This window comes from Erwinia sorbitola, assembly GCF_009738185.1.
Classification (GTDB): domain Bacteria; phylum Pseudomonadota; class Gammaproteobacteria; order Enterobacterales; family Enterobacteriaceae; genus Erwinia; species Erwinia sorbitola.
On sequence record NZ_CP046509.1, the window covers coordinates 2,856,649 to 2,971,991 of the forward strand.

At 53.7% G+C, this 115,343-nt stretch carries 106 protein-coding genes, 5 tRNA genes and 2 pseudogenes (2 of these 113 only partly in view); 35 read left to right on the forward strand and 78 right to left on the reverse strand.

Features of this window, described 5'->3' with window-relative positions; all coding sequences use genetic code 11:
* The 3 genes from GN242_RS12840 to GN242_RS12850 all read right to left on the reverse strand — a co-directional run.
* Positions 1 to 165 carry the 5' portion of a YceK/YidQ family lipoprotein gene (locus tag GN242_RS12840; protein WP_195918335.1) on the reverse strand. It extends 69 nt beyond the left edge of the window, so the window shows 165 of its 234 coding nt (coding positions 1-165); its start codon is at positions 163 to 165; its stop codon lies off the left edge, out of view.
* Positions 166 to 298: 133 nt separating this feature from the next.
* Positions 299 to 2,857 carry a glucans biosynthesis glucosyltransferase MdoH gene (gene mdoH / locus GN242_RS12845; RefSeq protein ID WP_154750728.1) on the reverse strand — a complete coding sequence of 853 codons (2,559 nt, stop codon included), beginning with the start codon at positions 2,855 to 2,857 and terminating at the stop codon, positions 299 to 301.
* Positions 2,850 to 4,385, reverse strand: a complete 1,536-nt coding sequence (locus GN242_RS12850; RefSeq protein WP_195918334.1) for a glucan biosynthesis protein G — start codon at positions 4,383 to 4,385, stop codon at positions 2,850 to 2,852. The genes mdoH and GN242_RS12850 overlap by 8 nt, the downstream gene beginning before the upstream one ends.
* Before the next feature lie 269 nt (positions 4,386 to 4,654).
* Here GN242_RS12850 and mdoC point away from each other — a divergent pair, with 269 nt between their 5' ends.
* Positions 4,655 to 5,782, forward strand: a complete 1,128-nt coding sequence (mdoC, locus tag GN242_RS12855) for a glucans biosynthesis protein MdoC (protein WP_154750726.1) — start codon at positions 4,655 to 4,657, stop codon at positions 5,780 to 5,782.
* A gap of 29 nt (positions 5,783 to 5,811) precedes the next feature.
* On the opposite strand, the gene GN242_RS12860 is transcribed toward mdoC, so the two are convergent.
* Entirely contained in the window at positions 5,812 to 7,281 is a 1,470-nt protein-coding gene (locus tag GN242_RS12860) for a phospholipase D family protein (protein ID WP_156287605.1), read from the reverse strand.
* Positions 7,282 to 7,411: 130 nt separating this feature from the next.
* Here GN242_RS12860 and GN242_RS12865 point away from each other — a divergent pair, with 130 nt between their 5' ends.
* Positions 7,412 to 8,581 (forward strand): beta-glucosidase, encoded by a 1,170-nt coding sequence (locus GN242_RS12865; RefSeq protein ID WP_156287606.1) that lies wholly within the window; start codon positions 7,412 to 7,414, stop codon positions 8,579 to 8,581.
* Here GN242_RS12865 and GN242_RS12870 read toward each other — a convergent pair.
* The 22 genes and pseudogenes from GN242_RS12870 to GN242_RS12975 all read right to left on the reverse strand — a co-directional run bounded on the left by GN242_RS12870 (position 8,562) and on the right by GN242_RS12975 (position 28,165).
* The gene (locus GN242_RS12870) at positions 8,562 to 8,717 is read right to left on the reverse strand and encodes a hypothetical protein (protein ID WP_154750723.1); all 156 of its coding nucleotides are present in this window, start codon (positions 8,715 to 8,717) and stop codon (positions 8,562 to 8,564) included. The two genes, GN242_RS12865 and GN242_RS12870, sit on opposite strands and share 20 nt — an antisense overlap.
* Before the next feature lie 342 nt (positions 8,718 to 9,059).
* A complete protein-coding gene (locus GN242_RS12875; RefSeq protein ID WP_154750722.1) occupies positions 9,060 to 10,286 on the reverse strand; it encodes a beta-ketoacyl-ACP synthase in 1,227 nt (408 codons plus the stop codon).
* A pseudogene (locus GN242_RS12880) lies at positions 10,286 to 11,016 on the reverse strand (3-ketoacyl-ACP reductase FabG2). Before GN242_RS12880 ends, GN242_RS12875 begins: the two are co-directional and overlap by 1 nt.
* Positions 11,013 to 11,489 carry a hotdog family protein gene (locus GN242_RS12885; protein ID WP_156287607.1) on the reverse strand — a complete coding sequence of 159 codons (477 nt, stop codon included), beginning with the start codon at positions 11,487 to 11,489 and terminating at the stop codon, positions 11,013 to 11,015. Before GN242_RS12885 ends, GN242_RS12880 begins: the two are co-directional and overlap by 4 nt.
* Complete coding sequence (locus GN242_RS12890; protein ID WP_156287608.1) at positions 11,489 to 12,640, reverse strand: beta-ketoacyl-[acyl-carrier-protein] synthase family protein; 1,152 nt, start codon at positions 12,638 to 12,640, stop codon at positions 11,489 to 11,491. The genes GN242_RS12885 and GN242_RS12890 overlap by 1 nt, the downstream gene beginning before the upstream one ends.
* On the reverse strand, positions 12,640 to 13,206 hold the full coding sequence (locus GN242_RS12895) for a DUF3261 domain-containing protein (RefSeq protein WP_156287609.1): 567 nt from the start codon (positions 13,204 to 13,206) through the stop codon (positions 12,640 to 12,642). Before GN242_RS12895 ends, GN242_RS12890 begins: the two co-directional genes overlap by 1 nt.
* Positions 13,203 to 15,521 carry an MMPL family transporter gene (locus GN242_RS12900; RefSeq protein WP_156287610.1) on the reverse strand — a complete coding sequence of 773 codons (2,319 nt, stop codon included), beginning with the start codon at positions 15,519 to 15,521 and terminating at the stop codon, positions 13,203 to 13,205. Before GN242_RS12900 ends, GN242_RS12895 begins: the two co-directional genes overlap by 4 nt.
* Positions 15,493 to 16,098: a LolA family protein gene (locus tag GN242_RS12905; RefSeq protein WP_154750716.1), complete on the reverse strand. Its 606-nt coding sequence runs from the start codon at positions 16,096 to 16,098 to the stop codon at positions 15,493 to 15,495. Before GN242_RS12905 ends, GN242_RS12900 begins: the two co-directional genes overlap by 29 nt.
* A complete protein-coding gene (locus GN242_RS12910) occupies positions 16,095 to 16,517 on the reverse strand; it encodes an acyl-CoA thioesterase (protein ID WP_156287611.1) in 423 nt (140 codons plus the stop codon). Before GN242_RS12910 ends, GN242_RS12905 begins: the two co-directional genes overlap by 4 nt.
* A complete protein-coding gene (locus GN242_RS12915; protein WP_156287612.1) occupies positions 16,511 to 18,223 on the reverse strand; it encodes a glycosyltransferase family 2 protein in 1,713 nt (570 codons plus the stop codon). Before GN242_RS12915 ends, GN242_RS12910 begins: the two co-directional genes overlap by 7 nt.
* A complete protein-coding gene (locus tag GN242_RS12920) occupies positions 18,217 to 18,561 on the reverse strand; it encodes a 3-hydroxyacyl-ACP dehydratase FabZ family protein (RefSeq protein ID WP_156287613.1) in 345 nt (114 codons plus the stop codon). Before GN242_RS12920 ends, GN242_RS12915 begins: the two co-directional genes overlap by 7 nt.
* Positions 18,548 to 19,912, reverse strand: a complete 1,365-nt coding sequence (locus GN242_RS12925; RefSeq protein WP_231617093.1) for an AMP-binding protein — start codon at positions 19,910 to 19,912, stop codon at positions 18,548 to 18,550. Before GN242_RS12925 ends, GN242_RS12920 begins: the two co-directional genes overlap by 14 nt.
* Positions 19,876 to 20,427: a COG4648 family protein gene (locus GN242_RS12930; RefSeq protein ID WP_156287614.1), complete on the reverse strand. Its 552-nt coding sequence runs from the start codon at positions 20,425 to 20,427 to the stop codon at positions 19,876 to 19,878. The genes GN242_RS12925 and GN242_RS12930 overlap by 37 nt, the downstream gene beginning before the upstream one ends.
* Before the next feature lie 28 nt (positions 20,428 to 20,455).
* Complete coding sequence (locus GN242_RS12935) at positions 20,456 to 20,704, reverse strand: acyl carrier protein (RefSeq protein WP_133840948.1); 249 nt, start codon at positions 20,702 to 20,704, stop codon at positions 20,456 to 20,458.
* A gap of 22 nt (positions 20,705 to 20,726) precedes the next feature.
* Positions 20,727 to 20,996, reverse strand: a complete 270-nt coding sequence (locus GN242_RS12940; RefSeq protein WP_154750713.1) for a phosphopantetheine-binding protein — start codon at positions 20,994 to 20,996, stop codon at positions 20,727 to 20,729.
* Positions 20,997 to 21,011: 15 nt separating this feature from the next.
* Complete coding sequence (locus GN242_RS12945) at positions 21,012 to 21,812, reverse strand: lysophospholipid acyltransferase family protein (protein WP_154750712.1); 801 nt, start codon at positions 21,810 to 21,812, stop codon at positions 21,012 to 21,014.
* A complete protein-coding gene (locus GN242_RS12950) occupies positions 21,805 to 22,533 on the reverse strand; it encodes a beta-ketoacyl synthase chain length factor (protein WP_156287615.1) in 729 nt (242 codons plus the stop codon). Before GN242_RS12950 ends, GN242_RS12945 begins: the two co-directional genes overlap by 8 nt.
* Positions 22,534 to 22,876: 343 nt before the next feature.
* Entirely contained in the window at positions 22,877 to 23,263 is a 387-nt protein-coding gene (locus tag GN242_RS12955) for a hypothetical protein (protein WP_156287616.1), read from the reverse strand.
* A gap of 224 nt (positions 23,264 to 23,487) precedes the next feature.
* On the reverse strand, positions 23,488 to 24,891 hold the full coding sequence (locus GN242_RS12960; RefSeq protein ID WP_156287617.1) for an efflux transporter outer membrane subunit: 1,404 nt from the start codon (positions 24,889 to 24,891) through the stop codon (positions 23,488 to 23,490).
* Positions 24,888 to 25,979: an HlyD family secretion protein gene (locus GN242_RS12965; protein WP_156287618.1), complete on the reverse strand. Its 1,092-nt coding sequence runs from the start codon at positions 25,977 to 25,979 to the stop codon at positions 24,888 to 24,890. Before GN242_RS12965 ends, GN242_RS12960 begins: the two co-directional genes overlap by 4 nt.
* A gap of 61 nt (positions 25,980 to 26,040) precedes the next feature.
* Positions 26,041 to 27,732 carry an MFS transporter gene (locus GN242_RS12970; protein WP_156287619.1) on the reverse strand — a complete coding sequence of 564 codons (1,692 nt, stop codon included), beginning with the start codon at positions 27,730 to 27,732 and terminating at the stop codon, positions 26,041 to 26,043.
* A 1-nt stretch (position 27,733) separates the two neighbouring features.
* A complete protein-coding gene (locus GN242_RS12975) occupies positions 27,734 to 28,165 on the reverse strand; it encodes a MarR family winged helix-turn-helix transcriptional regulator (RefSeq protein ID WP_156287620.1) in 432 nt (143 codons plus the stop codon).
* Between the two features lie 348 nt (positions 28,166 to 28,513).
* On the opposite strand from GN242_RS12975, the gene srlA reads away from it, so the two are divergent.
* The 8 genes from srlA to GN242_RS13015 all read left to right on the forward strand — a co-directional run bounded on the left by srlA (position 28,514) and on the right by GN242_RS13015 (position 34,746).
* Entirely contained in the window at positions 28,514 to 29,062 is a 549-nt protein-coding gene (gene srlA / locus GN242_RS12980) for a PTS glucitol/sorbitol transporter subunit IIC (RefSeq protein WP_154750706.1), read from the forward strand.
* Between the two features lie 14 nt (positions 29,063 to 29,076).
* Entirely contained in the window at positions 29,077 to 30,069 is a 993-nt protein-coding gene (gene srlE, locus GN242_RS12985) for a PTS glucitol/sorbitol transporter subunit IIB (RefSeq protein WP_154750705.1), read from the forward strand.
* A gap of 14 nt (positions 30,070 to 30,083) precedes the next feature.
* Complete coding sequence (locus tag GN242_RS12990) at positions 30,084 to 30,452, forward strand: PTS glucitol/sorbitol transporter subunit IIA (protein ID WP_154750704.1); 369 nt, start codon at positions 30,084 to 30,086, stop codon at positions 30,450 to 30,452.
* 12 nt (positions 30,453 to 30,464) lie between these two features.
* A complete protein-coding gene (gene srlD / locus GN242_RS12995) occupies positions 30,465 to 31,244 on the forward strand; it encodes a sorbitol-6-phosphate dehydrogenase (RefSeq protein ID WP_154750703.1) in 780 nt (259 codons plus the stop codon).
* A 43-nt stretch (positions 31,245 to 31,287) separates the two neighbouring features.
* Positions 31,288 to 31,653, forward strand: coding sequence for a transcriptional regulator GutM (locus GN242_RS13000; RefSeq protein ID WP_231617094.1), 366 nt, complete (start codon positions 31,288 to 31,290; stop codon positions 31,651 to 31,653).
* A 91-nt stretch (positions 31,654 to 31,744) separates the two neighbouring features.
* Positions 31,745 to 32,512 (forward strand): glucitol operon DNA-binding transcriptional repressor SrlR, encoded by a 768-nt coding sequence (gene srlR, locus GN242_RS13005; RefSeq protein WP_154750702.1) that lies wholly within the window; start codon positions 31,745 to 31,747, stop codon positions 32,510 to 32,512.
* A 3-nt stretch (positions 32,513 to 32,515) separates the two neighbouring features.
* On the forward strand, positions 32,516 to 33,478 hold the full coding sequence (locus GN242_RS13010; RefSeq protein WP_154750701.1) for a KpsF/GutQ family sugar-phosphate isomerase: 963 nt from the start codon (positions 32,516 to 32,518) through the stop codon (positions 33,476 to 33,478).
* A 158-nt stretch (positions 33,479 to 33,636) separates the two neighbouring features.
* Positions 33,637 to 34,746: an acyltransferase family protein gene (locus GN242_RS13015; RefSeq protein WP_156287621.1), complete on the forward strand. Its 1,110-nt coding sequence runs from the start codon at positions 33,637 to 33,639 to the stop codon at positions 34,744 to 34,746.
* A gap of 255 nt (positions 34,747 to 35,001) precedes the next feature.
* On the opposite strand, the gene GN242_RS13020 is transcribed toward GN242_RS13015, so the two are convergent.
* From GN242_RS13020 to GN242_RS13045, 6 genes are all read right to left on the reverse strand, one after another.
* A tRNA-Leu gene (locus GN242_RS13020) sits at positions 35,002 to 35,087 on the reverse strand.
* A 12-nt stretch (positions 35,088 to 35,099) separates the two neighbouring features.
* Positions 35,100 to 35,173: transfer RNA gene (locus GN242_RS13025), tRNA-Cys, on the reverse strand.
* Positions 35,174 to 35,676: 503 nt separating this feature from the next.
* The gene (locus tag GN242_RS13030) at positions 35,677 to 36,918 is read right to left on the reverse strand and encodes an RHS repeat protein (protein WP_197094730.1); all 1,242 of its coding nucleotides are present in this window, start codon (positions 36,916 to 36,918) and stop codon (positions 35,677 to 35,679) included.
* 295 nt (positions 36,919 to 37,213) lie between these two features.
* Complete coding sequence (locus GN242_RS13035) at positions 37,214 to 37,381, reverse strand: hypothetical protein (RefSeq protein ID WP_231617095.1); 168 nt, start codon at positions 37,379 to 37,381, stop codon at positions 37,214 to 37,216.
* A 710-nt stretch (positions 37,382 to 38,091) separates the two neighbouring features.
* Positions 38,092 to 38,559 (reverse strand): hypothetical protein, encoded by a 468-nt coding sequence (locus tag GN242_RS13040; protein ID WP_154754633.1) that lies wholly within the window; start codon positions 38,557 to 38,559, stop codon positions 38,092 to 38,094.
* Position 38,560: 1 nt separating this feature from the next.
* Positions 38,561 to 40,069 (reverse strand): RHS repeat-associated core domain-containing protein, encoded by a 1,509-nt coding sequence (locus GN242_RS13045; protein WP_156287623.1) that lies wholly within the window; start codon positions 40,067 to 40,069, stop codon positions 38,561 to 38,563.
* Positions 40,070 to 40,101: 32 nt separating this feature from the next.
* Here GN242_RS13045 and GN242_RS13050 point away from each other — a divergent pair, with 32 nt between their 5' ends.
* The 3 genes and pseudogenes from GN242_RS13050 to GN242_RS13060 all read left to right on the forward strand — a co-directional run bounded on the left by GN242_RS13050 (position 40,102) and on the right by GN242_RS13060 (position 41,505).
* Positions 40,102 to 40,242: a hypothetical protein gene (locus tag GN242_RS13050; RefSeq protein WP_156287624.1), complete on the forward strand. Its 141-nt coding sequence runs from the start codon at positions 40,102 to 40,104 to the stop codon at positions 40,240 to 40,242.
* 409 nt (positions 40,243 to 40,651) lie between these two features.
* Positions 40,652 to 40,834 (forward strand): annotated as a pseudogene (locus GN242_RS13055) (helix-turn-helix domain-containing protein); the annotation flags it as partial.
* A 308-nt stretch (positions 40,835 to 41,142) separates the two neighbouring features.
* A complete protein-coding gene (locus GN242_RS13060; RefSeq protein WP_156287625.1) occupies positions 41,143 to 41,505 on the forward strand; it encodes a SymE family type I addiction module toxin in 363 nt (120 codons plus the stop codon).
* A 66-nt stretch (positions 41,506 to 41,571) separates the two neighbouring features.
* On the opposite strand, the gene GN242_RS13065 is transcribed toward GN242_RS13060, so the two are convergent.
* From GN242_RS13065 to GN242_RS13100, 9 genes are all read right to left on the reverse strand, one after another.
* Positions 41,572 to 41,994, reverse strand: a complete 423-nt coding sequence (locus tag GN242_RS13065) for an Imm50 family immunity protein (protein ID WP_231617096.1) — start codon at positions 41,992 to 41,994, stop codon at positions 41,572 to 41,574.
* Positions 41,975 to 43,018, reverse strand: coding sequence for an HNH/endonuclease VII fold putative polymorphic toxin (locus GN242_RS13070; RefSeq protein WP_156287626.1), 1,044 nt, complete (start codon positions 43,016 to 43,018; stop codon positions 41,975 to 41,977). The genes GN242_RS13065 and GN242_RS13070 overlap by 20 nt, the downstream gene beginning before the upstream one ends.
* 55 nt (positions 43,019 to 43,073) lie before the next feature.
* Entirely contained in the window at positions 43,074 to 45,824 is a 2,751-nt protein-coding gene (locus GN242_RS13075) for a DUF6531 domain-containing protein (protein ID WP_374189812.1), read from the reverse strand.
* A complete protein-coding gene (locus tag GN242_RS21790; protein ID WP_231617098.1) occupies positions 45,736 to 46,434 on the reverse strand; it encodes a PAAR domain-containing protein in 699 nt (232 codons plus the stop codon). Before GN242_RS21790 ends, GN242_RS13075 begins: the two co-directional genes overlap by 89 nt.
* Complete coding sequence (locus GN242_RS13080) at positions 46,431 to 46,598, reverse strand: hypothetical protein (protein ID WP_156287628.1); 168 nt, start codon at positions 46,596 to 46,598, stop codon at positions 46,431 to 46,433. Before GN242_RS13080 ends, GN242_RS21790 begins: the two co-directional genes overlap by 4 nt.
* A gap of 53 nt (positions 46,599 to 46,651) precedes the next feature.
* Positions 46,652 to 47,071 (reverse strand): DcrB-related protein, encoded by a 420-nt coding sequence (locus GN242_RS13085; RefSeq protein ID WP_156287089.1) that lies wholly within the window; start codon positions 47,069 to 47,071, stop codon positions 46,652 to 46,654.
* 2 nt (positions 47,072 to 47,073) lie between these two features.
* Positions 47,074 to 48,975 (reverse strand): type VI secretion system Vgr family protein, encoded by a 1,902-nt coding sequence (locus GN242_RS13090; protein ID WP_231617099.1) that lies wholly within the window; start codon positions 48,973 to 48,975, stop codon positions 47,074 to 47,076.
* A 690-nt stretch (positions 48,976 to 49,665) separates the two neighbouring features.
* Positions 49,666 to 50,280 (reverse strand): DUF8309 domain-containing protein, encoded by a 615-nt coding sequence (locus GN242_RS13095; protein WP_156287629.1) that lies wholly within the window; start codon positions 50,278 to 50,280, stop codon positions 49,666 to 49,668.
* Positions 50,281 to 50,293: 13 nt separating this feature from the next.
* Positions 50,294 to 52,288: an RHS repeat-associated core domain-containing protein gene (locus tag GN242_RS13100; protein ID WP_156287630.1), complete on the reverse strand. Its 1,995-nt coding sequence runs from the start codon at positions 52,286 to 52,288 to the stop codon at positions 50,294 to 50,296.
* 431 nt (positions 52,289 to 52,719) lie between these two features.
* Between GN242_RS13100 and GN242_RS21970 the strand changes: the two genes are divergently transcribed.
* Positions 52,720 to 52,863 (forward strand): DUF7706 family protein, encoded by a 144-nt coding sequence (locus tag GN242_RS21970; protein WP_445224734.1) that lies wholly within the window; start codon positions 52,720 to 52,722, stop codon positions 52,861 to 52,863.
* 44 nt (positions 52,864 to 52,907) lie between these two features.
* Here GN242_RS21970 and GN242_RS13105 read toward each other — a convergent pair whose 3' ends face one another.
* The 20 genes from GN242_RS13105 to tssB form a co-directional block, all read right to left on the reverse strand.
* Positions 52,908 to 53,183, reverse strand: coding sequence for a hypothetical protein (locus tag GN242_RS13105; RefSeq protein WP_156287631.1), 276 nt, complete (start codon positions 53,181 to 53,183; stop codon positions 52,908 to 52,910).
* A gap of 236 nt (positions 53,184 to 53,419) precedes the next feature.
* The gene (locus GN242_RS13110; protein ID WP_156287632.1) at positions 53,420 to 53,986 is read right to left on the reverse strand and encodes a hypothetical protein; all 567 of its coding nucleotides are present in this window, start codon (positions 53,984 to 53,986) and stop codon (positions 53,420 to 53,422) included.
* Positions 53,983 to 58,527, reverse strand: coding sequence for an RHS repeat-associated core domain-containing protein (locus GN242_RS13115; protein ID WP_156287633.1), 4,545 nt, complete (start codon positions 58,525 to 58,527; stop codon positions 53,983 to 53,985). The genes GN242_RS13110 and GN242_RS13115 overlap by 4 nt, the downstream gene beginning before the upstream one ends.
* Entirely contained in the window at positions 58,520 to 58,972 is a 453-nt protein-coding gene (locus GN242_RS13120) for a DcrB-related protein (protein ID WP_154753903.1), read from the reverse strand. Before GN242_RS13120 ends, GN242_RS13115 begins: the two co-directional genes overlap by 8 nt.
* Positions 58,972 to 60,969 (reverse strand): type VI secretion system Vgr family protein, encoded by a 1,998-nt coding sequence (locus GN242_RS13125; RefSeq protein WP_156287634.1) that lies wholly within the window; start codon positions 60,967 to 60,969, stop codon positions 58,972 to 58,974. The genes GN242_RS13120 and GN242_RS13125 overlap by 1 nt, the downstream gene beginning before the upstream one ends.
* 19 nt (positions 60,970 to 60,988) lie before the next feature.
* Entirely contained in the window at positions 60,989 to 62,308 is a 1,320-nt protein-coding gene (locus GN242_RS13130) for a VasL domain-containing protein (protein ID WP_154751858.1), read from the reverse strand.
* 58 nt (positions 62,309 to 62,366) lie between these two features.
* Complete coding sequence (gene tssM / locus GN242_RS13135) at positions 62,367 to 65,900, reverse strand: type VI secretion system membrane subunit TssM (protein WP_154751859.1); 3,534 nt, start codon at positions 65,898 to 65,900, stop codon at positions 62,367 to 62,369.
* Between the two features lie 25 nt (positions 65,901 to 65,925).
* Entirely contained in the window at positions 65,926 to 67,305 is a 1,380-nt protein-coding gene (tssA, locus tag GN242_RS13140; protein ID WP_156287635.1) for a type VI secretion system protein TssA, read from the reverse strand.
* 5 nt (positions 67,306 to 67,310) lie between these two features.
* Positions 67,311 to 67,985 (reverse strand): type VI secretion system-associated protein VasI, encoded by a 675-nt coding sequence (gene vasI / locus GN242_RS13145; RefSeq protein WP_156287636.1) that lies wholly within the window; start codon positions 67,983 to 67,985, stop codon positions 67,311 to 67,313.
* Complete coding sequence (locus GN242_RS13150; protein ID WP_154751862.1) at positions 67,982 to 68,779, reverse strand: helix-turn-helix domain-containing protein; 798 nt, start codon at positions 68,777 to 68,779, stop codon at positions 67,982 to 67,984. Before GN242_RS13150 ends, vasI begins: the two co-directional genes overlap by 4 nt.
* Positions 68,776 to 71,379, reverse strand: a complete 2,604-nt coding sequence (tssH, locus tag GN242_RS13155; RefSeq protein WP_156287637.1) for a type VI secretion system ATPase TssH — start codon at positions 71,377 to 71,379, stop codon at positions 68,776 to 68,778. Before tssH ends, GN242_RS13150 begins: the two co-directional genes overlap by 4 nt.
* Positions 71,366 to 72,157, reverse strand: coding sequence for a type IVB secretion system protein IcmH/DotU (gene icmH / locus GN242_RS13160; protein WP_156287638.1), 792 nt, complete (start codon positions 72,155 to 72,157; stop codon positions 71,366 to 71,368). Before icmH ends, tssH begins: the two co-directional genes overlap by 14 nt.
* Positions 72,154 to 73,503: a type VI secretion system baseplate subunit TssK gene (tssK, locus tag GN242_RS13165; protein ID WP_154751865.1), complete on the reverse strand. Its 1,350-nt coding sequence runs from the start codon at positions 73,501 to 73,503 to the stop codon at positions 72,154 to 72,156. The genes icmH and tssK overlap by 4 nt, the downstream gene beginning before the upstream one ends.
* A gap of 2 nt (positions 73,504 to 73,505) precedes the next feature.
* Positions 73,506 to 74,042 carry a type VI secretion system lipoprotein TssJ gene (gene tssJ, locus GN242_RS13170; protein ID WP_156287639.1) on the reverse strand — a complete coding sequence of 179 codons (537 nt, stop codon included), beginning with the start codon at positions 74,040 to 74,042 and terminating at the stop codon, positions 73,506 to 73,508.
* A complete protein-coding gene (gene tagH / locus GN242_RS13175; protein WP_156287640.1) occupies positions 74,039 to 75,337 on the reverse strand; it encodes a type VI secretion system-associated FHA domain protein TagH in 1,299 nt (432 codons plus the stop codon). The genes tssJ and tagH overlap by 4 nt, the downstream gene beginning before the upstream one ends.
* Before the next feature lie 23 nt (positions 75,338 to 75,360).
* Entirely contained in the window at positions 75,361 to 76,413 is a 1,053-nt protein-coding gene (gene tssG / locus GN242_RS13180; RefSeq protein WP_156287641.1) for a type VI secretion system baseplate subunit TssG, read from the reverse strand.
* Positions 76,377 to 78,185 (reverse strand): type VI secretion system baseplate subunit TssF, encoded by a 1,809-nt coding sequence (gene tssF, locus GN242_RS13185; protein WP_156287642.1) that lies wholly within the window; start codon positions 78,183 to 78,185, stop codon positions 76,377 to 76,379. Before tssF ends, tssG begins: the two co-directional genes overlap by 37 nt.
* A complete protein-coding gene (gene tssE / locus GN242_RS13190; protein WP_156287643.1) occupies positions 78,185 to 78,625 on the reverse strand; it encodes a type VI secretion system baseplate subunit TssE in 441 nt (146 codons plus the stop codon). Before tssE ends, tssF begins: the two co-directional genes overlap by 1 nt.
* A gap of 5 nt (positions 78,626 to 78,630) precedes the next feature.
* Entirely contained in the window at positions 78,631 to 80,112 is a 1,482-nt protein-coding gene (gene tssC / locus GN242_RS13195; protein WP_154751871.1) for a type VI secretion system contractile sheath large subunit, read from the reverse strand.
* A 150-nt stretch (positions 80,113 to 80,262) separates the two neighbouring features.
* The gene (tssB, locus tag GN242_RS13200; RefSeq protein ID WP_154751872.1) at positions 80,263 to 80,760 is read right to left on the reverse strand and encodes a type VI secretion system contractile sheath small subunit; all 498 of its coding nucleotides are present in this window, start codon (positions 80,758 to 80,760) and stop codon (positions 80,263 to 80,265) included.
* Positions 80,761 to 81,280: 520 nt separating this feature from the next.
* On the opposite strand from tssB, the gene GN242_RS13205 reads away from it, so the two are divergent.
* Positions 81,281 to 81,799, forward strand: coding sequence for an Hcp family type VI secretion system effector (locus GN242_RS13205; RefSeq protein WP_154751873.1), 519 nt, complete (start codon positions 81,281 to 81,283; stop codon positions 81,797 to 81,799).
* 396 nt (positions 81,800 to 82,195) lie between these two features.
* Here GN242_RS13205 and GN242_RS13210 read toward each other — a convergent pair.
* The 4 genes from GN242_RS13210 to uvrY all read right to left on the reverse strand — a co-directional run bounded on the left by GN242_RS13210 (position 82,196) and on the right by uvrY (position 85,552).
* Positions 82,196 to 82,271: transfer RNA gene (locus tag GN242_RS13210), tRNA-Gly, on the reverse strand.
* A 176-nt stretch (positions 82,272 to 82,447) separates the two neighbouring features.
* Positions 82,448 to 82,996, reverse strand: a complete 549-nt coding sequence (pgsA, locus tag GN242_RS13215; RefSeq protein ID WP_154751874.1) for a CDP-diacylglycerol--glycerol-3-phosphate 3-phosphatidyltransferase — start codon at positions 82,994 to 82,996, stop codon at positions 82,448 to 82,450.
* A gap of 71 nt (positions 82,997 to 83,067) precedes the next feature.
* Entirely contained in the window at positions 83,068 to 84,900 is a 1,833-nt protein-coding gene (uvrC, locus tag GN242_RS13220) for an excinuclease ABC subunit UvrC (RefSeq protein ID WP_156287644.1), read from the reverse strand.
* Positions 84,893 to 85,552, reverse strand: coding sequence for a UvrY/SirA/GacA family response regulator transcription factor (gene uvrY / locus GN242_RS13225; RefSeq protein WP_154751875.1), 660 nt, complete (start codon positions 85,550 to 85,552; stop codon positions 84,893 to 84,895). Before uvrY ends, uvrC begins: the two co-directional genes overlap by 8 nt.
* Before the next feature lie 499 nt (positions 85,553 to 86,051).
* Here uvrY and GN242_RS13230 point away from each other — a divergent pair, with 499 nt between their 5' ends.
* A complete protein-coding gene (locus GN242_RS13230; protein WP_154751876.1) occupies positions 86,052 to 86,276 on the forward strand; it encodes a DUF2594 family protein in 225 nt (74 codons plus the stop codon).
* An 88-nt stretch (positions 86,277 to 86,364) separates the two neighbouring features.
* Positions 86,365 to 86,706: a GlpM family protein gene (locus tag GN242_RS13235; protein WP_154751877.1), complete on the forward strand. Its 342-nt coding sequence runs from the start codon at positions 86,365 to 86,367 to the stop codon at positions 86,704 to 86,706.
* A gap of 2 nt (positions 86,707 to 86,708) precedes the next feature.
* Here GN242_RS13235 and GN242_RS13240 read toward each other — a convergent pair whose 3' ends face one another.
* Positions 86,709 to 87,365, reverse strand: coding sequence for an acyl-homoserine-lactone synthase (locus tag GN242_RS13240; RefSeq protein WP_154751878.1), 657 nt, complete (start codon positions 87,363 to 87,365; stop codon positions 86,709 to 86,711).
* A 128-nt stretch (positions 87,366 to 87,493) separates the two neighbouring features.
* Positions 87,494 to 88,216: an autoinducer binding domain-containing protein gene (locus GN242_RS13245; protein ID WP_154751879.1), complete on the reverse strand. Its 723-nt coding sequence runs from the start codon at positions 88,214 to 88,216 to the stop codon at positions 87,494 to 87,496.
* 977 nt (positions 88,217 to 89,193) lie between these two features.
* On the opposite strand from GN242_RS13245, the gene cycA reads away from it, so the two are divergent.
* Positions 89,194 to 90,588 (forward strand): D-serine/D-alanine/glycine transporter, encoded by a 1,395-nt coding sequence (gene cycA, locus GN242_RS13250; protein WP_154751880.1) that lies wholly within the window; start codon positions 89,194 to 89,196, stop codon positions 90,586 to 90,588.
* Positions 90,589 to 90,622: 34 nt separating this feature from the next.
* On the opposite strand, the gene GN242_RS13255 is transcribed toward cycA, so the two are convergent.
* Complete coding sequence (locus GN242_RS13255; protein ID WP_154751881.1) at positions 90,623 to 91,603, reverse strand: metal-dependent hydrolase; 981 nt, start codon at positions 91,601 to 91,603, stop codon at positions 90,623 to 90,625.
* 25 nt (positions 91,604 to 91,628) lie between these two features.
* Entirely contained in the window at positions 91,629 to 92,294 is a 666-nt protein-coding gene (gene rutR, locus GN242_RS13260) for an HTH-type transcriptional regulator RutR (protein WP_154751882.1), read from the reverse strand.
* Between the two features lie 376 nt (positions 92,295 to 92,670).
* Here rutR and rutA point away from each other — a divergent pair, with 376 nt between their 5' ends.
* The 6 genes from rutA to rutG are packed head-to-tail and all read left to right on the forward strand — an operon-like array spanning position 92,671 to position 97,653.
* Positions 92,671 to 93,762 (forward strand): pyrimidine utilization protein A, encoded by a 1,092-nt coding sequence (rutA, locus tag GN242_RS13265; RefSeq protein WP_156287645.1) that lies wholly within the window; start codon positions 92,671 to 92,673, stop codon positions 93,760 to 93,762.
* A 38-nt stretch (positions 93,763 to 93,800) separates the two neighbouring features.
* Complete coding sequence (gene rutB / locus GN242_RS13270) at positions 93,801 to 94,508, forward strand: pyrimidine utilization protein B (protein ID WP_154752509.1); 708 nt, start codon at positions 93,801 to 93,803, stop codon at positions 94,506 to 94,508.
* Between the two features lie 27 nt (positions 94,509 to 94,535).
* A complete protein-coding gene (gene rutC / locus GN242_RS13275; protein WP_154751884.1) occupies positions 94,536 to 94,922 on the forward strand; it encodes a pyrimidine utilization protein C in 387 nt (128 codons plus the stop codon).
* Between the two features lie 10 nt (positions 94,923 to 94,932).
* Positions 94,933 to 95,766, forward strand: a complete 834-nt coding sequence (gene rutD / locus GN242_RS13280; RefSeq protein ID WP_156287646.1) for a pyrimidine utilization protein D — start codon at positions 94,933 to 94,935, stop codon at positions 95,764 to 95,766.
* The gene (gene rutF, locus GN242_RS13285; protein ID WP_154751886.1) at positions 95,742 to 96,275 is read left to right on the forward strand and encodes an NADH-dependent FMN reductase RutF; all 534 of its coding nucleotides are present in this window, start codon (positions 95,742 to 95,744) and stop codon (positions 96,273 to 96,275) included. Before rutD ends, rutF begins: the two co-directional genes overlap by 25 nt.
* A gap of 49 nt (positions 96,276 to 96,324) precedes the next feature.
* Complete coding sequence (gene rutG / locus GN242_RS13290; protein ID WP_154751887.1) at positions 96,325 to 97,653, forward strand: pyrimidine utilization transport protein G; 1,329 nt, start codon at positions 96,325 to 96,327, stop codon at positions 97,651 to 97,653.
* A 74-nt stretch (positions 97,654 to 97,727) separates the two neighbouring features.
* Here rutG and GN242_RS13295 read toward each other — a convergent pair whose 3' ends face one another.
* A complete protein-coding gene (locus GN242_RS13295; RefSeq protein WP_154751888.1) occupies positions 97,728 to 98,648 on the reverse strand; it encodes a DMT family transporter in 921 nt (306 codons plus the stop codon).
* Between the two features lie 118 nt (positions 98,649 to 98,766).
* Positions 98,767 to 98,955 (reverse strand): con-10 family general stress protein, encoded by a 189-nt coding sequence (locus GN242_RS13300; RefSeq protein WP_154751889.1) that lies wholly within the window; start codon positions 98,953 to 98,955, stop codon positions 98,767 to 98,769.
* 329 nt (positions 98,956 to 99,284) lie between these two features.
* Here GN242_RS13300 and GN242_RS13305 point away from each other — a divergent pair, with 329 nt between their 5' ends.
* Positions 99,285 to 99,515, forward strand: coding sequence for a YccJ family protein (locus tag GN242_RS13305; RefSeq protein WP_154751890.1), 231 nt, complete (start codon positions 99,285 to 99,287; stop codon positions 99,513 to 99,515).
* Between the two features lie 164 nt (positions 99,516 to 99,679).
* A complete protein-coding gene (locus tag GN242_RS13310) occupies positions 99,680 to 101,053 on the forward strand; it encodes an NAD-dependent succinate-semialdehyde dehydrogenase (protein ID WP_156287647.1) in 1,374 nt (457 codons plus the stop codon).
* Between the two features lie 133 nt (positions 101,054 to 101,186).
* On the opposite strand, the gene agp is transcribed toward GN242_RS13310, so the two are convergent.
* The 3 genes from agp to GN242_RS13325 form a co-directional block, all read right to left on the reverse strand.
* On the reverse strand, positions 101,187 to 102,830 hold the full coding sequence (agp, locus tag GN242_RS13315) for a bifunctional glucose-1-phosphatase/inositol phosphatase (protein ID WP_156287648.1): 1,644 nt from the start codon (positions 102,828 to 102,830) through the stop codon (positions 101,187 to 101,189).
* Positions 102,831 to 103,275: 445 nt separating this feature from the next.
* Positions 103,276 to 103,363 (reverse strand) — tRNA-Ser (locus GN242_RS13320).
* A 247-nt stretch (positions 103,364 to 103,610) separates the two neighbouring features.
* Positions 103,611 to 103,698, reverse strand: a tRNA-Ser gene (locus tag GN242_RS13325).
* Positions 103,699 to 103,927: 229 nt separating this feature from the next.
* On the opposite strand from GN242_RS13325, the gene yccA reads away from it, so the two are divergent.
* Both yccA and tusE read left to right on the forward strand, forming a co-directional pair.
* On the forward strand, positions 103,928 to 104,584 hold the full coding sequence (yccA, locus tag GN242_RS13330) for an FtsH protease modulator YccA (RefSeq protein ID WP_154751893.1): 657 nt from the start codon (positions 103,928 to 103,930) through the stop codon (positions 104,582 to 104,584).
* A 108-nt stretch (positions 104,585 to 104,692) separates the two neighbouring features.
* Entirely contained in the window at positions 104,693 to 105,019 is a 327-nt protein-coding gene (tusE, locus tag GN242_RS13335; protein ID WP_156287649.1) for a sulfurtransferase TusE, read from the forward strand.
* A gap of 3 nt (positions 105,020 to 105,022) precedes the next feature.
* Here the strand turns inward: tusE and yccX are convergent, their stop codons facing one another.
* Positions 105,023 to 105,301, reverse strand: a complete 279-nt coding sequence (gene yccX / locus GN242_RS13340) for an acylphosphatase (RefSeq protein ID WP_156287650.1) — start codon at positions 105,299 to 105,301, stop codon at positions 105,023 to 105,025.
* Positions 105,302 to 105,389: 88 nt separating this feature from the next.
* On the opposite strand from yccX, the gene rlmI reads away from it, so the two are divergent.
* The gene (rlmI, locus tag GN242_RS13345; protein ID WP_156287651.1) at positions 105,390 to 106,580 is read left to right on the forward strand and encodes a 23S rRNA (cytosine(1962)-C(5))-methyltransferase RlmI; all 1,191 of its coding nucleotides are present in this window, start codon (positions 105,390 to 105,392) and stop codon (positions 106,578 to 106,580) included.
* 66 nt (positions 106,581 to 106,646) lie between these two features.
* Positions 106,647 to 106,964 carry a heat shock protein HspQ gene (hspQ, locus tag GN242_RS13350; protein ID WP_154752511.1) on the forward strand — a complete coding sequence of 106 codons (318 nt, stop codon included), beginning with the start codon at positions 106,647 to 106,649 and terminating at the stop codon, positions 106,962 to 106,964.
* Positions 106,965 to 106,995: 31 nt separating this feature from the next.
* On the opposite strand, the gene GN242_RS13355 is transcribed toward hspQ, so the two are convergent.
* Positions 106,996 to 107,409 (reverse strand): CoA-binding protein, encoded by a 414-nt coding sequence (locus GN242_RS13355; protein ID WP_154751896.1) that lies wholly within the window; start codon positions 107,407 to 107,409, stop codon positions 106,996 to 106,998.
* 189 nt (positions 107,410 to 107,598) lie between these two features.
* Here GN242_RS13355 and GN242_RS13360 point away from each other — a divergent pair, with 189 nt between their 5' ends.
* Entirely contained in the window at positions 107,599 to 108,240 is a 642-nt protein-coding gene (locus tag GN242_RS13360) for a DUF2057 family protein (RefSeq protein ID WP_154751897.1), read from the forward strand.
* Positions 108,241 to 108,320: 80 nt separating this feature from the next.
* Positions 108,321 to 108,779, forward strand: a complete 459-nt coding sequence (locus tag GN242_RS13365; protein ID WP_154751898.1) for a methylglyoxal synthase — start codon at positions 108,321 to 108,323, stop codon at positions 108,777 to 108,779.
* A gap of 15 nt (positions 108,780 to 108,794) precedes the next feature.
* Here GN242_RS13365 and helD read toward each other — a convergent pair whose 3' ends face one another.
* Positions 108,795 to 110,849 carry a DNA helicase IV gene (helD, locus tag GN242_RS13370; RefSeq protein WP_156287652.1) on the reverse strand — a complete coding sequence of 685 codons (2,055 nt, stop codon included), beginning with the start codon at positions 110,847 to 110,849 and terminating at the stop codon, positions 108,795 to 108,797.
* A gap of 135 nt (positions 110,850 to 110,984) precedes the next feature.
* Between helD and GN242_RS13375 the strand changes: the two genes are divergently transcribed.
* Complete coding sequence (locus GN242_RS13375) at positions 110,985 to 111,431, forward strand: YccF domain-containing protein (protein ID WP_154751900.1); 447 nt, start codon at positions 110,985 to 110,987, stop codon at positions 111,429 to 111,431.
* Between the two features lie 21 nt (positions 111,432 to 111,452).
* Positions 111,453 to 113,582, forward strand: a complete 2,130-nt coding sequence (yccS, locus tag GN242_RS13380) for a YccS family putative transporter (protein ID WP_154751901.1) — start codon at positions 111,453 to 111,455, stop codon at positions 113,580 to 113,582.
* Here the strand turns inward: yccS and GN242_RS13385 are convergent.
* A complete protein-coding gene (locus GN242_RS13385) occupies positions 113,579 to 114,208 on the reverse strand; it encodes a TfoX/Sxy family DNA transformation protein (RefSeq protein ID WP_154751902.1) in 630 nt (209 codons plus the stop codon). The two genes, yccS and GN242_RS13385, sit on opposite strands and share 4 nt — an antisense overlap.
* Before the next feature lie 858 nt (positions 114,209 to 115,066).
* Between GN242_RS13385 and sulA the strand changes: the two genes are divergently transcribed.
* Positions 115,067 to 115,343, forward strand: partial view of an SOS-induced cell division inhibitor SulA gene (sulA, locus tag GN242_RS13390; protein ID WP_154752512.1) — the 5' portion only. Its footprint extends 230 nt past the window's final position; only the first 277 of its 507 coding nucleotides appear in the window; the start codon lies at positions 115,067 to 115,069; its stop codon lies off the right edge, out of view.

The window sequence follows — 115,343 nt, forward strand, 5'->3', positions numbered from 1 at the left end:
GTCGATAATCGTTATAAAGCGCCAGGCGGTATCGCGTACATCCCACTGCACACCGGGATAATATTGATTGCCGTGCCCCTGTCCGGGCACGGCTCGGCTAATAATACTGCCGCAGCCGCTCAGTACCAGCACACTTACCGCTAACATCACACCGCGTAAAAACATTATCACCACGTTATTCCCGAATAAAAAGCGCACTATTTTACCGTCTGCCGGATGCAGCACCATAGCATTGAATGCAAAAAAAACGTAAAAAAAAACCGGGGCACAAAGGCCCCGGCTTTTGCAATTACCGCTGTTATTTTGCGTTGTTCAACGCCAGCGGATTCAGTTTCAACGTATGGTAATGATCTAACCAGTCGTGATACTTATCCGCGTTCTGCCACAGACGATAATGCATGCGCGAGAGAGTGACCGGGTCGCTTAACAGCGCCAGGCGCTGATCGCGATCCAGCTTCGCCGGAGACTCGCTGAGTGCCTGTTCGACACGGCGGTCACGGGCATAGTCGATAATATCGCTTTTCAGGTGACGCGAGGTCGCCATTGCGCTGGCCAGGGCGTTAAACGATGGATGGAACATGGCATGCATAAAGCCATCATCCAGTTCACGCTCACGGTTCAGCTCAACGTAACGATCGGTATCCTGCAACTCCTGCGGCGGGCTGAACTCTTCCGGTATCAGGAACAGTTTTCCGCGTTTGGAAGCCTGGCCGAGCGTACGACGGCTGGACCACACCGATACAAACGGTGACAGGATCAGCGAGAAGACAATCGGCGACAGCCACCACAAGAAGTTAAGATCCAGCCAGCCCATACCACCCGCCCAGACCAGGCCAAGCAGCATCTGCGAACCGTGACGCTTAAAGGCTTCGCTCCACGGCGTGGCATCATCGTCACGCTGCGGCGAGTTCCACACCACTTCCCAACCGAGGAAAGCACTGACCACGAACACCGTGTGGAACAGCATGCGCACCGGTGCCAGCAGCACCGAGAACAGCATTTCCAGGAACAGCGATACCAGCACACGCAGCGCGCCGCCGTAAGGTTTCGCGCCTTTGCACCACACCAGCACAATACTGAGCAGCTTCGGCAGGAACAGCAGTACCAGCGTGGTGGAGAAGAGCGCTATCGCCAGTTCAGGACGCCACTGCGGCCACACCGGGAACAGCTGGCGCGGTTGCAGGAAGTACTGCGGCTCCATCAGCGTATGAACTATCTGCAAGGCGGTCGACAGGGCCAGGAACATAAACCAGAGCGGCGCTGACAGATAAGACATCACACCCGTCAGGAACACCGCACGGTGTACCGGGTGCATACCTTTCACCAGGAACAGACGGAAGTTCATCAGGTTACCGTGACACCAGCGGCGGTCACGCTTCAGCTCATCCAGCAGGTTTGGCGGCAGCTCTTCATAAGAACCCGGCAGATCGTAAGCGATCCACACCCCCCAGCCTGCACGGCGCATCAGCGCTGCTTCCACAAAGTCATGGGAAAGGATGGAACCAGCAAAGGAACCTTCACCCGGCAGCGGAGCCAGTGCACAGTGCTCAATAAACGGCTTCACGCGAATAATCGCGTTATGGCCCCAGTAGTGGGACTCGCCCAGCTGCCAGAAGTGCAGACCAGCGGTAAACAGCGGGCCATAGACACGGGTAGCAAACTGCTGGCAGCGCGCATACAGCGTGTCCATACCGGATGCTTTCGGCGAAGACTGGATGATGCCCGCTTTCGGGTTCGCTTCCATCATACGCACCAGGCCGTTCAGACACTCTCCGCTCATTACGCTGTCGGCGTCCAGAACAACCATATAGCTGTACTGGCTGCCCCAGCGGCGGCAGAAGTCATCGATGTTACCGGATTTACGTTTTACGCGACGGCGGCGACGACGGTAGAAAATGCGCCCTTCCCCGCCCACGTCACGCACCAGCTCCATCCAGGCCTTCTGTTCAGCCATGGCGATATCCGGGTTGTAGCTGTCGCTCAGGATATAGACATCGTAGTTATCCTGCTCACCAGTACGCACCACCGATTCCCATGTGGCGCGCAGACCGGCAAATACACGGCCAACATCTTCATTACAGATGGGCATGATCAGCGCGGTACGGTGCTCAGGGTTAATCGCTTCGTCACCGTTAGTCAGATACGAAATGCTGTATTTATCCTTGCCGATCATCAGCTGCAGGAAGCCCATCAGCGCTGTCCAGAACCCGGCAGAGACCCAGAGGAACAGGATGGCGAACAGGAACAGGATCCCGGTTTGCAACACATACGGAAGGATCTGCAACACTGACTGCTGCCAGTTCTGGTTGATCATCTCCATAGGATCGATCAGCGCCCAGCCCTGATATGGCAGAATAGTTTTCATATACCAGGTCGCCACCACCGTCTGGAAGACGGAGAGGAACAGCAGAATATAACGACGAATAGAGCCAACGTGGCGCCATTTGTCCTCATTTTTCTGCTCTTCGCGGCTGCTGTAACGCGGCGTGGTTTTACGCCCGCGCAGGGAGTCCCAGGCACGAGCTACAGGGTTGGTGCGCCACTCATCCGGATACATAGAAGAGCGGGCATGTTTCGGCATCGCTTTCAGCGTGGTGCGGCCCAGGTCGTCTTTATCAAACTGACGACCGCCGTCAACAGAGTCGGGCCAGCTCATCTCGACACGCGCTTTTACCGACTCCTGCGGAGCATCATCGGGGCGCGTTTCGACCGGATCACCTCCAGCCAGCTGATAGTGCAACTGGCTGAAAGAGTCTTCCGGCTGTTCTGGCAACGCATCACGCAGCGCCCCTTTCCGCTCAGGGGAAAGGGGCAGCGCATCGATATATTCGTCGGATACTACGTTAGGCTTATTCATTGGCAGGCAGCTGGTTGCTCCAGGTTTCCGTCAGCGTTTTGTCACCGTTAACCAGTGCAGCACGCATCTCGGTCGGCTGTTTATTGTCTTTGACACGAATACGCATAACCAAACGCCAGCCTTTTGTCACCGGGTTATAACGTACGCTGTTCTCAACCAGCTCACCGTTATTACCAATGCTGACCTGCGGCGTAACCGGGGTATTTTCCGGCAGTTTGCTCATATCCGGGCCAACAAAGTCAACGATAAAGGCGACAGTGCCATCCGGCTGACGCACCAGGTTAGACTGTTTCACATCGCCCAGTGAACGCAGCGTACTTTTCACATAGGCCGTATCCGGCGAATGCAGCTGGTTTTCGTCACGGGTAAAGTGCAGACGATAGGCAAACTTCATCTCTTTGCCTGGCTCTGGAAGGTTCTCCGGAGTCCAGAACGCAACGATGTTGTCATTGGTTTCATCGGTAGTTGGAATTTCGACCAGCTCAACGCGGCCTTTACCCCAGTCACCCTTAGGTTCAATCCAGCCGCTTGGGCGCAGATCGTAACGGTCATCCAGATCCTGATACTTATCAAAATCACGGCCACGCTGTAACAGACCAAAGCCACGTGGGTTTTCCACGGTAAAGGTGCTGACAGCCAGGTGTTTTGGATTATTCAGCGGACGCCAGATCCACTCACCGTTACCGGCATGAATCGACAGCCCGTTGGAGTCGTGCAGCGCCGGGCGGAAGTTGGCCACGGAAGAGGGCTGATTCGCGCCAAAAAGATACATGCTGGTCAGTGGTGCCACACCCAGTTTGCCTACTTTATCGCGCAGGTAAACTTTCGACTGCACGTCAACGGTGCTGTCTTTGCCCGGTGTGATCAGGAAACGATAGGCACCGGTGGCGCGTGGTGAATCCAGTAACGCATAGATCACCAGGTGTTTATCCTGAGGTTTCGGGCGCTCAATCCAGAACTGTTTGAAACGCGGGAACTCTTCCCCGGATGGCAGCGCAGTATCAATCGCCAGACCACGTGCAGAAAGACCGTACACCTGACCCTGACCAATCACACGGAAATAGCTGGCACCAAGGAAGCTGGAGATCTCGTCTTTCTTCTCTTTACTGTTCAGCGGATAGAGCACTTTGAAACCGGCAAAACCGAGGTTTTTCACGGTATCCGGATCATGTTTTACGTTGCCGAAATTGAAATATTCCGGGGAGTATTTTATCTCGCGAACGCTGTTTGCGGTCACTTCATTGAGGCGTACCGGGGTATCGAAGTACATACCCTGATGATAAAACTCAAGTTTGAAAGGGGTCTTAAGCTTGTTCCAGTAGGCCTTTTCATGATTGAACTGAATCTGCTGATAGTCGGCATACTTCATATCACGCAGCTGTGACGGTAAATTACTCTTAGGCGCTTCAAAGCCTTTACCAGCTAACTCTTTCGCCTGTTTTGCCACATCGTCAATGTTGAAAGCCCAACTGGTGTTGGCATACATTGAAAGCAAAACTGCTGCGCCAACCCAGCGCAATTTCATCAGTTTTGGTTTATTGTTCATTTTAATCCGCACATCCCCCCCTTTCGGGTGCTTAAATCAATTGATCCATCTTAAAGGATAATTCAGCATTCCGACAGCCTGACCACATTTTTGTTCCACTACGTCTGCACGGCTAACAGCCCGATTCTCAAGCGTTTAGCGGAAACAGATTCGGCTGATAGTATACGCGTGTTTGCTCTAATAAGGTAAGCAGTAGCTGCAGGCTGGCTCAGGGTGAGCCGGGATAATAACTGGTTGAATATTGGATATTTATGACTAAAAAAACACAACAACGAGAATATTTTCTGGATTCGATTCGCGCCTGGCTGATGTTATTAGGAGTGCCGTTTCACGTATCACTGATCTATTCCAGCCAAACCTGGTCAGTTAATAGCCTGGCTCCCTCAGAATGGCTGACGGTACTGAATGATTTTATCCATGCTTTTCGCATGCAGGTTTTCTTTGTTATCTCGGGTTATTTCTCCTATATGCTGTTTCTGCGCTACACCCCTTCTGACTGGCTGAAGGTACGCGTGGAGCGGGTTGGCATCCCGATGCTTACCGCCATACCGCTGATTACGCTGCCACAGTTTTTTATGCTGAAAGAGTGGACAAGCAAGATCGGAGACTGGAGCAGCAAGACGCTGTATGAGAAATATAACACCCTGGTATGGGATCTTATTTCGCATTTATGGTTCCTGCTGGTACTGCTGGTCCTGACGGTGGCAGGCTTCTGGTTGTTCCGTTTATTGCGCGACAGCGCGCGGCAAAAAACAGACTATTCTGAACTGACCTGGGCTCATTTAACCGGTTTTATCCTGCTTTGCAGCCTGGCATGGGGCGCATTTCGTCGTTTGATGTTCACTTTTGCCCCACAGGTTCTCGGCGATGCGCTGTTTAATATGGCGGTAATGCAGACGTTAATGTTCCTGCCCTTCTTTATGCTGGGTGCCATGGCCTGGAAGTATCCGGCTATTAAAGCACTGTTTGTCCGCCCGGTTCCCTGGACCTTTATTGGTTCTGCGCTGGCGTTTGCGGCTTACGTGGCTAATCAGACATGGAGCAAAGGGGAAGGCTGGCTGTATGAAATTGATGCGGTAGTATCGATGCTGATGGGGCTGTGGATGGTCAACGTAGTGTTTACCTTTGGTCACCGCCTGCTGAACTCCCATTCACCGCGTGTAACTTATCTGGTAAACGCCTCGCTGTTTATCTACCTGGTACACCATCCGCTAACCATTCTCTACGGCGTGCTGTTTGTGAAGCGCATTGACAATAATACCCTCGGCTTTTTCGCAGGTCTGGTGTTTGTCTTTGGTATCGCCTTCCTGCTGTATGAGATCCATCTGCGCATTCCGTTACTGCGCTTCCTGTTCTCCGGGAAGCCACAGCGTAAATAGCCTGATTCAGGGCCGGTGAATACCGGCCCTTATAGCAACCACTCAATCGGTAAACGCCACACCAGACGCACCAGCAGACGCTGCATCAGTAGGGTACGCGGCTCATGCTTATGTACCACTTCATTTGCCCCCTCCCCCGGATACTCTACCCAGTTCACCCGCCCCCATTTATCCAGACGCAGGGTCCAGGCGCGGTCGCGCATACTGCTGATAAAACGCTGATGAATGCGCGTTGCGAGGACGTCATTCTCTATTAACAGCCCCATTTCGGTATTCAGCACCGCTGATCGCGGGTCAAAGTTAAACGAACCAATAAATACCGTCTGATTGTCGACGCTAAAGGTTTTGGCATGCAGGCTGGAACCTGAGTTGCCGGTCAGACCGCGATCGTGACTCGGTTCTCGTACGCCGGTATTGGGTTTCAGTTCGTATAAACGAATACCGTGGCGCAGCAGCTTTTTGCGCCATTTGGCATAACCGGCATGGACTATCGAGACATCATTAGCCGCCAGCGAATTGGTGAGGATTGAAATTTTGACGCCTTTACGCACCAGAGCCAGCAGCTGCGCCACGCCGCTGCGCGTCGGGACAAAATAAGCAGAGATAATATCCAGCTGCTGCTCAGGCCTGCCGATCACCTCCAGCAGACGCTGGGGTAACAGCGTACTGGTTCTCGCCCGCCCCAGCCCTTTGCGCGGATCGTCACTTAACAGCCGGGTTTTTGCCCAGGTAAAAGGCAGCCTGCGGGTGTCCAGCTGGCTGACGAAGGTCGACTCATCAATCTGACGCAGATAGCGGGCCACCTGCGGGCTGTCGCGCCAGGCTTCGGGCAATGACACAGCAGAAGTATCAATCTCTCCTTCATCCACTATCTGGCGCAGTGGCGCTACCGGGCGGCTCTGCCAGTAGCGATCAAAGTCCTGCGCCACCTCTGCGACCACCGGACCTACCGCCAGCACGTCAAGATCGGAAAACAGAGGTTCATCGCCTACGCCAAAATATTCGTCACCCACATTGCGACCGCCAACAATAGTGGCGGCATTATCTACGGTGAAACTCTTGTTGTGCATCCTGCGGTTCAGGCGGGCGAAGTCCGTCAGGTAGCCCAGCGCGCGCAAAGAGCGAAAGTTAAACGGGTTAAACAGGCGCACCTCAATCAGCGGATGGCGGTTCAGCTCGGTCAGCGTCTTATCCAGCCCCTGAGTATTATTATCATCCAGCAGCAGGCGCACCTTTACTCCACGCTGTGCCGCCGCCAGCAGTGCGCTGAACAGCAGCCTGCCGGACAGATCGTTCTGCCAGATGTAGTACTGAATATCCAGCGTCTTTTCCGCCAGCGTGATGAGCTGATAGCGCGCGGCGAAGGCATCAAGCCCCTCGCCCAGCGGATAAACACCGCTGTGCTGCGGATGCCTGGCAACCAGCGGCGTAATCGCCTGCGCCAGGCGTGTAGAGACAGCACCGCTGTCTGCCTGCTGTGGGTGAAGCGTGTCGGTCATCAGCGATCCTTAGCGGCAATGCTGTTATTCATCCGGTAAACCCTCTCTGTTCCAAGGTCAGCTCAGGCAGCTAAACATATAGTCTAGACTTAGCCCATCGCCCCGCGATTTTATTGCCCAGGAGAGCATCATGCATCATGGCAGCTTAACGGCCCAGAGCCGTCACCAGCCAGGCCTGTTTTCCAGCTTTTTCCAGGGGAGCTTTGCCTGCTCCACCGCCTGCCGGACACCCGGAAAACGGGCAGATCTGATGATCAGCAGCGGGCATGACACGCTGCTGGAAAAAGATTATGCCCTGCTGACCAGTCATCACATCCTGACGGCGCGCGATGGCGCACGCTGGTATTTAATTGAATCGCAACCCGGAGAATACCACTGGGATAGCTTTTTGCCGCAGTTAAAAACAGCACAGGCTCAGGGCATTGAGATGATCTGGGAACTGGCGCATTTCGGCTGGCCGGACGGGCTGGATATCTGGCAGCCGGAATTTATCGATCGTTTCAGCGCCTATGCGGGTGCGCTGGCCCGGCTGATGCGCGAAGAGGGCCTGACCCGGCCATTTATCACCCCGATGAATCAAATCTCATTCTGGTCATGGGCCGGTGCCGAAATCGCCTGGTTTAACCCGTTTGTGACCGGAAGGGGGCGCGAGCTTAAACGGCAGCTAACCCGTGCCAGTATTGCCGCCATGCACGCCATCCGTGACGAGCTTCCCGGCGCACGCTTTGTGCTTACCGATCCGCTGGTCAATGTTGCCGCATCGGGATATTCCACCGCCGCCAGATTGCAGGCACAGCAGCAGCATCAGGCGCAGTATGAAGTCTGGGACTGGCTGGCAGGAAGAGATGAGCCGGAGCTGGGGGGATCGGAGGAGTTGCTCGATATTATCGGTCTGACCTGGTATCCGGATAACCAGTGGTTCCATAACGGCGATCCGCTGGAACCGCATCATCCGGACTACCGCCCTCTCAATCTGCTGTTGCAGGAGGTATGGCAGCGCTATCAACGACCACTGCTGATTGCCGAAACCGGCGCAGAAGCCGATCGCAGCCAGGCATGGCTCAGTCTGGTCAGTCAGGAGGTGGATCTGGCGCTTAATGCAGGGGTACAGCTGGAGGGGATTTCTCTCTATCCGGTAGTTGACTACCCGGCCTGGGATGACGACCGCCGCTATCCCGTTGGCCTGTTTGGTCTACCTGATGCCAATGGAAATCGCACCGTTAATGAATCGATGGCGCTCACGCTTCGCAGCCAGCAGATAAAACATCAGCAGGATCCGCTCAGGACATCCACAACGTGATCGCAAGGACAAAGATGATCAGCGTGAATGAGGTTACGGCCAGCACCACGATGGCAAACTGCGCATCGTCTAACTGCACGCGAGGTTCTTTTTCAAACTCAGGTTTGGAACTGTTTTTCATGTTCAGCCACAGCATACTGGCAAAACGATCCTGTAGGGGGGTGCCAGTAAAAATGAAAGACGTCCTTTTCACCCAAAAAAGTAAGCTTAACTAACAAAAATTCACTCTGTCTCAGGAGTGCAATGCTCCTGATCGCACCAGTATTTACTGAATTATCGCGTCAAATCATAGCATGAATTATGGGAAGATTGCCGTAATAAATTGATTCAACACTGTTGAATCAGCAATAAGCGTTAATTTTTTATTAATTATCAGCTAAAAGCAGTACTTCATTTCCTGAATAATCAGTAGGGATAATTATTAATGCTGACTAATATTTCCTTAAAAACAGCGCTGCCGTCGCAGCGCTGCAATCAGTCAGGACCAGCGGCGAAAAATCAGGGAAGTGTTAATGCCGCCAAAGGCAAAGTTGTTCGACTGAATGTACTGAGTCTGCACAGCGCGGGGCTGTTGCATGATGTAGTCCAGCTCGGCGCAATCCTCAGCGGGCTGTGTCAGATTGAGCGTCGGCGCAAACCAACCCTCACGCATCATTTCAATACTCATCCATGCCTCCAGCGCACCACAGGCACCCAGCGTATGACCAAAATAACTTTTCAGCGATGAAATAGGTGTGCGATTGCCAAACACCGCTGCCGTCGCGTGGCTCTCTGCCACATCGCCACGATCGGTCGCCGTACCGTGAGCGCTGATATAGCCAATATCATCGGCCGTCAGTCCGGCAGAGCGCAGCGCCCTTTCAATACAAATCTGCATGGTTTCGCGCTGCGGCTGGGTAATATGCGCAGCATCGCAGTTGGTATAAAAGCCGACGATCTCTGCATAGATCGTCGCGCCGCGTGCCTGCGCGTGTTCAAGATCTTCCAGCACCAGCGTCCCCGCTCCTTCGCCAATCACCAGCCCGTCACGCTGCGCGTCAAATGGCGATGGGGTGCTTTCCGGCCGATCGTTGCGCTGGCTGGTGGCAAACAGCGTATCAAATACCGCCGCTTCAGACGGGCACAGCTCCTCAGCACCACCTGCCACCATCACCGTCTGGTAACCATGACGGATTGCTTCCCAGGCATAGCCAATAGCCTGGCTGCCGGAGGTGCAGGCGCTGGAGGTGGGGATGACGCGACCTCGCAGGCCAAAGAACAGTCCGGCGTTGACTGCGGTAGTATGCGGCATCATCTGTACATAGGTGGTGCCGGTAATGTTATTGGTGTGCTTTTCCGTCAGCATAGTGGCAAATTCGCTTACCGGCCCGGTGCTGCCGGTGGAAGAGCCGTAGGCAATACCGGTATCGCCGTTGGTCAGTACCGGGTGACCAATTAATCCGGCCTGCTCCAGCGCCAGCTCAGTGGCGCGGGTGGCCATCAGCGAGACGCGGCCCATTGAACGGATGCGTTTGCGCGTGTAATGCTCCGGCAGAGCAAAATCATCTACCGGCGCACCTAAAAGGGTATTGAGACCGTCATAGACCTGCCACTCCGGCATCTTACGTACTGCATTTTCACCCGCACGCAGACGTGCAGATACCGCCTGCCAGTTTTCACCAAATGCGGTCACGCCGCCCATTCCCGTTACCACTACACGGCGCATTACAGCATCCCTCCGTTAATCGAAATCACCTGGCGGGTGACGTAGCCCGCAATATCCGACATCAGATAACTTGCCAGCCCGGCCACTTCTTCTGCCGCACCCATACGCTTCATCGGGATCATCTTCAGCGCTTCATCCACCGCCAGGGGTTCCATCTGAATCATACCGGTATCAATCAGACCCGGCGCAATACAGTTAACGGTGATTTTGCGTTTTGCCAGCTCGATCGCCAGCGCTTTGGTTGCACCAATAATGCCCGCTTTGGCGGCGCTATAGTTCACCTGACCCCGGTTGCCCATCATGCCGGAGACAGAGGAGAGAGTGATAATGCGCCCCCCTTTGCGCAGGCCAATCATCGGCATCACGCAGGGCTGGATGACGTTATAAAAACTGTCAAGATTGGTATGGATCACCCGATCCCAGTCCTCATCGCTCAGGGCAGGAAATGCACCGTCACGGGCGATCCCGGCATTGCTGACCACGCCATAATAGGCCCCGTACTGCTCATATCAGCCTCAAGCCGGGTACGGCACTGTTCGCGGTTAGCGATATCAAAACCCAGCACGCGACCCGCGCCTCCGGCGGTTTCTATCTGATGCAGGGTATCCAGCGCGCCCTGCCGATCGCTGTGAAAGTGCACCACCACGCTAAATCCATCAGCGGCCAGACGCAGCGCAATCGCACGGCCAATGCCTTTACTGGCCCCGGTAACTAAAACAGAACGCGTCATTCCTGAATATCCTGTTGCATAATTTGTTGTAATTCTTGTTCATCGGGCTGATAGGTGTTCAACCGGCCAGAGGCCCAGGTGTTGCCATCAATGGTGATCACGCCGTCAAAACTACCCATTTTTTCATCACGCATCAGCAAACTGACGCGAACATCAAGTACGCTGCCAGCCGGGAATTGCGCCTGCTGACAGCGGTAGCCACGGCCCCCCAACAGCATTCCGGGGCGCGGAGCCTGCTGCTGCTGCTTGCGACCATGCCAGCCTGACCAGATGCCTATCGTCTGGGCAATAATTTCGATGCCAAACCAGGCGGGCAGCGCTCCCTCCGGGGTAAGAAACGGAGCCAGTACGCCATCAGGGCTGATCCGCACCTGGCAGTGCGCCTCTTCATCGCTGACCATAATCACCCGCTCCACCAGCACCATCGGCGCGGCATGGGGCAGATAACAGGCAGCGGGTTGATATTCTGACATTACAGCGCTCCTAAAATCAGGCAGGCATTGTTGCCGCCAAAAGCAAAAGAGTTGCTCATCACCACCGGGCGCGCCAGCGGCGCAGGCACCATCAGCAGGCCACAGTCAGGCAGCGAGCTGTCCGGAGTGCTGGCGCTGAAGTCCTGCGGTGGCAGCGGCAGATCGCGGGTGAGGATCAGCCAGCAAAGCGCCGCCTCGACAATACCGGCTGCACCAAGCGTATGACCGGTTAAATGTTTGGTGGAGCTGCACGGAACACGGTCGCCAAACAGCGCGCTGACTACCCCGGCTTCAATCTGGTCATTCAGGCGAGTAGCGGTGCCGTGCAAATTGATATAGCCCACGTCATCCGTTGCCAGCCCCGCCTGTTGCAGCGCCATCTGGATTGCACGCTTTGCCCCCTCCCCTTCGGGATGCGGTGCCGACATATGCCAGGCGTCAGAGGACTCGCCAACGCCGAGGATCGCCACCGGCTGAGGTTCACGCGTCAGCAACATCAGCGCTGCCCCTTCACCAATGGTGATACCCGCACGCTGCTGGCTGAATGGCACACAGCGCCCGGACGAGAGCGACTCCAGGCTGTCAAAGCCGTTGAGCGGCATCCGACTGAGCGTATCCGCGCCGCCAACAATTGCCACGTCCGCCAGTCCGGCATCGATCAACCGCTGGCCGCTGATCAGCGCACGCGCACTTGAGGAGCAGGCAGTAGAAAGCGTGTAGGCCGGGCCGCTAAGATGCAGATAATCCGCCAGGAAACGCGACGGATCCCCCAGTTCCTGCTGGAAATAGTGATAGTTTGCGCTGTCGCCGCTGATAAAGCGATCGCCCTCGTCGAGGCCGGAAGTACTGGTACCCAGCACCACTGCCACGCGATCCGCACCAAAGCGGGCAATGGCTAACTGAACTTCAGCGTCAATCTGTGCCAGCGCCGCCAGCAGCAGCTGGTTGTTCCGGCTGTTATGGGCCGCAAGGCGGGAAGGAACCGCAGGCAGTTGCGCCTCCACTCGCCCGATCCAGCAGGGTTTACCCCCGATCAGCCAGCCGCTGTCGGCGTGCATTCCCGGTGCCACACCGCGCTGCAAATTGCCGGCGACCTCATCAGCACCTGCGCCCAGCGCGTTAAGCATCCCCACCGCAGAAATAAACATCATCAGCCGTCCAGATTCTGAATCAAGATATGGTAACCAAAGGCAAACTGCTGAACGCTGACGGGCAGCCGCTGCGTGCCGCGTTGCAGATAGCGGATCTCAGTGACCAGCCCGCCGTCGGCATCGCGCAGCTGACGCCGGTCGCCCTTGTCTGTCAGCGTCCAGCCCGCCGGCAGACGCGGCTGCCAGGCCGCTAGCGGCCAGTGACTGAGCATAATATCGGCCAGCACCTGGCTGGCTGGCGGCATTTCCGGCAAGATCAGCGACTGCTCAGTATGAATTCCGCTGGAATCATAGGTCACGCGGAACAGACGAATACCGAGCGATGAGAGACCGGCCAGCGTGAGCTGCTGACCATCGGCACTCAGCATCACCAGCAGGGACTGCTGCTTCCCTTTGAAACTGCCGGTCAACAGCTGCTGCTGGCTGAACGCCGGGTCGATGGCCGGCGGCGGCAATGTCACACGTACGCCCGGTTTAAGCCATGCCTGCGGTCGCGTCTCGTCCGGTTTTCCGGCGCAGCCCGTTAACAGCAGCGCGGCACAAAGCAGCGTCAGAAGGCTTTTCATTTTTTTCTCCGTTTCACCGGCAGCGCCAGCGGGGACAGTAAAAAGGCGGTAAAGATACCGCTGCACATCACAATGCCGAAACTGCTGATCGCCTGAGTGCTGCTGAATACCAGCATCCCCAGCGTCAGCAGCGTGGTAGCCATCGCCAGCGTCACCGCCAGCAGAGAGGTTATCGGCGTGCCGCGCGGATTGCTGAAGAAAAGGGTGTAATTAATGCCAATCCCCAGCACCAGCACCAGGGCCAGCAGCGAGAACAGGTTCAGCGTATGGCCGGAGAACGCCAGCGCCGCCAGCCCGCCGCCCAGCGACAGCACCGAGGGGATCACCGTCAGCAGCCCCTGACGCCAGCCGAGCCGCAGCACGTTGCTCAGGGCAATGGCCACCAGTGCCGCCGCCAGCAGCCATCCCAGCAGGGTGCGATAAAACGCGAACAGCTCGTCAAAAGTCTGTTTGCGGTCGATCCAGCTGACGCCGGGCTGACTGGCGGCCAGCTGCGCCAGCGCCGCCCGGTTAGTCACTCCGGTTAGCGGCACCAGCACCCCGCTGCGCCCGTCAGGCAGAGTCAGCCACAGCAGCCGCCAGCCTTCACTGTTCTGGCTGTCGAGCCACGCCTGCGGCGTCAGCGGCATCGCCCTGAGATCGGGAGTGCTGACCGTAACGCCCGCCTCCTGTAAACGGGCCATTACCGTCGGGGCCGCCTGGTGCAGCAGCTGCAAATCCTGCTGCTGCTGCACCAGGGAAGAGAGCGGCAGCAGTCGATATTGCTTCAGCCACTGCTGGCGACGCGCATCGGCAAGTTTCGGGGCCAGCGCCTCAAGGCGTTGCAGCGTCTGCTGCGGATTATTGCCGGAGACGGCCAGCCAGGTCTGATCTGCGCTCTGCCCGGTAAGCGCCGTCACCTGCCGCTCCTGTGCCAGCAGATGCCGGGGCAGCGACTGCAACTGAGAAATATCATCGTCGATACGTAGCTGACTCAGCCCCGCCAGCGAGATCAGCGCTACCAGCAGCGGCAGGCCAATACGCAGGCGGTTATTACGCCGCCATGCCGCCAGCCAGCGCCCCATCAGCGCCATCTGCGGCACCGGACGTATCGGCAGCCCTTTTACCAGCAGCGGATACCAGCAGATGACCGTCAGGCAGGAAGCCGCCAGACCGACAGCGGCGAACACCGCCAGCTGGCGAATCCCCGGGAACGGCGCGATCACCATGATCAGCCAGGCAATAGCGGTAGTCCCCAGCGCCAGCAGCAGCGCTCGCATCACTTTATGCAGGCTTTGCTGCGGCGTCATTTCCGCCCCGTGCACCATGCGTTCGGTCAGGTAATAGAGGGTGTAATCCGCCGAGATACCGACAATACTGAGGCTCATCACCAGCGTCATCAGATGCAGCTCACCGAAGCAAAGCAGCGTAACCACCGTTCCGGCCAGCGCACCAATGCCTACCGACAGCGCACACAGCAGCAGCGGACGCGGTGAACGAAACACTGAGAACACCAGCAGCAGCACACCGGCGATGGTAGCCACACCGAGGGTGGAAACATCATGCTGCGCCTGCTGACTGGCATAATCGCTGAACCACACGGTACCGCGTGACAGCAGTTGCGCATCCGGGAACTGCTGTCGCAGCTCCCGCTCAATCGCCTTAAGCTGGCCGGTAATGGCATGGCTTTGCTGCATATCAAAGGAGCTACTCGCCAGTTCTCCATGGATAAAGTACCACTGCCGCCCCTGCTTATCGCGGGTGGTCAGCCAGCCGTTGCTCAGGCCAAGCTGGCTGGCATTCTGCTGCATCGCCAGTTGAGCACCGCGCACCAGCATCAACGGATCGTGGCTGATCTCCTGCCCGCTGACTCCGGCAAAAGCCGAGTAGAGTTGAGCCAGCACCCAGTCCGCCTGCGCTGTGCCACCGTTTTGCAGACGTGCGCGCGTGGCGGCATCAATCATGCTGTTGCGATGCTGCCAGGCAAACTGCCCCCAGGCCTGCTGCTGTCGCGCATCCAGCGGCCCTTTCACCTGCGCTAAACCGTCAAGCTGTTGCAGGCGCGTCAGCAGCGCCTGCGCCACAGCCGGATCATCCTGCTTACCGGGGCTGACCAGCCACACCATCTGGCGGTCAAGACGCTGCATAAAGCCCTGTTGCAGATCGGCAGGCATCGCGCCCATCGACTGCGCGGGCAGGAGCGCCAGCACGCTGCTGTTAATTCGTGCCTGCGGCAGCAGCAAAGCCAGACCTGCCAGCAACAGCAGGCAGACCATCAGCCAGGCAGCGGCAATCGCACGACTGCGATCAGAAAACAAAACGCTGCTGCTCTGCATCGGTGAGAGTGGTCGGCGTCAGGCGCTGGTTGCTGAGGGTAATATCGGTGCGATCGCCCTGGCGATCGTTGAGCTGGATGGTGTCGAGATAGCCAGCCCCCTGCAACGTAATGTTAGTAAACAGCTTATCCAGCGGTGAGGTGGATGGCGTCAGTACCAGACGCCAGCGATCCTGCCCGAGGTCGTGAAAATCCAGCGCGAAGTTCTGCTCCAGCACGCTGCGGTCAGCCTGGAAAAGCGCACGCAGCAGGTGGTTGAACTGGAACATCTGCGGATTACTGTCGGCGGTGACAATTTCTGGTGGCTGCCCGTTCATCACCTGCACCATGCGTTTTTCATCCAACACCAGCGTCAGCGGGAAGGGTTTCGCCTGCTGCCACCACAGCCCTTTGTCCTGGGCGATCATCAGCTGTCCGCTCGATTTCAGCGGCTGCGTCATACCTTTAATGGTGCGCAGCTGGTTGAAGTCAGCACGCACCACCGGCTGACTGGCAAAGCGCTGTTGCAGCTCGTCCAGCGTGACGGCCTGCGCACTGAGGCTGCATAGCGTCAGCAGGGTAAATAACATTCTGATCATGGCGTCACTCCCAGTCGGTCAAACAGGATTTGCGGGGAGACAAAGCTGATACCCTTATCTCCTTCAGCCACTGCCACCTGAATGGTGTAGCCGGTGGTGGTGCGCTGGCCGCTCTCTGCGTCGAAAATCTGATAGGCAATACGCAGACGATTTTCCACCTCTTCAATAGTGGCACGCACGCGGATACGCTGTTCAAAGGTCAGAGTGCCGCGATACTTCACCCGGGTATCGACGACCGGCCAGACATAGCCGGAGGCCTTCATCTCGCGGTAGCCGTAGTTAAATTTGCCCAGCAGGGCTTCGCGGGCGATCTCGAAATAGCGGAAATAGTTGCCGTGCCAGACTACGCCCATCGCATCCACATCGTGGAACGGGACGGTCAGCTCAACCTCAACAGAGAAACGCGCATCGTTTAACACCGGAACTCCTTCTCTTTTTCTTCAGTCGGTGGGACTTCCGGCAGCTGCCAGAAATCAAAAAAGTTAAACCAGTCGAGCGGCGACAGCAGCGCATAGTGTTCCAGCCGCTGCGCATAGCGATCTACCGCCTTCTGGAGCGCCTGCTGGCGTGTCGCACGCGGCAGCTCCAGCGGGTCAGCAAAGTGTTCACAGTGCAGACGCAGTGTCCTGCCCTGACGCAGGGCAAACATCAGTATCACCGGGCAGCGCAGCGCAGCCGCCAGAACAAACGGCCCCTGCGGGAACGGTGCCGGTTTGCCGAGAAACTCGCTCCATATCACGCGTCGGCTGCCGCCGCGCTGGCGATTCACCGCAGTACGGTCACCGACAATCGCCACCCACTCTCCGGCATCGAGCTTCTGCCGCAGCAGTATGGCGGTTTCCGGGCCGATTTGACTCACCGGAATAACGTTAATGCTCGCCTCCGGGGCAATCTCATCCAGCACCTGTTTAAAACGGCGGGCGTGATCGGTAAACACCAGTGCGTTAATCACCAGCCCGCTCACCTGCTGCGCCAGCGCCCGGCAGGCTTCAATATCGCCCAAATGAGAAGCGAGGATCAGCCGCCCGCCCGGGGTGGCGTGATTAATTACCGCTTCAGCGCCGGGAGCAAAATCGATGGCTTTTCCCCAGCGCAGATCGCCACGCCAGCTGGCAATTTTATCCAGCATGGCGTCACCGAAACGCAGAAAGTGGTGAAAGCTGTTCAGCGGCTTTGGCAGGGTGACCTGCTGCTTCTCAGCATATGTGCTGATGGCCTCCAGCCACTGTTGTGAAGCCCGGCGTTGTTCGCCGCCGCTCAACCAGTAAACTGCGGTCACCGGCCACAGCAGCAGCGTAAATGCCCGGCGGCCAAAGCGCTGATACACCGCGAGCATAAAGCGAATGCCCCAGAGTCCGTTGCGCTCCGGCGTCGCTGACCAGTGCCGGGTTGCACGGCGGCGCAGCAGGGAGGGAATACGCGGCAGCATGCCGAAGAATAAGCGGGTATGCATCCAGGAGATACGCAGATTGTCGCGCAGCGCATCAAAGTGCGATAGCCCGTCCTGCGGATAGGTCACGCGGGTGGGAATGAAGTATGACGGGGTGCCTGCCCAATAGAGACGCACCATAATTTCCGTGTCGAAATCCATACGCTGGCCAATGGCATGCCGTTGAGCCAGCAACAGTGTCGGGGCCAGCGGATAGACGCGGAACCCGCACATGCTGTCTTTCAGCGAGAAAGAGAGGGTTTCCACCCAGACCCAGAAATGGGTGATATAGCGGCCATACAGCCTGGCCCGGGGAACCGAGTCGTCATACTGCGGCTGGCCGGAGATCAGCGCCTCCGGCGCAGCACGTGCGGCCGCCAGCAGGCGCGGACAATCTTCGATCTGGTGCTGCCCGTCCGCGTCAACCTGCACCGCATGGGTAAAGCCCTGACGGCCCAGCGCCGCCAGACCGGCCAGCACCGCCGCACCTTTCCCCTGATTGGGCGTCAGACGCAGCAGCTCCACACCGGGCCGAACAAGGGCCGCAAGCTGGCGGGCGGTTTCGCTATCGCTACCGTCATCAACTATCAGCACCGGCAGATTAAACGGTGCCAGGCGTGCCAGCACCGACGCCATCATCACGCCATGGTTATAGCAAGGGATCACCACGCAGGGACGGAAAGTCTCGTTCAGCACAGGCGGATTTTCCCGCTGCTGGCACTGCTCAGGCCAGCCTCTGTCACCCTTTGAAAATGAAAATTCAGCCCTTTCTCGGGTAGCCAGATAAGGGTGAGTTTCAGCGTGGATCCCGGCAGGATCGGCTGCTGGAATTTAATATTTTCGACGGAAGCAAACTGTTTTCCCGGGGCCAGCAGCGTGGTGCCGTAATGGATCACCCAGTCCAGCTGCGCCACACCGGGCAGCAGCGGCTGGCCGGGGAAATGCCCCTGAAACCAGAACAGATCGGCATCGACGCGCAGCAGCAGTTCGGCTTCGCTGCCCTGCTGTTGTACCGCAAGCTCAACGGGCAACATAAAATAACTCCTGTATTTGCGGCCAGGCACGTTTGCTCTGACTGTTATGCGGAATGATATCCACTACCCGCCAGAATCTTGGCATCGCCACAGGCTCCAGCCAGCGTTGCAGTTCGTGACGCCACTGGCGTTTCAGTGCGTTAAGGTCGCCCTCCGCCTGATGCAGCACCAGCACAACGCCGATACCGCTACGATCGCCGCGCACCACCTGGAGCGCCACCGCATCGGCAACCTGCGGTAGCGCCAGCAGCCGCCGCTCAATCTCGCTGAGCGACACGCGTTTATCTTCAATTTTTACGATGCGGTCATGGCGACCACAGAGCTGAAAGCCACCGGCGCTGAATACCAGCTTGTCATCCAGCATCCACCCCTGTGGCTGCGGAATTAATGCCGAACTTACCCACCAGTTATTCTGCTCATCCTGCCGCAGCTGCACACCGCTGAACGGCTGCCAGGGTACCCGATCAGCGCTGCGGCTGCGGCTGGCAATGGCGCTGGTTTCTGTGCTGCCGTAGATCTCTTCCACCGGATAGCCCGTCCAGCGCTCTACTGCCTGTGCATCTGCCCACGGCAGCGCCCCCCCGGCGGAGACCGTCAGGCGGCAGTCAGGAGCCGTAAGAGAGAAATCAATGCGTCGCAGAAAGGCCGGGCTGCTGATAAACGCCAGACGCCCTGCGGGCTGCGCTACCAGCTGTTCACTGTAGCAAACCTGGCGACTGTCGAACGGCAGCCCCAGTGCCATCGGCATCACTACACGAAAACTCAGCCCATAAAGATGCTGATGGGTGACTGAGGAAATCAGGGTGCAGCCTTGCAGACGATCGCCCCACAGTCTGTCAAGCCAGCGCGCCTCTTCGTCGAGGCTGGCGATAGGTTTTATCACCTGACGCGGAGTACCGGTTGAGCCGGAAGTAAACAGTACCACCGCCGCATCCGGGCCGATGGGCGGTAGCGGGCCAGATATCGCCTCGTCAGCCCCGGCCACCTGCCACACCGGGCAGCTGAGGGTAAACGCTTTATCGCTGAGTACGCCGTCGAAATCCGCAGCCTGCTCCGCCAGCAGTGAAGGGCGGCAGTGGCCAGGGATCAGCGGGATTTTTCCGGCATGGAGTGCGGCCAGCAGCGCAACGCTGAACAGATAACTGTCTTCAAAGCAGAGCGCCCAGCGCTGCCCGGGGTGTGCCAGCAGACGCTGGCCGAGAGCGGTAACCTGCTGCTGCCACTGCTGGCGGCTCCATTCAACTGTGCCAGTGCGTGCCACCACGCCGGGCGCGGCAGCCGTCAGCCATTCGCCCATCGGCAATACGCCGCGATTCACCGTGACGCCCTGATGCGCTGACGCACACACCATTCGCCCGCCATTAACAGCCCGATTAACAGATAGCTGATTAGTCCGTTCCACCACGTCCACCAGAGAAGAGTGTTTTGCAGGCAGGTGACCAGCGCCACGCCGCCATTAAACAGAAAAAACAGGCACCAGACCTGCGTGACCCGCCGCGTGTAGGCCACCGCTCGTGGCGGCAGCTCCGCTTCACGCAGGCGTGCCAGCCTCTCCACCAGCGGCATGGCGCTGAATAAAGAGCTGGCAAACAGCAGCAGCAGAATGGCGTTCACCGCCACCGGATACCACAGCAGCAGATGATGGTCGCGCAGCAACATACTGGCGGCACACAGCCCGGCACCGGCCACTGCCAGCCATTTTCCTGCGGCAGCAAAAGCCCCCACCTGATGACGTAATCCCAGCCAGCGCAGCACAAACAGCAGCGCCATTAGCGGCAGCAGCCAGCGGTACTGCGGGTGAGTCAGGCTGAACCAGACCAGAAATGGCCAGAGCACCAGCAGCAGCCCGGTGAGAATACGTAGCATGGTTAGCCTTCCCTGCCGCCGTTAACGATCAGCCTTCACGCAGCAGTTGTTCAACGGCATCCACCACGTCCTGAACGGTGCGCACCGATTTAAAGATTTCAGGTTTGATTTTGCGGCCAATACGTTTTTGCAGATGCACCACCATATCGACGGCATCAATGCTGTCCAGTTCAAGATCTTCATACAGGCGCGACTCGGGCTTGATATCGTCGGCATCCAGCTCAAACAGCTTGACCAGCAGGCCGGTGATTTCCTGATAAATTTCGTTCTTATCCATTACGCTCTTCTCCTGGATACGATCAGGCCGTCAGCGCTGAACGCTGGGCATGAATAAACGCCGCCAGGGTGGCAACGGAATAAAAGTGCTGGCGCATTTCGTCGCTTTCCGCAGAGAGCACCACGCCGTAACGGGTTTTCACCGCGAGGCCCAGCTCCAGCGCGTCGATGGAATCAAGGCCCAGACCATCACCAAACAGCGGTGCGTCGGTTTCAATATCCATCACGCTGACCTCTTCCAGATTAAGCGTGTCGATAATCATCTGTTTAATTTCGAGCGATAACTCTTCCATACTGTTTCCGAATAATTATTGATGTTCTGGTGTTAATGCATCTTGCAAATAGTGAGTGAGGCGGCGCGCGGCGCGCGATTCGAGCTCCTCCTCCCCTGCCAAAAATGTGCTGCCATCGATACGCTCCCGCACCCGAATGGTGAACAGCGGCTTTTCTTCGGGCACCTGGTACCAGCGGCTCTGTTTATCGAGCATACGCTGAGTGCAGACAATATGTACCAGACGCAGGTCGCAGCCGCAGCGCACTGCGATATTGGCCGCGCCACGCTGTAGCCGGAGCGGCTCGCCGTAACGGGTGCGGGTACCTTCCGGGAAGAGAATAATCGCATCGCCCTGATCGAGACGGCGCTGACTGTCCGGGAGCAGCGTCTCTCCCTGGCTGTTAACCAGATAATCCGCAGCACGAATTACCCCGGAGAGGAACAGATTCTTCTGTAACCCGGCTTTTACCAGGCAGTCAGCTTCCGGCATCACCGAGGCCAGGAAGACGTAATCCACCAGTGAAGGATGGTTTGCCACAATCAGACAACGGCGATCCTGGCGCAGCAGCCCGGCCCCTTCAATGCGGTAATCAAACACTCCTACCGTACGGCAGCAGCGCAGAAAAAAGCGAAAACAGCAGGAGATACTGCGCCGCGCCAGACGACGGCGCTGCCGGGGATGGCGCACGATGAGCAGCAACAGGTTGAACCACACCAGCGACAGCATCAGCCCGCCAAGACCAAACAGCGTAAAGCAGCAGCCGGTCATCAGGATGCGCCAGTAACGATTCAGTAAACGATAAGGACGTCGCGCGCGCAGGGAGATATCAGCCATGACGGCATCTCCACTGCCAGCGCAGGCGTTCACCCGCAACGCTGAAGCTTGACTGACGCGCCAGCCAGCCGTGCAGGAATAGCAGGCTTTGTGGCAGTGCGGCGGCGCGCGGTGTGGTATCCGCCTGGCTGCTGCACTGGCACTCATCCCCCGGAGCCAGCAGCAGCGCCACCGCATAGGCGGCGAACAGCGTCTGGTCGGGAATATGGGGGTGATAGATATCCGGGATGGTGCCGTCAAAATCCACCAGCAGCACCTGGCGATAACCTGCCGTATGCAGCGCCGCCACTTCTGCCAGTCCCTGCTGGAATGAGTCCGCCCCTGCCGATAGCGAGGTCGAAACCAGGGGTGCGCTCGCCGCAATGGTCAAGCTGCCCACGGCGGCATTATGCACCGACATGGCAAAGTCCGTAGGCGACAGATTCTGCTGCTGAGACAGTGAAGTGAGAATACGTAAATTACGTTCAAGTTCACCATGGCGGCTGGTAAATACCAGCGCATCCACGGGATGACGACGCATCAGCGCCAGCCCACAATCCACCGCTGCCCGGCTGCCGCTGTTCAGACGCCGGGCAGTCATCATCGGCAGCTGGCTGCATTTAGCCAGCGGCTGGGTACTGTCGATGGCGGGCGGCTGTTCAGCCCAGTGCTGCCAGTGCGCAGGCTCATGCAGCCCGGGCGCGCTCGCCTGCCAGTCGAGGAGTGTGAAAGCTAAATTCATGCTGATTCTTCTTACAGCGTGCAGGAGTGCCGCACACTGTTTTCAATTAATTCGATGATATCCGCAGACGGAACCCCGCAGCGACTACCTGACCGGGCAACCGGCGATCCGGTCCCGGGATCGGTTTACAGCATAGCGTTTTGCCCTGAGTGCTGGCTCTCAGAATTAACCGCATTTGCGATACAAAACGCTGCACTGCACGTCGCTACATTGAGTGTGGTTGTCGGCCAGGCTGACGGGAACTTTAATGCTTTGCCCGAATAACCGACATTACGTCTTACACTCTCAATAATTCAAGTTACGGGTGCAGCACGCGCATCTGTAACAGGAAGAGTGACCGGTATTACTGCACTGGCAATGATGCCAGGCGTAACTGGATATCTTTATCGAGGTTATTCACCCATCGATTGTAATTACGATGAATCTCACCTTTTCGAGCCATCAAATTATTGCTGCCAATATAATTGATTGAATAATGATTTGCGCCGTAAGTAATACGGATATCGGCGCTATGATCGCGCTGAATGATATGACCGTTAATCACGCCCGGCTGCTGCGGCTGCATTATCCACTGACGCGCGCGTCCGGCATCCAGAATGGCGCTTTTCAGCTGGCTGTCGCTGTAGCTTATACCCAGCGTTTGATTGATATTTTTGACCGGTTCAGTGCGGGCGCACCCTGCCAGCGCCAGTGCGCACAGCAACACGGGGAGTAAACGTAGTTTTTTCATAACATCCCTGGAAATATCCCACATCTTTCTGCTACTTATTCGCATATGCTCCGTAACAAATCTGCATAATGCAGCTTTGAACGCGGCTCGCCCTGGGCCGAAAGGATTTTAGCCAGGGAACGTAACCAACGATTTTGCAGCCTGAAGTATGAAATTTGTAAAGGTTCGCATAATAGCACTTGTTGCCAAGTAATGAGAAGCTTAAAGGGTTTGGAAATCAGCTGTTATTTCCCATTATTGATTGGCATTGACGTCTGCCAGCCGCCTCCAAGCGCCCGGTAAAGGTCAATCTGTGCGAGTAGCAGGTTATTTTTTGCCTGCACCACGCTAAGTTGAATGCTGAACAGCGTACGCTGGGCATCAAGCTCATCCAGGTAAGAGGCGTAGCCGTTCTGATAGCGATTACGTGCAATGCGCAGCGCTTCCTGTACCACTTTCTCCTGCTCCTGCAATTCGGTTAGCTGCTCCTGATAGCGCCCGATAGCATCCAGATCGTCATTCACTTCGCTGAAGGCGTTGCGTACCACTTTTTCGTAGCTGTACAGCGCCTGGTTGCGCGTCGCCATGGAGACATCCACCTGCGCCGTCAGTGCTTCACGGTTCAGCAACGGTGCCAGCACGCTGCCGCCAATGCTCCACAGGCGGAACGGATTATCTAGCAACTCATGCAGCGTAGAAGTTTGCATGGTGCCGGTAGCCGTGAGATTGAGCGATGGCAGCAGTCTGGCGCGTGAAGAGTGGAGCGAAGCATCTGCGGCCAGCAGCTGGCGCTCGGCCTGCACGATATCCGGCCTGCGCTGCAAGAGCTGAGACGGCATCACGGCGGGCAGCGTCTGCGGTGCAACGTGGTCAAAGTGATTTTGACGGGCGATCTGCCGTGGATTCATCCCTGCCAGGATACTTAACGCATTCTCCTGCTGGGCGATCTGGTGGCGCAGCAGCGGGATCTGCGCTTTAGCCGTCTGGTATTCCGAGCGGGACTGAACCCACTCAAGCCGCGAGGTGTAGCCGGTTTCAAACTGGCGCTGCGCCAGCTTAAGCGAATCAGCACGGCTGGCCAGCGTGGCTTCGGTTACCCGCAGCTGTTCATCAAGCGACACCAGCGTCATATAGCCGGACGCTACCGAGCTGGCGATGGTCAGCTCTGCCGCGCTGGCCGCCGCCTGCTGCGCCTCCAGTGAAGCCTGCGCCGCATCGATACTGCTGCTGCGCTCTCCCCATAAATCGACGTTGTAATTCGCCTGTAGCAGCCCCTGAAATACTGAAGACTGGTAAGGCTGGCCGGTCACGGCTGAGAGCGTGCGCGCCCGGGTGGCCGCCACGCCCGCATCCAGGGTCGGGAAGTTGTCACCTTCTGCCCCGCGCAGTTGAGCACGGTACTGATCGACACGTGAACGGGCAATCAGGATATCCGGATTGTTGCGCAGCGCCTGCTCCACCAGTTGATTAAGCGATGCATCGTTAAATGCACGCCACCAGCTCGCCTCCACCGCCGCTCCCGGCCCCACCTGGTTGCGCCACTGGGTGGGGATCGGCAGCGATGAGGGGGCCTGCTCCACCTGCGTCGCACAACCAGCCAGCGTCGCTGCCAGCATCATTGCCAGCAGACTTTTCGGCGCGGGCATCATTTCTTCTCTCCATCCTGCACGGCGGCAGTGTCGATATTGACCTCAACCGACATCCCCGGGCGCAGATGGGCGGTGTTGTCGCTGGTGATTTTGATACGCACCGGAATACGCTGGGCAATTTTTACAAAGTTTCCAGTCGCGTTATCCGGAGAGATAGCGCTGAACTCCGATCCGGCCGCCGGGGAGATATACTCCACTTCACCGCTAAAGCGCTCATTATTAAGTGCATCCACGCTGAAGGTTACCGGCAGCCCGGGACGAATGCGCGCCATCTGGGTCTCTTTCATATTAGCAACGACCCACATCTGCTTCGGCACCAGCGAGGTCAGCCGCGTTCCTGCCGTTACATAGGCGCCCTGACGCACGGCGATTTGGCCTAACTGCCCATCGCGTGGAGCGATTATCTGGGTGTTATCGAGATCGATTTGCGCCAGCTCCAGCGTAGCCTGTGCACTGGCTACGTCTGCCTTCAGCGAGGCACGATTAACAATCACCGTTTGCAGATCCTGACGTGAAACCTCCAGCGTTGCCTGTGCCTGCTGTACATCCGCCAGCGTCTGGCTATTGCTGGCGCGCGAGGCATCGCGCTCACGCAGCGAGAGTGAGCCATCGGACACCAGATTCTCCACGCGCTTAAGATCCAGCGCACTTTTAACCGCCTGAGCTTTGGCATTTTGCAGCGCGGCTTCATTGCGTTTAATTACCGCTTCAGCACTGCGGCGCTGCTGAAGATTATTGGCGAGTACCGCTTTTTTCATCTCCAGCTGGGCGGTAGCCTGGTGCACGTGCTGTCGATAGATACGGTCATCAATGGTCATCATCAGGTCACCCTGATGTACCGGCTGAAAGTCCAGCACCTTAACCTGAGTGATATAGCCGCTGACCTGCGGGCTGATAAAGGTCACCTGACCGCGCACATAGGCATTTTCCGTTGACTGCGTCTCGCTGGTAAAAGGCGAAAGCTGCCAGGCATAAAGAATTACCAGTACGCCGACCAGAGCAATCCCCGATCCAAGGGCAATAGATATAATTCGCAGCTTATTATTTCTCAGTCGCTCAGTGAGCTGCTGCTGTTCCTGTTGACTCATGTGTTCCCCGTGTCCCCTTTTCGTCCGGCGCACAGCGATTTTATCGCTCATACGCCAGCACTTAGCGGGCAGTAGTCTTGTTGAGATTTTGCATGGCACGCTGTTCCGCTTCCGCTTCGCGTTTTGCCTGCTGCCAGTTGAGGTAGCGCAGACGTGAAAGACGCCACAGCACCCAGAGTAAAGTGATTCCTGCCATGACGGCAGTCAGGATATAAACATCGTTATAGGCCAGAACGTTCGCCTGTAGCGTAGCGACGGTTTGCAGCTGTAGCGTACCCTGTGCGCTTTGCAGGGTGGAGTCGCCAATCAGGTTAGCAAACAGACTGTTGTACTGGGCTAAACGCTCGGTCACGTTCGGATCAAGCAGCGACAGCTGGTCGCTCAACAGGCTTGAGTGATATTTTTCGCGCCAGGTCTGGAAGGTGCCAAGCAGTGCCGAACCCATCAGGCCGCCGAGATTCTGGCTCATGCCGAACAGCACCACAAAACTGACCAGGTTCTTTGGCTGGGTCACCACGCTGCCTACTCCCAGCAGCATCGCCGGGGCGATAAAGAATGAGGTACTGAAGCCCAGCAGGAACTGGCTGAAATACATATTATTGGCGCGGGTTAGCGGGCTGGACTGAGCATCCATCAGCGAGGCCACCATGACGATGACCAGCGACAGCACAATGGGCCAGCTAAGATGCTTGGGATTGATCGTCAGGGCGCTACAGATAATGCCCGCAGCTACCCCAGCGAGGATCGCCAGCGCCAGGCCCTGCATCTGATCGTTCAGCATACCGAGCTGTTGCAGATAGCCAATAGCGCCGGTGTTCTGTTCCGCCAGCATAATGCGCAGCAGGATCATGACAATGCCGAGGCGGAAGATCGCCCCGCTGCCGAGCCAGCGCGTATTTATCAGCGGATTACTGCGGTTATGCTCCACCAGCACGGCGGCGGTGACCAGCACCAGGCCTGTGGCGAGGCAAATACCCAGCCACGGCGTGCTGGTCCACCACTCAATGCGCCCGAGGGAGAGCACGCCGCAGAACAGCGCCATGCCGGGAGCCAGCAGGAAGAAGGTGAGAAAATCTTTTTTCTCAAAGACTTTTGTACGTTCTCCCGGCGGGAGTTTAAGGATCAGCACCGCGCCAAGCGCCACCAGCGCCAGGCCAAGTTCAAACAGGTAGAGTCCGCGCCACTCGTTAAGTTGCAGTAATTCCGATGAGAATAAGCGCGCCAGCGGGATCGCCAGCTGCGAGGCTCCAAGACCAATTGCCAGCGCTTTCAGACGGTGCTTCGCCGGCCATGCCTGTACCTGATAATAGATGCCGAGCGAACTGAGTGCGGCTCCGACCATGCCGTGCGCCGCACGGACAATAATGGCAGAGCTGAGATCGTTAACCAGCAGATGGAAAAACGCCACCAGCACATACAGCACCAGAAACGCCTCGGTAAATACCCGCAGGCCAAACTGCTGGCGAAACTTTACCAGCAGAAGGTTGATTGAGATATTCCCCATCACATAAACCGCCGGAAGCCAGGCGATTTCGTTGTTATACGCGCCGAAGACACCCTGCAAATTAGTCAGGTTGGCGGTGACCAGCGCATTACTCAGCGCCCCGGTGATGCAAATCAACAGGCCAACGATGCCAAAGGCAATTCGTTTATGAGTGGGATGCAGCGGCGTGGAGGGTGAGCCGGGCAGCATCGGCTTCTCGCCGGGGGCCCACTCACGCGGTGCGTAAGGATTGGGTTTGTTGCCGGACACCTTACTTCACCTCTGTCGCCGCCAGCAGTTGCTGTAGCACGCGCTGAGTGATCGCCAGATCGGAGGCGTTCACCCCGGAGAGCAGCTCATTACGCAGCGCATCCGCCTCTTTTTTCAGTCGCTGATACAGCAATTCACCTTTAGGGGTGACATGAAGCAGCCGTTTTCGGCGATCTTCTGCCGGCTGAACCCGCTCCACCAGCTGCTGTTTCACCAGGCGGTCAATCAGCGGAACGACGCTGGCATCTTCCAGGCCGAGCGCCTGCGCCAGCTCTTTCTGGCTCATGGGTGCATCCTGAATGGCGATGGTTGCCACCGCCATCCAGCTGCTCATGCTGAGACCGTTATCCTTCATCCGCCGGTCAATCGCCTGACGCCAGGCATGGGCTGTAAGATGCAGTAAACGGGAGAAATTCAGTTCCTGAATATTCAATTGGTAAGATGCCTGATAATTAGAGGTCTAACTAAAGGATGTGGTAATTATAGCCACGGTCAGTTAAAGAAGGGAAGCAGCACATCAAGAGTGTAGATAAATCTTACAGCTCTGCCCGGTCTTTCCACCACCTCCCGCCCCTTGTCTCTCCTTTTTCAACTAAACGCTCTGCTGATTCAGCTAAACATATCGAAATGAAAGACATTACCTTTCAACTTTTCTTTTTATTTGAAAGATAAATGCGTCATTTTGTGATCAATGTAGTTTTTTTAAAAACAACTTAACGTCTAAATTAGCTTCCACTTCGAAGGAAAATAATAACTATTACCCACGTTAAGAGGTTTCATCATGATTGAAAGCATCACGCACGGAGCCGAATGGTTTATCGGGCTCTTCCAAAAAGGAGGGGAAGTGTTTGTCGGCATGGTAACAGGCATTCTTCCCTTACTGATCAGCCTGCTGGTGATTATGAATGCGCTGATCGTCTTTGTCGGACAGAAAAGGATCGAACGGCTGGCGCAGCGCTGTGCGGGGAATCCCGTTTCACGCTATCTGTTACTGCCGGTGATTGGCACCTTCGTTTTCTGTAATCCAATGACGTTGAGCCTCGGGCGCTTTATGCCTGAGAAGTACAAACCCAGCTATTACGCTTCGGCATCTTACAGCTGCCACTCAATGAACGGACTGTTTCCACATATTAACCCCGGCGAACTGTTTGTGTATCTCGGTATTGCCAACGGTCTGACCACCCTGAACCTGCCGCTTGGCCCTCTGGCGGTGAGCTATCTGCTGGTTGGTATGGTGATGAACTTTTTCCGCGGCTGGGTGACCGATCTCACCACCTCCATTTTCGAAAGAAAAATGAACATCCAACTTGAGCGTCACGTTCGTTTATAAGGACGGAGAGAATCATGGCTAAGATTATTGAAATTCATAAAGGCGAAAGCGGCTGGGGTGGCCCTCTGTTTTTAGTGCCGACACCAGGCAAAAAAATTATCTACGTTACCGCAGGAACGCGTCCGGCCATTGTTGACCGTCTGCATCAGCTGACCGGATGGGAAACCGTCGATGCATTTAAAGAGGGCGAACCTCCCGCTGAAGAGATCGGCGTGGCAGTTATTGACTGCGGCGGTACCCTGCGCTGCGGTCTCTATCCGAAACGACGCATCCCGACCATCAATATTCATGCCACCGGTAAATCCGGCCCGCTGGCGCAGTTTATTACCGAGGACATTTATGTCTCTGGCGTCCGCCCGGATGACATCCAGATACAGGCAGATAACAGCGCCCCTGCCCCGCAGGTTACCGCGACTGAACAGGCCACAGCGACCAAACAGACCGACTACGACACCACGAAGAAGATCACAGAACAGAGTGATGGCCTGCTGGCCAAAGTCGGTATGGGGATGGGGTCAGTCGTCGCGGTCTTTTTCCAGGCCGGGCGTGAAACCATTGATACGGTATTGAAAACCATCCTGCCGTTTATGGCATTCGTCTCCGCACTGATTGGGATCATTATCGCTTCCGGTCTGGGGGATTTGATCGCCCACGGTCTGACTCCTCTGGCGAACAGCCCTATCGGGCTGGTGACGCTGGCGCTGATCTGTTCTTTCCCTTTGCTGTCACCGTTCCTTGGTCCGGGCGCTGTTATTGCTCAGGTAATCGGCGTGCTGGTAGGTGTGCAGATCGGCCAGGGCACGATACCTCCTCATCTGGCCCTGCCCGCGCTTTTTGCCATTAACTCGCAGGCTGCCTGCGACTTTATCCCTGTGGGTCTGTCACTGGCTGAAGCTCGCCAGGAGACGGTACGCGTTGGTGTGCCATCGGTGCTGGTTGGTCGTTTTCTTACCGGTGCCCCAGCCGTGCTGCTGGCCTGGGCAGTATCCGGCTTTATTTATCAGTAACTGACGGAGTGATGATGAAAACTGTGTATGAATCCACCTTTATTGCCGTCGGCGGCTGTGCTGGCGAAGCACTTGATGACCACTTTTTGATTACCTTCGGCGAGGGCGCACCTGGAGATGTGGCGGATTACTGTTTTATCCACCGTCCGGAAGTGCGCGGCACGGCCCCTCTCGTGGCCGGAACTGTTATCACCATTGGCGAATATAGCTGGCCGGTGACCGCAGTAGGTGAAGTTGCAGAGCTAAATCTGCGAGAGCTGGGCCATATCACCGTGAAATTTGACGGTGCAACCGCAGCAGAATTCCCGGGAACAGTTCATGTAGCAGGCCTGACGCCTGCGGGGATTGAACCTGGTCAGAAGTTTCGCGTTTTAAGTCATTAACAGGAGAATTCAATGGATCAGGTTGCAGTAGTTATCGGTGGTGGTCAGACGCTGGGCGCTTACCTGTGTAAAGGGCTTGCCGGAGATGGTTATAAGGTTGCCGTTGCCGACCTGAATATAGGCAATGCTCAGGCCATAGCGGCGGAGATTAATCAGACCCTGGGCAAAAATGTGGCGACGGGATTCCAGGTAGATGCCACCAATGAGGGAAGCGTGGCAGAGCTGGCCCGTGCAGTAGATGAGATATTTGGTCGTACCGATGTGCTGGTTTACAGTGCCGGGGTGGCGAAAGCGGCACCCATTACCCAGTTTATGCTGAATGATTTCGACCTGTCTTTACAGGTGAATCTGGTGGGCTACTTCCTGTGTGCAAGGGAGTTCGCCAAACTGATGATCCGAGATGGAGCGGGCGGCAGAATCATCCAGATCAACTCTAAATCTGGCAAAGTGGGTAGCAAACATAACGCCGGTTACAGCGCGGCCAAGTTTGGTGGCGTGGGGCTGACACAGTCGCTGGCTCTCGATTTAGCTGAATACGGCATTACCGTGCATTCGCTGATGTTAGGTAACCTGCTGAAGTCGCCTATGTTCCAGTCGCTACTCCCGCAGTATGCGGAGAAACTGGGCATTGAACCGGAAGCGGTTGAGCAGTATTACATCGATAAAGTTCCGTTAAAACGCGGCTGCGACTATCAGGATGTGCTTAACGTGCTGCTGTTCTACACCAGTGATAAAGCAGCCTATTGTACCGGGCAATCCATCAATGTGACCGGTGGACAGGTGATGTTCTGAGGCCAATCCGGCGGCTACGGCTGCCGGTTTTTTTATGGAGAGGATGATGAATTCAGTCAATATGTTTATCTGTGTGGCGGGTTTTGCCTGGCTGGGACAAATTGCCCTAGGCTGGTGGCAAATGAAGCGTTTTAACCACGCTCTGGCTCAACTCCCGACTCAGGATCGTATCGGGATTGGCCGTTCTTCGGGCCGCTTTAAACCGCGCTCGCTGCTGGTGATTAGCGTCAACAGTCGTAATATTATTACCGACAATTTTGTGATGAAAGGCATTTCAGTGTTCTCAACACCGCAAACCGATAGCTCGCTGTGCGGGTTGAATATTGAGAATCTTGTGCCAGCTCACATTTATCCCAACAATAAGGGGCTGCGCGCCGCGTTGGAGTTAGCCATTACAAACAAAGGGTGATATCTTTCATTTTGAAAGATTTCTCTTCCTTGTTTGCTGTGTTTGTGCGAATGCGAAAGGAATCTATCGGGCCTACGAAAGGGAATACAGGATGAAACCAATTCAGCGTCAAGCACTGATACTCGAATACTTGCAGGGTAAAGGGCGTACTACGGTTGAACAACTGAGCACGTATTTCAATACCACAGGTACCACTATCCGCAAAGACCTCTCCCACCTCCAGCAGCAGGGGGCGGTGATCCGCACTTACGGCGGCGTAATGCTGAATCGTGATGATGGCGACCAGCCTATCGACAGAAAAACCTTTATCAATTCCGACAAGAAAAAATTGATCGCCGCGTGCGCGGCAGAGTGGGTATTTGAAGGCGACTCACTGATTTTCGATGCTGGTAGCACCGTACAACAGATGGTTCCCCACCTTGCCAGATTCAATAATATCACCGTAATGACCAATAGCCTGACCATCGTCAATGAGCTGGTCGAGCTGAACAACGATCAGGTGATCCTGATGCCGGGCGGTACCTATCGTGGTACGTCGGCTTCATTTCACGGCAGCCTGGCAGAGGCAGCTTTCAGTCATTTCAATTTTGACAAACTGTTTATTGGCGCCGATGGCGTCGATCTTAACGCCGGCGTCACCACCTTTAATGAAGTGTTCGGTGTCAGCCAGGCGATGTGCCGTGCAGCACAAAAAATCATCCTGCTGGTCGATTCGTCTAAATTTGGCCGCAGAAGTCCTAATGTAGTGTGCAGCCTCGACACGGTAGATGTGCTGGTTACGGACAGTGGAATTGACGATGACGTGGCGTCGCAACTACGCGAACGCGGCATTGACGTAATTATTGCCGGAGACAAATAACCCATGCGCCAACTGTTAATCGAAGCAGCCCGAGAAACGCTGCAAACAGAAATTGATCAGCTTATCAACCTGCCAGCCCGGGTGGATAATGCTTTTACCGACGCCTGCGAAATGATGCTGGGATGCCGGGGAAAAGTGATCGTCAGCGGGATGGGAAAATCGGGGCATATCGGAAAAAAAATTGCCGCCACGCTGGCCAGTACCGGAACACCGGCATTTTACGTGCACCCTGCTGAGGCGCTGCATGGCGACCTGGGGATGATTGCCGCTGGTGACGTAGTGCTGCTGATCTCTTATTCAGGCCACGCTGCCGAGTTTCGCCGTATGATGCCGCTGCTGCGCGCACTGCCGGTGGGAATTATTGCCTTCACAGGTAATCCAGAGTCGCCGCTGGCGCAGGGCGCTGACCAGGTTATTGATATAAAGGTAGCACGCGAAGCTTGCCCGCTTGGCCTGGCTCCCACCTCTTCTGCCGTCTGTACGTTAATGATGGGCGATGCCATGGCTATCGCTTTGATGAAAGCGCGTAACTTTAGTGAGAACGACTATGCCCGCACTCACCCTGCCGGAAGTCTGGGCGCACGCCTGCTCTGCCGTGTGGGCGATATTATGCGTAGCGGCGAGAAGATAGCCCTGGTGCAGGATGATGCTTCGATCACCGACGCGCTATTTGAACTGACGCGTACCGGCCTGGGCCTGGTGGCCATTACCGACCAGAACCAAACCCTTCGCGGCGTATTTAGCGATGGTGACCTGCGCCGCTGGTTACTCAAGGGCGGCCAGATTTCCAGCGCCGTCGCCGATGCGATGACACCTGTTGGGTATAGCCTTTCCTCTACTCAACTGGCCTCTGAAGCGCTGGCCGCATTCCACGAAAAGAAAATATCCGCAGCCCCGGTACTTTCTGCGGATAACAAAGTGATCGGCGCACTGGCGATGCATGATATCCATGATGCAGGCTTATAGATGAGTGAGTAATGCCGTCCTGGCCGAGGATGCAGCGCCCCGATGTTATCGATTCCATTAACACTTTGATATCGGGGTTCGTTGTTGGAAAATACCCGGATTCCATATAATATGCCTGGCTGTAGCGCTAACAATTTCGCCCGAGAGCAGTCAATTTAATGGATAAGAAAAACACAGATATTGAAGTATTAAGAACGTTAGCAATCGTGTTCGTTTTCCTGGCCCATATTCCTGGCATTCTCAGCCCGGACTCGTTCTACTGGAAAATATTCAATATCAGCAGATTTGGCAGTGGCGTGGATCTGTTTTTTTGCGTTTCAGGATTTATAGTCACCAGGAGTTTGTTATCAAAAAACATGCACCTGATGTCCTTTAATGATTTCCGTCATGAAGCCAAACTATTCTATATAAAAAGAGCCTGGCGCTTACTCCCTGCCGCATTTTTCTGGATAGCCGTATCAATACTGCTGGCGCATTTACTGAAAAGTACAGGTGCCTTTATCTCTTTCAGAGCGATGTTGAAATCTGCATTTTTTGCCGCAACCCAGACTCAGAACATATTCTTCATGACGTGCAGGGATCATGGTGGATGTGGCAACCTTGGCATATACTGGAGCTTATCTCTGGAGAACCAGTTTTACCTGCTGCTTCCGCTAATACTCTACTTCTTCAACAATAAAAAACTCTGCTTTTTTATGCTTTTCGTGTTTATCATACAGTTCTTCCTGCCAAGAACTTTAGATAATCATACGCCCGTTGCATGGCCAATCCGTACGGACGCCATTTCGCTGGGCGTTATAATGGCTGTGATAAGCACCAAAGACCTTCATAACAAAATCAAACCAAAAATTCTCGACAACTCATTTATCCTGGGCTTAACATTTGTGATCCTGACTTTTTTACTGGCGGTGTTCACTAAACCAGAACCAATCGTATTTTTCCAGGTAGGCCTGACAGCGCTGATATCAGGTATATTTGTCTATATTGCCAGCTATAATAATAATTATTTTTCCGGCAACCGCATCGTTCGCTCATTTTGCGAATATATCGGCTCACGATCTTATTCATTATATTTAACCCACGTTATCGCTTTAGCCACCACCCGAGGCTTTTTCATAACGCATAATCCGGATTACTCTGCGATGGGAACCTTTGTCAGGCTCTGTTTCTTCTTCTCTCTCACTTTCCTGCTGACCGAGTTTAGCTACAGGTGTATAGAGAATAAATTCAGATACTCATGGAAGAAGAAAACGACCATTGATGGTTAGTTTTATCATTGCAAAACTATCATTCTGGCGTGGCGTAACGGATTCGCCACGCAACAGTGACCAGTATTCTTCGTTCCTTTCTACTATCCAGCGGGTTGTCTGCTGTTCATCTCTACTGATAGCTATGGATTTTCTTGCAGAAAATGGCTTCGTACAGGGAATGGCCGGATTTTAGACGTAAAAAAACCGCCTTTCGGGGCGGTTACGACATTGCTTACTGCTTGTTTTTATTCGTTTTAATCGGTACTGATAATATGGTGCCCGGGGCGGGACTTGAACCCGCACAGCCATAAGCCGAGGGATTTTAAATCCCTTGTGTCTACCGATTTCACCACCCGGGCTTGGGTGTTAATTGGAGGCGCGTCCCGGAGTCGAACCGAGGTAGACGGATTTGCAATCCGTAGCATGGCCACTCTGCCAACGCGCCTTTAATTCTTTTTGTCATCAGAGACTCATCTCTGACAACGTAATCTTTAGCAGGAAAACAATCTAAAATTCAAGTCTAACCACTTGATAAGTCTTAATTTTTAGTTTGCTACCATTCGCTAACGGACGCAATTATGGACTTGTTGGCTTATACCGTCAAGATCTATCTGCAACTTTTTTCACATCAATAAGTTAGGTGATTAAAGATTCAACAAAAGACGGTTCAGTTCCTACTTTTACAGCAACCTTCAAGCAATGTCTTCACAAACAGGGGCACTTTGCAGGATAACTCAAACTTTTACACGAGCCTCTAACATCAAGGTCAGTCAGACCGCCTCGTGGTTAAGCCTTCATCTTCTACTTATACCTGGTTTTGTTGTGGGCCTTCTTACCGTACAGACATCTATTGTCGCGGCTGGGTATCTGGCGGATTCCACTGTACCGATTAACGTAAGCAAGCATATGGTGTGTCTTAGCAAGTGGCATTGCCTGCTCTTAGTGCCATCAGTAATTACCCTGGCCGTTCAAGCGGTATTTCCACGCCCGCGGCCTGAAACCCGCCGCCAGCTCCCTTTTCTCACTCAGCTGCCCCTGCTCATTATACCGGTAGCGGCACCGCCCCGATGCGCTGACCCGCCCTTTCTCCTGGCGCTGCATCCGCACGATCTCCCCCTCCGCGGCGAACGCCGCCCTGCGGGTGCGCCCCAGCGTCAGGTTCAGGTTCGCGTCGTAGTCAAAGCGCGCACTCTCCCGGTGGATCCCCTGCAACTCAGCCTCAGTGACCTGGTCGTTAACGTCGTGCCGGTAGCGCATATCGCCCCACTTACCGTCACTTATCCGGGTAACGTTGTGCGCCCTGTCGTACTCATACCGGCGGTTCACCGCGCTGCCGGGCGGGGCCGCCTGCGGATGAGCCAGCCCCGGCTGACAGTTAAACAGCGTCGAGTCCCTTCCCGCCGCCTGGCTGAACAGCAGACCGTTTGCCGTGTAGTTATGCGCGAGCACAAACCCGCCGGCGCTGCGGCGTACGCTCTCCCGGCCAAGGGGATCGTATTCAAAGCTCAGGGGATGGTGGTGGTTTAACTGCGTTTTTTCCAGCCGTCCGGACGCCGCGTCATAGTGCAGGCTGAGCCGGAGGGTATCCAGGGACTGGTTAATCACCCGCCCTGTTTTCGCATCGCGCTGATACGTGACGGCCCGGCCGTTAATCCGTTCGCCGGTCAGCCCGCCCCGTTCGTCATAATTAAACTCCACGGTGGCGCTGCCGTTGACCGCCGTCGTCAGCCGCCCCTCCCGGTCGTAGGTAAAATCAACCCGCTCCTGCAGCGTGGAGACGTTCTCTTCCTCCAGCCAGTACAGCTCCTGCGCCAGCCGGTCGCCGGGCGTGTAGCGGTAAGTGACCGTCTGCCGGCCGCACCGCTTTCTCACCAGCCGCCCCGCGGCATCGTAAGCATAGCGCTGGCGGCGGCCGGTGAAATCCCGCTCCTCAACAACCTGTCCCTTTGCGTCGCGGATCAGGTAATAAGATTCGCCGCCGGCGTTCGTCAGGCCCGTCAGCCGCGTCAGACGATCGTAATGATACGAGACGGTTTTTCCGTCCGGCCGCCGCCTCGACAGCAGCAGGTCGAAAGCCCCGTACTGACAGGTGCTTTCCCTGCCCTCGCCGTCGGTCTGCTTCCGGATGCGCCCCTCGCTGTCATAACGGATCTGCTGCCGGGATCCGTCCGGGTACGTCACCCCGGTCACGCTCTGCCCCGGCCTGGCGTGCGCAGCGCTGTGTGGCTGGATTTGAGACGGGCGCACATCTCACCGTTAAAATAACCGAGGGCTGTATTGTGATTATTAAAGACAGTGATGACGCGGATGAACTGAAGCGTGAACAGGAAACTTCGCCAGCAACTGCGGGATATTAAGCTGGCTAACCGGAATATGAAGAACGCCGCTAAAGCGGCGCTCCGGGGGATCAGGGTTTAAGGCAGTAGCAAGCTGGAAAATATAAAATAGCCGGAGGGAATGGGGAATATTTCCCGGTATGCGCCTATTAATATTTACTTATATAACTCATTAGATTACTCCAGAAATCAGCATCCAATATACTCTCTTTACCTAGATTTAATTTCCCACCCATATCCACATAAAGATTAATATCTATATCCGTAGGGTTAAAACCTATTGCCATCAAATAAATGAATAATCCTTCATATGCCATCTCATATTCATCATGCTCCACAAAATAACAAACTTCACGTGTTATTTCTTCATCAATTTCTTTTTAATATTTATCAAGCAATTCAAGAATAGAATTTTTTCATACCACAGTATGATTAATTATTATCAATGCATTTCATATTCAACACTCACTATAGTATCGGGTTGGGGGTTACATTTATAGAATATGCAGTTGATATCTGCCCTGCGTATGTCGGATGTCCTGCTGGATAAAAATCGACCCTAATTTCGATTCCATCTCTACCCCCTGTCACATATGGTGAATTCCATTTACCCACTCCCGAAATAGAACCGGGATCTGTATCAACATCTGTCACATGATGCAAAATATCAATATCACTCCAAACTACAGTTAAACCATTCCCGTCTTTAAAATGATATTGTCATGTTTATTTAATCGGCTATTATTGGAAGTGGATGTTCACCCGCATATCGGCATGGACGGGATAACGGCGAACTGTATCTGGCCGAGGACTGGCTGGCGCAGTGCTGCCTTATCGGACAACCCTGGAGATCAATGTGATGCCCGGTAAGGTGGTAATTCGGATACAGCTGATAAATATGCAGCCATAACAACATATAAAAAATAACCGGGAAAATCTTTTTGGGATCTTCCCTGTTTTTATTTATGGCGACTTCCTCAGCGCTTTTTAATTACTTGCTGCCCCAGAGATTGCTATTCAACCTAATTCAATAACCTGACCGCCATGAAGAAAAATCAGAAACATATATTTCATTAAATATCATATCACTAGGTATACTTTCAATGCTGTCCCCGATTTCATTATAAGGTGATGGCAATATAAGCGAGAAACCAAAATCATCGTCAATAATGACTGATCCATTAAATATACGTTGTTTTTCAGTTAGAGCAATAACCTCTCTCATTGATTGCCCTGTATGCAATATATTTTTATACTTCCCTTTATATTTTTGATTGCAACCTATTGAGAAGATTAAGCCTTCATGATCAGTTGCGATAGTTATAGTCTTATTTAGTATATATGCATTCTTTTTACTCCCGTCAGGAAGAGAGTATTCCTTAACATCAACCTTAAAAATAGAATAAATCTCATCTATATATGAAGATATGTTTCTATTCAGGTTAATATTTCCTAATGAACAACCGGATATTATTTCAGCATTAAAGTCTATCATATTACAAACCACCATTTATTAACGCACCATCAATATATATCGGGGAGTCTTTTATTAGATCGTAGTTTTTAAATTCACCATGACCGATCCTTCCAAAGACAATATCCTCACCATTGTTTACTTTATAAATCTTCCAGTAATCATTGCCATGAATATTCGGCTGACTTGCATTTCCTCCTGGGTGATAATCTAGTTTATATGTTGCCCCGGATTTAGTAGTACGTACATATTGAGTATGTTGAATCGCATCGGGTCTTCCTGCTTGAGGATAATGTCTAGTCCAACCACGGCTAGTCATGAACGCATCAACATCCGCAGGTTTTTTACCTGATAATTTATCAACCCACCTTTGTGTAATTTTATCTTTTCTAGAAAAACCTTTAGGGACACTACATGCCGTTAACCCCAGCGGATCAATCCACCCCAGCGGATTATGCACATACCCGTACGGGTTTATCCCCCCCGCCAGCCCTATTGGATCCGGACTGATATACTGCGCCGTATCCGGGTCATAATACCTGAACCGGTTGTAGTGTAAACCCGACTCATCGTCTTCGTACTGCCCGGGAAAACGCCACTGGCACCCCGCACGCACCTCATCGTTTGCCGCAAATCCCCAGAGCCGGCTGCGGCCCCACGTGGTGCTGCGCGCAAACCATACCGCCTTGCCCTCCTCGCTTAACAGCTCCCGCACGCTTCCCAGGTGGTCGCTCACCACGTAGTGCAGCCTTCCCCTTTCGTAGCGCGCAAACGGGCTCACCGCCCCGGGCTGATACAGCCACCGGATGCGACCGTCATCCGCCGGCGTGCCGTCCGCATACAGCGGGGTCTCCTCCACCATCTGTTCGCCGCACCAGAAGTAATCGTAACCGGCCGTTCGCCGCCCCTCCCCCCGCGCCACCTCCGCATCCTCACCCGCGTGCGGCGTCAGCGGGAGACGCCGTTCATCAGCGCCGCCGCCGGGAATAACCTCAAACTTCCGGATGCGCCGGCCAAACGCATCATACTCATAGCGCCAGCGTCGCCGCTCCGGCGTCAGCAGCTCCGCCAGCTGCCCCTGCCCGTTCCAGCGGTATTTCCACACCCGCGGCCTGAAACCCGCCGCCAGCTCCCTTTTCTCACTCAGCTGCCCCTGCTCATTATACCGGTAGCGGCACCGCCCCGACGCGCTGACGCGCCCTTTCTCCTGGCGCTGCATCCGCACGATCTCCCCCTCCGCGGCGAACGCCGCCCTGCGGGTGCGCTCCAGCGTCAGGTTCAGGTTCGCGTCGTAGTCAAAGCGCGCACTCTCCCGGTGGATGCCCTGCACCTCAGCCTCAGTGACCTGGTCGTTAACGTCGCGCCGGTAGCGCATATCGCCCCACTTACCGTCACTTATCCGGGTAACGTTGTGCGCCCGGTCGTACTCATACCGGCGGTTCACCGCGCTGCCGGCCAGGGCCGCCTGCGGATGAGCCAGCCCCGGCCTGGCGTGCGCAGCGCTGTGTGGCGGGGTTTGAGACGGGCGCACCTCTCACCGTTAAAATAACCGACAGTTGTATTGTGCTGGTTCTGGACAGTGATGAAGTGAACGACCTGAAGCATGGGCAGGAAGCGCTACGCCAGCAACTGCGGGATATTAAGCTGGCTAACCGCGATATGAAGAACGCCGCTAAAGTGGTGCTATGGGGGATCAGGGTTTAATGAGGTGAATAAATAAAAATAGTCGGAAAAATCAGAAGGCTCCTTCCGGCTCAAATTTTACTTTATGTATATATCACACCCTTGAAATGTTAGAGTTTTTAACTCTATCCTGACACTCCATACATTGCCATTAAAGTTCAATTTAATATATCTTTTTCTTGGGATAACTCTAAAAAACAGAAGTCAACACATTGCCAATTTATAACATCCACTTTATTTAAAAATTGACCAATTAATTTAATCACGATGACATTATAATCTTCACCCCAAACACCCCACTTATTTATTTCTACTTCAGGCCTCTGAATGACATGTATATTTATAGATATTCGATCTGCCAAATCCAAACCTAATAATACTGGTTCTTGCAACCCTTTAGGGAAAAGTTTCTCTAAAAATTTGTTATGTTCTGCTGCTTGGCTCGTCTAACGAGCAGGCACCGATTAACAACACGCGGTTAATGGAACGGTTTAAAGCGTTGGCCCAGTGCCAACCGGAAGAACAGGAGACTGTGATCAAGTTGATCGATGCGGTGATTGTGAAGCACCGCGTTGAATCGGCCATACGGCCTGTTGACCAGAAAAAGAGCTGAGAGAGATAAGCGATCTGTAGCGCGGCGCTGATGTGCTACCAACACACCAACGCCGCTCACCACAAGCAACTATTCGAGGTAGTTATCATGGCTAAGCGTGATTCTAAGTCAGGCACCCCCGTAAATAAAGCCCCCAAGACAACACGCCACTACACTGTGGGCTATACGCCCAACCGAGGTATCAAGAAGCCCGCGCCACAGCTGATTATCAAGGGGTATTGGCTGGAATAACTGGGTTTTTTAACCGGCCAGCCAGTCACGGTAAATATTGAGCAGGGGCGATTGATTACTCAAGCGGAGGGCAATGTATGAACGGAAGCACTATTATACAGACAACCATAGGCGGGTTTATTCCTGAGCTGATTATCGATGGTGAGGATATTATCAAGGCGGGGTTTGTGGCGGTAGCGGTATTTAAGATAGAGCCGTACCAGGATAGGTTGGTAATAACGTTGGTTTCTGATGAGGAAGAGATTGAGCGGTTATTATTGGCGAGGGACGCTCACCCGCATATCGGCATGGACGGGATACGGGATAACGGTGAGCTGTATCTGGCCCGGGACTGGCTGACGCAGTGCGGCCTGACTTGGCAACCGCTGGCGATCAGCGTGATGCCCGGTAAGGTGGTGATTCAAGCACAGCAAAGGATAACTCAGCATAACATGTATTAATCCAAGCCAACGGAGCAATCATAATAAATTGCTCCGTTATAAATATTATCTGGTTGTTTAAAAAAGCTAATCCCACCTTTCATCTATATATGGTGTAACTCCTTCTATCGTTAAAAATTTTGATTTACAGTACAAGTCAAGCTCATTATTTTTTATTCTTATTTCAGAGTAATCTTTTAAAGAGTTTATTATAGGAGAGCAAAAGAAACCGACTCTTGAACCAATAATATTCAATTGGATCAAGCCACCAAAAGTAATCACTAAACTAAGGGCATTAAAACCCTCTCCATTCCATTTTTCTGGGTATTTTTTTGGCATCCCCTTGCAATAAAAATTAAATTTTAAGTCTGAAAATCGCTCCAGCGAAAAGCTATTTATCTCAACGGATTCTATACTCAATTCATTATTAAACATAAATTGAATCTTTTCTTTTCCTAAAGCACTTTGAAACCACATTATAAACCCTCCCTTAAAAATTATAATGACCATGAGTTCCTGACACACTACCTGTATTTAAATTCTCAGAAGATCTGACATTAAAGTGCGGTTCTGCTCCATGCAAAGGGGTTGCCTTAGCATGACCTAAACTATGTTCCTGTATAAAGACAGGCTTGCCCTGACTATTAGTAAATTCATACTGTCTTGTTTTTATTGGCTGTCCAGTGTTATTTAATATTTTATTGCCACTACCATCTAATAGATCAGGTCTTGTAATTGATTTAGGCTGTTGATTCATCGGTATTCCAGCATCGCGTTTCGCCTGCCTAAATGCGTCTCTTCGACTAGAACCCTCATATGTGGTTTTCTTATTAGGAGCTTGGCATCCTGCCAACCCTAATGGGTCTATCCATGTAAGAGGATTTTTAACATAGGCATATAAGTTTATCCCCCCCGCCAGCCCTATTGGATCCGGACTGATATACTGCGCCGTATCCGGGTCATAATACCTGAACCGGTTGTAGTGTAAACCCGACTCATCGTCTTCGTACTGCCCGGGAAAACGCCACTGGCACCCCGCACGCACCTCATCGTTTGCCGCAAATCCCCAGAGCCGGCTGCGGCCCCACGTCGTGCTGCGCGCAAACCATACCGCCTTGCCCTCCTCGCTTAACAGCTCCCGCACGCTTCCCAGATGGTCGCTCACCACGTAGTGCAGCCTTCCCCTTTCGTAGCGCGCAAACGGGCTCACCGCCCCGGGCTGATACAGCCACCGGATGCGACCGTCATCCGCCGGCGTGCCGTCCGCATACAGCGGGGTCTCCTCCACCATCTGTTCGCCGCACCAGAAGTAATCGTAACCGGCCGTTCGCCGCGCCTCCCCCCGCGCTGACGCCGCATCCTCACCCGCGTGCGGCGTCAGCGGGAGACGCCGTTCATCAGCGCCGCCGCCGGGAATAACCTCAAACTTCCGGATGCGCCGGCCAAACGCATCATACTCATAGCGCCAGCGCCGCCGCTCCGGCGTCAGCAGCTCCGCCAGCTGCCCCTGCCCGTTCCAGCGGTATTTCCACACCCGCGGCCTGAAACCCGCCGCCAGCTCCCTTTTCTCACTCAGCTGCCCCTGCTCATTATACCGGTAGCGGCACCGCCCCGACGCGCTGACGCCCTTTCTCCTGGCGCTGCATCCGCACGATCTCCCCCTCCGCGGCGAACGCCGCCCTGCGGGTGCGCCCCAGCGTCAGGTTCAGGTTCGCGTCGTAGTCAAAGCGCGCACTCTCCCGGTGGATCCCCTGCAACTCAGCCTCAGTGACCTGGTCGTTAACGTCGTGCCGGTAGCGCATATCGCCCCACTTACCGTCACTTATCCGGGTAACGTTGTGCGCCCTGTCGTACTCATACCGGCGGTTCACCGCGCTGCCGGCCAGGGCCGCCTGCGGATGAGCCAGCCCCGGCTGACAGTTAAACAGCGTCGAGTCCCTTCCCGCCGCCTGGCTGAACAGCAGACCGTTTGCCGTGTAGTTATGCGCGAGCACAAACCCGCCGGCGCTGCGGCGTACGCTCTCCCGGCCAAGGGGATCGTATTCAAAGCTCAGGGGATGGTGGTGGTTTAACTGCGTTTTTTCCAGCCGTCCGGACGCCGCGTCATAGTGCAGGCTGAGCCGGAGGGTATCCAGGGACTGGTTAATCACCCGCCCCGTTTTCGCATCACGCTGATACGTGACGGCCCGGCCGTTAATCCGTTCGCCGGTCAGTCCGCCCCGTTCGTCATAATTAAACTCCACGGTGGCGCTGCCGTTGACCGCCGTCGTCAGCCGCCCCTCCCGGTCGTAGGTAAAATCAACCTGCTCCTGCAGCGTGGAGACGTTCTCTTCCTCCAGCCAGTACAGCTCCTGCGCCAGCCGGTCGCCGGGCGTGTAGCGGTAAGTGACCGTCTGCCGGCCGCACCGCTTTCTCACCAGCCGCCCCGCGGCATCGTAAGCATAGCGCTGCCGGCGTCCGGTGAAATCCTGCTCCTCAACAACCTGTCCCTTTGCGTCGCGGATCAGGTAATAAGATTCGCCGCCGGCGTTCGTCAGGCCCGTCAGCCGCGTCAGACGATCGTAATGATACGAGACGGTTTTTCCGTCCGGCCGCTGCCGGGACAGCAGCAGGTCGAAAGCCCCGTACTGACAGATGCTTTCCCTGCCCTCGCCGTCGGTCTGCTTCCGGATGCGCCCCTCGCTGTCATAACGGATCTGCTGCCGGGATCCGTCCGGGTACGTCACCCCGGTCACGCTCTGCCCCGGCCTGGCGTGCGCAGCGCTGTGTGAATAGCGCGTTTTCTGCCCGTGGGCGTCGGTGAACCACAGCCGCCCGAGCACATCAACGTGACAGCGCGTGGTAATATTACCCGGCGCGGTTATTGCCGACAGCTGGCCGTATGCATCATATCTGTAACGCCACTCCAGGCCGGAGGAGTGCTGCTCCGTAACGATATTTCCGCAGGCATCATAACGCCAGTCAATGGCCAGGCCCGACGGACAGACCGTCCTGCGCAGCATGCCCTTATCATCATACTGCCAGCGCCAGGCCTCACTCTCCCCCCGGATGACGCCGGTTATCTGCCCCCGGCTGTCATAGCGGTACCGCAGCGGGAGATCGCCGGGCGGCGTGACCTCCAGCAGCTCCCCCAGCGCATTATACTGATACGAGGTGACCCGGCCGGTCTCATCGGTGGTACGCGTCAGCCGGGTCAGATCCCATTCGGATAACACCACCCCGTTTAACGGATCGACGGCCCGGGTGACCAGATCCGCTTCATTATAATAATAATGCGTTTCCCCGCCCTCAGCGTCGATATAGATATTATGCCGGTTCAGATCGTCATAAATAAATCTGTCGTTATAATGTCCCTGCGCGGTGCGCGTTGCCACGACCCGCCCGGTATCGTCATAGTCGATCCAGGCCTGCGTTTGATCGGTGTCCCGCCAGTGCACCATAAATCCTTTATCATTATATTCATGATAAAGCCGGCCAAACTGGAAGCTGTGGCAGTCAGCCAGCTGCCCCCGGTGGTTATATTCACAGGTCAGCAGCACCTGGCTGAATTCCTGAGTCACCAGCGTGACCCGGACTATCCTCCTGTCCTGTACTTCAATATTCAGACTGTAGCCGGCGCTGTGTTCAATGACGCTCAGTTCATTATCCCGGAAGGAGAACGTTATCCGGTTCCCTTTTCCGTCCTCAATCCGGCTTAAATAGCGCCGGCTGCCGTCGGCATGGCCAAAGATATACCGCCGCTGTGTCTGACGGTCAAAAAGGAGTAATTCCCCCTCCCTGTCGCCCGAAAGTATGTAGTGAGGCTGCCGCAGGTTAACCGCGCAGACCTCATTTCCGGGCGTATGATAGGACAGGATGCACCCTTCCTCATCCAGGTAATCGATACTTTCAGGCCGGATATCGAGATACTGAGACCAGCTGTTCGCCCATTTGACCCCGAGCGCCCCCTCAATGATGACCGCACCGGTTGAGCGATAGGTTCTGTATAACGTCAGCGGTAACACGCCGGGCAGATCGATGACGGGCCACTGCTGTAAAAAATCACCGGTAACGACGTCCACGGGCTCCCCTGCGCTGCTCAGTTGTTTAAAACTGTTCCTTATCCCGCTGACGGATGACCTTAACCCCATGTAAACAAGAACCGTATTGATAACCGCGGAGGTGGCCCTGAGGAATATATTCCGGCTGTCCTTTATCTCCGCGACCAGCGCCCCGGTTTGCTGCGTTTCAGCAATATTGCCACTGCCCGAGTTAATGCGGGCATCGCAGCTGGTTCTGTGGCCCAGGCGTGCAACCGGCATCCCGTTGGCGAACACCGTTTCGGCCCCCTCTGCAATCACCGGGGGCGGCGTCCAGGTATGATCGGAGCAGTGAACGGGGTCGCGCGGCCCGGGCAACCGCCTGGCCGTTGAAGAACACGTTGGGAGATCCCTGCGCAACCTCCCCTTTTTTATCGCCATACTGGCCCAGGGCATTCCCGGCGCCGGCAATAATGCCCCCCACCGCCGCCGCGGCCCCGGCGGTTGCCAGAGAGCCAAGAAATGCGGAACCCATGACAACAAGCCCGGCCCCGCCGGTCAGGACACCTATTGCGACAACCACGGCAGCCCCGGCGATAACGCCGGCAATCGCCCCAATCAGCCCCCATCCTTTTCTCTGATGAGCGATGTCATCGCCAGCCCGGGCCGGCGCCTCGCCCCGGATGGCAACCCGCTTCGCCCCCGCCATACCGGCAATTCCGTGCACCGCCCACTCGCCCAGCCTGAACCCGCCGTAGCCGGCGGCCATGCCTGCGGCCAGGGGCGCCAGCGCCATCCCCGCCCCCTGCACCATCCCTGCCACCGCCGCGCCGGTGGAGACCGCACAGGCGCCGCCAGCGGCGCTCGCCAGGGCGGCATAGCCGGATACCGCACCCTGCACCACCGCCAGTGAGGCAAACGTCCCCATCACGCCGTAGTTGTATTCGGGCTTTCGAGAAAATCCAGCACCGTATCCGTGGTTCTTTCCCAGGATGTAATCTGTGGGTTAGCTGGCGTGGCGGATCCCGGAGGGGATGCACCGCCGCCCTGAATGGCACTTATTGCTCCTATTGTCGCCCCGGTCACAGCCGTCATAATAAGTCTTCCCTTTCTTTACCATCACGCTCAGGCCACTGAACAGCGCGCCCTTATTTATCTCTTAACACCAGTGTATTTAACAGGGAGAGGATCAATGCCTTCTGACTCTCCGAAAGTAAGGCCGGCATGGTCGCATTAAGAATAAGGACATTCTTCGCGGCGCTGACAAAAAACATTAACTGATGAATATTTCCCTGAGTGGAACTCCAGCTGAATTCACAGCTGACCGATTCATAATTGTCTAAAGGATCGCGTACCCTTTCAATCTCACTGAAATTTTTGAGCTGAGTGCTCAACAATGTTATTTCCCTTTCAGCAAACTCTCTGAACGCCATTCCCCATGGGGGAGTATCCCGGGAGATAGTGAAACTCAACCCGCCCGCGTCATTTTCAGAGGTACTGAGCACATTGATGGTGACATCTTTCCACTCATCGGGTAAATCAATCGTTCCTTCATTAAAATGATACATTTTTATTTATCCCTGTTTAAATGTATGACAGGCCCCTCAACAAATACGCCCCCACTGTTAATGACTATTTTACTGCCCTCACCAAAACTCAGCGTTATTGACTCTTTGGTCATAACAACATTGCTGTCGCCAACCTGTAAGTCGAGCTGATCTGTGGCTTTTAATAATTGCGTACCCTCGCTGGCACCGTCAGCGTTTGCTTCAAATTCAATTTTATTTGCCCTGGTCATCCGCTTAAGTTTTATTGTCTCTTGCAGATTACCTTGCTGAATGTTTGTAACCTCATCTCCGGTAACAACCGTCACATTTCGGTGCCCCATCTCCACAGTCAGTTCCTGATTATCTTTAACCGTGGTGTTCATATCCTTCTGGGCATGCATAAACAGCTCTTCGCGGCCTTTCGCATCCTCAAATCTGAGCTCGTTGAAACCCTCCCCCTTGTGAGTTTTTGAACGGAACGCCATCTGCGTTTTGCTGGCGGGGAGCGAACCGGGCGGGATATTGCTGGCGTGATAGGTCCGCCCGGTCACGATGGGCTGATCCGGGTCGCCGTGCAGGAAGTCCACCACCACCTCCTGGCCGATTCGCGGGATCGCCAGCATTCCCCAGCCCTGGCCCGCCCACGGCTGAGTGACGCGGATCCAGCACGAGCTGCCGTCATTGCTTTCGCCGTAGCGATCCCACAGAAATTGCAGCCTCACCCGCCCAAATTCGTCGCAGTAGATCTCCTCTCCGGGCGGCCCGACCACTTTCGCTATCTGCGGGCCGTCCATCGCCGGTTTCGGCAGCGGCGTGGGCCGCCAGTGCTGATTGCGCGGGAGAAAAACAAACGCATTATCCAGCACCGTTCCCTGCCCGCCGGACTCCTGCTCCAGCGCCTGCGGCTGCCTGCCGGTATGCTCAATGCTCAGGAGCTGCCAGGGGCAGTTCAGGTCTTCACGCGGGTGGTTGTACAGGCTGAACAGCCTGCCCGGTTGCAGGGCAAAATCGTTGCTTTTTCCCCTGCCGGTGCTGGCGTCATTGCGCAGCGCCTCCAGCCGGTAGCGGGTGAAATCCCTGCCCTGCTGCTCGTCCTTGAAGCGACCGGGGAAATCAAAATGTTCGTAGTCCGGACGCTGGTTTTCCAGCCCGGTTGCCTGCCTGCTGAACTCCGCCGCCCAGCGGGGATTTTTAAAGGTGTAGTCTTTTAGCTGCACCACCGCCGGGCGTACCTGCGCGGTTCGGGTAAAGGTGGTGATGCACAGCTCCTGCGCCTGGGCCGCCACGTTAGGGTTATAGGGCAGCGAGGCGCCGCCCGGCAGCACGGCAAAATCATCGGCATACACCAGGGTATTTTTGCCCCCGTCGAACTCGAAATAGTAAAAAATGCCCTCTTCGGCGGTCAGGCGCTGAATAAAGTCGAAGTCCGACTCCTGATACTGCACGCAGAACTCCCGCGCCGGGTGCGGATGAAACAGGCCAAATGCCACCTCCATGATGCCGTTCTCTTTCAGCAGCGTGGTGATGATGCTTTCAATGGTTTCCAGCTGGAAAATACGCGAGTTGCGGCGCAGCGTGGTGCGCCAGAGGGAGGGCCGGATAACCATGCGGTAGCGGGTCTGATGAAAGCCGGTGTCGCCCTGTTCAAAGCTGGTCACAATGCCGTTAACGCTGCGTTGCAGCTCACCGTCGCGCCAGACGGAGAGCGTGGCACCAAGATCGAGCACCGCAGCAAAGTCGATGGCCGGATCCGCGCTCGCCAGGCTGACGTTAAGCTCAAACGGGGTGGAAAAACTCTCTTTCAGGGTAAAATCGACCACCGCCAGGGTGCCCGGTGGCAGGCCCGCCGGGGTGAGCGTAAATTGCAGGCCGCTGGGAGACCTGCCAGCGAACGCGGCAGGACTATTTGAATTATCAGAAAACATCTTTTTTCCTTCCTGGAAATCAACGCGCAGGCTCCGCCTGCTGCGTTAGCTGGTGATTACAGCTGAGTCAAACACTGAGAAATCGCACATAGCCTGCCAGCATTTCTTGTTAATAACCAGCCTGTTAGCGCTGTGGCCGTGTTGAAAGGTCGATTCTGTGACCGCGATCGACCAGCGGCTGATAATCAGTGACGGAATGGGATATTTATTAAGAGGAAAATGTATGGCAGGAAGTGCCATTACTGAGATGATTTAGTGGCCTGAGACACGCCGGAAGTTATAAACACTGTAACCAGTGCCTGCCTCATTCCAAAGATATCCTCCCCGGCTTACACTAACGTATCCGTGGTTTTAACCGCATCCGGCATTGCCTGCACACGCTCATCACCGTCAGTTCAGTTAGCTTACCTTTGCGCGCATATTCCGCCAGCGTGTGCCGCTTACCCCCGTGCAGGAACTCACTCTGGAGCAGGTGTCCGCTGCCGTAGCGGCAGTAAACATCTGACGGCTGTATTGTGCTGGTTCTGGACAGTGAAGAAGTGGACGACCTTAAGCATGAACTGGAAGCCCTGCGCCAGCAACTGCGGGATATGAAGAACGCCGCAAAAGCGGTACTCCGGGGGATCGGGGGTTAACAGAAAGAACGAATAAAAATAGCCGGAAAGATGGGAAGATCTTTCCGGCTTTATTTTATCTTAATGGAACAGGTAACCGACGAGTGAGCGGTCTGAGTTTTTCTCTGTCATCCCACAGGCCAGGGAATACCTCAAACTTGAGATCATCACGATTAACCCCCGTATCAAAATAACGACATAACCGATCACTGAGATCTTCATGCCCCCACATATTGTCTAATTCATATTGTTCAATAAGCTCACGATCTTGCGGAAGTGTTAAGTCTTCTTTTATTACCGGTGCTTGAGTGACACTAACATTTCCATCAGGGCCAAGATCAATTATTTTACCACCAAGAAAAGGAAAGTCATTTTTAGTTCCTTTATAATGCACACCATCTATTATTGAATAAGGAGAAATCCAATAAGGTTCATAAGGTTTAGAACTTGCTATTACAGTGGGTGATTTAATTTTACCTTGAATAAGATAATTATTAATCACTCTACCAACAAAAGCTCTAAATAAAGGTTTTACTTTATTCAGGTCTATGTTACCCCATACACCATCAACGCTAGATATATCATAAAATCGCATTGCCGGGCTGGTTAACATCTGGCCGATGGTATATAAACCATCACGCAACTTGATATTAACCAGATCACCATTTTTCCAGATAATTCGTTTAGCCATAGATAAAACGTCTTTAACAGCCGCCTCCTTTTTTACCGCCACCGTTCTTGTTGTTCAGGTGATCATCTGCCGCACCAAGATATTCTGTTCTCCGGGCATTTCCTTGTCCCACAGGATTTTGCCTATTAGCAGTACCATCCAGCCCGCCTAATTGCTCAAATGTTCGTTGTTCCAAACCTCGGGCTACATCTTTACCCGATTGTCCATAACCATCATATAAAACTCTAGGGGCTTGTCCACCAAAACGGTCAAAGTTACCACCATATCGATAATTCAATACATCCTGTGCCATTTGCGTTCCTTGCATACTGGCATACCCTACATAGGGTTTACCTGTAATAGCATCAATTCCCTGATAGGTAATATGTGTTGCCGTTGCAGGATTACCCGCTAATCCTAACGGATCTATCCAATTAATAGGATTCGGCCCATAAGCATACAGGTTTATCCCGCCCGCCAGCCCTATCGGATCCGGCTGCGTGAAGCTCCCGCTCCCCGGGTCGTAGTACCTCAGCGTATTATAATGCAGCCCCGTCTCTTCGTCATAGTACTGTCCCGCAAAACGCAGGTTCTGCCTCGCCGCATACGGCGACAGCCGGCTCTCCTCCCTTCTGATGACCCCGAACAGCCCCGTATGCAGCGGACGCCACACCGTGTTTCCCTCCCTGTCACTCAGCGCCTGCGGCATCCCGTTCACTTCCGCATGTACGTACCGCATCCCGCCCTCGCCGCTGTCATACCGCGCCAGCGGCGTGTGGCTCTCTCCGTGATAAAAGTGGAAGGTCAGCGCCTCGTGCGTCCCCTGCTCTGCGCTCAGGCGCATCCCCTGCCAGTAAAAATCCGTCCGCTTATCCGGCTCGTACGGGCTGACATGCTTCACCGTTTTGGCCGTCCGCCTCCCCAGGCCGTCGTAGTCATAGCACACCTCCCGGTAGCGGGGATGCCCGCTGAACGTCACCGACGTCACGCGCCCGTCGCCGTCGTAGTGAAGGTGCTGCACCGCGCTGTCCTTCACGCTGATGCGCCGCGCCAGCCGCCCGAACTCGTCCCACTCGTGGCGGTAATCACCCGCCCGGCTCACCTGGTCGTTCCACGCCACCGCCCCGCCGTTCAGCAGGTTACCCGACGCGTCCCAGCGGAACGACTCCTCCCGCCCCTCCGCGTACCGGGCCAGCACCCGGTCAGCCCCGTCATACTCCCAGCGCGTGTCCTGCCTCACCCCGTACCCGCCCGCCTCCTGTCCGGTCGTCAGCGTCATCTTCACCATCCGGTGGCGGCGGTCATACTGCCAGCGCCGCGCCAGCACCGGGCTGAAGGGCCGGCCTGCCGCCTGCCGCCCGGCAGTTTTCGCCGTGATGCGCCCCGCAGCATCGTACTCCGTCCGCTCCGTCAGCGCCCCCAGGGTTCGCTCCGTCTCACGGTGCAGCCGGTCGCGCGCGTATTCCGCCAGCGTGTGCCGCTCACCCCCGTGCAGGAACTCGCTCTGGAGCAGGTGTCCGCTGCCGTAGCGGCAGTGCAGCAGCCGGCTTCCGTCCGGGTAGGCGGTGCTGACGAGGCTGCCGCCGGCGTCATACCCGTACCGGTACTGCCCCCCGTGGTTACGCTCCCCGGCCAGCTGCCCCGCGGCGTCAAAGTCAAAGGAGACCGTCCGGTACTCAGGCGGCTGCCCCGCGGACAGCGCCGCCCGGCAGGCCGCCTGCCCGGCATGCCGGATGTGCAGCGAGCCCGGCCGGTACTCATATTCGGTACGGCAGTCCGCCCCCTCCCGCCGCACCAGACGCCCGGCCCTGTCGCGCACCAGGGTGGTGCAGAGCTCGCCGCCCTGCGTCCCCAGCAGCCTCTCTTTCACCACCGCCCCCAGCCGGTTACGGGTCAGCTCCCGCACCGTGCCGTCCGGACGAACCTCGCGCATCAGCCCGTCCAGCGCGCTGTAAGCAAACCGGAAGGGCTCGCCCTTCTCATTGTACAGCGCGCTCAGGCGGCCAAAATTATCATACTCAAAGCGCACCCGCTTTCCGTCCTCCCGCCGCTCCGTCACCTGCCCCCGCGCGTTATAGCGGTAGCGCACCCGGGTTTCCCCGTCCCCGCTGATGCACTCCGGCAGCCCGGAGGGCGCGTAGCGGTACTCCCGCACGCCCCCTCCGGCAAACCGCTGCGTCAGCAGCCGCCCCGCGGGGGAAAACGTCAGGCGCTCCGTCTGGTGCAGGGCGTTCTGGATAAGGCTGAGTTGCCCACAGATCTAAGCGCTGAGGTTTTATACCGGACTTCCGGCCTCCGTTATTTTTAAAGACGGGCAACTGATTATTGAACGCAAGTTGACGTGTTAAACAGCCACCACGCCGTTATCACTTTATGATTTATGCCAATAAATTCGAGGTTCTTATGATGAAGATTGTTATTACCGATTTAGAAAATATTAATTAAACCTATACCGAAGCCATAGCATTAGCCCAGTTGGTCAAACGCCTGAGCTGGTCTGAACTGCGCGCCTGCGCCGTCAGTGATGACGAAGCCTATGAGATTAAATACGCCGTGCATAAGCTCCAGAACGCACTGACTGAGGCAGGGTTTGCGCCACGATAGCAGATAAAAAACCGGAAGGATCGAGGGATCTTTCCGGCTTTAAGTCATGTATTTTTAATTAGTTTATTTAATCGTTCTATCTCATTAATTAATCGAGGTATATCTTGCTTCGCATGAGCTATAAACTCCTGATCTTCTATTGTTGCACCAATAAGTTCAATATCTTCACCTCTATTATTTTCGTCTCCCGTCATAATAAAATTAGAACCACTAAAATGATCTCTTCCTTCAATATAAGAAACCCATGGCCCCTTTGTCGTTTTTTCGCAACGCTCTTTTATTAAAAACAACTCTTTGTCTGAAATATAATTATATTGCATTAGCAACCTCCCCCTCCTTTAGGCTTTGGTTTAGCTGATGGGTTCTTTTGAGTTGGAGCCATTATATCCTGTGCTTGATCTGCCGTAATACCAGATGTCCTACATATTCCAAATCAGCTCAGAATATGAAGAACGCTGCAAAAGCGGCGCTCTGGGGGATGAGTACTTAGAATAATAAACAACCGTTAATATTAAAAAAGCCGGGAAGATTTAATTTTCCTCCCGGCTTTTCTATATCAGTTAACTTTAACAGTTATTTTACTGATATCTACACCTCTGAACTTATAGGCCTTTACTGCATCACTAATAACCTTTGCGGTTTCTATTCCTAAAATAATTGAAGGTGAAGCAGATCTCCCACAACCAAATGATGTTGATGTGAAAAATATTCCATTATTTAAAATATTACCTGACTCATAATAAAAATCTGGTTTTGGTGCAACCTGATCTGAATATTGATGGCATTTATCACAATAGTTTTCCATTTGATGTGCAGAAAATCTAATTATTTCCAGTGGTTTCATTAGAAATAAAGTTTCTTTTGGATTTACTGGTAAAAAATTCACATTAAAGTCAAGGCCATTTATATAATCTTTAAACCTTGTAGAAACAATGAATCTTCTATCATATGTTGCACCAATATCTGCTTTATTACTTGACTTGAAATTCTCAGGAAGATAAGTATCATCAATGCAGCATCCACAGTTATCACAAAAAATGCTATCAGGTGCATCAGCAAAAAAATAAGCATGATTCCCAATAGCACTCAAATTATATCCAACAATAATAGAGCTACTCATCATTTTAATCCCGGATGTTGTGTGAAAAAATCCTGAACTACATCAGTATACTTAGAAGCATTTTCTTTATAAAACTCGGACAATGCATCTAACAATTCTTTTCTTGTGAAATTGGACTGTATCACCGCACCACTATTTCCACGTTGTGGCCGCATATGAACAGTATCGCCATTTATAACTTTGATTTTACCTACTAAAAAATCATTTAAGTCTTTATGAAGCTGACGATGATCTACTTCATCAAGCATTGTCAATTTTTGTTTGGGATCCCCCCCCATAAATTTAGGATCGGAATGGTGTCCATGACATTTGAGACCTAAAGGATCGATCCAACTTAACGGATTCGGCGCATAAGCATATAAATTCAGCCCACCCGCCAGCCCTATCGGATCCGGCTGCGTGAAGCTCCCGCTCCCCGGATCGTAGTACCTCAGCGTATTATAATGCAGCCCCGTCTCTTCGTCATAATACTGTCCCGCAAAACGCAGGTTCTGCTTCGCCGCGTACGGCGACAGCCGGCTCTCCTCCCTTCTGATGACCCCGAACAGCCCCGTATGCAGCGGACGCCACACCGTGTTTCCCTCCCTGTCACTCAGCGCCTGCGGCATCCCGTTCACTTCCGCATGTACGTACCGCATCCCGCCCTCGCCGCTGTCATACCGCGCCAGCGGCGTGTGGCTCTCTCCGTGATAAAAGTGGAAGGTCAGCGCCTCGTGCGTCCCCTGCTCTGCGCTCAGGCGCATCCCCTGCCAGTAAAAATCCGTCCGCTTATCCGGCTCGTACGGGCTCACATGCTTCACCGTTTTGGCCGTCCGCCTCCCCAGGCCGTCGTAGTCATAGCACACCTCCCGGTAGCGGGGATGCCCGCTGAACGTCACCGACGTCACGCGCCCGTCGCCGTCGTAGTGAAGGTGCTGCACCGCGCTGTCCTTCACGCTGATGCGCCGCGCCAGCCGCCCGAACTCGTCCCACTCGTGGCGGTAATCACCCGCCCGGCTCACCTGGTCGTTCCACGCCACCGCCCCGCCGTTCAGCAGGTTACCCGACGCGTCCCAGCGGAACGCCTCCTCCCGCCCCTCCGCGTACCGGGCCAGCACCCGGTCAGCCCCGTCATACTCCCAGCGCGTGTCCTGCCTCACCCCGTATCCGCCCGCCTCCTGTCCGGTCGTCAGCGTCATCTTCACCATCCGGTGGCGGCGGTCATACTGCCAGCGCCGCGCCAGCACCGGGCGGAAGGGCCGGCCTGCCGCCTGCCGTCCGGCAGTTTTCGCCGTGATGCGCCCCGCAGCATCGTACTCCGTCCGCTCCGTCAGCGCCCCCAGGGTTCGCTCCGTCTCACGGTGCAGCCGGTCGCGCGCGTATTCCGCCAGCGTGTGCCGCTCCCCCCCGTGCAGGAACTCGCTCTGGAGCAGGTGCCCGCTGCCGTAGCGGCAGTGCAGCAGCCGGCTCCCGTCCGGGTAGGCGGTGCTGACGAGGCTGCCGCCGGCGTCATACCCGTACCGGTACTGCCCCCCGTGGTTACGCTCCCCGGCCAGCTGCCCCGCGGCGTCAAAGTCAAAGGAGACCGTCCGGTACTCAGGCGGCTGCCCCGCGGACAGCGCCGCCCGGCAGGCGGCCTGCCCGGCATGCCGGATGTGCAGCGAGCCCGGCCGGTACTCATATTCGGTACGGCAGTCCGCCCCCTCCCGCCGCACCAGACGCCCGGCCCTGTCGCGCACCAGGGTGGTGCACAGCTCGCCGCCCTGCGTCCCCAGCAGCCTCTCTTTCACCACCGCCCCCAGCCGGTTACGGGTCAGCTCCCGCACCGTGCCGTCCGGACGAACCTCGCGCATCAGCCCGTCCAGCGCGCTGTAAGCAAACCGGAAGGGCTCGCCCTTCTCATTGTACAGCGCGCTCAGGCGGCCAAAATTATCATACTTAAAGCGCACCCGCTTTCCGTCCTCCCGCCGCTCCGTCACCTGCCCCCGCGCGTTATAGCGGTAGCGCACCCGGGTTTCCCCGTCCCCGCGGATGCACTCCGGCAGCCCGGAGGGCGCGTAGCGGTACTCCCGCACGCCCCCTCCGGCAAACCGCTGCGTCAGCAGCCGCCCCGCGGGGGAAAACGTCAGCCGCTCCGTCTGGTGCAGGGCGTTCTGGATAAGGCTGAGTTGCCCGTAGTCATCATATATAAACCGCGTCACGCTGCCGGTGCAGTCGGTCCGGTTCAGCAGCCGGCCGCTGGCGCTGTAGCGGTAGTGCGTCTCGTTGTTTCCCGGGTCGCGCCGGCAGATGCAGTGGCCCGCGTCGTCCCGGACGAACAGCGTTTCCCCGCCGCGGGGGTCAGTCTGCGCCACCAGATCCCCCCGGTCGTTATACCGGTACCGCCAGGTGCCGCCGTCAGGCATCACCCGCACCAGCGGAAAGGCAAAGTCCTCATGCCACCGGGTATGGGTTTTCTGCCCCTCCGGATCGGTGGTGTGCGTCAGATTGCCGCTGAGGTCATACTCCAGCGTCCACGCATTATTATCCGGGTCGGTCACCCGGGTTAACCTGTCCGCCTCGCTCCATTCGAACGTCCAGACGTTGTCGAGCTCGTCAACATAGCCGGTGATCAGGGCGTTGCGGCCCCAGCGGCGGTAGCTGCTCCCTTTCCCCTCCACCGTGACCTCCACCTGGCTGAAGGCGAGGTCATACTCCAGCCGCACCGACTCCAGCAGGCTGTCGCCGTCCAGCAGCGTATGCTCAGTCACCCGGTAGTGCGCAGGCTCGCCGCCCCGCTCAGGGAACAGCGTGTAGCGATAGCGCGCCGCCAGCCCGGTGGCATAGGCGTGGCCGGTCATCAGCCCGTGCTCAGGATCCCAGGCGTAGCGGCGGGTGGTCACGTGGTCGGCGTCACTCACCCGGATCAGCTCCCCGGCATCGCCGTAGTGATACTGCACCAGCAGCCTTTCCGCCTCCTCCTCCCCGCGCCGGATAACCTGCGTCACCCGGATCAGACGATCCCGCTCCGGCTCATAGCTGAGGTTCACCCGCAGTTCCTGCCGGTCTCCGGCTATCTGCCGCAGCCGGCCCTGCGCGTCATACAGGTATTCCAGGCCGTTCTCATGGCGATCCAGCTCGCAGCGCAGGCGGAAGTGGCCGGGCCGGAGGGGATGGTCTTCAAACAGGCAGAACTCACCGGCGGCGGTCTGCAGCAGGAACTGATTGTGCACGCTGCGCCACAGGGTAAAGCCCTCGTCAACGTAGCGGACGCTCATGCCCTCCGGCACCACGCCCAGGCCGAGCTCGCGGCCGGAGCGATCCCGGTAGTAAAGGGCCTCCTCGCCGTTTTCATCGCGGATCTCAAGCGAGACGTCGGACGGCAGGCTCCAGCCTTTTCCCAGCGCGCCCCGGCGGGAGTTCCCGCTGTGATACATCCGCTGCCAGAGCAGGGGGACGGGCCCCTCCAGCACAAAATCCAGCTCCGCATCGCCCGCCAGGATTTTGCTGCCGGTGGCATAGTCCACGGGATGCTCTGAGGACATCATGCGCGACACCGCCTCCCCGACGGCCGCGAAGCCCACGGCGGTCACCGCCGTCACGAGCGCCTCTTTCACGAAGCTGCATGCGGTGGTTTTGATACAGGTCATGATGGCCTGGCGGCCCGCCGCGACGAGGCCCACGGCGAGGCCCCCGGCAATCTCACCGGCCGCGGCGGCAAACGGGTTTTTACCGCTGCGGATGTCGCGTACCACCACGCTGTCCCCGCCGATGCGGACTTTGCCGCCCGTCTGCACCGGCGCAATCCTGGCCTCGCAGGTGCTGCGGTCGTCCGTACGGCAGGCGGGCTGGCTGTTGATCTGCACCCGCTTTGCCCCCTCGGCAAGATAGGGGCCGCCGTCGTTAAAATGCCATTTGGTGCAGATAATCCTGTCCAGGTTCGCCGGGGAGGAGGCCGGATGCGCGCCGGCCACCACCGGCGACAGGATGCTGCTGCCGGCCGAGGCCAGAAAGCCGGGCTTCGCGGCGCTGTCGTCACCGGCGCGGCCGCCGGCGCCGGCGGCATCTCCCTCCCGGCTGACGGCCTTCACCGCCGCGGCGGCGGCGTTCAGCGGGATAAGCGGGCCGGCGTCCGCCGCCATCTGTAGCAGGGTTAATCCCCTGCGGAAAATGCCCTCGGCTATCCGGGCCGCCCGGCCCCCGGAGGGGTCTTCCGCGTCCGGGGCGGCCTGACTTAACAGCACGTCACGCTGAATTTTGCCTGCGGCGCGCGCGGCGGGGAGCGCCCTGATGCGGACGGTGGCGGAGCCGGATACAATGCGGGCATCTTCCGAAGGCGGGAACCAGCCGGCGACCGTGTCGGCCACGGCATCCACCGCTTCACCAAACACAAAGCCGACGGCGACGCCCACGGCGGCCCCGACCAGCAGTGAGGCGGGAAACGTGACGGCCATGGCGGCGCAGGCGACCGCCCCGGCGGCGGCATAGATGGCCCCCTTCACCACGCCGGACACAAAATCAGCGAGGAGCGAGGTGTGCAGCAGGACGTCCGTTTCCCGGGCGGCTAGATATTTAGCGTCACTCATGGCCCGCCCCCGTTAATGTCTGAAACCACCGGGGATCAATAACAAAATCAGATTTTATCGCTGCCCAGTGCGATAAATCCTCACTGGTGAATGCGCGCAGCTGCGTATAGGAGAAGGTAATAAAACTGGCACCGTGTTTCATCAGCAAATTCATCTGATACTGTCTGATGCCGGCTTTATCAAACAGGCAGAAAAACTCTGTTGCCTCTGAAGAGGGAGAGCTGCCGAGCCGTACTGACTCAGGATCCCCCAGCACGACGGTTTTAAACTCCCGCCGGAATAGATTTCGCTGTAACTCCACTGATGCGGATAATGAGAGTTCAGCGGGCATCTCACCCCGGACAATCGTCAGGCTGGATTTTTCAGCGGGGAATTTTAAAATCGTGATGCTGTGATCTGTATAATCAAACGGCAGCGTTAACGTGCCTTCATTCATATAATACATTATGTCCTGCTCCCTCCGTCCTCTGGAAAAGCAATAGCTATTGCAGTGTTAATCTCCTCCACTTCCGGCCCCGTCTGGGTTCCCGGCTGGGCCCCGTCCATATTTAAGTCAAGTAAGGCCTCAGCGGTAATCTGTCCAAGATCTTTGGCATAAACAGTAAAGCTGTTGCAGATAAGGGAAATATTGCCGGTCTCCGCATCCATATCGATGACGGCATCGCCACAGGCCAGCCGCAGCCCTTTTGCAGAGGCCAGAAGAATTCCGCCACCGGCATTGGTAATCTGATCTCCGCCCACCAGAGTGCTCTGTTTTTCCTTAACCTGAATATCCTGATTTGCCAGCACCTTAACGGACTGATTTTCTCCAATCTGAATGTTCTGATTAGAGGTCACATTTTCAGTGTGATTTGCCATTACGGTGGTGCTTCTGTCATTCAGTACCGTGGTGTTCATATCCTTCTGGGCATGCATAAACAGCTCTTCGCGGCCTTTCGCATCCTCAAATCTGAGCTCGTTGAAACCCTCCCCCTTGTGGGTTTTTGAACGGAACGCCATCTGCGTTTTGCTGGCGGGGAGCGAACCGGGCGGGATATTGCTGGCGTGATAGGTCCGCCCGGTCACGATGGGCTGATCCGGGTCGCCGTGCAGGAAGTCCACCACCACCTCCTGGCCGATTCGCGGGATCGCCAGCATTCCCCAGCCCTGGCCCGCCCACGGCTGAGTGACGCGGATCCAGCACGAGCTGCCGTCATTGCTTTCGCCGTAGCGATCCCACAGAAATTGCAGCCTCACCCGCCCAAATTCGTCGCAGTAGATCTCCTCTCCGGGCGGCCCGACCACTTTCGCTATCTGCGGGCCGTCCATCGCCGGTTTCGGCAGCGGCGTGGGCCGCCAGTGCTGATTGCGCGGGAGAAAAACAAACGCATTATCCAGCACCGTTCCCTGCCCGCCGGACTCCTGCTCCAGCGCCTGCGGCTGCCTGCCGGTATGCTCAATGCTGCTCAGGAGCTGCCAGGGGCAGTTCAGGTCTTCACGCGGGTGGTTGTACAGGCTGAACAGCCTGCCCGGTTGCAGGGCAAAATCGTTGCTTTTTCCCCTGCCGGTGCTGGCGTCATTGCGCAGCGCCTCCAGCCGGTAGCGGGTGAAATCCCTGCCCTGCTGCTCGTCCTTGAAGCGACCGGGGAAATCAAAATGTTCGTAGTCCGGACGCTGGTTTTCCAGCCCGGTTGCCTGCCTGCTGAACTCCGCCGCCCAGCGGGGATTTTTAAAGGTGTAGTCTTTTAGCTGCACCACCGCCGGGCGTACCTGCGCGGTTCGGGTAAAGGTGGTGATGCACAGCTCCTGCGCCTGGGCCGCCACGTTAGGGTTATAGGGCAGCGAGGCGCCGTCCGGCAGCACGGCAAAATCATCGGCATACACCAGGGTATTTTTGCCCCCGTCGAACTCGAAATAGTAAAAAATGCCCTCTTCGGCGGTCAGGCGCTGAATAAAGTCGAAGTCCGACTCCTGATACTGCACGCAGAACTCCCGCGCCGGGTGCGGATGAAACAGGCCAAATGCCACCTCCATGATGCCATTCTCTTTCAGCAGCGTGGTGATGATGCTTTCAATGGTTTCCAGCTGGAAAATACGCGAGTTGCGGCGCAGCGTGGTGCGCCAGAGGGAGGGCCGGATAACCATGCGGTAGCGGGTCTGATGAAAGCCGGTGTCGCCCTGTTCAAAGCTGGTCACAATGCCGTTAACGCTGCGTTGCAGCTCACCGTCGCGCCAGACGGAGAGCGTGGCACCAAGATCGAGCACCGCAGCAAAGTCGATGGCCGGATCCGCGCTCGCCAGGCTGACGTTAAGCTCAAACGGGGTGGAAAAACTCTCTTTCAGGGTAAAATCGACCACCGCCAGGGTGCCCGGTGGCAGGCCCGCCGGGGTGAGCGTAAATTGCAGGCCGCTGGGAGACCTGCCAGCGAACGCGGCAGGACTATTTGAATTATCAGAAAACATCTTTTTTCCTTCCTGGAAATTAACGCGCAGGCTCCGCCTGCTGCGTTAGCTGGTGATAACGACTGAGTAAGGTATTCAGGCGATCGTCAATTTGCTTGATCAGAACCGGGGGAACGGGCTGATCCTGCTCTGCTGCCACCGCAAACTGACGAAGCAGCTCTTCAAGAGGTGTTTCACGGTTCAGCTCGCTTTGCATTTTGTAAACGGCAGTTTTCAGCCAGGAGATGGTCAGGCTGCCGCGCGCCTGTTCCTGTTCAATCAGTTTTTTCGATAACGCCTGTAACTGCTGCTGTAGCTGGAAATAGCTATTCTCAGCCCGTTCTGCACCAAGCCGGGTCTGTCTCACCCGTTCCCAGCGCTGGCTGGCCGCAAGCTGGGCTGCGTGGTTCGGCCAGCGTTCGCGTGCCAGCGCCAGCGAGTTATCGGCAGTTTGCAGCGCAGATAAGGGGGAGAGATTTTCCAGCTGACGAAGATGTTCGCTGTATGTTGCGATATCCGGCTGACTGAGCCACAGCTCTACAGCGCCTTCGGGCCTTTCAGCAAGTAACGTAAGCTGTTGCTGCGCGGGTCGAATCACGACCAGATATCCTGCCGCCGCCATTAACAGGCAAAACGATACGCCGCAAACAAAGCCGCGCAGCGCCGAAGAGATCGTTTTGGCCGGAGAGGAAGAATGTACGGTCACACCGCCCGGTATTAATTCCGTTGCCGCTGGCTGAGTTGTAGATTGAGCCGGTTCAGTTCCGGGGATAGAGAGGTACACCATGGTTGGAGTGTCTGATGCTGATGACTGAGCGATTCTGCCTTCCTCAGCGTTCGCCTCCAGACGCTTTGCGCTGTTCTGCATCAAATAGAGCAGGTTTTCAATGCGCGGCACACGCTTTAGTTCCACCTGCTGAAGTTTGTCGCACATCAATTGCAAAGCCCGTTCTGCGCGATATACCAGCCGTAAATCGCCACTGACGAAGTGATGCTGACGCACCTGATTGCCCACGCGAGTATTGAACCAATCCAGAATTTCGGTGCGCGCCAGCTCCTGCTGCGGCCATAGCCGCTCCCACTGGCCTACGATCATCCCGGCCAGCAGCTCGCAGCCTTCGGTAAATCCCGCCAGCCCGTGCCTCTGCGTACGCGCCAGGCTGTAATAGACAGCTGTTTGCAGATCAACGCCATGGCAACGGAACAGGGTGAGCGCCAGCGTTTCAATCTGGTTCCAGTTCACCTCTGGGCGCGCAGGGTGATTGATCTTATTGATCTCCTCGCGAATGGCACTGAATTCCGCGCGCTGGCGCGGATCGCTGCCAGTCTGAATGATGATGCTTTGCGAATTATCGCTCATGAATGCTCATCCTTAAGGACGTCCCTCCCGGTATTGCGAGAGAGACGCCTTCCTGTGGTTAGTAAAGCGTTTCCGGCAGAGTGAAATGGGTAAACAAACCACCAGCAAACGGGTTGTCCGATTCATCAACCCAGATGCGATAGGTCATTTCGCCACTATCCACGCTGAAGCGAACATCGAACGAATTACTGGTGACGTTGGTCAATTCACCGGCGTTGATCAGCCTGAGCTGCGCCCATGGGCCACTGAAGCTGATGCTGCGAGGTGACTTTCCTGTTTCACCCGGCACCAGCGTCAGCCTGCTTTCCACACTGTTACGCATGGAGTTTGGCCAGACCAGATTAACCAGACTGCTGCGCCCGTGGGCGTAATCCAGTAGTTGCCCATCAAGGTTGAGCACGCTGCGTCGCTTGCTGCCGCTCAACATAACCGGCTCCACGGCAAACTGCGTGCTCAGACCATTTTGCGCAGAGAAAAAGGTGTCGCGGATTTTCTGTGCCTGAGCCAGCTGCTGCATCACGTCAGCGCGGATCAGCGGCTGACCGTCACTGCCGTTAGCCAGGTTGTTCTCAACAAAAGGTCTAAGATTCTGCTGATAGAAACTGTCCAGCGTACCTTTTGGCGCGAAGAAACGCGTAAATTCACTGAGCGGAACATCCTGTTTTGCCTGCGGATCGAATGGATAACGCCCTGCAAGGAAGGTGTGATACTGCTTGACTACCGTGTCGTTCCACTCTACTTCCAGTGACTGGATTGCTTCCATCATCACCACGCGCCAGGCCTGGTCTGCCAGCCCCCCCACCCAACGATTCAGCGGTTCTGGCAGATTTTTTGCCTGCTGTTGAACTTCGAAAATAGGGTCGCTGTTGTTCTGTTCCAGCCTGAGTTGCACGGCTTTTAAAGCGGCTTTGCCTGGCGCCGGCGAGTTCTGGATAGCCAGCAGATAGCGGTGAAGCTCCATCAGCTTCTGGTAAACGCTCTGTAACAGGCTGGTGCGGTCACTATTTTCCACCAGAGCAGCGGTTTCAGGTGCAAAATCACGGTTAATACGCGACAACAGGCGGTAGTCTGCTTTCTCCAGCAGAGCCTGGCCTTCTTGCCCCGTAAGGGTATCCGCCAGCACCGGTTGACTGGTGTTGTCACGCAGCGTTTGCAATGCACGGCGGAAAGGCTGATCGCCGCTAATCACCTGTTCAATACCGCTGATAGCCTCCGGCAAGCCGTCAAACTCAACTATCGAGAGGTTGTTCATCGCGCCGCGCCAGGTAGCAACGTAATCACCGATATACTGTTCAGTAATTTGCCGCTGGATCTCCTGACGGTCGGCTTCGCTGTACTGAACATTTTTGTTGTGATTCAGCACCCAGCTATCCATCACCGTGAGCTCAATCAAACGATCGTGCTGGTTGACGAAATAGCGCTGTAAACCGTTGCGGGTCAACAGCTGGGGGATCGTCAGTTGCCGATCGTTTGCGGAGACAAATACACTATCGAAGCTGGCCCCGATGTGATCGCGCAGATTCAGTGCGGGTGGCAGCATCTCCTGCGCTTTAAGCCGCAGATTCTGATAGACGCGCTGATAAATAGAGAGCTTGCCCAGCTCCTGTTGCGCCCGCTGTATAGGCTGCTGATAAGGGGCAAAACTTCTGATAGCGTGGCGATCGTTGCCCGCACGAGCCGCACGCCAGTCGGTATGCTTCAGTGCATAGTTCAGATGCCCCATCAGCTGCTGTTGCAGCTCGCGCTGCCCTTTGAAACGCTGACTCCAGCGCTGGCTCATATAATGCTCTACCAGCGGGATACTGCGACCACTACCATCCTCCAGCATGCGCATCACGCGCAGGATCTCCAGCTTCTCTTCGCTGCCCTTAGGTGCGGCATTCAGCTCATTCAAAAGGCCACTCATCAGCACCGGAATGAAGCGCTGGCGCAGCAGTTGCAGATAGGTGTTTTCTACATACGGACCGATGGTATTGCCCTGATACAGGCCCATCTCTGCAAACAGCGGGTTTTTGTCATGATAGTTGCCGTAGGCCAGGGTGGCATCGCGGATCGGGTTCAGCAGCGGCAGTTGCAGATCGCCGTACAGATCGTCGCCTTTTGCTGGCGGTATGGCGAGGAAAGTGCGCGCCTGAGCCAACACTTCCTGCCCGGCACGGTAGTTTCGCTGGTAGTAATAATGCCAGTAGCTCCACAAAATTGCCGACACCACCCCGCCAGTGACCAGGCAAAGTACCAGACGTTTTCTGGCACGTCGCAGCCAGACTCTGTTTTCACCGGCGAGGTTAGGTTCAGCCAGCAGCACTTCGCTAAACAGTGAGCGGGTAAACCAGGGGGCTGTATCCGTAACCGGCCATGTCGGGAAGGCCTGTGGAGTCAGGCGATACTGCACCGCAGCAGACTGGGTAAATATATCGTCCATTTGCCCGCGCTGCCGGGCCGAGGTGAGATAAACACCACGTAATAATATCTGCGTCCCCTCGCCACGATAGACAATAGCTTCCAGCAACTGTCGCACAGCTTCGTAAAGCCCCTGCATCTGACGGGTGAAGCTGAATAACTGGCTACGTTGCCCGGGATCAACGCTGTTCAGCATCATATCCGGCATCGCCCCATTCAATCGCGCCATCCACTGCTGCCAGAACTGCTCTAACTCCGAGCGCCAGATATCAGGATCGGCTGTTTTGAGGCTGAAAGTTACCCCGAGTATCGATTCACGATGGGCCTTCTCCAGCTTCTGATACATCGCGCCGAAGCCATACAGGAGATCAAGTTTGCTGAACACCACATACAGCGGTAAGCGGCAGTGCAGAGATAGCAACAGATCCTGTAAACGCTGGCTGATTGCGGTGGTGTAAGCCTCTCTCTGCGCTTTGTCTTCCGTCAGTAGCTGAAGAAGATCGACGGTCAGAATGACGCCATTCAGCGGCTGGCGCGCGCGCTGCTCGGGTAACCAGGTCAGCAGGCTCTGCCAGAGACGGCTATATAGCGCGGCGTTATCATCCTGGCCGGACGCAGGTTGTTCAATCAGTTCTCCGGCTGGGTCAATAATGATTGCCTGTTCCCCCAGCCAGCATTGCAACCGAAGATCGCCACTATCATCCGTCGGTAAACGCTCCGCTGGCGCAATATCGACCAGCTTACATCCCTCCTTTATAAGGGAAGTTTTACCACTGTTGCTGGCACCAATGACCAGATACCACGGCAGACGATAGAGAAATGCCGGGGTATGAAAATGGCGCTGTAGCTGCTGTTTCCAGGCATTGAGATACTCTGTTTGCCTTGCCACATCGGCACTGAACGGGTCGTCAGCCTGCGTCTTAATCTGGAGCTGGAGCGTCTCTAAATATCGTAAGCGCCGAAAAGCTCTCAGAGTCAGCCAGCACACTGCCAGCAGTGTAAAGAGAGCGGTGACAAGCCAGCGGCTGAGTTGAGTTTCGAACGGATGGTGGCCTTTTAACTGCCATTCTGGCCCATAGATCCACACCCAGATAAGCGCCACGCAGGCCAGTAACGCCACGACTACAGGTATTGAAGCCTTCAGACGCGGTATAGCCGGTTTGGCGATACGAATAAAAGCAGGTAATTTCATGCGTTGGTATTCCTTTCCCTGGCGATCATGTTTTTAACTGACGCTGTTTTTCTGTCAGCAGGACGATCAATGATGGTTCCCATGTGCTTAACTGCATTTGCTGCCCCAGCTGCAACAAACTCTGATACTGCTGCTGCGCCAGCGAGGCAAGCCCGGCCTTTTCCATCAGCTGCGCGCCGAGCAGTTGACGATAAAAGTGCTCTCTCGGATCGGATTGTTGGGGCTGTGTATTGAGCCGGTGTAGAGCAGCTTCCAGTCCCTGCTGCTGGAAGCAGTGCCAGATTTCATCCTGTTCAATGACGCTGCTTCCTCCTGCTGGCTCCTCCTTTTGCTGTAGCCAGTCCGCAGAATCAGCGGAAAGAAACGCCGTCATATCGCTAAAAAAGAGCGTGGCAAGTGCCGGTATGCGCGTCAAAAAGTCACGCAGTTCTTCGCGAATAGCCTGAGCTACCTGCTCATATCCCAGGCGCAGGGCAATTTGCGCAGAGAGCACGTGGCCATCCAGCCAGTAAGGTGCCAGCGTCAGACTTTGCTCTACCTGCTGCCATAAAGTGAGGTCGGCATTGGCTATGCGCGCCAGGTAATCCGCCGTACGATCAGAGGCAACCGCCGCCAGCGGAGTACGACCATCGGCCTGCGCTACAGGCGGGGCCGTTAGTGCTCCCCACACCGCATAACGGCGCACACGGTAGCCGATGGCGGCATCAGGCTGTATTTCACACAACGTATCGGCCATTTGCAGTAACGTTTGCCGCCAGGCTTTATCGCTGGAGCGGTCGATAGCCAGCACAGGGCTGGTATCCACAGCGGGTGGCGCAGATGCTGTTGCGGGGGCTTCAGCTTTCTCCTGTGTGGCAGTTAAGCGTTCCGGCGGCCGTGCATAGCCGCTACGGAGGTCATCCACTTCCTGCGCCAGATCGGGTTCCAGCGAATGCCAGACCTGGGCAAGGTGGGCCAGTAAACCCTGCATATTTTCACGTTGCACATCGCTGGCAGACATTCGGAACTTGCTGTCAGCGCCCGCAAAACGCTTAAGGATTTGCCCGGCAAAGCGTTTTTTATGCTGTCGGTTTTGTGGCCAGGCGCTGTCCCAGAAATGCCGCACATAGGTGGATAGTAGTGAGACAGCCAGCATTAATTCGTCTGGTTTTCCCGCATGTTGCAGGGTTCGTAACAGATGTACCATCAGACGAAAATCTTTACTTTTTTCAGCCAGCAGCGTTATCACTTGCAGCTGAAGCTCCGCTATATTCAATGAGGAATGAGTGAGCGAACCGAGCTTCACCATCTGGCTGTCGATTGCATCCCACTGGGGATCATCCTCGGAGAGCGCCTGGGTTATTTGTTCAGGCGTTAGCGGCGTCTGGAGCAAAGCATGCCATGGGTGTTGTGATGTGATGTCCATTTCCCTCACCATCCACAGGCCTGACGCAATGGCTTTAATGCCTGCGGCAGCTGAGAAATATTGAAAGTCAGGCGGGTAAAGGCACCATTTTTCCCCGCAATTGTTACGCTATCAGCCAGCATCAGACGTTTGATTTCTTCAATACCAGCCAGTCCGCGGCTGGACTCAAGTAAAAAGCCGTTTTCACGTAAAAACCATCCTTCTTCAATGCGCGTTTTACCAAACGTTAGTACCACTGCACCCTGTGTTTGCGGTTGCGTCAGCGCCACCTGCAAGCGGGTAATATTGTCGATACAGCTCAACATCAGCACCGGTCGCGGCGGCGGTACACCAAGCGCGGGCGTAGTAAGCACCACCTCCGGGTTGTTTCCCTCGCTTTGGCTGAACAGGAACTGAGTAGAGTGGTCGGTTCTGCTCTTCTCCTGGTTCATGGCCCTTTGCCAGGCTGGGCCAGCGTTTACTAAACTGCCTGTCGCTTTTTCCCCCTGCGAGAACACATTGTCATAGCATTCCAGCCGTACCAGCGGTGAGACTTCACGGCGACAGTGCAGCGCAAGGGACAATTTTTCGCTATCGATCCCGATATTGGCGGAGGTGACCGGGGGGTGTTCTGCCACCCACTGAAACACGGTATTGCTGCCGACAAGCAGCAAGGAACTGAGCAGTAGTAAAGTATTCATAGCCGTGACCTGTGTTTGGCTAATTTGTATTTCAGCGTGCGTAACGGGAGATCGAGGCTGTCGGCCATACGGCTTAAATTTCCACCGCACTGATGATGGCGCTGACGCAGTACCGCACACTCATAGGCAGCAACAGCATCGTTGAGGTCGTTTATCTGGCTGTAATCATGAGAAAGTCCGGCGGCAGCCTGTGACTCAGAAGCTGCGATGGTTGCGAACAGCTCATCCAGTTGTTTTTCACGCTGCTGGTGTGCCTTTAACAGAGCACGAATCTGGCCCGACTGGGTTTGCAGCTGTACACGCTCCTGGAGCTGGCATAGCTGGTGCTGGAACACCTCGCAATAAACGCCAAACATGCCATTAACATCAGCAATCCGGGCGACATTTTCTGCAAAAACGGCAATAACACCGCAGGCGCGATGTTGAAAATCAAACAGCGGAAGCGCGAATAAGCCGCACTCATTTGGCAGCTGTTGAATGAAGTTACGTAACGCTTCATTTTCAATGCGTACCCCCTGACTCAGGGCCTCCCAGACCATCGGCTGCCCCGTACGCAGAACCTGTACCAGCGGATGATTGATATCTTCAATATCAGTATCAAGCTGTAACTGCGTTTGCTGCCGGGTGTCTGGTTGGCGATAACAGGTGAGCCGCCGTTCATCCGCATTAAACATTGCCACGATCAGTGCACTGACCCGCTGACGACTGTGATGCAGCGTCAGGAAACGCTGAATCAGCTGGTCAATGGAGTCATTCTTTAGCAATGTCAGCGCCCCCTGGAAACGATGCCTCATGGCGCTCCCTCCACCTCAGCGCTAAACACATTGTCCTCTGCCGCAATACGGATATCGGTGATCGATTCACCGGCAGTCATTTTCTGTAGTAACAGCAGCGAAAGCGGCGGCAATAGTGCCCCGTCGATGATTGATTCCAGCATACGTGCACCATTTTCTGCACGGGTAGCGCGTTGCAGGATCTCATCATCGACTCCAGATTCGATGACTACCCTGGCATTGAAACGCTGACGCAGGAGTGATGCCAGACGATTTAGTTTCCCGTGAATAATTGTACGGAGGGTTTCCTGATCTAACGGCAGGTATGGCACGACTTCCATACGAGCCAGGAGAGCAGGTTTGAAGAATGCCGCCAGCTCCGGGTATAACCGTTCATGAAGCTGTGCGGGCGCCCCGGCATTATCAACAATCGTCTGATAGCCCAGATTAGAGGTGAGGAAAAACACCACATTTTTACAATCAATCACCCGGCCTTCACCGTCTGCCAGCTCCCCTTTATCGAAGGCCTGATAGAACAGATTGAGAACATCCGGATGCGCCTTTTCGACTTCATCCAGCAGCACAACTGAATAAGGTTTCTGGCGGATAGCTTCAGTCAAAACACCGCCTTCACCGTAACCGACATAGCCTGGAGGAGAACCGATAAGGCGTGAAACTGTATGCTTTTCCTGAAATTCCGACATATTGATAGTGGTGAGATAGTGACGGCCACCATAGAGTAACTCTGCCAGCTGAAGCACCGTTTCGGTTTTACCCACGCCGCTAGGCCCCACCAGCAGGAATGCCCCCATCGGACGCCCCGGACGCCTGAGATCTGCCCGGGCAGTGAGCAGATGTTGATGCAGGCAGTGAATAGCCAGCTCCTGCCCCTGGATCTGCTCCCCGAGGTAAACAGGGAGTTCAGTGACTATCGCCAGTTCGCTCTGCGAGAGCCGGTTTAACGGCACCCCTGTCCATTCGGCAATCACTGCCGCGATCTGGCTTTTATCAACATGAGGTGAGACCAGCGACTGATGCTGCTGTAATTGCTCTAACTGTTCACTCAGCACCGCCAGGCTCGCAGCCTGCTCTTCGGCTACCTGCTCAGAATCCGCCAGTAACTGTACGCGCAAAGCAATGATCTGCTTTACCAGCTCCAGCTGCTGCTGCCAGCAGGTATGCAGCTCTGTTAGCTGTTCCTCATCTTCTGCTCTCTGTTGTAGTAGCGCAGTTAAGCGCGTATCCGGACTGCTGAGATTGAGTTGCCGTTCGCGCTTCAGCAGCTCAATTTCCATATCCTGCTGATGTAAGCGGGTTTTAAGTGCAGAGAGCTGACGTGGCGGAGCCGTAAGATTGATCGCTACACGTGCGGCAGCGGTATCAAGGACATCAATCGCTTTGTCAGGAAGCTGGCGCCCGGAAAGATAACGGTCACTCATTACGGCGGCGGCCTGTAAGGCTTCATCGTCGATCAGTACACCATGGGCCTGCTCATACACGGTGCGCAGACCGCGCATAATAATTGTCGCTTCTTCCGCGCTGGGTTCAGCCACCTTGACCAGCTGGAAGCGCCGCGAAAGTGCAGCGTCCTTTTCTACGTATTTTTTATATTCACTCCATGTCGTGGCTGCAATAGTTTTCATTTCACCACGCGCCAGCGCCGGTTTGAGCAGGTTGGAAACATCGAGCCCGCCCTGCTGATTGCCCGCCCCTATTAGCGTATGTGCTTCGTCGATAAAAAGAATGATGGGCTGCGCAGATTGGGCGATTTCAGCCATGATGCCTTTGAAGCGCTTCTCAAACTCTCCTTTGACCGCCGCTCCGGCCTGAAGCGCTGCCAGATCCAGCGTCATCAGCTCACTGTTACGCAGTTTTTCCGGCACGACACCAGCAACAATGCGTAAGGCCAGCCCTTCAATCAGAGCGCTTTTGCCGACTCCGGCCTCCCCTACCACTATTGGGTTATTTTTACGGCGGCGACAGAGAATATCGATCATCAGGTCGATCTCTTCATCACGACACAGCACGGGATCCAACTGACCATTACGGGCCTGCCCGGTCATATTCGTGGCATAACGTGCCAGCAGGCTGTCGCCATGGGCGGCTGTCTTTCCTTCGCCACCAGCCGCTGCTTCCTCCACCATGATTTCAGCCGAGCCAGCGGTCCAGTCGGCAAAATTTTGCCTCAGCAGTTCACGATTAACGACAGAGAGCAAACGGCATGCGGCGGGCGTCAGATAGCGTTGCGGGCTGTAAAGCAGAGCCAGAAGCATCACGCCGCTGCGCAGCTGAGAATGCGCCATCTCAATGGATGCCAGCAGCCAGCTATCCTGCAACCATGCCACCAGCAAAGGAGAAAAAGCAGGGTAAGCCTGGGTTACTGATTGAGGCGCAGAAATAGGCTGATCGAGGATCGCACGCAGTTCATCGCCATCGACACCCGCCTGACTCAGTATCAGTTTGACGTCGCATAATGGCGTTGCAACCAGCTGGAATAGCAGGTGCGATACGGTAATTTCAGCATCCTGCTGGCTGACACAGTGCGCCGCTGCCGCTTCCAGCGCGTAACGTGCCAGCGGGTTGAGACGGTCTACCAGAGTGGATAACTCAACCTGGATCATATGCGCTCTCCTTGCTCAATAAATTATTTAGCTGATGCAAAACATCCTGAGTCTGGATATTCAGGCTCAGGGCGTAGAACAGGTAGATCACCCCTACCAGCGCTAATCCTCCCCATATCACTTGTTTCATCGTTAAACGCTGCCGCAGGTGATAACGTCCCCCCATAACCGACGGTTTCAGATGCAGAATGGTAGGCGGCGCCTCGCCCCGCAGCTGCTGGAGCTGTTGATGAAGACGGCGGAACAGCCGCTCAAAATCATCACTGTGATTGACCGTAACTTTGTAGCGCCCCCGGTAGCCAAGACAGAAACAGAGGTAGATAAACTCCAGTAAGTCCTGGTAACGTTTCGCCTCACCCATCAGGCGATCCAGCAGCACATAGACCTTCTCGCCGCCCCAGGTTTCATTATGAAATTGCACCAGCAGGGACTGTTGCAGCCAGCCGTTATGACTGTTCCAGCCATGCCCCAATGCAGTTTCATCAATAAACGTACAGAGCATGTAGCGGAATGAGATAATCGCTCCCGGTTCATAGCCTTTGTTTTGCAGCACCTGTTCGATGGCGCGGATATCCGCTACCACCTGCTGGTACAGCTGTTCTGGCAATGGCTGGTTCTCCATATCTTTAAGGCGCAGAACCATGCCCAGTAGTGGGGTTGCTGCATCCACCATCGGATTGAGGCTTTCCCCGCGTAACGGCAGCTGGTACTGCCGCCAATGGCTTACTGTTTCCTGCGGCGAGAATGAGGCAGGGTCAGTTAGTGCATCCATGCTCATTCATTACTCCTGATAGCCCAGAACTGCATGTCCAGCTCCGGGAAATCTCCGGCCACATGGAAGGCAATAGCATTACTTTGCTGGATTTCTTTCCATGCGGCGCTGTGTCTGTCCAGCATGAAATAGGTATATCCCGAATGGTAAGGCAGCTGACGTGGAGCCGCCGAGAGCGGCTGTAGCGGTACGCCTGGTAGCTGTACGCTGACCAGATCGCGTATTTTTTCCAGCGAAGTGATTTTGGTTTGCTGCACAAACTGGCGGCGCAGCTGCTCCAGAGGGATCTGCGCACGCACTGCCAGAACAAAATCAGCGTTACGCAACAGCGAACTGTCGTTGATGGTGGCAACACGAATACCATGTGCCTGGGGCTGTAGCTGAATAGAGAATGCACGTGGTGTCAGTACGGTACTTAATACCTGGCGTACGGCACGAAACAGTGGCTGGAAGCTGTCCGTCAGGTTGTCGTGGTTATAACCGGTAAATTCGCCTGCCAACCGTGATTCATCGGTAAAGGTTCGCAGTTCCCCGCAGGCCTGTATCAGATGACAGTAAAAGTCTTGCGGATGCATCACCGACTGCGCAGCCAGATGGGTAAACAGAGGCTGTAGCCGGTTAAAAACCTGTAGCATCATAAACTCTGCTACATCCGCAATCCCCTGCTGACCGGGAGAGCCAATACGTAACGACAGCGCACGTGCGCGTTCTACCAGCGATCCCTGCACTTCATCCATAAAGTCTTTTAACTGCTTTGACACACTGAGCGTGGTGCAGGTGGGAATAAACTCATTTTCAAGGATCAGGGAACCATCGGGGCGTTTTTCCCGAATACGGCACAGTGGCAGCGTTGCCCAGGCACTGAGATCTTCCGAGCCCTGCATCAGCTTAGGCACTAACTGCGCCAGTACCAGCTGGCTGACATCTCCCCCCTCAGTATGCAAATCGCGTATATCTTCACGGTTTTCGCGGTAGCGCACCGCCCCCGCGTTCAGGCTTTGCTGGCCGATGACCTCATTCAGGGCATCACTATGTATTGGTAAGGCCAGGTAGATGTCACGGCTTGCGGCATCGTGGCAGTGAAGAATATCCAGCGGCTTAGGCGCATAATCCTGATAGGGAATATTAAACACCGTGCCATCGGTCATTATCCCGCTGGCAGCACTCAAACCTATGCGCCCCAGTTGCAACAATTCCTGGTTAATGCTGAGAGAGCTAAACCCATGGTTATAATCCCGCAGTGCATTGATCTGACATTGCAGCTGATAATCGTTATGGCGTTGCTGCTGCTGAAAATGCTGTGGCTTTACAAACAAACCTTCGCGCCAAATCACCCGATTTCTGGTTCGCATGGTTATTCTCCCTCCTTCCTGAGTTCGATCTCATGAGATCTGATATGGATCAAAACTTGATAGTGATGACCTTGTCCTTTGATTTTTATAATTTTTTTCCACTCGCTTCGGCTTGCATCAGCGTAGCGGGCAATAACACCTAAAAAACGGGTATTCTTTTCCAGTTCGATCGGCGGCAACGGCTTAAACTGGTCAGGCAGTAAGGTATATTGCTGATGGTCGAGGTAATTTTTACCCAGCGTTTTCTCCAGTTGGTCATTACTTAGCGGATCGTAATCCGCTGCCAGCAGCAGGGAGTCTTCACTCAGGTAAATGACGACGATTTCCGTTGGTGTCGCTTCTCCACTCTCATTGGGATTAATGTCCGGCTCTGCCAGCAAGGCCAGTGTCACTGTGGATGGCTGGTCGGAGGCCTTACCCACCGGTACGTCAGGGTTCATCACCACTTCACCTACTTTTTTAGTGACCTTCCACGCTGTGCATCCCGTTAGCAGCCATGCCAGACACAGTATTCCGAGATATCCCCTGCCCCGGCTCATCGTTCGCTGTCCTTTATGCCCTGGCGTAGTGCCTGGTCGTAGGCTTGTTCGTAGACTTCGCCAAATAGTTTTTCGAACCCCTGCTGGCGGCTGGAAGCCAGCTCCTGATAATAGTTTTGGTACATTTTCCATGCCCAGGCAGCATCAGGATCCTGTCGTTGATTACTGCGCTGATACTGTTTAAAACGGCTCAGTAAACTATCCGGAGAAAAAGCATCCAGCATGGTGCTCAACGCCCGGGCGATCGCCTGTTGATTAGCCTGATGGTGAAGACGTAAGTTATGCAGGCTTTCAGCAACGGCAGCAGGAGCCGCGAGATGAACCGGGCTTTTCTGTTCGGCAAATAGCAGACTGAGCGTGGTGCCATAATCCATATTCAGACGGAGTGGATTATCTTCAATTGGCCGCAGATGTTTATCGCGCAGTCCGTGTTGACTGTGCTGTATCGCCAAAAGTCCCTCAATCGCCGCTCGCAGAGTTTTTCCTGCCTCTTCAAGGAAGTCGCTGGCCTCCTGGCTGTTGCTTATTGGAATACGCGCACTCATTCCGCGCATCAGCGGCGTGATCGCAATATGTTGAGGTTCCATATCACCGTCTGGCAGATCATGCCGATTAGCAGACGGCTTAATCTGTGGGAGATCGATAAAGTCCTGCACCATGCCGCTGCTGCTGGCGACATCGGATAATGGAGCAGAAAACAGAGGGGCGAAGCTGTGATCCTGATGCAGAGACTGTGAGCTATCAGAGGCCGAATCAGGTTGCCTGGACGTCAGCGTCTCGTTTTGCAGCGCATGCAGTGGATCATGACTCGATCCGTTTTCGACCGTCTCAGCAAGTTGGTTTTCTGTTTTGCCGTGGCTGGCGCGCGAAGAGCCGCCCTCAAGCATCGCTTCCAGTGGATTGTGAAAACTGGAAACCAGCGATTCCGGTGAGGCCATCAGGGCATCGTTTACCTCCGAGGCCGAGTGACTGATATCACTTTTTATCAGCAGGTCTCCCAGAGTAATTTCGTCGCCCTGCTGAACACGCACATAACCGCTATTGGTTGTCAGCTCTGACAGGTTGATAGTGATGCTGCCGCTTGTCAGCCGCAGGCAGAAGTAACCATCGCGCCACTCAATCACGAACTGGGTTGGCAGAATATTGCCGCCCTGATCCTGGATCGACCAGTGATTACTGGCATCGCTGCCGATGCTGCCACCCGATGGCTGAAAGCGACATCTGGCCTGTTTCCCGCTTTCCAATTTGTCGCCGTTTACGACCCTTAATAACAACGATGGTTGCTGTTTTTCCATGATTTCATTCCCTGAATTCTGACTTATTCCTGCACACAGATACTGACGTAAGGCTCTTGTTCGGGTTGCCCGAGAAAACTGGTCCAGCCAAGGAGGGTATTTTGCTCCACGCCCAGAATCATGCCGCCAACCTGGCGCTCCGCCAGCCCTAAACGCAAATCCCACGCGAACTGGTCGCGCATAATGAAAGCGACGAACATCACTAGCGACGAATAGTTCGAACCATTCGGCAGGAAAGTGAGAAACTCCTCCCGCGTAAGCTGGTTAATGCACAACACATATTTGCCCCGGCGGTCTGCCACCCAGGAACCAATGGAGAAGTTGCTGCCAAGTACGGATTTTTCCAGATATCTTTTGCCGCGGATTCTCACCTTTTTACCCAACCGATTTTGCTGTTGAGGGATAATATTCACCCTGCGCAGCTGCCAGTTACGTATCGAGACATCCTTTAAGCTGAAGCAGTGCGAAACCAGGCTACACATCACCTCAGGAGATCTTCCGGGGCTGGCCAGCAAGCCAGCATATGCCAGCATTTTGCTATGGTTAATTTGCAGGTTGTGACGAATAACCCTGCTACCCAGCCCCACCAGCGCATACATACGCTGTGAAACATCGTCGTCCCCACCCGGTGTGAAACAGACGTAATAGCGATATTTTCGCCAGATCTGATGCAGTAAGGTGATGAGTCGATGATTAAATACATCAAGAAAATCCGTCAGCCGATTCTCATTGTGAGCATCCTCCCAGGCCAGCGAGTCGAGGTAATAGCCGGGCATCGGCGACTGACTGCCATGCAGGCCGATAAACGACACTTCCAGCTCAAACTGCCCGCGTTCTGAGGTTTTCAACCCGATAATATCGCGACCGGGAAATGCCAGGCTCGCGGTTGATTTGAAGCGAATGGCTTCACTGGCTGACCCGGGAGTTCCCGCTTTGTTTTTTCGCGTTACTGCTATCTGATTAAGTAATTCAACTAGCTGGAAAAAGTTGTATCCGGATACATCTATTACCGGCTCTGTCCCTTCTTGCACGGTGGCATTTACATCAACGCGTGCTGCCCCATCTGTTCCGGCCATTCGTAACATTCCTGATTATCGAGATTGATGACTTTCAGCAGGTGAAAGGAATTAACGCTGGAGTAGAGCGAAAAGAACTGAGCCAGAACCGTACCAAAGAGATACATCTCCCCCTCGGAGGTGAAAGGTGTTTGTTCAAGCCACAGCGTGCTCTGTAGCCCCCGTACTGGTAAGCCACGGAATAATCTGTCAACGGGTTGTGTTTCAATGCGCTGAATCGCATCCAGTCTTTTCTGCGATATACGAGCAGACTGGCGACTGTATTGCCCAGGAAAATCATAAGTATGCAGAATCTGTTTTAGCGCATCTTTATCCAGCAATGACAGATAGTTAAGTGACATATTGGAAATTAATGACCAGTGCAAACTGCCGTCGAGGCTGGGAAACAGTGGTACCGAGGGCCGGGTAATATTGCGAAATGAAGCAAACGACGGGCTGCCTTTCATCGGTTCACAAATATCGCCAATACCTAATGACAACGGTAACTCGCGGTTGGTGCATGTCATACTGATGGAGATATTCTCTCCGGTCAGCGCCAGCTCTGATTCATCACTGCGTACAAACGAGAGAAAGTGTTCAAACCCTTGACGGAATGGGCTATTTTTTACTCTGAGCCGATAATAGCGAGTATCGTTTTTCTGTGCCTTTTCAATTTGGTGATGAAAGCTTTCGAACGCGGGATAGACCCTGCCTTCAGCACGGCTACGACCTTTATTTTTCCCCTCTTCACTCAGCCGCCCCTCAACCCGGTCAACGGAAAATATTTCATAATGATCCGGTCTGGAATAACTACCACTCAATAAATATTCCGCCCTGGTTCCCGTCATTTCTATCGCTTCACTATCATGTGAAAACAGGTTCACCGCAGGCGTACAGTTCAGACGCAGCGTATCAGGGCGTATTTTCATTTCCGCAGTAAATGGCTGCGAGAAATAGAGATTGAGCGTAAATTCACTGGCGTTCAATTCGGGCGGAAAATCTATCATTCCGGTAACATCTAAGAATAAGAACCCTTCCGGGAAGCAATAATACTCCTGCAAGATGCGATAGCCTGCATAGGCATTTTTTGGATAAGGCAATAGCGCATCTTCGCGCTCAAATCCAACCGGAGTAAAATCTAAATCGGGCAGAGGAATGGTTAAATCATTGACCTTCAATTCTGCCCTTTCGAAATAATACGTTAACCAGAAGTAGAGCTGGGTACGGGTGTATTGATCGTCACCCAGGTAGAAACGCAGCTTACCCAGCTGTAAGTCCTTCAGATTCAGTGCAGCCCTGGCAGAAAAATGTATGCCAAGCATGCTTTGTTCGTTGCTGTTGTTAACAGAAATATCCTGAATATCCAATGGAAATAACCAGATGTCACGACACAGGGTAAATTTACACTGAGTATTTTTTTCCTCTTCACTGTCAGCGGATCTGCTCTGTCCAACGGGAATACTGAGCACTGTATTACCGCTGGCCATCAGGGTCGCTTCAGTAATGGCACTCTCTGCCAGTTGATACTGAAGCACAGTCATGCTGGGAACAGGCCGCAAATAGTTGGGCCATAGCATATTCAGCATCCCATGCGTCAGCTCAGGAAACTGGTCGTCAATTTTTTCACGCAGTTTACCCGTCAGGAAAGCGAAACCTTCCAATAACCGTTCAACATCCGGGTCGGTACCCTGTTCAGATAAAAAAGAAGCGAGATGAGGGCGCTCTAACGCAGCCTCTCGCCCCAGCTGTCGAAGGTAATCCAGCTCATCACGGTAGTATTTTTCAAACGACATTAAGCTTCCTCATTGAGGCAGTAACGACGGTTATTATCTAAATAAATAGTGAACTCAACGGCATCTTCAATATTGTCGAAATTCACGACGGCACTAATATAAAAACTTAGCTGAAGTGGCTCTCCGTCATCAATTAACGAATTTACTGTGATTGCAGATATCCGCGGCTCATAATTTTCAATGCATTCACGAATTGATTCCTCAATTCTCTTGCGAAAATCAGATGTGCCAGCTGCCGCATCATTGAGATCAATAATTCCCAGCGCAGCAGCACTCTGACAGGCACCGGGACGCGAATTCAGGATAAGATTAAGATGCCGCTTAATTGAACGCACCAGTTCCAGAACCCAGCTATGGGTATAGCGGGTTGAATCTTTATTCTGGATGCGTTCAAACAAGCTGGCAGAACTTCCCCGTTCCCAGTGAAGAAGTGCAGCCATAATCGCTATTCCTTATCCAGCCGCCCTACCAGCGAAAGCTCGAAGCTCGCGCCCATATATTTGAAGTGTGGCCGAACCTGCATCGCGACCTGATACCAGCCTGGATCCCCTTCCACATCCAGTACCTTGATTTGTGCTGAACGCAGTGGACGACGGCTTCGTACATCAGTCGGTGGATTTTCCTGATCGGCAATGTACTGTTTGAGCCAGTTATTAAGTTCTGTCTCTAAATCCTGACGCTCTTTCCAGGAACCAATCTGTTCTCGCTGCAATACTTTGATGTAGTGTGCCAGGCGATTGATGATGAACATGTAAGGAAGCTGCGTTCCAAGCTTATAGTTTGTTTCTGCCATTTTCCCCTCACGCGTATTGGGGAAAACTTTTGGTTTTTGCACCGAGTTAGCGGAAAAGAATGCGGCGTTATCGCTGCCTTTGCGCATTGTCAGGGTAATAAAGCCCTCCTCAGCCAGTTCAAATTCGCGTCGGTCGGTGATTAATACTTCTGTCGGGATTTTGGCCTGTATTTGCCCCATTGCCTCATACAGATGCACCGGTAAATCGTGAACTGCGCCACCACTTTGTGGGCCAATGATATTCGGGCACCAGCGATATTGGGCGAAACTGTCAGTCAGGCATGAAGCCAGCAGGAAGGCTGTGTTACCCCACAGGAAATGCTCATGATTTTTGCTGACGTCTTCATAATAATTGAAGTTTTTAATCGGGTTTTCAACCGCAGAGTAAGGAAGGCGCAGCAGAAAACGGGGGGTTGTCAGCCCAAGATAACGGGAATCTTCAGACTCACGCAGTGAACGCCATTTGGTATGGGCAGGCCCTTCAAAGACTGATTTCATATCTTTTATTGCCGGGAACTCAGTAAAACTGTTAATACCAAAGAAGTCTGGTGCAACACTGGAAAGGAATGGCGCATGGGCCATTGCACCCACGGCGCTGACATACTGCAACAGTTTCATATCGGGAGAGGTATTGCTGAAGGCATAATTACCGATTATTGCCGCAACGGGTTCACCGCCAAACTGTCCGTACCCTGATGAATAAACGTGTTTATAGAAGCCTGACTGAATAATTTCTGGCGAGAATTCAAAATCTTCCAGCAGCTCATCTTTCGTCGCATGCATAATACTGATTTTGATGTTTTCGCGAAAATCTGTACGGTCTACCAGCAGTTTTAACGACCGCCAGGATGACTCAATCTCACGAAACTTTGGTGCGTGCAGGATCTCATCCATTTGAGCACTGAGTTTTTTATCCAACTGAATGATCATACTATCAACCAGCGGCTTGTTTATCGGTTCCTCTTGAGTTCCGGTATCCAGAATGCTGGTAATAAAGGCGGCGACTCCCTGTTTAGCGATGTCATAACCATCATTGCCCGGCGTCATACGCGTCTGAGACATTATTTCATCAAGCAGTGATGTCGAACTGACAGGTTCAGCTGCTAAAACAGTATTTTCTTCAGGTAAAGACATAGGTAAAATTCCTTCTTGACCACTTAATAAATGTTTATTTATACCCATCATGCTTCGTGCAAAAGATGCGTTGGTTACTTTCGCTCTTTCATAAGTAATATCAGCGTAAGCCCAGTGTTCACTCATTTATTTGCATCCTTGCTACTCGAATTATTTGGGGTTGATCATCTCCAGCTCTTTCAGTAACTGCTCGCGTACCGCTTCGTTGCTCAGTAACTCTTGCAGGCGTGAACGAAATGCAGGAATGTTCCCCAGAGGGCCTTTTAATGCCACCAGTGCTTCACGCAGCTCGAGAAGTTTTTTTAATTCAGGAACTTTTTTGGCAACCTGATCTGGGGAAAAATCATTAAGTGATTCAATTGCCATTGTCACCGGCAGATCTTCATCAGCGCCCTCTTCCAGACGGTTAGGCACAGTGAAAGAAAGATTGATATGTGCTTCATTCAGTACTGAGTTAAAATTGTTTTTATTGATGGAGACTGGCTGACGCTCTTCAATAGGCGTATCGTCACGGGCACCGTTGAGATCGCCGACGACTAACAGATTGAGCGGCAGCTCCACCTCGGCCACCTGCCCCAGTGTATTCGGCACGTATTTGATATTGATTCTCTCTTTTGGTGCAACACTACTTCTGTCCTTTTTACTCATGATTCTTCCCTTTTTATCACCATTATCTGAACCTGAATCAAGGCTGACTCAGGTGTAAAGCCGTTCATTTAAATCCAATACAATTCAAAAATCACATAATAATGACGAGCCGAACTTAAATACAGAAAAACACACTCATACATTTAGCGATAATTTGCCACAGACATCACAATTTGTCATTGATCATAAAACCAACCCACCACCAACATATAAAACCCAATAGAATCAATATAATGAAAACAGTTACTGCGTGTTTTTATTGGTTCTACTAAATTTAAATCCGCCTTCGAATATACAAAATAGATAAAAAAACCATAAAGGGCAATCATTATAATTTTTATTATCGAAAAAAAATAAACCAAAAAAAACTTAGCAGTGAAATTTCTTTTTATTATATTAAAAAGAGATATAGTCTTGGCTCAAAATAATGTCACTACCTTGGTTAAATGATTTTTTCGTTTGATAAAAAAGCAGTGATAATTATTTACATCGAGAAAACATCTCTATAAGGAAACCTAAGATGCCAACTCCAGCTTATATTTCAATCACCGGGAAAACTCAGGGTAATATTACCGCTGGTGCCTTTACGGCCGAATCAGTAGGTAACATTTATGTTCAGGGACACGAAGACCAGATGATGGTTCAGGAATTCGAACATATTGTTACTGTACCTACCGATCCTCAGTCAGGCCAGCCATCTGGTCAGCGCGCACATAAACCTTTCCGCTTTACGGTCGCGTTTAACAAGGCGGTACCTTTACTCTATAACGCTCTGGCTTCAGGTGAAATGTTGACGGAAGTAGAACTGAAGTGGTATCGCACCTCAATTGAAGGTAAGCAGGAACACTTTTTCACCACTAAGCTGGAAGATGCCACTATTGTTGATATCGACTGCAGAATGCCACACTGTCAGGATATGACCAAGACTGAGTTTACACAGTTGGTTCGCGTATCACTGGCCTACCGTAAAATTAACTGGGAACATACCACGGCTGGCACTTCTGGTGCAGATGACTGGCGTGCTCCAATCGAAGCCTGATGAATTGATAACAAAGGGGGGACATGATTTGTCCCCCCTTATTACTTTTAACAGTGGGATGCTTACAGGCCGCCCAGGCTCCCTGGCGCCGCTTATTTAAAGCAGAACATAATTGTGGCAGGTAAGTATGGCAGAAGCTGTTAAATTAATATGGTGATTGAATTTAAATCTGACGTAACAAGTAAGATGAGCAGAGTATTCAGACTTTTTATGGAGGGGTTAGTTTGTGACAGTGGTGTAAAGCTGGAGATGGGATCCGTAAAAACAAAAAAATCTCCTGCTTGAGGAGATTTAAAATTATCATCATTTAATCATTTTTATCAATAAGCTCAAGAAAGAGTTTATTAACGATAAACTTTCAAATGTACGACTTAACGCGCGTACTGTGACAATAATTGGAGCGGGAAACGAGACTCGAACTCGCGACCCCGACCTTGGCAAGGTCGTGCTCTACCAACTGAGCTATTCCCGCTTGGCCTATCAACGTCTGATTCTGCTTTGAAACTTCTCAACAGAACCTGCTGATTTGCTTTATCTTCTGGCTGCCTGAGCTGCCTTTCGATGCGTTGCATTCTACTGTTCTGGCGCAGTGAGTCAACCAAATTATCCTCTTTGATTGACTGTTTGATGCTTTTTAAGTCGCTTCGATCACCGATCGAGCAGATCACTACGCGCAGCGCTTAAATACTGGAACATTGACCAGAAGGTTAACGCCGCTGCAATGTACAGGGCAGCAACACCAATACCTTCGACAAGGCTGTTCGGACGCCACAACAGTGCAAACAACGCCATCATCTGCGCTGTAGTTTTTACTTTGCCAATCCACGAGACAGCTACGCTGCTGCGCTTGCCGATTTCAGCCATCCACTCACGCAGGGCAGAGATGATAATTTCACGGGCAATCATCGTGGCGGCAGGCAGTGTTATCCACCATGCATGGAAATGCTCGGCAACCAGCACCAGCGCTATCGCGACCATCACTTTATCGGCTACCGGGTCGAGGAACGCCCCAAACTGGGTGGTCTGTTTCCAGCGACGCGCGAGATAGCCATCGAACCAGTCAGTAACGGCAGCAAAGATGAAAATCAGCGCACACGCCAGCGGAGCCCATTGAAATGGCAGATAAAAAGCCAACACAAAGAACGGGATTAATACCACACGAAACAGGGTAAGTAGGGTCGGAATATTAAATGGCATAATTACGCTAACTGTTTGGACAGAGTAGAATTTGTCCCTATGTTCCTACATTGCCACGGGGGTTGCAATGCTTAGTGTTTCAGCGCATGGAAGATTTTTTCTGCCAGCGCGTGTGAAATCCCAGGAACGCTGGCGATTTCTTCCATAGAGGCATTCATTAGCGGTTGCAGGCCCCCCATGTACTTGAGCAGCATCTGACGCCGTTTTGGGCCAATCCCTTCGATGGTTTCCAGTGCACTGGTATTCTTCACTTTTGCCCGTTTATTTCTGTGACCTGTAATTGCATGATTGTGAGAATCATCACGAATATGCTGGATAACATGCAGCGCCGGTGAGTCAGGTGGCAACGAGAACCCCTCACCTTCCGGCTCCAGGAACAGCGTTTCCAGCCCGGCCTTACGGTCGGTGCCTTTTGCCACGCCCAGCAGCAGAGGATGATTTTTATCCCAGGGGACATCCAGTGTGGCAAAAACATCTTTTGCCTGCGAAAGCTGCCCTTTGCCGCCGTCGATCAGAATCACGTCCGGAATTTTGCTCTCTTCAATGGCTTTGCCATAGCGACGGCGTAATACCTGATTCATTGCAGCATAGTCATCGCCCGGTGTAATACCGGTAATATTGTAGCGGCGATATTCACTGCGCAAAGGCCCGTTGGCGTCAAATACCACGCAGGATGCAACTGTCTGCTCACCCATCGTATGGCTGATATCAAAACATTCCATACGGCGTATGGCAGGTAATTTTAGCGTTTCGGCAAGAGCCTTCAGCCGTTGATGGATAGTTGAATGCTGCGCAAGACGCGTCACCAGCGCCGTAGCGGCATTCGTACGCGCCAGTTTGAGATAACGGGCACGATCGCCGCGTGGCTTGCTTTGAATGGCTATGCGTCGCCCTGCGAGCTCTGTCAGTGAGTCAGCCAGCAGATCTTTTTCAGGCAGAGTGAAGTCCAGCAAGATATCAGCGGGCAGCGTGCGCGCCTGGCTGCCCTGCAAATAGAACTGTCCGACAAAAGTCTGCACCACTTCCGCAAGTTCCGTACCACCGGGCACCTTGGGAAAATAGCTGCGGCTCCCGAGCACTTTTCCCTGTCGAATAAACAGCACGTGCAGGCAGGCCATTCCGGAGTCATACGCCACGCCGATGACATCAAGATCATCCCCCTGATTGGAGACAAACTGTTTTTCAGTAACGCGCCGTACTGCCTGAATCTGATCGCGCAGGCGTGCTGCTTCCTCAAAGCGCATATCCTGGCTCGCTTGCTCCATGCGGGTCACCAGCTGGTTGAGTACCTGGTCGTCTTTACCGGAGAGAAACAGCCGCACGTAATCAATCTGCCGCGCATACTCCTCTTCTGATACCAGCCCTGCAACGCAAGGCCCCAGACAGCGGCCAATCTGGTATTGAAGGCACGGACGCGATCGGTTGCGGTAGACACTGTTTTCGCACTGGCGTACCGGGAAAACTTTTTGCAGCAGAGACAGTGTTTCACGCACCGCATAACCATTGGGAAAAGGGCCAAAATACTCCCCTTTCGCATGTTTAGCGCCGCGATGGCTGGCAAGGCGCGGATGGGTATCCGCGCTCAGGAAGATGTAAGGATAGGATTTATCGTCACGCAGCAGCACGTTGTAACGTGGCTGATAAAGTTTGATGTAGTTGTGTTCAAGCAGCAGCGCTTCGGTTTCCGTATGGGTCACCGTAACGTCAATCTGGCATATCAACGCTACCAGCGCTTCAGTCTTACGGCTGGCCAGGTTGCCGCGAAAATAGCTTGAAAGACGTTTTTTGAGATCTTTGGCTTTGCCAACGTAGATAACCGTGCCACCAGCATCATACATCCGGTATACGCCGGGCTGGCTGGTAACGGTTTTCAGAAAATACTTTGCATCAAACTGATCATTCACTACTGATTAACGGCTCCGCACTGAACAGGCCATGACGAATGGCCAGATGCGTTAACTCTACGTCACCACTGATATTTAGCTTGCTAAACATACGGTAACGATAGCTGTTAACGGTTTTAGGACTCAGGTTCAGCTGCTCGGAAATTTCCGTCACTTTCTGACCTTTAGTAATCATCAGCATAATCTGCAATTCGCGTTCCGACAAACTGTTGAACGGCGATTCAGCATTTTGCGGCTCAATCTGGCTTAACGCCATCTGTTGAGCGATGTCTGATGCGATATAGCGCTGACCGGCATTCACCGAGCGAATGGCGCTGATGACTTCCTGAGGCGCTGCGCCTTTACTGAGATAGCCAGAAGCCCCGGCCTGCATGACTTTCGCTGGCAGCGGGTTCTCCGTATGGATGGTCAGCATGATAATTTTGCAGTCCGGCGTGTAACGGATAATTTTACGCGTTGCTTCAAGCCCACCAATTCCCGGCATGTTCATATCCATCAGCACAACGTCAGCGCTGTTACCACGACACCACTTAACTGCCTCTTCGCCGCAGTTCGCTTCCCCGACAACCTGGATACCTTTGATATCTTCCAGGATGCGACGAATACCTGCGCGTACCAGCTCGTGGTCATCAACAAGAAAAACGGTTATCAAACGATGCTCCCTAAGTAGCTAAGGCGGGTGGCGAAAATCACATTGGAAGGCTGATGATGTTACTACTTTTTCACGGCTGATTGAACAGAAATAATGTCAAAGTTACATGCGGAATCTAATTTACCTGATGAGTTTAAATAGACTTCAAACATTCCTGTAATGTAAAAACGTAACATTAATACATTAATTATCATGGCAATAAAGATTTACAGCACTGAGCGCAACAATAGCAATAGAGCTTTTATAACAATAACTTAATGAAAAATTATTGTGCATCAATTAACCACAAGCTTTAACACAAACCTATATCTCTGGAAATAACGCTACTTAAAGTAATGGTCTTCGTAAGAGTTTATCTCAACAACTCACCGGGCTGTTATCGGTTCAGCTAACCTGTACTGCAACTTGTTCATGCCATTATATGATATACTTTCAAACACTTTACGTGCCTGGTAAATGAACCGGAAGCACCGTTTTTTACAGCCTATAGGGAGAAATCATGAGCGAGACTGACTTTTCAACCAGCGAGGAAGTGCAGGCATTAGCTAACGAAGTGACGTGTATGAAAGCGCTTGTCACACTAATGCTAAAAGGCATGGGCCAGGCGGATGCCGGTAAAGTCATCATCAATATGGAGCGTTATATCGCCAAACTGGAAGACCAGCAGCAGGCGGAAGTGTTTAGCAATACCATTAAACAGATCAAACACGCCTATCGTCAGTAGCACGCCTGCACCTTCAGTCAGGCAAAAGGCCCGTTGCTTTTTTCATGATTTTGTCACACCTTAGCCTTTTCACTGACAGAACAGAGCAATGGGCTTACTTTTCAAAGCACTACTTGGGGCGGCAGTAGTCGTGTTAATCGGGCTGCTGTCGAAGACCCGTCACTACTATCTTGCCGGACTGATTCCGCTGTTTCCCACCTTCGCACTGATAGCCCATTATATTGTGGGTAGCGAGCGCGGCATTGATGCGCTGCGAACAACGATTATCTTCGGCATGTGGGCTATTGTGCCCTACTTCGTTTATCTGCTGGCACTCTGGTATTTTATTGCGATGATGCGGCTGCCGCTGGCTCTGCTGGCAGCCGTCTTGTGTTGGGGCGTGGCAGCGTGGGTGTTGATTACGCTGTGGTCAAAATGGCATGGACAATAAATTTAGCGTCCGCGTGTCCCCCAGGGAACAGAGACTCCGAGCGTAGGGAGAACCTCTTCAGGCCGGAAGCGTCGTGCGCCATGGAACTTTTCAGCAAGTTTTAGCTGGGTAACCGGAATTTTTACCGCGAACAGGTTATCTTCCGACTGAATAACTCCCGGCGTTAGCGGATGGTAGTTCACCTGATGTTGCTCAAACATCTGCTCCAGCATCGGCGTCGCCGCACTGTACAGATACTTTATGCCGGATTGCTCTGCCAGCTGCACCGCGTGCCATAAGATGTTAAGCGGCAGCTCCTCATCAATTTCCAGTCGGGCGGAAAAACGCGACATTTCCCAGACAGTATCACTGGCATCACTTGCGCTACTGCCATTAACATTGTTGATGCCGTTACTGCTATGATCTGCTGTTGTATGGCCGCTGTCGGGATCCTGCCATGCCATTAAGCGGGCACAGCCACAGATTCCATGCTGCGCCGTCCAGGCAATCAGCCAGATAACATCGGAACGATCGTAGCGATCGTACTCCTGGCCTGGCGTACTAAGACGTGACGGAATAGACCAACCTTCACCTCTGGCGAAGACGCTGTAACGATAACTTCCTAATTCTGCCAATAACGATGACGGCATGTCCTTCAGCTTAGTTTGGATAATCTTCATTCATGATCCCCTGTCGCATTCCCTCGTGAGCGCCGCTCCTGACGGTTCGGGCAGGGTTGTTACCCTGTCGCAGGGTAGACAACCGTATAGCAATTCGAAACTACCAAATTTGGTAGTTGCATCCTCTTTCAGATTAAACCGATTGCTGCGGCGTAAGAGGCAATTTGCGTTTTGTTTGGTGCATTAAATCGTTTTTGCATATTTTTTTGGTGAAAATTGACCGTATTTTCCGAGATGGAAAGAATCAGTGATATTTCTGCTGATGTCTTCCCCTCTGCCGTCCATTTGAGAATTTCCAGCTCTCTTTCACTGAGCTCCAGTCGTGTTGATAGCATCGAAATATCATTTATCTCGATCAAAGCTGCCATCGACAGATCCGAAATATACTGGAGTTTTAGTTCAAATTCAGTGGTTAATGCTATCATTTTAGATGGATTGCCCGACGAAAATGATAGGATTCCCACGGCTCTGTTTTTAGCCATCACCGAACAAGAAACCCCATGATAAATGCCATGGGTGCGGGCAGCGTCAAAAACACGCTGGCCAGCGGAAGTGGCATCCCCTTCCCACAGCCAAATCATGCCCGGCTGGTTACAGTTTTTTAGTACCGGATCCAGCTGCATAAAGTCTTTACGTAAATAATAATCAATCCACTTTTGCGGGTAATTGCTGTAAAAAAAAGTTTTAGGCCGGGTAAAAGGCACTGGATGACGTATAAACAGTGCATAAAAATCGAATTCTAACTCCCGTGCCTGCTGCTCAATTATCCTGGTAATATGAGCGACTTCGCTTCCCTTACGAAAAGCCAATTGTATCTCGCTTCGCCAACTGAAATAGTTCTCAGATGTCATTAATGCCTCAGTCCAACAGGGGAGAAAGACCCCGTCCTGATTATAATTGTCATTGTAAATATGGCAGTAAAAAAATGAATGAAATCGAGTAAAAAATCTAATTGCTAATCGTTGTCTCAGGGAAAAAAACAATTCCTTAAGCTCAGGATTTAGTGATTACAGGCATAAAAATCATCCTGAAAATAAACCTTAAAAAACGGTCACCGACCAATAATAACTTGCGTAATCATTTATCCCCGGCACCGTCACCGGGATACATCGATTCTACGCCACCCTGACCTGGCTGGGTTAGAATAGGATTTTTCCTATAAACATTCAATAATTTTGACCCATTTGTTACAGGCTTTATGCACAATAGTTTTACAGTATCATGCGACCTCAACTTAGTAGCAAAAAAGTACTCTGCTCAAAAAAAGTTAAAACATGCTGATATTATTATCAATTATCACCTGCATTGCGGTATTTGGCTTTTCTGCAATAGGTTAGATGCCCTGGAGCAGCTTAAGGTAATCCCATGCTCTCAGTATGGACTTAACAATTTGTTACACAGCGGATATCACCCTCTTTTTATACGATCGGGTCAGTCGTAGCGGTTACCCGGAAGTTAGCACGACTCGTGCTCTGCTCAGGCTGCCTGATCCGGCAATAGCGTCGTATTGAATATTTATCACAGTTATCCGCTCATTATTCTCCCGCCCTCGTTCAATTTATTGCTACCAGATAATTTACTGGTCAGGACGTTTCAGCAGCAGCAGGATCCCGGTTATAGATCACTTCTCCCCCACTTTACTCCTGACACGACGATGGGTGCCCGGTTTTTAACCAGCCGATGCGGCGTTATCGCAGTTTAGTCGCATTTTTGCTTTCTCAGCCGGGATTTTACGTTAAGCTCTTGACCGCACTAACCTCGACAACATCAGACACACGAAAAGCCATCAGAGCTTTCACATCATCACCACTGGACAGGAAACCCGTTAATGGTTGATCAATTAAAAGAGGCTGTCGCCTCAGAAGAAGAACCGGACACCCTCCGGCGTAATCTGCATAATCGTCATATTCAGCTTATCGCTATTGGCGGTGCAATCGGTACCGGCCTGTTTATGGGCTCGGGGAAAACCATCAGCCTTGCCGGGCCGTCGATCATATTCGTATACATGATCATCGGTTTTATGCTGTTCTTCGTCATGCGCGCGATGGGTGAGCTGCTGCTCTCCAATCTTGAGTACAAATCGTTTAGCGATTTCGCCGCCGACCTGCTCGGCCCCTGGGCAGGCTATTTTACCGGCTGGACTTACTGGTTCTGCTGGGTAGTTACCGGTATTGCTGATGTGGTGGCGATCAGTTCATATTTCCAGCTCTGGTTCCCGGATTTTTCGATCTGGATGAGCGCCCTGCTCTGTATCGTTGTGTTCCTGTCGCTTAATATCGCTACAGTTAAACTTTTCGGCGAGATGGAGTTTTGGTTCGCGATTATTAAAATCGTCGCCATTGTTGCGCTTATTGCTACGGGCATCGTGCTGGTGGCCATGCACTATCCGTCACCGGGTGGCGGTACTGCCTCACTGAGCAATATCTGGGATCACGGCGGTATGTTCCCTAAAGGGTTAAGCGGCTTCTTCGCTGGCTTCCAGATTGCGGTGTTTGCTTTTGTTGGCATTGAGCTGGTGGGAACCGCCGCAGCGGAAACCCATGACCCGAAAACTGTTCTGCCGCGTGCAATTAACGCCATCCCGTTACGTATTATTATGTTCTACGTGCTGTCGCTGATGGTGATTATGGCGGTCACGCCGTGGGATCAGGTGGTAGCCGATCGCAGCCCGTTTGTTGAAATGTTTATGCTGATTGGCCTGCCGGCAGCGGCGAGCATCGTCAACTTTGTGGTGCTGACCTCGGCGGCCTCGTCAGCAAACAGCGGCATCTTCTCCACCAGCCGTATGCTGTACGGTCTGGCGCAGCAGGGTGTGGCGCATCGCCGCTTTGGTATGCTCTCACGCCGGGCAGTGCCGACTACTGGCCTGTTCTTCTCCTGCCTGTGTCTGCTGGGAGGCGTGGCGCTGATCTATCTGATCCCGAATGTGATGACGGTATTTACGCTGGTCACTACGGTCTCTGCCATTCTGTTTATGTTTGTCTGGACGATTATCCTCTGCTCCTACCTGGCCTACCGCAAGAAGCATCCGGAACGCCATGCAGCCTCCAGCTATAAAATGCCGCTTGGCAAGTTGATGTGCTGGGTGTGTATGGCCTTCTTTGCTTTTGTGCTGGTGCTGTTGACCCTGGAAGAGGATACCCGTCAGGCGCTGATGGTAACGCCGCTCTGGTTTATCATGCTGGCGGTAGGATGGTTCCTGCGTAAACGTAAAGCTGGATAACCGATAACGGGCCAGGCTAACCTGCCCCGTTCCGTTAAAATCTTGACCACAGCTTATGTAGCGCCTGCCCGAGCGGCAGGCGCTGAACCGGTAAGCGCTCCGGCTTGTATGGCCCGTTCTTAAGCGGCTCAGGGCCTAAATCAAAGGTAAAGTTGTAGTCCGGCTCTTCGCCCATCCGCAGGTCGGTGATAGTGATATGATCTCCCACGCGCTTCATCGCATAAAACCCACCGCTGAACCAGGCCATGCGCTGAACGTACCAGTTATCCCTGAACTGTTGATAGAGTGCGCGGCCATTATCATGGGCAGTCAGCACCAGCGGCTTATCCTGACTTAACAGCGACCAGAATCCTTCCTGATATTCTTCTGCGGTGATCGCCACAACCCGCCACTGCAAAGTGTTAAACGCCGTAGGGGTCACCAGCAAACGCTCTGCTTTAATATGCTGCTGCGCAAGCTGCTGCTTCACCTCCTGGGTGACCCAGGCCTGTGCGACCATACTCCACACCAGATACAGACAGCTCAGGCTTAAACCCAGCATATTCCAGCGTCGTCCATGCGTATTTCTCCACACCAGCACCGCCACCAGCCCGGCCAGCAGCGGCAGTGTGTAGAGCGGATCAATAATAAACATGCTGCCAATGGCGAAGGGCCGATCGGTAAACGGCAGCGCCAGCTGGGTACCGTACACCGTGGTCAGATCAAGGAGCGGATGGGTAATGAGCGCCAGCCATACCGCCCACCACCAGCGACCAAAAATGTGCGGCTGACGGGTGATTCTGCCGCATAGCCACGCCAGCACAGGGGAAATCAGCGTCAGCCAGAACAACGCGTGGCTCTCGGTGCGATGCAGGGTCATATTGCGAATAGCATCGCCATGGTCGATAAAAACATCAAGATCGGGCAATGTCCCGCAGACAGCCCCCACTGCTGCCGCCTGCCAAACCGGGACTTTACGCCCCATTACGGCCACCGCGACCGATGCTCCGAGAACAAGTTGTGAAACGGAATCCATTATCGCTCCCTGTTAGCCACTGACTCTAGCGTACGCGGATACCCTCAATCACCATGCGCTGCACGTTTTCTACCGTCTGATTGAAGAAGTGCTCATCATTCAGGGTTTGCCCGGTAATCGCCTCCACCTGAGTGGCAAAATCCGCATAGTGCTGGGTGGTGGCCCACAGCATAAAAATCAGATGGTCTGGCTGAATAGTAGCCAGCTTGCCCTGCTGTACCCAGGCCTCAATTACTGCGGCCTTATCTTCAACCAGATGGCGTAAATCTCCCGCCAGTTCTGCTTTTAACAACGGCGCGCCCTGTAGCATCTCCATGCAGAACAGGCGCGAAGCCTGAGGGTGATCGCGGGAAACTTCCAGTTTAAGCCGAATATAGTCACGTATCGCCTCCAGCGGATGCTGATCGTGGCGCAGAGCACGCAACGGTGCCAGCCAGACATCCAGCAGGTCTTTCAGTACCGCAATATAAAGCTCTTCTTTTGAAGGGAAGTAGTACAACAGATTGGTTTTTGATACGTCAGCACGCTCTGCCACTCTGTCCAGGCTGGTGCCGTGAATACCATATTGCGAGAAAAATTCCAGCGCCGCAGAGAGGATAGCGGAACGTTTTGCTGCCACTGCGCGGGCACGGCGCGTCGGGGCTTTGGCCGGTAACTTATCAGTAGAATTCACCGTGACTCCATGATCCATGTGGGTTGCCAGGATAATAACAAATCACTCCTGACATACCTAATCAGAGCTACACCCTCAATGTTCCGTACCGCAGCTATGCAGACGGCCTCAGCGTCCCTGGAGAACGGTCTGTGCCACAGCATGAAGTTATTGAGAGTGCACTTTTATTGCACATCAGCGCCTTTTTATTGTGCACCTGTTTTTACCAAATGGTCTGATTTTGATCATCCGCTCCAGCTATTCTTTTACAAAGAATAAACAACCAACTGTTTTTAATAACATTTCTGAAACTGGCACAGCCTTTGCAATCTGATTAACAGCGCCGCTTCAAAGGAAAATGCAGGATGCATCGCAGCGCCGGGATTCAATCTTTCACTCACGCAGAGGATGTCATATGAAAATTGGTGTTTTTATCCCGATCGGCAACAACGGCTGGTTAATCTCCAACAACGCGCCGCAGTACATGCCCACCTTTGAACTGAACAAAGCTATCGTACTGAAGGCAGAGCATTATCATTTCGATTTTGCATTATCGATGATCAAATTGCGTGGCTTTGGTGGCAAAACCGAGTTTTGGGATCACAACCTCGAATCCTTTACTTTGATGGCAGGCCTGGCGGCCGTTACCTCGCGTATAGAGATCTATGCCACTGCCGCGACACTCACCCTGCCACCCGCCATTGTCGCCCGCATGGCGTCGACCATCGACTCTATCTCCGGTGGCCGTTTTGGCGTTAACCTGGTGACCGGCTGGCAGAAACCCGAATATGACCAGATGGGTCTGTGGCCTGGCGATGAATACTTCTCCCGTCGCTATGACTATCTCACCGAATACGTCAGCGTCCTGCGCGACCTGTGGGGCACCGGCAAATCCGATCTTAAAGGCGAATTCTTCACCATGAATGATTGCCGACTCAGCCCACAGCCTCAGAAACCGATGAAGGTGATCTGTGCCGGGCAGAGCGATGCTGGTATGGAATTTTCGGCCAAACACGCCGACTACAACTTCTGTTTTGGTAAGGGTGTGAACACTCCCTGCGCATTCGCTCCAACGGCGGCGCGAATGAAAGTTGCCGCCGATGCAGAGGGCCGGGATGTCGGTTCCTACGTGCTGTTTATGATTATCGCTGATGAAACCGATGAAGCGGCACGCGCCAAATGGGAACACTACAAAGCCGGAGCCGATGAAGAAGCGCTGTCATGGCTGACCACACAAAGCCAGCAGGATAAACGTTCCGGTAGCGATACTAACGTCCGCCAGATGGCGGATCCGACTTCTGCGGTCAATATCAATATGGGTACGCTTGTCGGCTCTTATGCCAATGTGGCCCGCATGCTGGACGAGGTTGCCACCGTCGAAGGCACCCAGGGTGTGCTGCTGACCTTTGATGACTTCCTGCAAGGAATTGAGAACTTTGGCGAACGCATTCAACCGCTGATGCAGTGCCGTATTGATGTCATTGAAGCTGCTCAGGAGGTAGCATAATGAACGCGAAACCCGCCGTTGTCTGCACCACCGCCTCAATGCAGAATGCGATTACCCTGCCCGCACGTCCGGAATCCATTGTTTTTCCGCCAGAGCAGACTGCATTGATTGTAGTCGATATGCAGAATGCCTACGCCACCCCCGGCGGCTACCTTGATCTGGCCGGATTTGATGTCTCAGCTACGCGTCCGGTGATCGAACAGATCAACATAGCGGTAAAGGCCGCACGCGAGGCGGGGATCCAGGTGATCTGGTTTCAGAATGGTTGGGACGATCAGTACGTTGAGGCAGGCGGGCCTGGCTCACCAAACTGGCACAAGTCGAACGCGCTAAAAACAATGCGCAAGAATCCGGAATTACAGGGAACGCTGCTGGCAAAAGGCGGATGGGATTATCAGTTAGTCGATCAGCTGACGCCGCAGCCGGGCGATATTGTACTGCCAAAACCGCGTTATAGCGGCTTCTTTAATACCGCACTAGACAGCATGCTGCGCAGCCGCGGCATCCGCCATTTAGTGTTCACCGGCATAGCCACCAATGTCTGCGTGGAATCAACGCTACGTGATGGCTTCTTTCTTGAGTATTTCGGCATCGTGCTGGAAGACGCCACCTACCAGGCAGGGCCACTGTTTGCCCAGCAGGCGGCCATTTTCAATATTGAAACCTTCTTTGGCTGGGTCTCTGACGTCGGCAGTTTTTGTGCTGCGCTGCAAACTGAACCCGCTGCCGTGAAACAGACGGCTTAACCCTGACCTACTGACGGAGAACAGACCATGCCAAAAACCATTATTACCCCGCCGGGCACCAGCGTACCCATTGCTCCTTTTGTACCGGGAACGCTGGCCGACGGTGTGGTGTATGTGTCCGGAACACTACCGTTCGATAAAGATAATAACGTAGTTCATGTTGGAGATGCGGCGGCCCAAACCCGGCACGTACTGGAAACCATTAAGAGCGTCATTGAAACGGCTGGCGGCACGATGAACGACGTGACTTTTAACTCCATTTTTATTACCGACTGGAGCAACTACGCGGCGGTCAATGCGGTGTATGCCGACTATTTCCCCGGCGAAAAACCCGCTCGTTTCTGCATTCAGTGCGGGCTGGTGAAAGCCGATGCATTGATTGAAATCGCCAGCGTGGCCCATATCGGAAAATAAGGAATCACTGATGCATATTGAGCTATCAGGACGCGACGAACCCGGGGCCAGAACCGTGGTGTTATCCGCCGGGCTGGGAGGGTTGGGAAGTTTCTGGCTGCCTCAGATGAACGTGCTGCGCGCGGCGTTTCGCGTGGTGGTGTACGACCAGCGCGGCACCGGTCGCAGCCCGGATAGCCTGCCTGAAGTCTACAGTATGCAGGAGATGGCCAGCGAACTGGCAAATCTGCTGGAGCAGCACAATATCACGCAGTTCGATATTGTTGGTCACGCGCTTGGCGGTATGGTGGCGATGCAGCTGGCGCTTGATTATCCCGAACGCGTCTCACGCCTGGTGCTGGTCAACGGCTGGCTGCGGCTGGATGCGCATACCCGCCGCTGCTTCCGCGTACGTCAGGATCTGCTGCTGAATGTTGGCGTCGAGGCTTATGTCCGCGCCCAGCCGCTGTTTCTGTATCCCGCGGACTGGCTGTCGACGCATCAGGCTCGTATTGAAGCCGAAGATACGCTGCATACCGCACATTTCCAGGGCATGGACAACCTGCTCAAACGTCTGCATGCGCTGATGGCTTGCGACTACAGCGGGCTGGCATCTCAGATTAGCCAGCCGGTGCTTTTACTCTGCACACGCGACGACCTGCTGGTGCCATGGGTCTGCTCCGAGGAGCTGCTGGCGGCACTGCCGCAGGCCACACTGCAACGCATGAACTGGGGTGGCCACGCCATGAGCGTCACCGACCCTTCCACCTTTAATCACCTGCTGATGAGCTGGCTGCAAGATGACAGCCTGGCCGCTAATACCACTGATATGGAGTTACTATGGCAGAAACCTTCAATACGCTGACCCCTGCTGCCCCCGCCACTGGCGTGGAGAAGCAGCAGTTCCGTAACGCGATGGCACGCCTGGGGGCTGCCGTAAATATCATCACTACTGACGGCCCCGCCGGACGCGCCGGATTTACCGCCTCGGCGGTGTGCAGCGTGACAGATACACCACCTACCCTGCTGGTGTGCCTGAATCGCTCTGCATCGGTCTATGCAGCCTTCCGGGAAAATATGCAGCTCTGTGTCAACACGCTGGCGGCGGGACATGAAGATTTATCCAACCTGTTCGGCGGTAAGACGCCGATGGCAGAGCGCTTTATCGCCGCCGACTGGTCAACACTGGCAACCGGTTCGCCGATCCTCAGCGATGCGCTGGCCTCGTTTGACTGTGTCGTGACGCAGGTGATGAGCGTCGGCACCCACGACATTCTGGTGTGCGAAGCTCAGGCGCTGGTTTTCAGCGACAGCAGTCATGGCCTGATCTATTTCGATCGCGGCTACCACCCGTTACCACTTCGTAGTTTCTGATACCGCGCCTTCGGCCGGTCAATGCAGTGCTCACATTCTGGAGATAACGATGGCAGGTTCCTGGTTCCCTCAATGGTCGAAAACGACGGCGTCGACAACCGGTATTGTCGCACCTGATGAAACACTGCCCTTCGGGCAAACGGTAGTAATGGGTTTGCAGCACGCGGTCGCCATGTTTGGCGCTACGGTGCTGATGCCCTTGCTGATGGGGTTGGATCCGAATCTGTCGATCCTGATGTCAGGGGTGGGTACACTGCTGTTTTTCCTGATCACAGGCGGACGGGTACCCAGCTATCTCGGCTCCAGCGCAGCATTTGTTGGGGTGGTCATTGCAGTAACCGGCTTCAACGGTCAGGGACTGAACCCCAATCTCAGCGTCGCACTGGGAGGCATTATCGCCTGTGGTCTGGTCTACACCCTGATCGGTTTTTTGGTGATGAAAGCCGGTACACGCTGGATTGAAAAACTGATGCCGCCAGTGGTAACCGGCGCAGTGGTGATGGCCATCGGGTTGAATCTGGCACCGATAGCCGTGCGTGGTGTCTCGGCATCGATGTTTGATAGCTGGATGGCGGTAATGACAGTGCTGTGCATCGGCGTGGTGGCTGTCTTTACCCGGGGAATGGTGCAGCGCCTGCTGATCCTCGTCGGACTGATTGTTGCCTGGGCGATCTATGCGCTGCTGACCAACGGTCTTGGCTTAGGGAAACCCGTGGACTTCAGCCTGCTGGCCAATGCGCCGTGGTTTGGAATGCCGCTGGTGACCAGTCCGACCTTCAGTACCCAGGCGATGGTAATGATCGCCCCGGTAGCCGTCATTCTGGTGGCTGAAAACCTCGGGCATATCAAAGCAGTGGCCGGTATGACCGGGCGCAATCTGGATCCCTATATGGGCCGGGCATTCGTCGGCGACGGGGTGGCAACAATGTTATCCGGCGGCGTTGGCGGCAGCGGTGTCACCACTTATGCCGAGAATATTGGCGTGATGGCCGTGACCAAGGTTTATTCCACACTGGTGTTCGTCGCAGCGGCGCTGATTGCCATGGTGCTGGGATTTTCGCCTAAATTCGGCGCGTTGATCCATACTATTCCAGGCCCGGTCATCGGCGGCGCATCGATTGTGGTATTCGGTCTGATTGCGGTGGCGGGTGCCCGTATCTGGGTGCAGAACAGTGTCGATCTCAGTCAGAACGGTAATCTGATTATGGTCGCCGTTACCCTGGTGCTGGGAGCAGGAGATTTTGCCCTGAAAATTGGTAGTTTCACCCTCGGCGGCATTGGCACGGCAACCTTCGGAGCCATTTTACTAAATGCACTCCTCAGCCATAAACGTGCCGCAGCACTGAGCGGCAGTAGCGTGGTGCCTCAGGATCTGTAATCGCTCAGATCGCAAAAAGAAGGGCCGGTGAGGATATCACCGGCCCGCAGAATTCAATGAGAAACAGAGCGTGTCTACTGCGGTGCAGAGGGCGAAGGGTGACTTTTTACCTTCTTTTTACGCTTCAGTTTCAGTTCACTGATTAATACGCCCAGAACGATGAGCGCTCCCCCCAGCAGCGCGATACCCGGTAATCTCTCCCCGGCGATACGCCCTACAATCCCCGCCCACACTGGCTCTCCGGCATAGATAACCGTGGCTCGGGTTGGCGACACGCTGCGCTGCGCCCAGTTCATTGTTACCTGAATCAGTGCGCTTGCCATTCCCAGCCCGACGGCACTGTAGAGCAGATAAGGAGTATACGGCGGCACCGATTCACCGTTAGGCACCATCATAATAAAACCAAAAATCGAGGCCGCAGCAAGCTGGATCACCGTGACCCGCTGTACGTTAACTTTTCCTGCGCTGGCGCTGATCAGGATAATTTCCGCCGCAATCGCCAGCGTACTGAGCAGCGTGGCGATCTCACCGGCATTAAAGGCTATCTCACCCCCTTCCGGCCCGGCCAGCAGCAGCAAGCCGCCAAATGCCAGCACGATACCGATCCATGACATCAGCCCCGGCATTCTTCCGAGAAATATCCACTGTAACAGCGGTACCAGCGGAACATAGAGCGCGGTGATAAAGGCAGACTTGCTGCTGGCGATCGTCTGCATGCCGTAAGTTTGTAAACCATAGCCAAGGCCAATCGCCAGACCAATCAGTGCCCCTGCTTTTATTTCATACCAGGTAACGCCGCGCAGTACACGCCAGGAGATCACTCCGAGCAGCACAGCCGCAGTAGCGAAACGCACGCCGATAAACCAAAACGGGCCGCTGACGGTCATCGCATGATGTACTGCGAGGAAGGTGCCTCCCCAGACCATAGTGATGAGGATCAGTACCCCTTCCTGAGGATTTATTGCAAATTTATAACGGGAAAAGAAACCGGACATTGGAGCACTCTGCTGATGTTTTAACGTCAGTGTGCTGGTCTGGTTGAGGAGGGTCAAGCACTGTGCGAGGGATACTTACTGTGCCACCGGAAAAACCGGCGGCAGGCGGCATCCAGGCTTATTCAACATCGTCCGTTTTACTCTTACCGCCGCGGCTATTACGGCCACCTTTTTCGCCAGCGAGAGACGCGCGCTTAGGGTCATTTTTGAAATTCCCGCCGCTCACTTTACCGCCTTTACGCCCCGCTTCTGATGCTCTTTGACGGTCTTCAGCGAAATTCCCAGATCCACCACGATGTTCTGCCATTTCTTACCTCCGAATAGTTAAGACATCATTCTGCATTTTGCCGATATATCCCGGTTATTCCGGCAACGACAGCGACAGGTACGACTGCCTGCCGTGCTGTTAAGCATAGTGTATTCAAACTGCGGCGCGCTCGTAACCGGCCCATTAATGCGTATGACGATGCGAATGCACTGATTTGTCCGCTTAATTTTATTAATGCTTTATGGAAAGAAATGCGCATTCGTTGAATTTTCACGCAAACGCAGAGTGGCTCACGGGCAGGCATTGCAGTCTCTTCTATACTGAAAATTCAGGCACAACACGCACAACAGAAAAAACAGGAGATCGTTATGGCAACACAACAATCGAAAGAGCATCACGTTGGCGAATGGGCAACTCTGCGCGGTACTTCCCCCGAAATCGCCGAAGCTATCTTTGAAGTCGCAAATTATGATGAGCGGCTGGCTGAAGGGATCTGGCAGCAACAGGGCAGTGATGAAGTGCTGCTGCGCGCCTTTGATAAGACTGATGCTGATGTGCTGACCTGGGATAACAAGGTGGTTGAGCGAAAAAACGTCTGACATTAAGGCGGGTGCCCGCACCCGCCGGTTCCCCCGGTAAAGCCTGCCAGTGAGACTCCTCTGAGAACGTCCCGGCCCGTCAATATGTCGTCTACGCTTATATTGGGTTTCACTACTGACAGCCAGAACCCGGCTGATTACTGACACTATCCAAAGGAGGCGTAATGCCGTACCAGACGATTAATCCCGCAAGTAATAAGCTGATCAAGTCCTGGCCCGACCACAGCGACAGCCAGATTGAGCAAGCGCTGGCCACTGCCGATGCGCTGTACCATTCTGACTGGTCTAAAGGTGCTATTCAGCCCCGTTTGCAGGTGCTGAAAAAGATGGCTGATCTGATTGACAGCCGCGTTGATGAACTGGCCGAAGCTGCCAGCATCGAGATGGGTAAACTGATTGAACAAAGCCGGGGCGAAGTACAGCTCTGTGCACAGATTGCTCGTTACTACGCTGAGAATGCCGAGCGTTTTCTGGCTCCAACCTCCTACCCCAGCGAGCTGGGCGAAGCCTGGGTTGAAAATCATCCAATTGGCGTGCTGGTTGCCGTAGAGCCGTGGAACTTCCCGTTCTATCAGCTGATGCGTGTACTGGCACCCAACCTTGCCGCCGGTAATCCGGTTATGGCCAAGCATGCGAAAAATGTTCCGCATTGCGCAGTATTGTTTGAATCACTGGTAAAAGAGGCGGGCGCACCTGACGGGGCCTGGACTAACATTTTTGCCAGTAATGATCAGGTTGCGAACCTGATTGCTGATGATCGCGTGCAGGGCGCTGCCCTGACAGGCTCTGAGCGGGCTGGTAGTTCTGTTGCACAGCAGGCCGGTAAATACCTGAAGAAAACCACGCTGGAACTGGGCGGGAATGATGTATTTGTTGTTCTGGACGACAGCGACCTGGATAAAGCCGTAAAAGCTGGCGTAGGCGCCCGACTGAGCAACTGCGGCCAGGTCTGTACTGCCGCTAAACGCTTCCTGGTTCATGAAAAGGTGGCCGATCGCTTCCTTGAAAAAATGACCGAGGCTTTCAAAACGGTAAAAATTGGCGATCCTCTCGATGCCAGCACGACTCTCGGCCCGCTCTCTTCTGCTGATGCACGCGACACGCTGGATAAACAGGTTCAGCAGGCAAAAGCGAAAGGCGCTAAAATCGTGCTGGGAGGTGCACCGGTTCCGGGTGAAGGTTGTTTCTATCAGCCAACTATCCTGACCGGCATCACCCGCGACAATCCGGCTTATTTTGAAGAGTTCTTCGGTCCGGTGGCGCAGATCTATGTGGTGAAAAACGACGACGAAGTGGTTGAACTCGCCAATGATTCGCACTACGGACTGGGCGGTTCAGTATTCACCAAAGATATTGCCCGTGGTAAAGCACTGGCGTCACGCATTGAAACCGGAATGGTGTATATCAACTCGGCGACTAACACCTCAGCCGAGCTGCCTTTCGGTGGAGTAAAACGTTCAGGCTACGGTCGTGAACTCTCCGATCTGGGTATTAAAGAGTTTGTGAACCAGAAACTGGTGGTAATCAGCAAGGATTAACAGATTGCTGTAACTGTTGAATTACCCTCGCACGATTAAAAAAGGGGCGGCCTGTTTAACCAGGCCGCCCCTTTTCACATCAGAACATTTCACATCAGAACATGGACAGCCGCTAATGGCTGCCCCGACACCATCAGTTAGTCGCAGGTTGCGCTGCTGGTTTAGCGTCCTGTTGGCTCTCTGCCCCGGCTTTATCTGCTTTCGCTTTATCTGCTGCGGTTTTATCTGCGGCAGCTTTGTCAGCTGTGGCTTTGTCAGCTGTAGCTTTATCAGCTGCGGCCTTATCTTTTGCAGCCTGATCCGCAGCGGCTTTATCCGCAACGGCTTTATCTTTTGCTGCTTTATCGGCGGCGGCCTTGTCAGCGGCTGCTTTCTCAGCAGAAGCTTTTGCCTGCGCGGCTTTATCAGCAGCAGCCTGGTCTGCGGCTGCTTTATCAGCCAGCGTCTTGTTAACCACGGCCTTCTCATCCACTGCTTTTTCTGCCGGAGCTGGTGCTACAGCCGGTGCCTTTTCAGTCACCTGCAACGGCGTACCCTGAAGTGACTTATTCAGAACCTGTGTGAACTGATCCCACGAACAAAAACCATTGGCATCCGTCGGACAGCCTGCCATTTGCAGCGTCACACGTTTCGGCGGGTTATCCAGCGACAGTGCTTCTGCATCGCGCAGCTGGCTTGATGTCTGATAGATATACTCGACTTTCACCAACTCACGATCGTTTTTCTTATCGTGCCAGCGCTGGAACTGAACCATGCCACCAATTGGGGTTTTCTCATTCTGACCTGGGAGTTCATACGGCTTGAAATCCAGCGCAGTCAGCAGCGAAGCGATATTCGAATCGTGCCCAACCATCAAGGTCACTTTAGGTGCGCTGGCTTTTTCCTGGTCGACCAGCATGCTGCGGATATAGTCCACCAGCGGAGCAGCAACTTCACGAGCTACAACCGGAGAGGTGAACAGCGTGTCCTGATAGCCATTTTTGATCGCCGCCAGCTCTTTCCACTGCTCAGGCGTTTTGATTTGCCCCCAGGCCACCTGCTCCATCGGGAAACCTTCATAATATTGCAGGGTGAAGGCATCCACCAGCGAGTTACCCACCTTCAGCGGGCCAGAGACATTTGGCTCTTTGCCGTTTTCCGCACTAAATTTGTTTTGATTATCGCTGGAGAGATCGCACTGTTTTTTACCGCTACAGGCTGGGGAGTTTTTATAGTCGATAATCTTTTCCAGACGCTGGAAGGCAGGCTTAAGCGCCAGCTTCTCGCCCTGGCCGTTAATTGCCGTCAGCGCCTGCTTATTAAATTCTTCACTATCGTTGGTAATCACCGGATTAAACACCGGATCCATGGAACCCATCTCATCCTGATGGGAAATGGCGATATCACAGCCCGGGAAAGCGCCGGTAATAAAGAACTGCGCGGTAGCAACAGTGCGTTGCAGGCTGTTTGCATAGGCGTAAACATCGTCGGACGCCGGGCACTCACCCTCTTTAACCAGCCCCTGTTGCGCAAGCCATTCACGGGTATAGCGGCCCATATAGACTTCAAGCACTCCGCCTTTCGTGGTTAGCTGCCCGCCGGGGACATCCCATTTCGGCCAGGCTTTTTTCGTCGCCTGCGACAGGACGCTGCCATTATCTGCCAGAGGAGCCCGCAGGTTGTGACGGCTCATCATCAGTACTTGTTCCAGCTGATAATCACTATCAGCAGCCCAGGCAGGAATTCCGGATAGTGCGGAGCAAACGGCTAACGCACAGAGGCTAAACTTTTTGATCATGTGTGTATTCCATTGATTCGAAAGGGTGAACGTGCTGACCGGCATAGTATGCAGCGCAGCAAGAAAACAGTGTATCAGCACTGACTCACCACCACCGCTCTCCAGAGTTATAGGCCAGAGGCTCGCTTAATCCCGAAATTATCCAATAACGGGTTTATTAATAGTGAGAATATAGCAGACTCTGACCCCGGCGGCTTAGTGGCTTCAGGGGTTTGAAAAGAAACAAGATGTTTTTAGGATTGATCTAATCGCACGCCCGGGAAGAAAATAGCAGGAAGAGAGCGAAAACTGAAGGGTGTTAACGTCTGGCTGAATTTATGGATATAGAGAAAGACTACTTCTGTATATATCTTCCGTATATATCCGACGACCGTGGTACACGGACTGAATGGAATCAGATAAAACAAAAAACCCCAGGCTTTTACAAGCCCGGGGTCAAAATTGATGGTGGAAGCGTAGAGATTCGAACTCTAGAACGGTTTCCCGTCGCCGGTTTTCAAGACCGGTGCCTTCAGCCACTCGGCCACGCTTCCACACGGTTATCAGCTTACTTAAGAAGACTCTCGCTAACTGATGGAGCGCAGTATAGGGGATGTTTTTCGGTTTGCCAACACTATTTTTCGCTACTTTGTTGATTTAGTGAGCATTTATGATTGTTTGCTTTAAAAATCAGCAATGGGCGTTAATAAGGAAGAAAAACGGTAATAACTCTGGCGGGAGAAGATATTTATTGCGCACAAAACAAAACGGGCCAGCATTACGCTGACCCGTTGGATTTGATGGTGGAAGCGTAGAGATTCGAACTCTAGAACGGTTTCCCGTCGCCGGTTTTCAAGACCGGTGCCTTCAGCCACTCGGCCACGCTTCCACAATGGGGCGCACTATAAACATCCCTGATCGGCTTGTAAAGTAGCTTTTGTATCAACTGCGTAAAAAAAATCCCTCCCCCCTTGCGATCGCTGATAATATCGCCATCTTGTACAAAGTATCAGCGTGTTAGCGAGTAAAGAAGGGTAAAACGCCTTTCCCTACTACATCATGCTCTTTATGCTGCGTGACAGACTGAGTATTGTTTTAGTGACCCTATGAGGTGATTTATGGATCGCATCGTTTCTTCCGCACGCGAAAGCTCGTTACTAAGTACGCATCGTGTTCTGCGTAATACCTATTTCCTGCTTGGCCTGACCTTAGCTTTCTCCGCGCTGACGGCTACACTGAGCACTGTTTTCGCCCTGCCAGCGCCTGGATTTATACTGATGCTGGCTGGTTTTTACGGTCTGATGTTCCTGACCTATCGTTTAGCTGACAGCCCGGCAGGTATTCTGGCGGCCTTTGCCTTTACCGGTTTCCTCGGTTACTGCCTTGGCCCGATCCTGAACAGTTTCCTGTCCGCCGGAATGGGTGATGTTATCGGTCTGGCGCTGGGCGGTACTGCGCTGGTCTTCTTCGGCTGCTCGGCTTATGTGCTGACCACCCGTAAAGACATGTCGTTCCTGTCCGGAATGCTGATGGCAGGCTTTGTTGTGCTGCTGGTCGCTGTTGTTGCTAATATCTTCCTTAATATTCCTGCTCTGCATATGGCGATCAGTGCACTGTTTGTGCTGTTCTCTACCGGGGCTATTTTGTGGGAAACCAGCAATATTATTCACGGCGGCGAAACTAACTATATTCGCGCCACCGTCAGCCTGTATGTCTCTATCTACAACATCTTTGTCAGCCTGCTGAGTCTGCTGGGTATGTCACGCAGTAACTAAGTAAATTGACTGACAGTCATTCTATAAGGCCCCGCACTGCGGGGCTTTATTTTTGCTGAAGCAAAAGTTTGGTAAACTGGCCGCAGGTTTACATAGTGAGGTAATACAGTGCAGTTTGACGGTAAAGAGATTGAGCGTGACGCGCAGGGATACCTGAAATCTTCCTCAGCATGGAGTGAGGGGCTGGCTCCGCTGCTGGCGGCTGAAGAAGGGATTGAATTGAGTGAGGCCCACTGGGAAGTGGTGCATTTTGTGCGCGCCTTCTATCTGGAATTCAACACCTCACCTGCGGTGCGGATGCTGGTAAAAGCGATGGCACAAAAATATGGCGAAGAGAAAGGCAACAGCCGCTATCTGTTCCGGCTGTTTCCAAAAGGGCCCGCAAAGCAGGCCACTAAAATTGCCGGGCTGCCAAAACCCGCCAAGTGCCTTTAGGCGTTAAACTGTCGTAAATCCGTGTGGAAGGTGCGGTGGATGATGTGGTTCCGCCAGCACTTTATCAACGCGGGCGTTGCGTGGCCCGCCTGCTTTCAACCACGCCAGCAGCGCCTCAACCTGTTGTGACTCACCGCAGGCCAGCACTTCTACACTGCCATCCTCCAGATTTTTAGCATAACCCGTCACGCCCAGCTCCTTTGCCTGACGCTGAGTGCTGTAGCGAAACCCCACTCCCTGAACAAGCCCGTGAACCCATGCCCTGATACAGATGATTGCCATTTTTTCTCCTCTGACCAACACCGATTGCTTTTTAGCTGTCGGCACCGGACAATATCGCCTGATTCTCTGAGTGTAAGCATAGCAAAATATGACTGTTCGTTTGATTCTTGCCAAAGGACGTGAAAAGTCCTTACTTCGTCGCCATCCGTGGGTGTTCTCCGGAGCGGTTGCCCGTATAGAAGGTAAAGCCCAGTCTGGTGAAACCATTGATGTTTGTGACAGCCATGGTAAATGGCTGGCGCGTGCCGCATGGTCACCGGAATCCCAGATCCGCGCCCGTGTCTGGAGCTGGCAGCAGGACGAGTCGATTGATATCGACTTCTTTGTACGCCGCCTGCGCGCCGCACAGCAGCTGCGTGACTGGCTGGCCGTGCGCGATAACCTGGACAGCTATCGCCTGATCGCTGGTGAGTCTGATGGCTTACCGGGTATCACTATTGACCGTTTCGGTAACTTCCTGGTGTTGCAACTGTTATCAGCCGGTGCTGAGTATCAGCGCGCGCCGTTAATCACCGCTCTCCAGACCTGTTACCCGGATTGCGCTATCTACGACCGTTCTGATGTCAGCGTGCGCAAAAAAGAGGGACTGGAGCTGACTCAGGGCGTCGTGCTTGGCGACACTCCTCCTGAATTGCTGCCTATTACTGAACACGGTATGAAATTGCTGGTCGATATTCAAACCGGACATAAAACCGGTTACTACCTTGATCAGCGTGACAGCCGCCTGGCCACGCGCCGCTATGCAGAAGGCCGCCGGGTACTGAACTGCTTCTCCTATACCGGAGGCTTCGCAGTTTCGGCGCTAATGGGCAACTGTACAGAAGTGATCAGTGTTGATACTTCACAGGCAGCTCTGGATGTGGCTCGTCAGAACGTTGAGCTAAACGGTCTGGATGTGAATAAAGCCAAATTCCAGCGCGATGACGTATTCAAATTACTGCGTCGCTATCGCGAGGAAGGCGAGAAGTTCGATCTGATCATTATGGATCCGCCGAAATTTGTTGAGAATAAAAATCAGCTGATGGGTGCCTGTCGTGGCTACAAAGACATCAACATGCTGGCGATGCAGTTACTGAACCCAGGCGGGATGTTGATGACCTTCTCATGCTCAGGCCTGATGGCAACCGATCTGTTCCAGAAGATCATTGCTGATGCCGCCATTGATGCCCAGCGCGATGTTCAGTTTATTGAGCAGTTCCGTCAGGCAGCCGATCACCCGGTGATCGCCAGCTATCCGGAAGGAATGTATTTGAAAGGGTTTGCCTGTCGCGTGCTGTGACTTGAAAACGCTGTTCTTGCCCCAATATAGAGGAGTAAGTACAAAGTTTCTCAGGAGGTTACGATGATGATTGCCAGCAAGTTTGGTATCGGACAACAGGTACGCCATCAGCTACTCGGTTTCCTTGGGGTTATCGTTGATGTCGACCCGGAGTACTCTTTAACCGATCCCGCGATTGAAGAAGTTGAAGGTGGCGAAACGCTCCGCTCCGCCCCCTGGTATCACGTGGTGATGGAAGATGATGATGGGCAGAGGGTGCAAACCTATCTGGCAGAGGCGCAAATTGCATGGGAATTACCCGGCGAACATCCTGAGCAGTCTTCACTGGATGAACTGGCCGCCACAATTCGTCAGCAGCTTCAGGCTCCAGGTCTGAGACACTAACAGAACCCCGCCGACGCGGGGTTTTTTATGGCTATTTTTCCAGACCCAGACGCGGGATCTCTATTTTCGGACAGCGATCCATCACGACCTTTAAGCCCGCTTCTGCTGCCAGAACGGCCGCCTGCTCGTTGATCACTCCAATTTGCAGCCACAGCGACTTCGCCCCAATGGCAATAGCCTCCTGCGCAACTCCCCACGCAGCCTCCGCATTGCGAAAGACATCAACCATATCAATACCATGAGGAATATCACTGAGTTCGGCATAGACCTTCTGCCCCAGTAATTCAGTTCCTGCCAGTTTCGGACTTACCGGGATAACCTCGTACCCCTGAGACAACAGGTAAGCCATCACCCTGTAGCTTGGCCGCGCCGGATTATCACTGGCGCCCACCAGTGCGATGGTTTTTGTCGATGTCAGAACATCAGCGATGGTCTTATCACTCATTGTTGCCTCCATTTGCCTTACTGGCGTTGTTGTCGCTAAGTGTGGCTTATTCACCACATTAAAAAACGCAACCTATGCGATTCTTGATTTATAGCACGATTAAGTATTTTTAAATGTTAATATGCTGGCATACTGAAAGACTTTGATACATTCAAACTCTTTAATATCCTTTACCCTGCTGGAGAAACAATGAAGCTGCGTATGGTCATCACCGGGCTGATAGCGATGCTGATTGCCGCAACCTCACAGGCAACGACGCTGAAGCTTTCTACCGATATTGACCTGCTGGTACTGGATGGGCATAAAATTTCAGGGTCACTGCTAAGAGGTGCTGAAGGCCTCGAACTGGAACGAGGCGAACATCAGTTACTGTTTCGCGTCGAGCGCACGGTAAGCCGCAATGCACAGGACACGGTAAACTGGATATCAGTGCCTCAGATCGTCACGTTTACCGCCCGTACCAAGTCGGTCATTATCCAGCTGCCAGCATTGCAGACTTTGCGTGATGGCAAACTTTTTGATAAAAAACCGCAAATTACTCTGGTTGATGAGCACGGTGCCGAAGTCAGCAGTAAACATGACACGCTTCATCCGCAGGCTCAGGGTAACCTTGAACAGGCGATGGTGCAGTATAACCTCGAAGGTCACGCAGCCTCCGTGCAACGTTTTGCCCAGCCGTTACGTCGCACCTCGCAAGCCGCTTCTGTTGAGCCAGATATAACAAACCATCAGCACCCGGCTGAACGTATGCTGCGACTCTGGTACCTTCAGGTTGATTCTGCAACCCGTCAACGATTTGTGATGTTGATGAATGCCCTGCATACCAGTTGATATCCAATTATACCCGGCGCTACACTCACCCTTCTGTTTACTTGTTCCTATTGCCCGACCCTACCCAACCAGGATACTGAATGGATCAGACAACCCGCACTCTACAGCCCCAAAAACACATTGCCCTGGTGGCTCACGACCACTGTAAAAATGCTTTAATGCAGTGGGTAGATGTTCATAAAGAGCAGTTGCAGCACCACACTCTTTACGCCACAGGAACCACCGGGAACCTCGTACAGCGCGCCACCGGTTTGCCGGTAACGGCGATGCTTAGTGGCCCGATGGGAGGCGATCAACAGGTCGGTGCGTTGATTTCGGAAGGGAAAATTGATGTGCTGATTTTCTTCTGGGATCCATTAAATGCCGTACCACACGATCCTGATGTAAAAGCGCTGCTACGCCTGGCGACCGTATGGAACATTCCGGTGGCCACTAACCGCGCAACCGCTGACTTTATTATCCAGTCCCCACTCTTTGCCCGGCAGGTGGATATTCAAATCCCGGATTATGAACGTTATCTGCAAGAGCGCCTGAAATAATCCAGGCGCTGGCTGTCAGGGTTTGCGCAATACCGGCACGCCCTGACGGCTAAATTCTGCTACAAATACCGATGGATGGGCACGATCGTACAACAACCACACCTGCTGCTTCGCACGCGTTATGGCAACATAGGCCAGCCTGCGTTCCTCTGCGTCCGGGAAATCTTCCGGTGCTGGTAACAGCGCATCTTCCATCACTGACTCCCTTGCCGCTGCCGGAAATCCCTCTTTACCCTCTGACAAGCCCAAAATAATGACGTAATCCGCCTGCTGTCCTTTACTGGCATGAATAGTCATAAAACCGATATTGAGCTTAGGCCAGCGGGTCGCGGCTTTATCCAGAATATCCGGTCGCAGATGGTGATAGCGTGCCAGTACCAGGATCCTCTCACCGACTGTAGCATAGCCGCTAAGTTTATTTATCAGTGCTTCCAACTGCTCTTCAGGCAACAGCGAAATCGCCTTTTTGTTACCCTTGCTCAGGCTGTTAAGCGGCTTTTTTAATTGATGAGGATTACTCTGAACAAAAGTATTGGCTATTTCGCCAATGCGCTGGTTAAAGCGGTAAGTCGTATCCAGAACACAGCGTTCTCCTTCACCGAAATGATGATGGAAAGCGGTAGTTAAGCTCATTTCAGCGCCGCTAAAACGATAGATGGCCTGCCAGTCATCCCCTACTGCAAACAGTGTGGTTTGTGTATTCTGACGGCGCAGTGCTGCCAGCAGTGCCGCGCGCTGTGGCGATATATCCTGAAATTCATCAACAAGAATATGCTTCCAGGGGCTGATAAATCGCCCTTTATCGAGAATATTTACCGCCTGATGAATCAGTCCGGCGAAATCAACCGCACCCTCTTCTTTCAGCGCTGCCTTCCAGGCCTTCATTAGAGGTGCCATCAGTTTTACCCGTTTACTGAACAGGTCGCGAACCTCTTCTGGCGCGCTGTCGATCATCGCGGCCTGCGCTCCACCATGCATGCGCATCAACCCCAGCCAGCGCTCCAGTCGGCTGGAAAGCCTGCGTGCGAGGCCATCATCCTGCCAAAAACTGCCTTCACTCAGCTCCCACTCCAGCTCATCTGTCAGCCACTGACGCCAGCCGTTTGCATGTGCTTTTTTCTCATTACACTGCTGCCGCCAGGTATCAATTAATAATTTTTGGCGCAGCCCGTGATCGGTCTCAAGCTTGCTAACAGTCGGGGCTTTGTTACTGCCCTGCTGAATAATGTGCAGAGCAAGAGAATGAAAGGTGCGCGCCTGAATATCATCAGTATGAAGGCGCGCTTTAATACGTTCATTCATCTCGTCAGCAGCCTTGCGACCAAAGGCCAGCAGCAGGATCTGCCCTGCACTGGCCTGACGGCGCATCATCAGCCAGCCAGCCCTTGCCACCAGCACTGAGGTTTTACCACTACCCGCCCCGGCCAGAACCAGTACAGCATCCTCGTCATTAACCACAGAGCGTGCCTGCGATGTATTCAGCGGCGATGTTTCCACCTGATTGAAGAAGTCCGCGTGCTGTTCCAGCATACGGTTAGTCCATTCATTATTACGCTGAACGCGTCGGGCATCGCTGTTATTCAACCATTGCAGGCAATACAGGTAGGGTTCACGACAGTTGTCAAACTCATCCAGGCGATCGGCTGGAAGCGGCACGGCATCAAATGCTTTACGGATCGCCAGTTGCCAGGCTGTGATGTCGCTGCGTTTGAGCCATTTATCCTGCCGCTCTCCCTGCTGGATTTGTAGCTGTTGCTCTAACAGCACGCTGGCTGAGACCTCGCTCATTTCCCTGCTCCACTGCTGCCACTCCTGGCTGAGATAGTGGAAAAAACGCTGTGTTTCACTCCACTCGGTACCATGCAGACGGACTACTTTTTCATCGGGCAGCGTAAATTCAAGCTCACCCCATACCAGCCCGCGCTTACACTTAATTGCCAGCAGCTGATTGAATGGGATCAGGTACTCATGTTTTTCACCGCTGACCTCTACACCTGCGGTCAAAAGCCGCACCCGGTTATAGGGATGCTGTGCCAGATGTTTACCCAACGATGTTGCTTTCAGTTCCATTACGGTGCCCTGGCTGCGGTTATTTTCATCATCAGACAGTTTAACTGGCAGACGTGTACCTCTCCAGTGCTAAAACACGTTACAATCAAGCAATTGTCGCTTATTAACCGTTATCAGCTAAAGGTGAACTCGTTTATGCGCACCGTTTTAAATATTCTTAATTTTGTGCTGGGTGGATTTCTCACCACGTTTTCCTGGCTGCTGGCCACACTGGTAAGCATTATTTTTATCTTTACCTTGCCGCTGACTCGCTCCTGCTGGGAAATTACCAAACTGTCTTTATTCCCTTATGGTAACGAAGCAGTACATGTTGATGAACTGAATCCTTCTGGAAAAAATGCACTGCTAAACTCGGGCGGCACGCTGCTGAACATTTTATGGCTGATCTTTTTTGGCTGGTGGCTGTGCGTTATGCACATAATGGCAGGCATTGCACAATGCATTACCATTATTGGTATTCCCGTGGGGATCGCGAACTTCAAAATTGCTGCGATTGCTCTGTGGCCAGTTGGTCGCCGCGTTGTTTCTGTCGAGGTCGCGCAGGCGGCTCGCGAAGCGAACGCACGTGCACGTTTTCGCTAAGTCACAGCAATGAATAAAAACATGATCGGCAATCTGCGACGCTACGCGTTCAACAGTACCTGGTTGTATAACATCCGCATTACCCTGGCGCTGGCAGGCACCACTGCTGTGCCATGGTGGCTGCATCAAATCACCTGGACCATCCCGCTGACGCTGGGTGTCGTTGCAGCTGCGCTAACAGACCTGGACGATCGTCTGGCCGGACGATTGCGTAATTTGTTAATCACACTGGTCTGCTTTTGTATTGCTTCAGTGTCAGTGGAATTACTTTTCCCTCACCCCTGGCTGTTTATAGTCGGGCTGGCGATATCCAGTTGGGGATTTATTTTGCTCGGAGCGTTGGGCCCGCGCTACGCTACGATCGCCTTCGGTGCACTACTGATCGCAATCTATACCATGTTGGGCATTAATTTATTTCCGCAGTGGTATTTACAACCTGCCCTGCTGTTGCTGGGGGCGGTGTGGTACAACCTGCTGACGTTATCCGGGCATCTGCTGTTCCCTATACGTCCTTTGCAGGAAAATATATCTCGCTGCTTTGCGCAACTGGCACGCTACCTTGAAGCCAAAGCAAACCTGTTCGATCCTGATATTGAAGATGACGATCGCCAAACGCTGGTGGATGTGGCAATGGCCAACAGCCAGTTAGTTACCCTGCTTAACCAGGCAAAAGCCTCGATTCAGTCACGCCTGCGAGGAGATCGTGGTCAGCGCGGAACCCGCCGGACTCTGCACTACTATTTCGTTGCCCAGGATATCCATGAGCGCGCCAGCTCTTCGCACGTTGAGTATCACGCGTTGCGTAAAGCCTGGGGTTCCAGTGATATTTTGTTCCGTTTCCAGCGCCTGCTGTCGCTTCAGGCTCAGGCCTGTCAGCGACTCTCACGCTCAATTTTGCTGCGTGAACCCTACCAGCATAATGCACGCTTCGAGAAAGTTTTTGTTAATCTCAACGCTGCGCTGCATCGGCTTGCAGTCGAGCAGCCTGACAGTGCAGAGGTCAAGGCGATGACCTATCTGCTTAACAATTTGAAAGCGATCGATGCCCAACTCGCTACCATCGAATCAGAGCAGATCCTGGCTGAGGGCAGTACATACAACGATCAGACACTTTCCAGCGAAGGACTGAAAGGCTGGAGCGATGTTCGCCTGCGTTTGAGCCGCCATCTTAGCCCGGAGTCTGCGCTGTTCCGTCATGCGGTGCGCATGTCGCTGCTGTTGTGTGCAGGCTATGGCATTATCCAGATTACCGGCTTACAGCACGGCTACTGGATATTGCTAACCAGTCTGTTTGTCTGCCAGCCTAATTACAGTGCAACTCGCCGACGCCTGGCGCTACGTATTATTGGTACGCTGGCCGGTATAGTGCTTGGGCTGCCGCTCCTTTGGCTGGTTCCGTCTATTGAAGGCCAGCTGATGATGATTGTCGTCACCGGTGTCCTGTTCTTTGCGTTTCGCAATGTACAATATGCACATGCAACCATGTTTATCACCCTGCTGGTATTGCTGTGTTTCAACCTGCTGGGAGAAGGCTTTGAGGTTGCCCTGCCACGAATTGTTGATACGCTGATTGGCTGCGGTATTGCCTGGCTGGCAGTGACATTTATCTGGCCTGACTGGCGTTTCCGCCGACTTTCTGCCGTTGCTGAACGAACTCTGAATGCCAACTGCCGCTATCTGGATGCCATTTTGGTGCAATATCACCAGGGAAAAGATAACCGGCTGGATTATCGTATTGCCCGGCGCGATGCTCATAATGGCGATGCGGAGCTGGCATCCGTCGTTTCAAATATGTCGGTAGAAAATAAATCCGATCAGGCGCTTCGGGAAGCGGCTTTCCGGCTGCTATGCCTTAACCATTCGTTCCTGAGCTATATTTCTGCTCTCGGTGCACATCGCGAAAAGCTGGAAAGCGATGCCATGCTGCAACTAATGGATGACGCTGTCTGTTATGTCGATGATATCCTCCATATCGACATCGTCGATGAAGCGAAAGCACAGCGCATGATGGATAGCCTGGCGGAACGCATTCAGCACAGTAAAGCCAATGCCGAAACGAAAGAGCCACTGGTATTGCAACAGGTTGGCTTACTGGTGGCCCTATTGCCTGAAATTGCGCGCCTGAAAAAGCAGATTTCCCTGCATAGCTAATTCTGTTCACGTTTCTTTTTTCTCTCTTGCTGCTCGTTATATTCGAACCATACGCGCAGCTCCTCTTTCATCGCCTGCGGCAACGCAGCCTGATGACGCCCGATAATGGCACCCTGCAATGCATACAATACATTCAGCCCCAGATTCTTATTACAGGAACGCAACAACAACCAGCTTCGCTTTGCACCTTTCTGAATTAGCATCTCAATCGTCTGAATGCCCACCTGTCGCAATAACATTTCCATCCTGATTCCCATATTAGGCAAATCCTTAAGACGTCGGTTATTCTGGCGTTCTTCTTGCTGCTTTTTAGCTCCCTGTAAACAAAGCTGGGAGAGAGCCAACAGCTGTTCGTTGTCAGACCATAAAGCACCATCAACACGATAGTAATTGAGCTCCACCGGTACACCGCGTTTGGTGAGGCTTAAAGGTTCCATTTTGCGCTCCACAATATAGGGTTGGGCCTGCTCACAGGCACGAAGATAAAGCTCCCCTTCTGCAACCACCGCAAACACGGTTTTTTCCACCGCAAGGCAATAACCGCCAAATTGTGTACGGGATTGTACGTCACCTAGCTCGGCAAGCCGTTGCTTCGCTTCAGCGATTTTACGTTTAGAATTATCCATATTCTCACCCAAGTTTATTGATAAAATAGCCTACCAAACCTCAAAACAACGCAATAGAAAATAAGCAATACTCATTACAGGTTCAATGAATAATTGGCATTTCACCCATTTTCATTGTAATTTTGCGAGGCGTTACGAAAAAAACAATCAACTTTAAATAGACGCCAGCGATTTTCCCCCTTCAAAAAATATATCATCGATTAATAATGCCTTCGCGAAGTTAAATTGCAATGAGACACTACAGATGCGACCGTTATTCATAAACAACCTTTACCTCCGGATAAAAATAGCACCTATACAGCATTCGTTTTTTTTAGATGTCATTGTCAATGAGAGTGCCAGGTCTTAAGGGCGGATCATCCAGGAGAACCCTGCACGGAAGCAGGCCACGCGGGCCTTTTCCTCAATACTGATGCATTGTGGATAGCAGCGATTTATTTTTAATGTTTATTCAAAAACCTGAGAAAGAAGAAAATCTTTATGAATACTCTTTCCTTAAAACTCCAGGAAAGACCATCCTGCTACCATTATCAGATCCAGATCACAGGGAAGAGTTAATTAACTTGACGCGTTACAGCTGCTGACATGATACCTAATCACCATTCGAAAGCAGGCGTAAAAAGGGAGACGGAAATTGATAACCAACTATTATCCCATGAAATATTATCGATTTTAATTTTTTTCAGGAAGGTGCCCACTACATTATGGATATCACTTTATGGAACTTCTGACTCAGCGAGATAGCCTCAGCCTGTTTTGCCAGGTTCAGCCTGTGCGAGGAAGGAAGATTAAAGGTTGATCTTTGTTCATCATGGCTATACTGTATATCCATACAGTAACCAGATGAGCGAAGACATTATGCGTACTCATTCCCTGAAATCTCAATCTGTTAGTCGTACCTTGCACGCTGCTGCATCTGTGCCTTCCACAGCCCCGTGTGCCAGTGGCCAGATCAGCGAACTGATTTACAGTGAGAATCAACCCGGCATGACTCAATTGCTGCTACTGCCTTTATTGCAGCAACTGGGGACGCAGTCTCGCTGGCAACTATGGCTGACGCCACCACAGAAACTCAGTCGTGATTGGCTACAGCGCTCTGGGTTACCGCTGGATAAAGTGATGCAGTCTCCATCCT

Bases quoted from the DNA above. Each gene is read 5' to 3' on its own strand.
- GN242_RS13000 (WP_231617094.1), top strand. From the start codon at position 31,288: ATGATGAATTCAGTCAATATGTTTATCTGTGTGGCGGGTTTTGCCTGG.
- GN242_RS13365 (WP_154751898.1), top strand. From the start codon at position 108,321: ATGGATCAGACAACCCGCACTCTACAGCCCCAAAAACACATTGCCCTG.
- GN242_RS13355 (WP_154751896.1), bottom strand. From the start codon at position 107,409: ATGAGTGATAAGACCATCGCTGATGTTCTGACATCGACAAAAACCATC.
- tssC (WP_154751871.1), bottom strand. From the start codon at position 80,112: ATGTCTTTACCTGAAGAAAATACTGTTTTAGCAGCTGAACCTGTCAGT.
- tssH (WP_156287637.1), bottom strand. From the start codon at position 71,379: ATGATCCAGGTTGAGTTATCCACTCTGGTAGACCGTCTCAACCCGCTG.
- GN242_RS13230 (WP_154751876.1), top strand. From the start codon at position 86,052: ATGAGCGAGACTGACTTTTCAACCAGCGAGGAAGTGCAGGCATTAGCT.
- GN242_RS12930 (WP_156287614.1), bottom strand. From the start codon at position 20,427: ATGCTACGTATTCTCACCGGGCTGCTGCTGGTGCTCTGGCCATTTCTG.
- icmH (WP_156287638.1), bottom strand. From the start codon at position 72,157: ATGAGCATGGATGCACTAACTGACCCTGCCTCATTCTCGCCGCAGGAA.
- mdoC (WP_154750726.1), top strand. From the start codon at position 4,655: ATGACTAAAAAAACACAACAACGAGAATATTTTCTGGATTCGATTCGC.
- GN242_RS12870 (WP_154750723.1), bottom strand. From the start codon at position 8,717: ATGCTGTGGCTGAACATGAAAAACAGTTCCAAACCTGAGTTTGAAAAA.
- GN242_RS13015 (WP_156287621.1), top strand. From the start codon at position 33,637: ATGGATAAGAAAAACACAGATATTGAAGTATTAAGAACGTTAGCAATC.
- mdoH (WP_154750728.1), bottom strand. From the start codon at position 2,857: ATGAATAAGCCTAACGTAGTATCCGACGAATATATCGATGCGCTGCCC.
- GN242_RS12890 (WP_156287608.1), bottom strand. From the start codon at position 12,640: ATGATGTTTATTTCTGCGGTGGGGATGCTTAACGCGCTGGGCGCAGGT.
- yccX (WP_156287650.1), bottom strand. From the start codon at position 105,301: ATGGCAATCATCTGTATCAGGGCATGGGTTCACGGGCTTGTTCAGGGA.
- GN242_RS13110 (WP_156287632.1), bottom strand. From the start codon at position 53,986: ATGATGAGTAGCTCTATTATTGTTGGATATAATTTGAGTGCTATTGGG.
- GN242_RS12895 (WP_156287609.1), bottom strand. From the start codon at position 13,206: ATGAAAAGCCTTCTGACGCTGCTTTGTGCCGCGCTGCTGTTAACGGGC.
- GN242_RS13060 (WP_156287625.1), top strand. From the start codon at position 41,143: ATGAACGGAAGCACTATTATACAGACAACCATAGGCGGGTTTATTCCT.
- GN242_RS12905 (WP_154750716.1), bottom strand. From the start codon at position 16,098: ATGATCAGAATGTTATTTACCCTGCTGACGCTATGCAGCCTCAGTGCG.
- rutR (WP_154751882.1), bottom strand. From the start codon at position 92,294: ATGGATCATGGAGTCACGGTGAATTCTACTGATAAGTTACCGGCCAAA.
- GN242_RS13300 (WP_154751889.1), bottom strand. From the start codon at position 98,955: ATGGCAGAACATCGTGGTGGATCTGGGAATTTCGCTGAAGACCGTCAA.
- pgsA (WP_154751874.1), bottom strand. From the start codon at position 82,996: ATGCCATTTAATATTCCGACCCTACTTACCCTGTTTCGTGTGGTATTA.
- GN242_RS13040 (WP_154754633.1), bottom strand. From the start codon at position 38,559: ATGATAGACTTTAATGCTGAAATAATATCCGGTTGTTCATTAGGAAAT.
- agp (WP_156287648.1), bottom strand. From the start codon at position 102,830: ATGATCAAAAAGTTTAGCCTCTGTGCGTTAGCCGTTTGCTCCGCACTA.
- hspQ (WP_154752511.1), top strand. From the start codon at position 106,647: ATGATTGCCAGCAAGTTTGGTATCGGACAACAGGTACGCCATCAGCTA.
- rutB (WP_154752509.1), top strand. From the start codon at position 93,801: ATGCAGAATGCGATTACCCTGCCCGCACGTCCGGAATCCATTGTTTTT.
- GN242_RS13295 (WP_154751888.1), bottom strand. From the start codon at position 98,648: ATGTCCGGTTTCTTTTCCCGTTATAAATTTGCAATAAATCCTCAGGAA.
- GN242_RS13385 (WP_154751902.1), bottom strand. From the start codon at position 114,208: ATGGATAATTCTAAACGTAAAATCGCTGAAGCGAAGCAACGGCTTGCC.
- cycA (WP_154751880.1), top strand. From the start codon at position 89,194: ATGGTTGATCAATTAAAAGAGGCTGTCGCCTCAGAAGAAGAACCGGAC.
- GN242_RS13255 (WP_154751881.1), bottom strand. From the start codon at position 91,603: ATGGATTCCGTTTCACAACTTGTTCTCGGAGCATCGGTCGCGGTGGCC.
- GN242_RS12885 (WP_156287607.1), bottom strand. From the start codon at position 11,489: ATGTCAGAATATCAACCCGCTGCCTGTTATCTGCCCCATGCCGCGCCG.
- GN242_RS13245 (WP_154751879.1), bottom strand. From the start codon at position 88,216: ATGACATCTGAGAACTATTTCAGTTGGCGAAGCGAGATACAATTGGCT.
- GN242_RS13010 (WP_154750701.1), top strand. From the start codon at position 32,516: ATGCGCCAACTGTTAATCGAAGCAGCCCGAGAAACGCTGCAAACAGAA.
- yccA (WP_154751893.1), top strand. From the start codon at position 103,928: ATGGATCGCATCGTTTCTTCCGCACGCGAAAGCTCGTTACTAAGTACG.
- helD (WP_156287652.1), bottom strand. From the start codon at position 110,849: ATGGAACTGAAAGCAACATCGTTGGGTAAACATCTGGCACAGCATCCC.
- tssA (WP_156287635.1), bottom strand. From the start codon at position 67,305: ATGGACATCACATCACAACACCCATGGCATGCTTTGCTCCAGACGCCG.
- GN242_RS13035 (WP_231617095.1), bottom strand. From the start codon at position 37,381: ATGGCATATGAAGGATTATTCATTTATTTGATGGCAATAGGTTTTAAC.
- GN242_RS12990 (WP_154750704.1), top strand. From the start codon at position 30,084: ATGAAAACTGTGTATGAATCCACCTTTATTGCCGTCGGCGGCTGTGCT.
- GN242_RS12960 (WP_156287617.1), bottom strand. From the start codon at position 24,891: ATGATGCCCGCGCCGAAAAGTCTGCTGGCAATGATGCTGGCAGCGACG.
- GN242_RS13125 (WP_156287634.1), bottom strand. From the start codon at position 60,969: ATGTTTTCTGATAATTCAAATAGTCCTGCCGCGTTCGCTGGCAGGTCT.
- GN242_RS12900 (WP_156287610.1), bottom strand. From the start codon at position 15,521: ATGCAGAGCAGCAGCGTTTTGTTTTCTGATCGCAGTCGTGCGATTGCC.
- rutG (WP_154751887.1), top strand. From the start codon at position 96,325: ATGGCAGGTTCCTGGTTCCCTCAATGGTCGAAAACGACGGCGTCGACA.
- rutA (WP_156287645.1), top strand. From the start codon at position 92,671: ATGAAAATTGGTGTTTTTATCCCGATCGGCAACAACGGCTGGTTAATC.
- GN242_RS13310 (WP_156287647.1), top strand. From the start codon at position 99,680: ATGCCGTACCAGACGATTAATCCCGCAAGTAATAAGCTGATCAAGTCC.
- GN242_RS13375 (WP_154751900.1), top strand. From the start codon at position 110,985: ATGCGCACCGTTTTAAATATTCTTAATTTTGTGCTGGGTGGATTTCTC.
- tssJ (WP_156287639.1), bottom strand. From the start codon at position 74,042: ATGAGCCGGGGCAGGGGATATCTCGGAATACTGTGTCTGGCATGGCTG.
- GN242_RS12920 (WP_156287613.1), bottom strand. From the start codon at position 18,561: ATGTTGCCCGTTGAGCTTGCGGTACAACAGCAGGGCAGCGAAGCCGAA.
- tagH (WP_156287640.1), bottom strand. From the start codon at position 75,337: ATGGAAAAACAGCAACCATCGTTGTTATTAAGGGTCGTAAACGGCGAC.
- GN242_RS12955 (WP_156287616.1), bottom strand. From the start codon at position 23,263: ATGAAAAAACTACGTTTACTCCCCGTGTTGCTGTGCGCACTGGCGCTG.
- GN242_RS12875 (WP_154750722.1), bottom strand. From the start codon at position 10,286: ATGCGCCGTGTAGTGGTAACGGGAATGGGCGGCGTGACCGCATTTGGT.
- vasI (WP_156287636.1), bottom strand. From the start codon at position 67,985: ATGAATACTTTACTACTGCTCAGTTCCTTGCTGCTTGTCGGCAGCAAT.
- tssG (WP_156287641.1), bottom strand. From the start codon at position 76,413: ATGGCCGGAACAGATGGGGCAGCACGCGTTGATGTAAATGCCACCGTG.
- GN242_RS12965 (WP_156287618.1), bottom strand. From the start codon at position 25,979: ATGAGTCAACAGGAACAGCAGCAGCTCACTGAGCGACTGAGAAATAAT.
- GN242_RS13130 (WP_154751858.1), bottom strand. From the start codon at position 62,308: ATGAGCGATAATTCGCAAAGCATCATCATTCAGACTGGCAGCGATCCG.
- rutC (WP_154751884.1), top strand. From the start codon at position 94,536: ATGCCAAAAACCATTATTACCCCGCCGGGCACCAGCGTACCCATTGCT.
- GN242_RS12940 (WP_154750713.1), bottom strand. From the start codon at position 20,996: ATGGAAGAGTTATCGCTCGAAATTAAACAGATGATTATCGACACGCTT.
- srlR (WP_154750702.1), top strand. From the start codon at position 31,745: ATGAAACCAATTCAGCGTCAAGCACTGATACTCGAATACTTGCAGGGT.
- rutF (WP_154751886.1), top strand. From the start codon at position 95,742: ATGGCAGAAACCTTCAATACGCTGACCCCTGCTGCCCCCGCCACTGGC.
- GN242_RS13240 (WP_154751878.1), bottom strand. From the start codon at position 87,365: ATGAAGATTATCCAAACTAAGCTGAAGGACATGCCGTCATCGTTATTG.
- GN242_RS13115 (WP_156287633.1), bottom strand. From the start codon at position 58,527: ATGAGTGACGCTAAATATCTAGCCGCCCGGGAAACGGACGTCCTGCTG.
- tssK (WP_154751865.1), bottom strand. From the start codon at position 73,503: ATGCGAACCAGAAATCGGGTGATTTGGCGCGAAGGTTTGTTTGTAAAG.
- srlD (WP_154750703.1), top strand. From the start codon at position 30,465: ATGGATCAGGTTGCAGTAGTTATCGGTGGTGGTCAGACGCTGGGCGCT.
- GN242_RS12945 (WP_154750712.1), bottom strand. From the start codon at position 21,812: ATGGCTGATATCTCCCTGCGCGCGCGACGTCCTTATCGTTTACTGAAT.
- rutD (WP_156287646.1), top strand. From the start codon at position 94,933: ATGCATATTGAGCTATCAGGACGCGACGAACCCGGGGCCAGAACCGTG.
- GN242_RS12925 (WP_231617093.1), bottom strand. From the start codon at position 19,912: ATGGTGTGTGCGTCAGCGCATCAGGGCGTCACGGTGAATCGCGGCGTA.
- GN242_RS13360 (WP_154751897.1), top strand. From the start codon at position 107,599: ATGAAGCTGCGTATGGTCATCACCGGGCTGATAGCGATGCTGATTGCC.
- tssB (WP_154751872.1), bottom strand. From the start codon at position 80,760: ATGAGTAAAAAGGACAGAAGTAGTGTTGCACCAAAAGAGAGAATCAAT.
- GN242_RS13065 (WP_231617096.1), bottom strand. From the start codon at position 41,994: ATGGTCATTATAATTTTTAAGGGAGGGTTTATAATGTGGTTTCAAAGT.
- GN242_RS13090 (WP_231617099.1), bottom strand. From the start codon at position 48,975: ATGTTTTCTGATAATTCAAATAGTCCTGCCGCGTTCGCTGGCAGGTCT.
- yccS (WP_154751901.1), top strand. From the start codon at position 111,453: ATGATCGGCAATCTGCGACGCTACGCGTTCAACAGTACCTGGTTGTAT.
- GN242_RS13085 (WP_156287089.1), bottom strand. From the start codon at position 47,071: ATGTATCATTTTAATGAAGGAACGATTGATTTACCCGATGAGTGGAAA.
- rlmI (WP_156287651.1), top strand. From the start codon at position 105,390: ATGACTGTTCGTTTGATTCTTGCCAAAGGACGTGAAAAGTCCTTACTT.
- GN242_RS13205 (WP_154751873.1), top strand. From the start codon at position 81,281: ATGCCAACTCCAGCTTATATTTCAATCACCGGGAAAACTCAGGGTAAT.
- GN242_RS13095 (WP_156287629.1), bottom strand. From the start codon at position 50,280: ATGGCTAAACGAATTATCTGGAAAAATGGTGATCTGGTTAATATCAAG.
- srlA (WP_154750706.1), top strand. From the start codon at position 28,514: ATGATTGAAAGCATCACGCACGGAGCCGAATGGTTTATCGGGCTCTTC.
- GN242_RS13080 (WP_156287628.1), bottom strand. From the start codon at position 46,598: ATGACGGCTGTGACCGGGGCGACAATAGGAGCAATAAGTGCCATTCAG.
- tssF (WP_156287642.1), bottom strand. From the start codon at position 78,185: ATGTCGTTTGAAAAATACTACCGTGATGAGCTGGATTACCTTCGACAG.
- GN242_RS13235 (WP_154751877.1), top strand. From the start codon at position 86,365: ATGGGCTTACTTTTCAAAGCACTACTTGGGGCGGCAGTAGTCGTGTTA.
- GN242_RS12950 (WP_156287615.1), bottom strand. From the start codon at position 22,533: ATGAATTTAGCTTTCACACTCCTCGACTGGCAGGCGAGCGCGCCCGGG.
- tssM (WP_154751859.1), bottom strand. From the start codon at position 65,900: ATGAAATTACCTGCTTTTATTCGTATCGCCAAACCGGCTATACCGCGT.
- srlE (WP_154750705.1), top strand. From the start codon at position 29,077: ATGGCTAAGATTATTGAAATTCATAAAGGCGAAAGCGGCTGGGGTGGC.
- GN242_RS12860 (WP_156287605.1), bottom strand. From the start codon at position 7,281: ATGACCGACACGCTTCACCCACAGCAGGCAGACAGCGGTGCTGTCTCT.
- GN242_RS13305 (WP_154751890.1), top strand. From the start codon at position 99,285: ATGGCAACACAACAATCGAAAGAGCATCACGTTGGCGAATGGGCAACT.
- GN242_RS12865 (WP_156287606.1), top strand. From the start codon at position 7,412: ATGCATCATGGCAGCTTAACGGCCCAGAGCCGTCACCAGCCAGGCCTG.
- GN242_RS13105 (WP_156287631.1), bottom strand. From the start codon at position 53,183: ATGCAATATAATTATATTTCAGACAAAGAGTTGTTTTTAATAAAAGAG.
- GN242_RS12935 (WP_133840948.1), bottom strand. From the start codon at position 20,704: ATGGATAAGAACGAAATTTATCAGGAAATCACCGGCCTGCTGGTCAAG.
- GN242_RS13120 (WP_154753903.1), bottom strand. From the start codon at position 58,972: ATGTATTATATGAATGAAGGCACGTTAACGCTGCCGTTTGATTATACA.
- GN242_RS13150 (WP_154751862.1), bottom strand. From the start codon at position 68,779: ATGAGGCATCGTTTCCAGGGGGCGCTGACATTGCTAAAGAATGACTCC.
- tssE (WP_156287643.1), bottom strand. From the start codon at position 78,625: ATGGCTGCACTTCTTCACTGGGAACGGGGAAGTTCTGCCAGCTTGTTT.